General features: G+C 72.7%; 106 protein-coding genes (1 of these 106 only partly in view). 53 read left to right on the top strand and 53 right to left on the bottom strand.

The window, feature by feature from the left end; all coding sequences use genetic code 11:
* Positions 1–84: 84 nt before the first annotated feature.
* From QCZ28_RS20030 to QCZ28_RS20055, 6 genes are all read right to left on the bottom strand, one after another.
* Complete coding sequence (locus QCZ28_RS20030; protein ID WP_279518091.1) at positions 85–1,374, bottom strand: DUF2314 domain-containing protein; 1,290 nt, start codon at positions 1,372–1,374, stop codon at positions 85–87.
* A gap of 67 nt (positions 1,375–1,441) precedes the next feature.
* Entirely contained in the window at positions 1,442–2,215 is a 774-nt protein-coding gene (locus QCZ28_RS20035; protein WP_279518092.1) for an adenosylcobinamide-GDP ribazoletransferase, read from the bottom strand.
* The gene (locus QCZ28_RS20040; protein WP_279518093.1) at positions 2,205–4,142 is read right to left on the bottom strand and encodes a bifunctional adenosylcobinamide kinase/adenosylcobinamide-phosphate guanylyltransferase; all 1,938 of its coding nucleotides are present in this window, start codon (positions 4,140–4,142) and stop codon (positions 2,205–2,207) included. The genes QCZ28_RS20035 and QCZ28_RS20040 overlap by 11 nt, the downstream gene beginning before the upstream one ends.
* Positions 4,143–4,516: 374 nt before the next feature.
* On the bottom strand, positions 4,517–5,212 hold the full coding sequence (locus QCZ28_RS20045) for a hypothetical protein (RefSeq protein WP_279518094.1): 696 nt from the start codon (positions 5,210–5,212) through the stop codon (positions 4,517–4,519).
* A gap of 28 nt (positions 5,213–5,240) precedes the next feature.
* Entirely contained in the window at positions 5,241–5,879 is a 639-nt protein-coding gene (locus tag QCZ28_RS20050) for a hypothetical protein (RefSeq protein ID WP_279518095.1), read from the bottom strand.
* 360 nt (positions 5,880–6,239) lie between these two features.
* Positions 6,240–6,518, bottom strand: a complete 279-nt coding sequence (locus QCZ28_RS20055) for a hypothetical protein (RefSeq protein WP_279518096.1) — start codon at positions 6,516–6,518, stop codon at positions 6,240–6,242.
* A 499-nt stretch (positions 6,519–7,017) separates the two neighbouring features.
* Here QCZ28_RS20055 and QCZ28_RS20060 point away from each other — a divergent pair, with 499 nt between their 5' ends.
* Positions 7,018–7,248 (top strand): GntR family transcriptional regulator, encoded by a 231-nt coding sequence (locus QCZ28_RS20060; RefSeq protein ID WP_279518097.1) that lies wholly within the window; start codon positions 7,018–7,020, stop codon positions 7,246–7,248.
* A 257-nt stretch (positions 7,249–7,505) separates the two neighbouring features.
* Here the strand turns inward: QCZ28_RS20060 and QCZ28_RS20065 are convergent, their stop codons facing one another.
* Positions 7,506–9,338, bottom strand: a complete 1,833-nt coding sequence (locus QCZ28_RS20065) for a serine/threonine-protein kinase (RefSeq protein ID WP_279518098.1) — start codon at positions 9,336–9,338, stop codon at positions 7,506–7,508.
* A gap of 146 nt (positions 9,339–9,484) precedes the next feature.
* On the opposite strand from QCZ28_RS20065, the gene QCZ28_RS20070 reads away from it, so the two are divergent.
* Entirely contained in the window at positions 9,485–9,685 is a 201-nt protein-coding gene (locus QCZ28_RS20070; RefSeq protein ID WP_030337978.1) for a hypothetical protein, read from the top strand.
* Positions 9,685–10,482 carry a site-2 protease family protein gene (locus tag QCZ28_RS20075; RefSeq protein WP_279518099.1) on the top strand — a complete coding sequence of 266 codons (798 nt, stop codon included), beginning with the start codon at positions 9,685–9,687 and terminating at the stop codon, positions 10,480–10,482. The genes QCZ28_RS20070 and QCZ28_RS20075 overlap by 1 nt, the downstream gene beginning before the upstream one ends.
* Before the next feature lie 48 nt (positions 10,483–10,530).
* Here the strand turns inward: QCZ28_RS20075 and QCZ28_RS20080 are convergent, their stop codons facing one another.
* The 6 genes from QCZ28_RS20080 to nadA all read right to left on the bottom strand — a co-directional run bounded on the left by QCZ28_RS20080 (position 10,531) and on the right by nadA (position 21,313).
* The gene (locus QCZ28_RS20080) at positions 10,531–11,529 is read right to left on the bottom strand and encodes an aldo/keto reductase family protein (protein WP_279518100.1); all 999 of its coding nucleotides are present in this window, start codon (positions 11,527–11,529) and stop codon (positions 10,531–10,533) included.
* Between the two features lie 44 nt (positions 11,530–11,573).
* Entirely contained in the window at positions 11,574–16,772 is a 5,199-nt protein-coding gene (locus QCZ28_RS20085) for a WG repeat-containing protein (RefSeq protein WP_279518101.1), read from the bottom strand.
* 384 nt (positions 16,773–17,156) lie between these two features.
* Complete coding sequence (locus tag QCZ28_RS20090) at positions 17,157–17,717, bottom strand: XRE family transcriptional regulator (protein WP_279518102.1); 561 nt, start codon at positions 17,715–17,717, stop codon at positions 17,157–17,159.
* 160 nt (positions 17,718–17,877) lie between these two features.
* Entirely contained in the window at positions 17,878–18,471 is a 594-nt protein-coding gene (locus tag QCZ28_RS20095) for a DUF3043 domain-containing protein (RefSeq protein WP_030337973.1), read from the bottom strand.
* A gap of 74 nt (positions 18,472–18,545) precedes the next feature.
* Entirely contained in the window at positions 18,546–19,901 is a 1,356-nt protein-coding gene (gene murA, locus QCZ28_RS20100; RefSeq protein WP_030337972.1) for a UDP-N-acetylglucosamine 1-carboxyvinyltransferase, read from the bottom strand.
* 212 nt (positions 19,902–20,113) lie between these two features.
* Positions 20,114–21,313: a quinolinate synthase NadA gene (gene nadA / locus QCZ28_RS20105; protein WP_279518103.1), complete on the bottom strand. Its 1,200-nt coding sequence runs from the start codon at positions 21,311–21,313 to the stop codon at positions 20,114–20,116.
* Between the two features lie 68 nt (positions 21,314–21,381).
* Between nadA and QCZ28_RS20110 the strand changes: the two genes are divergently transcribed.
* From QCZ28_RS20110 to QCZ28_RS20130, 5 genes are all read left to right on the top strand, one after another.
* The gene (locus QCZ28_RS20110; protein ID WP_279518104.1) at positions 21,382–22,521 is read left to right on the top strand and encodes a glycerate kinase; all 1,140 of its coding nucleotides are present in this window, start codon (positions 21,382–21,384) and stop codon (positions 22,519–22,521) included.
* Positions 22,522–22,690: 169 nt separating this feature from the next.
* Complete coding sequence (erpA, locus tag QCZ28_RS20115; protein ID WP_007463211.1) at positions 22,691–23,059, top strand: iron-sulfur cluster insertion protein ErpA; 369 nt, start codon at positions 22,691–22,693, stop codon at positions 23,057–23,059.
* A gap of 200 nt (positions 23,060–23,259) precedes the next feature.
* On the top strand, positions 23,260–24,243 hold the full coding sequence (locus QCZ28_RS20120; protein ID WP_279518105.1) for a carbohydrate kinase family protein: 984 nt from the start codon (positions 23,260–23,262) through the stop codon (positions 24,241–24,243).
* A complete protein-coding gene (locus tag QCZ28_RS20125) occupies positions 24,240–25,040 on the top strand; it encodes an inositol monophosphatase (RefSeq protein ID WP_279518106.1) in 801 nt (266 codons plus the stop codon). The genes QCZ28_RS20120 and QCZ28_RS20125 overlap by 4 nt, the downstream gene beginning before the upstream one ends.
* A gap of 315 nt (positions 25,041–25,355) precedes the next feature.
* Complete coding sequence (locus QCZ28_RS20130; RefSeq protein WP_279518107.1) at positions 25,356–25,709, top strand: hypothetical protein; 354 nt, start codon at positions 25,356–25,358, stop codon at positions 25,707–25,709.
* 42 nt (positions 25,710–25,751) lie between these two features.
* On the opposite strand, the gene QCZ28_RS20135 is transcribed toward QCZ28_RS20130, so the two are convergent.
* Together QCZ28_RS20135 and QCZ28_RS20140 are read right to left on the bottom strand one after the other, a co-directional pair.
* The gene (locus tag QCZ28_RS20135) at positions 25,752–25,961 is read right to left on the bottom strand and encodes a DUF397 domain-containing protein (protein ID WP_279518108.1); all 210 of its coding nucleotides are present in this window, start codon (positions 25,959–25,961) and stop codon (positions 25,752–25,754) included.
* Positions 25,962–25,975: 14 nt separating this feature from the next.
* On the bottom strand, positions 25,976–26,824 hold the full coding sequence (locus tag QCZ28_RS20140) for a helix-turn-helix transcriptional regulator (protein ID WP_279518109.1): 849 nt from the start codon (positions 26,822–26,824) through the stop codon (positions 25,976–25,978).
* A 102-nt stretch (positions 26,825–26,926) separates the two neighbouring features.
* On the opposite strand from QCZ28_RS20140, the gene QCZ28_RS20145 reads away from it, so the two are divergent.
* Complete coding sequence (locus QCZ28_RS20145; RefSeq protein ID WP_279518110.1) at positions 26,927–27,214, top strand: hypothetical protein; 288 nt, start codon at positions 26,927–26,929, stop codon at positions 27,212–27,214.
* 36 nt (positions 27,215–27,250) lie between these two features.
* Here QCZ28_RS20145 and QCZ28_RS20150 read toward each other — a convergent pair whose 3' ends face one another.
* Together QCZ28_RS20150 and QCZ28_RS20155 are read right to left on the bottom strand one after the other, a co-directional pair.
* Positions 27,251–27,484, bottom strand: coding sequence for a sulfurtransferase TusA family protein (locus QCZ28_RS20150; RefSeq protein WP_279518111.1), 234 nt, complete (start codon positions 27,482–27,484; stop codon positions 27,251–27,253).
* Positions 27,481–28,632, bottom strand: coding sequence for an aminotransferase class V-fold PLP-dependent enzyme (locus tag QCZ28_RS20155; RefSeq protein WP_279518112.1), 1,152 nt, complete (start codon positions 28,630–28,632; stop codon positions 27,481–27,483). Before QCZ28_RS20155 ends, QCZ28_RS20150 begins: the two co-directional genes overlap by 4 nt.
* A gap of 289 nt (positions 28,633–28,921) precedes the next feature.
* Between QCZ28_RS20155 and coxB the strand changes: the two genes are divergently transcribed.
* Positions 28,922–29,893, top strand: a complete 972-nt coding sequence (gene coxB / locus QCZ28_RS20160; RefSeq protein ID WP_279518113.1) for a cytochrome c oxidase subunit II — start codon at positions 28,922–28,924, stop codon at positions 29,891–29,893.
* Between the two features lie 9 nt (positions 29,894–29,902).
* Complete coding sequence (locus QCZ28_RS20165) at positions 29,903–30,328, top strand: cytochrome c oxidase subunit 4 (RefSeq protein WP_279518114.1); 426 nt, start codon at positions 29,903–29,905, stop codon at positions 30,326–30,328.
* Positions 30,329–30,512: 184 nt separating this feature from the next.
* On the opposite strand, the gene QCZ28_RS20170 is transcribed toward QCZ28_RS20165, so the two are convergent.
* The 4 genes from QCZ28_RS20170 to QCZ28_RS20185 form a co-directional block, all read right to left on the bottom strand.
* Positions 30,513–30,716: a hypothetical protein gene (locus tag QCZ28_RS20170; protein ID WP_279518115.1), complete on the bottom strand. Its 204-nt coding sequence runs from the start codon at positions 30,714–30,716 to the stop codon at positions 30,513–30,515.
* 346 nt (positions 30,717–31,062) lie between these two features.
* Positions 31,063–32,106 carry an anthranilate phosphoribosyltransferase gene (gene trpD / locus QCZ28_RS20175; RefSeq protein ID WP_279518116.1) on the bottom strand — a complete coding sequence of 348 codons (1,044 nt, stop codon included), beginning with the start codon at positions 32,104–32,106 and terminating at the stop codon, positions 31,063–31,065.
* A 91-nt stretch (positions 32,107–32,197) separates the two neighbouring features.
* Positions 32,198–32,593, bottom strand: coding sequence for a hypothetical protein (locus QCZ28_RS20180; protein WP_279518117.1), 396 nt, complete (start codon positions 32,591–32,593; stop codon positions 32,198–32,200).
* 182 nt (positions 32,594–32,775) lie between these two features.
* A complete protein-coding gene (locus tag QCZ28_RS20185; RefSeq protein ID WP_279518204.1) occupies positions 32,776–33,705 on the bottom strand; it encodes a cytochrome c oxidase assembly protein in 930 nt (309 codons plus the stop codon).
* Positions 33,706–33,804: 99 nt separating this feature from the next.
* On the opposite strand from QCZ28_RS20185, the gene QCZ28_RS20190 reads away from it, so the two are divergent.
* The 5 genes from QCZ28_RS20190 to QCZ28_RS20210 all read left to right on the top strand — a co-directional run bounded on the left by QCZ28_RS20190 (position 33,805) and on the right by QCZ28_RS20210 (position 38,976).
* Positions 33,805–34,404, top strand: a complete 600-nt coding sequence (locus QCZ28_RS20190; RefSeq protein ID WP_030337743.1) for a heme-copper oxidase subunit III — start codon at positions 33,805–33,807, stop codon at positions 34,402–34,404.
* Positions 34,405–34,474: 70 nt separating this feature from the next.
* Positions 34,475–35,311, top strand: a complete 837-nt coding sequence (locus QCZ28_RS20195) for a cytochrome c (RefSeq protein ID WP_279518118.1) — start codon at positions 34,475–34,477, stop codon at positions 35,309–35,311.
* A gap of 64 nt (positions 35,312–35,375) precedes the next feature.
* Positions 35,376–36,464, top strand: a complete 1,089-nt coding sequence (locus QCZ28_RS20200) for a Rieske 2Fe-2S domain-containing protein (protein ID WP_279518119.1) — start codon at positions 35,376–35,378, stop codon at positions 36,462–36,464.
* Complete coding sequence (locus tag QCZ28_RS20205) at positions 36,461–38,092, top strand: ubiquinol-cytochrome c reductase cytochrome b subunit (RefSeq protein WP_279518120.1); 1,632 nt, start codon at positions 36,461–36,463, stop codon at positions 38,090–38,092. The genes QCZ28_RS20200 and QCZ28_RS20205 overlap by 4 nt, the downstream gene beginning before the upstream one ends.
* A 194-nt stretch (positions 38,093–38,286) precedes the next feature.
* Positions 38,287–38,976 carry a DUF4142 domain-containing protein gene (locus tag QCZ28_RS20210; protein ID WP_279518121.1) on the top strand — a complete coding sequence of 230 codons (690 nt, stop codon included), beginning with the start codon at positions 38,287–38,289 and terminating at the stop codon, positions 38,974–38,976.
* Between the two features lie 105 nt (positions 38,977–39,081).
* On the opposite strand, the gene QCZ28_RS20215 is transcribed toward QCZ28_RS20210, so the two are convergent.
* The 5 genes from QCZ28_RS20215 to QCZ28_RS20235 form a co-directional block, all read right to left on the bottom strand.
* Positions 39,082–39,369 (bottom strand): Lrp/AsnC ligand binding domain-containing protein, encoded by a 288-nt coding sequence (locus tag QCZ28_RS20215; protein WP_238680081.1) that lies wholly within the window; start codon positions 39,367–39,369, stop codon positions 39,082–39,084.
* Positions 39,370–39,448: 79 nt separating this feature from the next.
* Positions 39,449–40,318 carry a sugar phosphate nucleotidyltransferase gene (locus QCZ28_RS20220; protein ID WP_279518122.1) on the bottom strand — a complete coding sequence of 290 codons (870 nt, stop codon included), beginning with the start codon at positions 40,316–40,318 and terminating at the stop codon, positions 39,449–39,451.
* Positions 40,315–40,857 carry an NUDIX domain-containing protein gene (locus QCZ28_RS20225; RefSeq protein ID WP_030337736.1) on the bottom strand — a complete coding sequence of 181 codons (543 nt, stop codon included), beginning with the start codon at positions 40,855–40,857 and terminating at the stop codon, positions 40,315–40,317. The genes QCZ28_RS20220 and QCZ28_RS20225 overlap by 4 nt, the downstream gene beginning before the upstream one ends.
* Positions 40,858–40,910: 53 nt before the next feature.
* Positions 40,911–42,704 (bottom strand): RelA/SpoT family protein, encoded by a 1,794-nt coding sequence (locus QCZ28_RS20230; protein WP_279518205.1) that lies wholly within the window; start codon positions 42,702–42,704, stop codon positions 40,911–40,913.
* 127 nt (positions 42,705–42,831) lie between these two features.
* Complete coding sequence (locus QCZ28_RS20235) at positions 42,832–44,586, bottom strand: DEDD exonuclease domain-containing protein (protein ID WP_279518123.1); 1,755 nt, start codon at positions 44,584–44,586, stop codon at positions 42,832–42,834.
* Between the two features lie 127 nt (positions 44,587–44,713).
* Here QCZ28_RS20235 and QCZ28_RS20240 point away from each other — a divergent pair, with 127 nt between their 5' ends.
* Entirely contained in the window at positions 44,714–46,162 is a 1,449-nt protein-coding gene (locus QCZ28_RS20240; RefSeq protein WP_279518124.1) for an NYN domain-containing protein, read from the top strand.
* A 205-nt stretch (positions 46,163–46,367) separates the two neighbouring features.
* A complete protein-coding gene (locus QCZ28_RS20245; protein ID WP_279518125.1) occupies positions 46,368–47,087 on the top strand; it encodes a DinB family protein in 720 nt (239 codons plus the stop codon).
* A 43-nt stretch (positions 47,088–47,130) separates the two neighbouring features.
* Here the strand turns inward: QCZ28_RS20245 and QCZ28_RS20250 are convergent, their stop codons facing one another.
* Complete coding sequence (locus QCZ28_RS20250) at positions 47,131–47,631, bottom strand: hypothetical protein (protein WP_279518126.1); 501 nt, start codon at positions 47,629–47,631, stop codon at positions 47,131–47,133.
* Between the two features lie 250 nt (positions 47,632–47,881).
* Between QCZ28_RS20250 and QCZ28_RS20255 the strand changes: the two genes are divergently transcribed.
* The 3 genes from QCZ28_RS20255 (at position 47,882) to QCZ28_RS20265 (ending at position 50,583) form a co-directional block, all read left to right on the top strand.
* A complete protein-coding gene (locus tag QCZ28_RS20255) occupies positions 47,882–48,100 on the top strand; it encodes a hypothetical protein (RefSeq protein WP_279518127.1) in 219 nt (72 codons plus the stop codon).
* A gap of 102 nt (positions 48,101–48,202) precedes the next feature.
* Complete coding sequence (locus QCZ28_RS20260) at positions 48,203–49,462, top strand: M48 family metallopeptidase (protein WP_279518128.1); 1,260 nt, start codon at positions 48,203–48,205, stop codon at positions 49,460–49,462.
* The gene (locus tag QCZ28_RS20265) at positions 49,459–50,583 is read left to right on the top strand and encodes a glycosyltransferase family 4 protein (protein ID WP_030337728.1); all 1,125 of its coding nucleotides are present in this window, start codon (positions 49,459–49,461) and stop codon (positions 50,581–50,583) included. Before QCZ28_RS20260 ends, QCZ28_RS20265 begins: the two co-directional genes overlap by 4 nt.
* A gap of 13 nt (positions 50,584–50,596) precedes the next feature.
* Here the strand turns inward: QCZ28_RS20265 and QCZ28_RS20270 are convergent, their stop codons facing one another.
* The 7 genes from QCZ28_RS20270 to QCZ28_RS20300 all read right to left on the bottom strand — a co-directional run bounded on the left by QCZ28_RS20270 (position 50,597) and on the right by QCZ28_RS20300 (position 59,071).
* Positions 50,597–51,259: a lysophospholipid acyltransferase family protein gene (locus QCZ28_RS20270; RefSeq protein ID WP_279518129.1), complete on the bottom strand. Its 663-nt coding sequence runs from the start codon at positions 51,257–51,259 to the stop codon at positions 50,597–50,599.
* 17 nt (positions 51,260–51,276) lie between these two features.
* The gene (locus QCZ28_RS20275) at positions 51,277–51,861 is read right to left on the bottom strand and encodes a TetR/AcrR family transcriptional regulator (RefSeq protein WP_279518130.1); all 585 of its coding nucleotides are present in this window, start codon (positions 51,859–51,861) and stop codon (positions 51,277–51,279) included.
* A gap of 274 nt (positions 51,862–52,135) precedes the next feature.
* Positions 52,136–53,794 (bottom strand): bifunctional diguanylate cyclase/phosphodiesterase, encoded by a 1,659-nt coding sequence (locus QCZ28_RS20280; protein WP_279518206.1) that lies wholly within the window; start codon positions 53,792–53,794, stop codon positions 52,136–52,138.
* A gap of 79 nt (positions 53,795–53,873) precedes the next feature.
* The gene (locus QCZ28_RS20285) at positions 53,874–54,683 is read right to left on the bottom strand and encodes an SAM-dependent methyltransferase (protein WP_279518131.1); all 810 of its coding nucleotides are present in this window, start codon (positions 54,681–54,683) and stop codon (positions 53,874–53,876) included.
* Between the two features lie 191 nt (positions 54,684–54,874).
* Positions 54,875–55,543, bottom strand: coding sequence for a response regulator transcription factor (locus QCZ28_RS20290; RefSeq protein WP_030337723.1), 669 nt, complete (start codon positions 55,541–55,543; stop codon positions 54,875–54,877).
* 7 nt (positions 55,544–55,550) lie between these two features.
* Entirely contained in the window at positions 55,551–57,242 is a 1,692-nt protein-coding gene (locus QCZ28_RS20295) for a GAF domain-containing sensor histidine kinase (protein WP_279518132.1), read from the bottom strand.
* 14 nt (positions 57,243–57,256) lie between these two features.
* Entirely contained in the window at positions 57,257–59,071 is a 1,815-nt protein-coding gene (locus tag QCZ28_RS20300; RefSeq protein ID WP_279518133.1) for an AMP-dependent synthetase/ligase, read from the bottom strand.
* Positions 59,072–59,189: 118 nt separating this feature from the next.
* Here QCZ28_RS20300 and QCZ28_RS20305 point away from each other — a divergent pair, with 118 nt between their 5' ends.
* The 6 genes from QCZ28_RS20305 to QCZ28_RS20330 all read left to right on the top strand — a co-directional run bounded on the left by QCZ28_RS20305 (position 59,190) and on the right by QCZ28_RS20330 (position 64,485).
* Positions 59,190–59,645 carry an SRPBCC family protein gene (locus QCZ28_RS20305; RefSeq protein ID WP_030337720.1) on the top strand — a complete coding sequence of 152 codons (456 nt, stop codon included), beginning with the start codon at positions 59,190–59,192 and terminating at the stop codon, positions 59,643–59,645.
* 31 nt (positions 59,646–59,676) lie between these two features.
* Positions 59,677–60,381: a hypothetical protein gene (locus tag QCZ28_RS20310; RefSeq protein WP_279518134.1), complete on the top strand. Its 705-nt coding sequence runs from the start codon at positions 59,677–59,679 to the stop codon at positions 60,379–60,381.
* A 78-nt stretch (positions 60,382–60,459) separates the two neighbouring features.
* The gene (locus tag QCZ28_RS20315; RefSeq protein ID WP_279518135.1) at positions 60,460–61,407 is read left to right on the top strand and encodes an ROK family glucokinase; all 948 of its coding nucleotides are present in this window, start codon (positions 60,460–60,462) and stop codon (positions 61,405–61,407) included.
* Positions 61,404–62,111 carry an endonuclease/exonuclease/phosphatase family protein gene (locus tag QCZ28_RS20320; protein WP_279518207.1) on the top strand — a complete coding sequence of 236 codons (708 nt, stop codon included), beginning with the start codon at positions 61,404–61,406 and terminating at the stop codon, positions 62,109–62,111. Before QCZ28_RS20315 ends, QCZ28_RS20320 begins: the two co-directional genes overlap by 4 nt.
* Positions 62,112–62,228: 117 nt before the next feature.
* Positions 62,229–63,635: an NAD(P)-binding domain-containing protein gene (locus tag QCZ28_RS20325; protein WP_279518136.1), complete on the top strand. Its 1,407-nt coding sequence runs from the start codon at positions 62,229–62,231 to the stop codon at positions 63,633–63,635.
* Positions 63,636–63,690: 55 nt separating this feature from the next.
* Positions 63,691–64,485: an alpha/beta fold hydrolase gene (locus tag QCZ28_RS20330; protein WP_279518208.1), complete on the top strand. Its 795-nt coding sequence runs from the start codon at positions 63,691–63,693 to the stop codon at positions 64,483–64,485.
* Between the two features lie 19 nt (positions 64,486–64,504).
* Here QCZ28_RS20330 and QCZ28_RS20335 read toward each other — a convergent pair whose 3' ends face one another.
* Together QCZ28_RS20335 and QCZ28_RS20340 are read right to left on the bottom strand one after the other, a co-directional pair.
* Entirely contained in the window at positions 64,505–66,001 is a 1,497-nt protein-coding gene (locus QCZ28_RS20335; RefSeq protein ID WP_279518137.1) for a trehalose-6-phosphate synthase, read from the bottom strand.
* A gap of 158 nt (positions 66,002–66,159) precedes the next feature.
* A complete protein-coding gene (locus QCZ28_RS20340) occupies positions 66,160–67,011 on the bottom strand; it encodes a DUF308 domain-containing protein (protein ID WP_279518138.1) in 852 nt (283 codons plus the stop codon).
* A 279-nt stretch (positions 67,012–67,290) separates the two neighbouring features.
* Between QCZ28_RS20340 and QCZ28_RS20345 the strand changes: the two genes are divergently transcribed.
* The 3 genes from QCZ28_RS20345 to QCZ28_RS20355 all read left to right on the top strand — a co-directional run bounded on the left by QCZ28_RS20345 (position 67,291) and on the right by QCZ28_RS20355 (position 68,903).
* Positions 67,291–67,617, top strand: a complete 327-nt coding sequence (locus tag QCZ28_RS20345; RefSeq protein WP_279518139.1) for a hypothetical protein — start codon at positions 67,291–67,293, stop codon at positions 67,615–67,617.
* 9 nt (positions 67,618–67,626) lie between these two features.
* Positions 67,627–68,088, top strand: a complete 462-nt coding sequence (locus QCZ28_RS20350; protein ID WP_279518140.1) for a hypothetical protein — start codon at positions 67,627–67,629, stop codon at positions 68,086–68,088.
* 122 nt (positions 68,089–68,210) lie between these two features.
* Entirely contained in the window at positions 68,211–68,903 is a 693-nt protein-coding gene (locus QCZ28_RS20355; protein ID WP_279518141.1) for a lysophospholipid acyltransferase family protein, read from the top strand.
* A gap of 27 nt (positions 68,904–68,930) precedes the next feature.
* Here QCZ28_RS20355 and QCZ28_RS20360 read toward each other — a convergent pair whose 3' ends face one another.
* Positions 68,931–72,479 (bottom strand): adenylate/guanylate cyclase domain-containing protein, encoded by a 3,549-nt coding sequence (locus QCZ28_RS20360; protein ID WP_279518142.1) that lies wholly within the window; start codon positions 72,477–72,479, stop codon positions 68,931–68,933.
* Positions 72,480–72,540: 61 nt separating this feature from the next.
* Here QCZ28_RS20360 and QCZ28_RS20365 point away from each other — a divergent pair, with 61 nt between their 5' ends.
* Entirely contained in the window at positions 72,541–72,798 is a 258-nt protein-coding gene (locus tag QCZ28_RS20365; protein WP_081884176.1) for a hypothetical protein, read from the top strand.
* Between the two features lie 71 nt (positions 72,799–72,869).
* On the opposite strand, the gene QCZ28_RS20370 is transcribed toward QCZ28_RS20365, so the two are convergent.
* Positions 72,870–73,562 carry a Crp/Fnr family transcriptional regulator gene (locus QCZ28_RS20370; RefSeq protein ID WP_030337710.1) on the bottom strand — a complete coding sequence of 231 codons (693 nt, stop codon included), beginning with the start codon at positions 73,560–73,562 and terminating at the stop codon, positions 72,870–72,872.
* A 259-nt stretch (positions 73,563–73,821) separates the two neighbouring features.
* On the opposite strand from QCZ28_RS20370, the gene QCZ28_RS20375 reads away from it, so the two are divergent.
* From QCZ28_RS20375 to QCZ28_RS20395, 5 genes are all read left to right on the top strand, one after another.
* Complete coding sequence (locus tag QCZ28_RS20375; RefSeq protein WP_030337709.1) at positions 73,822–74,319, top strand: polyadenylate-specific 3'-exoribonuclease AS; 498 nt, start codon at positions 73,822–73,824, stop codon at positions 74,317–74,319.
* A gap of 76 nt (positions 74,320–74,395) precedes the next feature.
* Entirely contained in the window at positions 74,396–74,899 is a 504-nt protein-coding gene (locus QCZ28_RS20380) for a pyridoxamine 5'-phosphate oxidase family protein (protein ID WP_279518143.1), read from the top strand.
* A gap of 160 nt (positions 74,900–75,059) precedes the next feature.
* Positions 75,060–76,088 (top strand): 6-phosphofructokinase, encoded by a 1,029-nt coding sequence (locus QCZ28_RS20385; RefSeq protein ID WP_210866831.1) that lies wholly within the window; start codon positions 75,060–75,062, stop codon positions 76,086–76,088.
* 71 nt (positions 76,089–76,159) lie between these two features.
* Positions 76,160–76,978: a pyrroline-5-carboxylate reductase gene (gene proC, locus QCZ28_RS20390; RefSeq protein WP_030337752.1), complete on the top strand. Its 819-nt coding sequence runs from the start codon at positions 76,160–76,162 to the stop codon at positions 76,976–76,978.
* 69 nt (positions 76,979–77,047) lie between these two features.
* The gene (locus QCZ28_RS20395) at positions 77,048–77,398 is read left to right on the top strand and encodes a DUF2203 domain-containing protein (RefSeq protein ID WP_279518144.1); all 351 of its coding nucleotides are present in this window, start codon (positions 77,048–77,050) and stop codon (positions 77,396–77,398) included.
* Positions 77,399–77,611: 213 nt separating this feature from the next.
* On the opposite strand, the gene QCZ28_RS20400 is transcribed toward QCZ28_RS20395, so the two are convergent.
* Together QCZ28_RS20400 and QCZ28_RS20405 are read right to left on the bottom strand one after the other, a co-directional pair.
* Positions 77,612–78,289: a class F sortase gene (locus QCZ28_RS20400; RefSeq protein ID WP_279518145.1), complete on the bottom strand. Its 678-nt coding sequence runs from the start codon at positions 78,287–78,289 to the stop codon at positions 77,612–77,614.
* The gene (locus QCZ28_RS20405; RefSeq protein WP_279518146.1) at positions 78,286–79,152 is read right to left on the bottom strand and encodes a DUF4397 domain-containing protein; all 867 of its coding nucleotides are present in this window, start codon (positions 79,150–79,152) and stop codon (positions 78,286–78,288) included. Before QCZ28_RS20405 ends, QCZ28_RS20400 begins: the two co-directional genes overlap by 4 nt.
* 249 nt (positions 79,153–79,401) lie before the next feature.
* On the opposite strand from QCZ28_RS20405, the gene QCZ28_RS20410 reads away from it, so the two are divergent.
* The gene (locus QCZ28_RS20410; RefSeq protein ID WP_279518147.1) at positions 79,402–81,003 is read left to right on the top strand and encodes a glycosyltransferase 87 family protein; all 1,602 of its coding nucleotides are present in this window, start codon (positions 79,402–79,404) and stop codon (positions 81,001–81,003) included.
* Positions 81,004–81,031: 28 nt separating this feature from the next.
* On the opposite strand, the gene QCZ28_RS20415 is transcribed toward QCZ28_RS20410, so the two are convergent.
* Positions 81,032–81,706: an NADPH-dependent F420 reductase gene (locus tag QCZ28_RS20415; RefSeq protein WP_279518148.1), complete on the bottom strand. Its 675-nt coding sequence runs from the start codon at positions 81,704–81,706 to the stop codon at positions 81,032–81,034.
* Between the two features lie 367 nt (positions 81,707–82,073).
* Positions 82,074–82,565, bottom strand: coding sequence for a glutathione peroxidase (locus tag QCZ28_RS20420; protein ID WP_279518149.1), 492 nt, complete (start codon positions 82,563–82,565; stop codon positions 82,074–82,076).
* 167 nt (positions 82,566–82,732) lie between these two features.
* Between QCZ28_RS20420 and QCZ28_RS20425 the strand changes: the two genes are divergently transcribed.
* From QCZ28_RS20425 to QCZ28_RS20440, 4 genes are all read left to right on the top strand, one after another.
* The gene (locus QCZ28_RS20425; RefSeq protein WP_279518150.1) at positions 82,733–84,343 is read left to right on the top strand and encodes a glycosyl hydrolase family 18 protein; all 1,611 of its coding nucleotides are present in this window, start codon (positions 82,733–82,735) and stop codon (positions 84,341–84,343) included.
* 181 nt (positions 84,344–84,524) lie between these two features.
* Positions 84,525–85,034: a nuclear transport factor 2 family protein gene (locus QCZ28_RS20430; protein WP_279518151.1), complete on the top strand. Its 510-nt coding sequence runs from the start codon at positions 84,525–84,527 to the stop codon at positions 85,032–85,034.
* Positions 85,035–85,121: 87 nt separating this feature from the next.
* Complete coding sequence (locus QCZ28_RS20435) at positions 85,122–86,528, top strand: 3-deoxy-7-phosphoheptulonate synthase class II (protein WP_279518152.1); 1,407 nt, start codon at positions 85,122–85,124, stop codon at positions 86,526–86,528.
* Entirely contained in the window at positions 86,521–87,552 is a 1,032-nt protein-coding gene (locus QCZ28_RS20440) for a GntG family PLP-dependent aldolase (protein ID WP_279518153.1), read from the top strand. Before QCZ28_RS20435 ends, QCZ28_RS20440 begins: the two co-directional genes overlap by 8 nt.
* 89 nt (positions 87,553–87,641) lie before the next feature.
* Here QCZ28_RS20440 and QCZ28_RS20445 read toward each other — a convergent pair whose 3' ends face one another.
* Together QCZ28_RS20445 and pknB are read right to left on the bottom strand one after the other, a co-directional pair.
* On the bottom strand, positions 87,642–88,508 hold the full coding sequence (locus tag QCZ28_RS20445; protein WP_279518154.1) for a deoxyribonuclease IV: 867 nt from the start codon (positions 88,506–88,508) through the stop codon (positions 87,642–87,644).
* Positions 88,508–90,496 carry a Stk1 family PASTA domain-containing Ser/Thr kinase gene (pknB, locus tag QCZ28_RS20450; protein WP_279518155.1) on the bottom strand — a complete coding sequence of 663 codons (1,989 nt, stop codon included), beginning with the start codon at positions 90,494–90,496 and terminating at the stop codon, positions 88,508–88,510. Before pknB ends, QCZ28_RS20445 begins: the two co-directional genes overlap by 1 nt.
* Before the next feature lie 188 nt (positions 90,497–90,684).
* On the opposite strand from pknB, the gene QCZ28_RS20455 reads away from it, so the two are divergent.
* A complete protein-coding gene (locus tag QCZ28_RS20455; RefSeq protein WP_030337695.1) occupies positions 90,685–91,074 on the top strand; it encodes an Rv2175c family DNA-binding protein in 390 nt (129 codons plus the stop codon).
* 126 nt (positions 91,075–91,200) lie between these two features.
* Here QCZ28_RS20455 and QCZ28_RS20460 read toward each other — a convergent pair whose 3' ends face one another.
* Together QCZ28_RS20460 and QCZ28_RS20465 are read right to left on the bottom strand one after the other, a co-directional pair.
* Positions 91,201–92,283 (bottom strand): polyprenyl synthetase family protein, encoded by a 1,083-nt coding sequence (locus QCZ28_RS20460; RefSeq protein WP_279518156.1) that lies wholly within the window; start codon positions 92,281–92,283, stop codon positions 91,201–91,203.
* A gap of 9 nt (positions 92,284–92,292) precedes the next feature.
* Entirely contained in the window at positions 92,293–92,673 is a 381-nt protein-coding gene (locus tag QCZ28_RS20465; RefSeq protein ID WP_279518157.1) for a helix-turn-helix domain-containing protein, read from the bottom strand.
* A gap of 419 nt (positions 92,674–93,092) precedes the next feature.
* Here QCZ28_RS20465 and metF point away from each other — a divergent pair, with 419 nt between their 5' ends.
* Positions 93,093–94,010, top strand: a complete 918-nt coding sequence (gene metF, locus QCZ28_RS20470) for a methylenetetrahydrofolate reductase [NAD(P)H] (protein WP_279518158.1) — start codon at positions 93,093–93,095, stop codon at positions 94,008–94,010.
* Positions 94,011–94,054: 44 nt separating this feature from the next.
* Complete coding sequence (locus tag QCZ28_RS20475) at positions 94,055–94,744, top strand: CDP-alcohol phosphatidyltransferase family protein (protein WP_279518159.1); 690 nt, start codon at positions 94,055–94,057, stop codon at positions 94,742–94,744.
* On the opposite strand, the gene crtI is transcribed toward QCZ28_RS20475, so the two are convergent.
* The 6 genes from crtI to QCZ28_RS20505 are packed head-to-tail and all read right to left on the bottom strand — an operon-like array spanning position 94,745 to position 100,046.
* Positions 94,745–96,232 (bottom strand): phytoene desaturase family protein, encoded by a 1,488-nt coding sequence (gene crtI / locus QCZ28_RS20480; RefSeq protein ID WP_279518160.1) that lies wholly within the window; start codon positions 96,230–96,232, stop codon positions 94,745–94,747. It lies immediately after the preceding gene.
* Between the two features lie 11 nt (positions 96,233–96,243).
* A complete protein-coding gene (locus QCZ28_RS20485) occupies positions 96,244–97,371 on the bottom strand; it encodes a glycosyltransferase family 2 protein (protein WP_279518161.1) in 1,128 nt (375 codons plus the stop codon).
* The gene (locus tag QCZ28_RS20490; RefSeq protein ID WP_279518162.1) at positions 97,368–98,246 is read right to left on the bottom strand and encodes a carotenoid biosynthesis protein; all 879 of its coding nucleotides are present in this window, start codon (positions 98,244–98,246) and stop codon (positions 97,368–97,370) included. Before QCZ28_RS20490 ends, QCZ28_RS20485 begins: the two co-directional genes overlap by 4 nt.
* The gene (locus tag QCZ28_RS20495) at positions 98,243–98,794 is read right to left on the bottom strand and encodes a GNAT family N-acetyltransferase (protein ID WP_279518163.1); all 552 of its coding nucleotides are present in this window, start codon (positions 98,792–98,794) and stop codon (positions 98,243–98,245) included. Before QCZ28_RS20495 ends, QCZ28_RS20490 begins: the two co-directional genes overlap by 4 nt.
* The gene (locus QCZ28_RS20500) at positions 98,791–99,543 is read right to left on the bottom strand and encodes a monooxygenase (protein ID WP_279518209.1); all 753 of its coding nucleotides are present in this window, start codon (positions 99,541–99,543) and stop codon (positions 98,791–98,793) included. The genes QCZ28_RS20495 and QCZ28_RS20500 overlap by 4 nt, the downstream gene beginning before the upstream one ends.
* Before the next feature lie 14 nt (positions 99,544–99,557).
* On the bottom strand, positions 99,558–100,046 hold the full coding sequence (locus QCZ28_RS20505) for a YbaK/EbsC family protein (protein WP_279518164.1): 489 nt from the start codon (positions 100,044–100,046) through the stop codon (positions 99,558–99,560).
* Between the two features lie 444 nt (positions 100,047–100,490).
* On the opposite strand from QCZ28_RS20505, the gene QCZ28_RS20510 reads away from it, so the two are divergent.
* From QCZ28_RS20510 to QCZ28_RS20550, 9 genes are all read left to right on the top strand, one after another.
* Entirely contained in the window at positions 100,491–100,940 is a 450-nt protein-coding gene (locus QCZ28_RS20510; RefSeq protein WP_030334555.1) for an SAV_6107 family HEPN domain-containing protein, read from the top strand.
* Between the two features lie 106 nt (positions 100,941–101,046).
* Positions 101,047–101,772, top strand: a complete 726-nt coding sequence (locus QCZ28_RS20515) for a hypothetical protein (RefSeq protein ID WP_279518165.1) — start codon at positions 101,047–101,049, stop codon at positions 101,770–101,772.
* Positions 101,769–103,331: a DNA polymerase Y family protein gene (locus tag QCZ28_RS20520; protein WP_279518166.1), complete on the top strand. Its 1,563-nt coding sequence runs from the start codon at positions 101,769–101,771 to the stop codon at positions 103,329–103,331. Before QCZ28_RS20515 ends, QCZ28_RS20520 begins: the two co-directional genes overlap by 4 nt.
* Before the next feature lie 143 nt (positions 103,332–103,474).
* Positions 103,475–106,858, top strand: coding sequence for an error-prone DNA polymerase (locus QCZ28_RS20525; protein WP_279518167.1), 3,384 nt, complete (start codon positions 103,475–103,477; stop codon positions 106,856–106,858).
* A gap of 93 nt (positions 106,859–106,951) precedes the next feature.
* Positions 106,952–107,128 (top strand): hypothetical protein, encoded by a 177-nt coding sequence (locus QCZ28_RS20530; RefSeq protein WP_167337320.1) that lies wholly within the window; start codon positions 106,952–106,954, stop codon positions 107,126–107,128.
* A 75-nt stretch (positions 107,129–107,203) separates the two neighbouring features.
* Positions 107,204–107,971, top strand: coding sequence for a methyltransferase domain-containing protein (locus QCZ28_RS20535; protein ID WP_279518168.1), 768 nt, complete (start codon positions 107,204–107,206; stop codon positions 107,969–107,971).
* On the top strand, positions 107,968–109,140 hold the full coding sequence (locus QCZ28_RS20540; RefSeq protein ID WP_279518169.1) for an alkaline phosphatase family protein: 1,173 nt from the start codon (positions 107,968–107,970) through the stop codon (positions 109,138–109,140). The genes QCZ28_RS20535 and QCZ28_RS20540 overlap by 4 nt, the downstream gene beginning before the upstream one ends.
* A 61-nt stretch (positions 109,141–109,201) precedes the next feature.
* Entirely contained in the window at positions 109,202–110,461 is a 1,260-nt protein-coding gene (locus QCZ28_RS20545) for a DNA polymerase IV (RefSeq protein ID WP_279518170.1), read from the top strand.
* A gap of 116 nt (positions 110,462–110,577) precedes the next feature.
* Positions 110,578–110,976 (top strand): DUF3040 domain-containing protein, encoded by a 399-nt coding sequence (locus QCZ28_RS20550; protein WP_030334542.1) that lies wholly within the window; start codon positions 110,578–110,580, stop codon positions 110,974–110,976.
* Positions 110,977–111,252: 276 nt separating this feature from the next.
* Here QCZ28_RS20550 and QCZ28_RS20555 read toward each other — a convergent pair whose 3' ends face one another.
* A protein-coding gene (locus QCZ28_RS20555) for a DUF3488 and transglutaminase-like domain-containing protein (protein ID WP_279518171.1) crosses the window boundary here: on the bottom strand, positions 111,253–113,244 show its 3' portion. 480 nt of this gene lie beyond the right edge of the window; only the last 1,992 of its 2,472 coding nucleotides appear in the window; its start codon lies beyond the right edge, outside the window — the gene reads right to left on this strand; it ends in the stop codon at positions 111,253–111,255.

Genomic DNA, 113,244 nt, shown 5'->3' on the forward strand with positions numbered 1-113,244 from the left:
CGGCACACCGCCGCCGGAGCCCAGTTCGCCCCCTTCGGGGGCTGGGAGATGCCGCTGGAGTACGCCGGCGGGGGGGTGCGGGGGTTAGGGGGTGGGGGGTTCGCCGGAGTCCAGGACTGCCTGGGTCCAGCCGCCTTCGATGACGCCTGTCGCGTCCAGGACGGCCCAGTCGACCACGTCGGAGGTCTCCACCACCACGGGGGCTCCGATGCGGACGCTCTGGTCGGTGTTGGCGTCGCTGGCGCTCACGCCCACGATCCGCTCCGGGACCTCCCACGAGGTGACGCCCGCCCAGACGTACTCCGGGCCGTCGTCCCCGGGCAGGCCGTACTTCACCACCAGCTGCGACTCGGTGGGGAACCGACCGGCGACGAACCGGGCCCGCGCGTCACCGAGCGCGGCCCGGGCGGTGGCGACCGCACGGCTCATCGCGTCACCGGAGCGCGCGTAGCGAACGTCCGGCTGGATCCCGGAGAACAGCGTCGCGCAGGCGGCGGCGTAGTACCGCCCGTCCGGGCCGGGATGCCCGGCCGGCGGGCGCAGGCTGAGGAACGAGTCGGCCTCCGGGTCGGTCGCCGGGTCCAGTTCGAGGCGGAGCAGCACCGGGGCGGTGGCACCGTGCTGCTCCGGATTGCCGTACGCCACGGCGATGTCGTGCCCGGTGACCGTCGCCAGCACCGGCAGCTGCACGAACGCCGGCACCTCCTCGCCGGTGAGCCCGTCGGTCCAGTCCCGCAGCAGCCGGCGGGCCGCCCCGGTCATCACCGCACCCCAGGCGCGGGTGAGGTGGTCGGGCACCCCCTGGGTCTGCAACTCCAGCAGGCCGAAGCGGCGCAACCCCTTCGTGGTGAACCACAGGCCCTCGGTGTCCGAGGAGTACGGCACCAGCACCCAGTCGACGAGCCGGATACGGCCCTGCTCGTCCGGGAGGGACCGCAGCGCGGTCGCCGGGTCGAGGAACTGGAGACCGAAGACGTCCACCACGTCGCTGTCGACGGATTCGGCAACGGCCGCCGCGACCGCCCGGGCGGCCCACTCGTGTGCCGGCGGCCAGCCGGGCCGGTACTCGGCCTGGACGACCACCAGGTGCGTCGCCGCCGCCAGCCGGGCCAGTTGCTCAGTGGTGGCACCGAACGCGGTGAGCAGGTCCGGCGGCAGTTCGGGAAACTCGGTGATCGGCCGGGTGTCGACGCTCATCAGCGGGCTGTCGAGCATCTGCCGGGCCAGCCCGTGCACCGGCTCGGCGAGCCGGCCGGTCAGGGCCGCCACCGCGGTCTTCGCACTGACCTTCGGCAGCCCCGTCATCGGCACCAGGTAGGTCGCGCTGAGCGACTCCGGCACCGGTACGGGCAGGAAGTCGTCAGTGATGAGCATGGTGGGATCCCCCGGTGGCCGTGCCGGTGTTGTCGAGGCGAACGCTACCCGGCGCGCCGTGCCCGGTTCAGCCGGACAGCACCAGACCCAGGTAGACCAGCGTGGTGACCACCTCGACGGTGGCGCCGAGGACGTCGCCGGTGATGCCGCCGAGCCGGCGTACCACGTGGGTGAGCAGCGCCAGCGCGACGGCGATCGCGGCGACGACGGCCAGTGGCCCCTGCCACGGACGGCCCGGCACCGCGGGCACCGCCAGCAGCACGACGGCGACCGCGCCGGCGGCCACTGCCACCGGGCCGACAGTGCCGGCGACCAGCGCGCCCAGCCCGTCGGGCCGGGCCGCCGGCACCCCCCGCCGGCAGGCCACCGTGACACCGAACCGCCCGGCCGCGGTCGCCGCCACCACCGCCGCGAGCACCGCCGGCCAGGACCGGCCCGCCAGGTCGGCGAGCGCCGCCGCCTGCACCAGGAGTACGACCACCAGGGCGACCACCCCGAACGGGCCGACGTCCGGCTTCTTCATGATCTCCAGGGCGGCCGCGCCGCGCCGGTACGAGCCGAGCGCGTCCACGGTGTCGGCCAGCCCGTCCAGGTGCAGCCCCCGGGTGAGCAGCGCGGCGACGCCGACGGTGACGCCGGCCGCCACCAGCGGGGGAGCGAACGCGCCGGCCAGCAGCAGCACACCGGCCAGCAGGACGCCGAGCAGCGCGCCGACCACCGGGGCGAGGGCCATCGCGGTGCCGGCGACCGGGCGATCGATGCGCCCGGCCCGCACCGGCAGCGTGGTGAACGTGGTGACTGCCAGCCGGGCTCCCGCGAGCAGTCGTGGCTCAGCCGGCACGCAGGCCCGACGCCGGCTGCTCGTCCGTCCCGGTGCTGGCCGGGCCCGGCCCGGCCGGCTCCGGCTCGGCGAAGTCGGGCTCGGTGACGTCCGGCTCGGTGAGGTCCGGGTCGGCGTGGCTCGGGTCGGTGGACTCCGGCTCGTCCCCGGCCGGGTCGGTGTCGTCACCGCCACCCAGCGACGGGTGCACCGGAAGCGCGGCGGCCAGCGCCAGCACCGAGCGCAGCAGCGGCAGCGCGACCAGCGCGTTCGCGCCCTCGCCGAGATCCAGCCGCAGGTCGAGCAGCGGCGTGAGGCCCAGCACGTCGGCGGCGAGCCGCACGGCCGGGTGCCCGCCGTGGTCGGCCAGCAGGCACCAGTGCCGGGCCTGCCCGGCCAGGTCCCGGCTCACCATGCCGGCGGCCAACCCGACCGGCCCGTCGAGCAGCACCGGCACCCGGCGGGCGGTGGCGCCGAGCAGCACGCCGGTAGCCACCGCCACGTCGCCGCCGCCCAGCTCGGCGAGGATGTCCTTGGCGCCACGTGACGAACGGCGGGTGCGGTGCAGCGCGTCGCGGACCGCCGCGCAGCGGGTCATCCACGCCGCGTCGTCGATCTCGCCGGAGTCGGTGATCACCCGGCCCAGCACGGCGGGCGGCTCCGCGCCCGCGGTCGCCGCGAGCACCGCTGCGGCCGCCGCCTCGGTGCCGGCGCCGCACGCCCCGAGCACCAGCAGCTGTACGCCGGCGTCGGCGGCCTGTTCGGCCAACCGCCAGCCGTAGCGCAGCGCGGACTCCACCTGCTCCGGCGTGAGGGCCGGCTGGTCCTCGATCGGCGCGGCAGCCGGGGTGTCCACCACCTGAAGACTGGCGCCGCTCTCGGCGGCCAGCCGGGCCAACGCGCCCTGGCCGGCGCGGGCCTGCGCGGCGCGCCGCGCGGACTCACCGGCGACGGTGCCGGCCGACGCCCCACCGGCGTGGTCGCCGTGCAGCAGCAGCACCCGCACCGAACCCCAGGCGGCCGGCGTGGAGGTGCCCTGGGTGGCGGCGGCGAAGCCCACCACCCGGTCCAGCACGCCCAGCCCGGCGCCCGGTACGTCCAGGGTGGCCAGCCGGTCCACCGCCTGCGGGCCCGCGTACTCGTCGGGCATCGGCAGTTCCATGCCGGGCTGGATGACCAGCCCGGTGGCCACCATCGGCAGCGCCATTGTCGGTGCGGCCCACGCGTCGCCCGGTTCCGGCGTCGGGGTGGCCGGCGGCGTGTGGGTCAGCACGTCGGGCAGCTGCACCTCGGGGGTCGGCTCGGTGTCGGCCAGGCTCGCCGCGACCGGCGCGGTGCCGGCGGCCGTCGCCGCGGTCACCATGGCGGCTGGTTCGGTGGCGGCCGGTTCGGTCGCGGCGGCCACCGACTTGAGCCAGACCGGCTGGCCGGCGACGACGAGCACTACCGCGTCGCAGGCGTCGGCGACCGCGCGGTTGGCCGCGCCCAACGCGTCGGTGAACGCCCGGCCCAGCGGGGTGGTCGGCACCAGCGACAGCCCCACCTCGGGGCTCACCAGCACCACCCGGGCGGCGCACCCACGGATCGCCTCGGCCAGCTCGGCGATCGTCGCCACGTCGTCGGCGGGTTGGTGGTCGGGGTCGAGCAGCACCGTCACCCAGCCGCCGAGGTCGTCGACGAGCACCGTCTCGTTGGTCTCGGCGGACGCCAGCACGTCGGCCAGCCGGCGCGGGTCCTCGGTGGTCTCCTCGGTGGTCCAGCTGCCCGGCCGGCGGGCGCGGTGCGCCGCCAGCCGGGTCGCCCACTCGGTGTCCTCCGGGTCGCCCTCGGGCGCGGTGGCGACGTAGCGGACCACCGGCGCGTTGCTGACCAGGGACTCGGCGAACTCGGACTTGCCGGACCGGATACCGCCGAGCACCAGGACCGTGTTCCACCCGTCTACGGACATGCCCGTACCTTAGTTCTCCTCCTCCAGGAACGGGCACGTCGCCCCAGCCCTCCCGAAGATCGGAAAACCGTCCTGCGCCCGTTGCAGGCCAGGGTCGTCTCCGGGAGCCGATACCCCGGCGTGTACCGATTGCAGACCAGCCGGCCCTGCACCCCTCCGGCTCGCGCTCCCGACATTCGCGCGATGAACTCTTTACCTAGCCTGAGGAGAGGCCAACTGAAGATCACGCTGGTCAGCGCGAAGGTGGTGATCACCTACGGTGTTGGCCCGCCCGGGCAGAAGCTGGTTCTGCCGTTCGCCGACACAACGTCCGCACCTGACATTGGCTAGCCGCTCGTACCCCCGATCCCAGATGGTCGGGGGTGCAGAGCATGTCACCCCTGAGGCGGCTCCGCATCGCCTTCCGGCTCTGGCTCTGGCCCTGGCGGAGGCGGGTGCGCTATCCAGTGAGGCAGATTCGGAGCGCTGCGATTGCCTCTGGCAAGCTTCTCCAGAGCCTTCCGTGCCTTTTCAAGTTCATCCGCAATCTTTTTGCCCATGGGAGCAGCCGCGTCGCTCCGCCCGATGTCGCTGAGGTCGATGTCGTAGATCAACTCCTCTACCGGACCGAACGGGCCATCGGCGTTGATCGTGACGTTGTAGCGGCGAGGAGCGTCGGGCGCTCCAAAAAGTTGGAAGCTGATGTCAAAGAACCACTTGAGCGCTCGGCCAGGCGGAATTGCTGCGATGGGGCGGTTGAGCACTTCCATCTCGTCGGCGAACTCGGGCATTGCTACGGAGGACAGGGGCGGATCGAACTTCACCCGGACGTTCTTGGCCACCGTCGAGCCCGTGTTTTGGATGACCAACATGACCTTTACCGGCTCTTGCTCGTCCGGGCGGAGGTCAGCAAAGATGTACGGCTGGGCCTGGTCCTTGCGGACCTGCTCGGCGAGGTTCAGTTGCTCTTGGGCGTACCGAGCCTGGTGGGTTGCTGCGACTGCCTGAGATCCGGCGAAGAGCGCCGCCACGATGGCGGTTCCTGCGCCCACGACCGCGATCAGCAGGGTGACGGCTTCCGACGTGTCCATTTGCCCCCTCCCGGCAAGCCTCGTCGACCTACGGCCAGGGAAGGCTAAGAACGCCAGCGGCAGCAGCGGTGCCGGCCGCCGTGGCCAGAGCATCGCGGACGGACGTGCCAAAAGCCTGGAGGATCGGCCATCGAGGAGTCGCGCTTTCGAGCTCGCGGCTCATGATTGCGAGATCCGCCTCCGCCTGCGCCCGTGTGTCGGCGTCTAGGCTGTCGCTCCCTAGGATCTTTCGCGCGGCGGTGATAAAAGCCTCTGCGTTGTTCCGCTGGTTGACCTCGATATGCCCGGTCTGCGTCGCGCCTGGACTGCCCTGCTGGATCTGCGAGCCGATCACCGAGCCGTGGATGTTTGTGATGTTGACCAACGGCACGAAGTGCTCGGTGCGCTCGCTTGGCTCCGAAAGCAGCTGCTCCATCTCCCGGATCCCCGCGTGCGTGAGCTGGATCGCCATTGGGCCGTCAAAGGTCCAGTGGGCCTTGACCAGATGTTCGCCCTCCAGGTAGCGCACCGCATCCTCAACGTCCTGCTCAGTTGGCGGCACACCTGTCCAACCATCCGGCACACGAAATTCCGATGCATCTTGGTCGTCCGACTCACTGCCGCCGGTGGCCTCGAACAGCCAGTTCATGAAGGCGGTCCGGAGCTTCCGCTTGGCGTTGATGTCCACAGCTCTCCCGTGACTGGTGTGCGCGGCTCTTCCCCGTGGGCGACCCAACCCACAGCCGGCGCGTCCGATCGTATGAACGAGTAGGACCGCTCCGGCGAGTGACACGCTGGATCCCGAATCTTGTTCCAGAAAGCTTGATGAACCGGTTTGCGCTGACATGAAGTTGGTCGATGGTCGGCTTCGAAGAGATCACCTCCGAGGAGGAGTCGACAAGGCCAGCCGGGTGGGACCTAAGAAGATTCTCAACGTCTGCGCGGCTCTCCGCCGGATCGCAGAGGCCAGCTAGCCCGGTCCGCACACCAGTCCCGCCCCGGGGTCGACCGGGCGGGGGCTGCGGTGTCTCTCGTGCCCCTAGGCGGCTCAGGCGTGGGTGGGCAGCAGCCGGCCCACGAGCCTTGGAGCGGGAGCCCTATCTGCAACCCCGATGCCGGCGCGCTGGACGTAGACCTCTCGCTTGTCGGTGGCGTTGCCCTGCGGGTCGAGGACGTAGCCCGTCAACCACATCCAGCCGTTGTACGGGTCAACCTCGCCGACGGACACTAGCCGGAGCCGCAGCCCTCGGTCCCCGGTGAACTGCGGCGAGCACGCTGACCCGATCAGCAGCAGGTCCCCGATGTTGAAGGCGATCACGGCACCCACTCGAGGAAGCGGAGGCGGAGCTTGCCCGGTGGAGCCCAGCTCATGTCCTGCTCAGCCGACACTAGGAGCACGCCCATGTAGACGGCCAGCGTGAATGAGGCGTCTGCGTACTCACTCAACAGCTCCTCGCGGCGGGTGACGCAGGGCCACGGCCGGTCGCACGTCTCGCACAGCCAAAGGGGCAGGACTGGCCCGTGTTGCGTCATCGGCCCTCACCCGGCCAATGCCCCCGGATCGGGATGCGGTGGCGGGACCGGCAGGGAAGCTCTGCGCCGTAGTGCCAGCGAACCCAGCTTCGCGCTGGTCGGTGACGGTGCGCGAGGGTCATCGCCACTGACAGCAGGTAATCGTCAACCCGGACTCGTCGCACCAGACCTCCTACAATCCGCTGCCCTTGCAACCGACTGTAGACCAACCTGTACACCTCGTACAACCTGTCTAGCACGAGTAGCCCGTACCCAACGCTCAACCCGTGTGAGCCGTCCATAGGCTGCCGATCATGGTTGACGAGATGTCCCCGGTGCCGTTTTACGTTCAGCTCGCGGATGCCCTCGCCAAACAGATCGAGAGCGGGAAGTTGAAGCCGCGCCAGCCGCTTCCGAGTGAGTCCACTCTCCAGCAGGAGTACGGCGTGGCTCGCGGAACGGTCCGAGCTGCGGTTCGCCTGCTCCGGGAGCGCGGATTGGTCGTCACGTTCACCGGGCGCGGAACCTTCGTCGCAGAGCGGTAGGGCGGGCTGGCCCCTACCCTCGTATGGCGGCTGCGTGTCAGAGGCCCGGCGAGGGCCCGCAGGGTGGCCCGAAGTCCCGGTGGCTAAGAGTGGGTGCAGATGACGGGCGCCGGTTTGCAGGGATAGCCTCTGACCTGCGAAGACTGCAAACCGGTGCCGCACCAACCCGGACGGCCAAACTCCAGCTAAGGCCGCATCTGCACAAACCTATCCGTTCCTTAAGGCCGCCCAGGGTTGCGGTGCCTGCCGGCCCGTCGTCAGTCGCAGTGCTCGAACCCGCTGCCGTAACTGACCCCGCCGGTGGAGCCGCCCCACTTGACGCACGTCCCGGCGGCGCTGGCCCGCACCGGCCCGGCGTAGTAGTCGAAGGACCCGCTGTCGGTGCTGCGGGCCCGACCCTGCACCTCCAGGTACGCCGAGGCCGCCGACTTCGTACCGACCGCGGTGTCCTTGAGGGTGACCACGCAGTTGGTGCCGGTGCCCGCGTGGTACAGCAGGAAGACCCGACCCTTGCGCTGCCCGTCGCCGCCGGTCAGCGTCGCCGAGTCGATCACCTGGTAGCCGCTGCCGCACGCCTGGGCGGCGGTGTACGGGTTGGGTCGGCTGGACGGGGTGCGGCTGGGCGTGGGTCGACTGCTGGCGGTGGCGCTCGGCGGGCCGCCCGGCACCGGGGTGCGGGCGGGGTCGCCGCTGGTCGACGCGTCGACGGGGGAGCCGGACGGGCCGGCTGTCGCGGTGCGGCTGGCGCCCGGCGTCGTGCTGGGCCGGGGCGCGGTGGTGGCCACGTCCGCGGGCGGCGGCGCACCATCGGTGGCCGCCACCGCCGTTTCACCGGCCAGCGCGGCTGGCTGGTCCACCGAACCCGGCTTCGCTTCGGGTCGCAGCGCCACCACGGTCACCGCGACGGCAAGCGCGACGATGACGACAGCGCCGGCCCCGACCAGCAGGGGGAGGCGTCGGTTCGCCGGCCCGCCCGGGAGCGCGTCCTCCCGGGTCGGCTTCGGTGCGGTCGTCGGCTCGGCCGCGACGCTCGCCGGTGCGCGCAGCGCGGCAGGCCCCGCCGACACCGGCCCGGCAGGCCCCGCCGACACCGGCCCGGCGGGCCCCGCCGACACCGGCCCGGCGGGCGGCGTCGCCGCGACTGCTGGCGCGGGAGCGGCGGCGGGGAGCGGAAGGGCGGGCGCGGCGGAGGCCGCGACGCCCGGGGTCGGAGCGGCCAGCGCCCACGGTGGGCGGGCGGAGACCGGGATGCTCGCCAGGGTGGCGTCGCGGGCATCGGCGGCGGCAGCGGCCAACTCAGCGGCGCTGCCGAACCGGTCCTCCGGACGCTTGGCCAGCGCGCGGGCCACCACGGCGGCGACCGCCGGCGGAGTGTCCGCCGGCAGCGCCGCCGGGTCCTCCTGGGCGTGCCGCAGCGCCACCGCGAGGGGATTGTCACCGTGGAAGGGCGGCTGCCCGGCAAGGCAGAAGTACGCCACAGCGCCGAGCGCGTAGACGTCGGTGGCGGCCGAGACGGGCTGCCCGGTGGCCTGCTCGGGGGACATGTACGAGGCGGTGCCGAGCACCATGTTCGCGGCGGTGAGCCCGGCCATGTGCCGCGACCGGGCGATGCCGAAGTCGACGAGCACCACGGTGCCGTCGGCCTTGACCAGCAGGTTGCCCGGCTTCACGTCCCGGTGCACGATGCCGGCGAGGTGGGCGGTGTGCAGCGCGTCCGCGGCCTGGGCCAGCACCGACATGGTGGTGGCCGGATCCAGCCGCCGCACCGCGCGCACCCGGGCGGACAACGGCTCGCCCTCGACGTACTCCATCACCAGGTAGTCGACCTGGCTGCCGTCGTCGAGCACGGCCTGCCCCACGTCGTGCACCGGGACCACGCCCGGGTGCCGCAGCGCGGCGAGCATCCGCGCCTCGGCCCGGAACCGGGTGGTGAACTCCGGATCGGCGACCAGCGACGGCAGCAGCACCTTCACCGCGACCTCGCGTTCCAGCAGCACGTCCGTGCCGCGCCAGACCGCGCCCATCCCACCTGTCGCCACCCGCTCGCCCAGCCGGTACCGGTCGCCGAGCAGCACTCCCCGCGTCAACACCGAGCCACCGTACCGGCCGGCGTCAATCGGATTGATCCACCCCATGGGTCCCCGGCCGGGGCGAGCGAGCGGCCGTTGCGCGCCGGGCCGACTACGCTGGCGGGGGTTCGTCCCACGGGGACTTCAGCGGCGAGGGGAGACGCGGCATGGCGTGGAGCTGGCGGTACGAGGGCACTGACGGTCAGACGGTCGAGGGGCCGGCGGAGTCGTTCGGCAGCCAGGCCGACGCCGAATCCTGGATCGGTCAGACCTGGCGGGAGCTCGCGGCGTCCGGCGTCACCTCGGTCGCGCTCGTGGAGGACGACCGGGTGGAGTACCGGATGAGCCTGCTGCCCACGGCCGAGTGATGGCCTACGACCGCCCGGGCGGCGACGGGCTGGTCCTCGGCGTGCCCAGGGCGGCGTTCCGGCCCAGCCCGGTCTTCCTCGGCCTGGTCGCCCTCTTCGCGGTCAGCGGGGTGCTGACCTGGAACGGGTACGGCAACGTCCGGTTCACCGTGTTCCTCTTCGTGGTGTCCGGCTGGCTGGTGTCGCTCTGCCTGCACGAGTACGCCCACGCGGTGGTGGCCTACCGGGCCGGCGACCGGGACATCGCCCATCGCGGCTACCTGACGCTCAACCCGTTCAAGTACACCCACCCGTTGCTGTCGATCGTGTTGCCGGTGGTGGTGGTGCTGCTCGGCGGCATCGGCCTGCCGGGTGGCGCGGTCTGGGTGGACCGGCACGCCATCCCGGGCCGACTGCGGCACACCCTGGTCAGCCTCGCCGGCCCGGCGACGAACGTGCTGTTCACGCTGGTGTTGGTGGTGGCGGTGCAACTCGGCACCCGGTCGGGTGGCCCGGTGGAGTTCTGGGCCGGGGTGGCGCTGCTCGCCTTCCTCCAGCTCACCGCCAGTGTGCTGAACCTGCTGCCGGTGCCCGGCCTGGACGGCGGCAACATGATCCAGCCGTGGCTCAACCCGCAGTGGCGCAAGATGTACGACCTGTTCGCGCCGTACGGCTTCATCCTGCTCTTCGCGCTGCTGTGGAACCCGCGCATCGGCGGGTGGTTCTTCGACGCGGTCTTCGCGGTCGGTGACCTGCTCGGTCTGCCCTCGTGGCTCTACGCCACCGGCCTGGAGCTGATCCGCTTCTGGCAGAGCTGAGCCGGCCCGGTCGGCGTGGAGGTTCCCGCCGGCCGGGCCGGAACGGCGTCAGGGACGCTTCGCGGGGGACTCGGTCTTCGCCGGGTTCCGCTCGACGATCGGAGCGATAGCGTCGTCGATCGCCGTGAGCAGGTCGGCGTCGAGCTTCAGCCCGGCCGCCTTCACGTTGTCGTGCACCTGCTCGGGGCGGGACGCGCCGATGATCGCCGACGAGACGTTCGGGTTCTGCAGCACCCACGCCACGGCGAGCTGGGCCATGCTGAGCCCGGCCTGCTCGGCGAGCGGCTTGAGCTGCTGGACCCGGGTCAGCACGTCGTCGTTCATGAACCGGGAGATGAACCCCGCACCCGACTTCTCGTCGGTGGCGCGGGAACCGGCCGGCGGCGGCTGGCCCGGCAGGTACTTGCCGGAGAGCACGCCCTGCGCGATCGGCGACCAGACGATCTGCCCGATGCCCAGTTCCTCGCTGGTCGGCACGACCTCGGCCTCGATGACCCGCCAGAGCATCGAATACTGGGGCTGGTTGGAGACCAGTGGGATGTGCAGTTCCCGGGCGAGCGGGTGGGCGGCGCGCAGCTGGTCGGCGCTCCACTCGGAGACGCCGATGTAGTGCGCCTTGCCGGAGTGGACGACGTCCGCGAACGCCTCCATCGTCTCTTCCAGCGGGGTGCTGTAGTCGTAGCGGTGGGCCTGGTAGAGGTCCACGTAGTCGGTGCGCAGTCGGCGCAGCGAGCCGTTGATCGACTCCATGATGTGCTTGCGGGACAGTCCACGGTTGTTGCGGCTGGGCCCGGTCGGCCAGTAGACCTTGGTGAAGATCTCCAGGCTCTCCCGGCGCTCGTTCTGCAACGCCCGGCCGAGCACGTCCTCGGCCCGCCCTCCGGCGTACCCGTCGGCGGTGTCGAAGGTGGTGATCCCCGAGTCGAGGGCGGCCCGGACGCACGCGAACGCCGCGTCCTCCTCGACCTGCGAACCGTGGGTGATCCAGTTGCCGTACGAGATCTCGCTGACCATCAGGCCGGAACGGCCCAGGTGTCGGAATTCCATGTACCGACCCTAGCCCTAGTGGATCATCATTGGCGACCGACGACTCAGAGCACCGGATTGGCGTCGGTGAGTAGCCGGTCGATCTCCTCCAGCACCTCGGCGCGATCGGCGTGCACCGGGTCGATGAGCGGCACCCCGCGCCGGTCCAGCGCACCCCACCGCCCGTTGCCACTCTCGATCAGGAACGCCACCGGGTGGATGACCAGCATCGGGTGCGCCGGCGGGACCAGCACCGTGCCGGTGCGGTCCACCACGCCCCGCCGGCCCGCCACGTCGACCACGGCCAGCCCTTCATCGGTGAAACCGTCGACCTGCCGGCCGTCGGCCAACTCGGTGACGAAGCCGTGGTAGCGGGTGGGCACGACGACCCGGCCGGTCCGGTCGACCGCCCCCCACCCCTCGCGCCGCACCGCGGCCAGCCCACGCCGGAACGGCCGTACCTCGGCGAAGTTGGGTGCGACCTGCACCGCCCCGGTCGCGTCGATCGCCGTCCAACCGCCCTCGCCGACCACCCAGGCCAGGCCGTCACTGAACGGATGCGCGGCCCGGAAGGACGGCGGGATCACCGTCGTACCGAGCAGGTTGATCAACGACCAAAGGTCGCTGTCCGGTCGGCGGACCCAGGCCAACCCGTCGTGGAAGGGCTGCGCCTCGGCGTACCGGGCGGGAATGACCACCTCGCCGTCCTGGCTGGTGTAACCCCACAGCTGCCCATCCCGGTCCGGCAACGGGGGCCGGTCCCGGTCGAGGACCTCGTCCCGACCCCGGGGGTACGGCCCGAAGCCATCAGCCTCGGCCCGGACGGTGACCGCGTCGAGGGCCACCCGGACCCGCTCCAGCAGTTCGGCGTCGCCGGCCCCACGCAGGTCCAGCGCCTTCTCGAAGTGCTCGCACGCCTCCATGAGCCGCCCCTGGTCGTAACACGACCGCCCGGCGTGCTCGTGCATCGCGGCCCGCAACCGGTCAGGCAACTCGACCGAGTTGGCCTGGGCGAAGAGCTGGTCCGCCTCGGCGAAGTCGCCGCGCCAGCGCAGCACGTGGGCCAGCCGGGCCTGGGCCAGCGCGGTCCGGCGCAGCTCGCCGGTGGCCTCGGCGTAGGTGAGGGCGAGCCGGCCGTCGGCCAGCGCGTCGTCCAGCTCGCCGAGAATCCGCGAGGCCACCGCCCGCAGGCTGAGCAGCCGGGCCCGGGCACGGTTGTCGACCGCCGAGCCCAACTTCTCGGTCAGCCGTCGCCGAATGGCCCGCAGGTCGTCCGGCTCGGTCAGTTCCTCGCGCAGGGTGACCGGGTCCAACCGCCAGCGGTACGCGGCGAGCACCTGCTCCGGGTCGCCCGGGTCGGCCAGCGACGGGCGTGTCACCACCGGCGGTGCCTCGGCGGGCGGCGCGGACACCGGCGTGTTCTCGCCGTCCGCGCCGCTCCTCGGGCTAGGTACGGCCGGGGCCGGCGGCCCGGACGTCGGCTCCACCGACGTGGGTGGCCCGGACGTCGGCTCTGCCGACGCTGGTGGTCCGGACGTCGGCTCTGCCGACGCTGGTGGTCCGGACGTCGGCTCTGCCGACGCTGGTGGCCCGGAGACCGGTGCCGTGGCGGACGGTGATGCCGAGGCCGGTGGCACGGACACGGGAGTTGTGGCTGGTGGCGCAGAGACGGGTGGTGCGGAAACGGGCGCTGGCGGTGCGGACACGGACGCCGCCGGGACGGGTGGCGCGGAGACGGCCGCTACGGAGTGGGGCTCTGCCGGCGCGGGTGGTGCGGAGACGGGTGCTGTGCCGAGAGGCGGTGCGGAAACGGGCTTCTGCGGCGCGGCGGGCGCTGGGGGTGCGGAGACGGGTGCTGCCGGCGCTGCCGATACCGGCGGTGCCGGGGGAGCGGAGACCGGCGTGACCGAGGCGGGTGGTGCCGAGAACGACGGTGCCGAGACGGGCGGGTCCGGGTCGTCCGCAGGTGTCACGGGCGGCGCGGCTTCCGCCGGCCACTCGTCGACGTACGGGCCTCCCGCCGGGCCCGCGCTCGGAGCGTCGGCAGCGCCGGTCGGCTCGTCGGATGCCGCGAGTTCGTCCGTCGGGTGGTACTCGACCGGGCCGCCGTTCTCACTGGGCGAAGCGGTGAAGGCCTGCTCGTCGACGCCGGGTTCGGCTGCGAGGTCGCGTTCGACCTGTTGGTGGGGGATCGCGAGCACCGGTGCGCCGGAGGCGGGTTGGTCGCCGTCCACAGTTGCCGTGTCGAACGTGGGCTGCGGGGCATCGTCCAGGTTGTCAAGCCAGCGCCGGGGAGCACCGGAGACCGGGGCAACGGGCGGCGCGGAGACCGGGGCGACGGCGTCGTCTGCTGTTGACCCGCTGGCGTCGGTCACGTCCAGGTGGGTGTCAGCCGTCGGCGTCGACGCCTCCGTGTCCGGTGCGGCCGCTGTCGTGAAGAGGTCGGGGCTGCCGGCCGTCGACTCATCGTCGGTCGGGTCGTACTGCCGCTCGTCGGTCGTCGGCGCACCCGTCGAGGAATCGGCGGGCTGAGCCGGGCTGAACCACGCGTCCGGCCCACGGACGCCCGCGACGTCGTCCGGTTCGCGAACGGGCGCCACCGGCTCTTCCGAGGGTGGCGGGGGTGCGTAGCGGCGCGGCGTACCGGGGGCCGGCGGGAGCACCGGCGCGACGTCCACCGCCGGCGGCTGCGGGACCGTGCCGTGCGGGGGCGCCGTCGGAGCAGGAGCAGGCGCCACCGGCGTGGGGTCGTCCGGGCGCGGGGCGGGACGGGTCGCTGGTGACGCCGGTGCCTGCCAGGTGGGCGGCGGGGCGACCGACGGGCGTGCGTCCGCCACCGGGGCCACCCGCTCCGGCGCGTCCGGCCGCTGCGGCGGGTACGGGTGTTGCGGCGCGGCTGGGTGTTGCGGGGCGGCCGGTCGATCGGCGGAGTGCTGCCGCTCCGTGGACGGCGAGCGGTCCGGCGTGACCGGGCGGCGGTCGGTTGGCGGGTTGCCGAACAGCGGGTCGCCGACCCGACGGTGATCCGGACCCGGCTCCTCGCCGCGCGGCTGGTCCACCGGGCGGTCCCCGGTGCCCGGGCCGGGGTAACGCGGCGGCGGGGTGTGACGCGCCCCGGCCGTCGACGGCGGTTCGGTCAGCGGCCGGCGTCCGGGTGCCGGCAGGACGTCGGACCGCTCGTCGGCGCCGGGCGGCTCCGCCGGCGCGGACAGGTACTCCAGCCGCAGGCGGGCGGCGGGCGGTCCCGAGACGGGCAGGTCGGCGGCGGGCGACACCGGAGCGGCGGACACCGGGCGCTCCGGACCGGGGGGCGCGGGGGCGACGGGTGCCGGCGACACCGGCCGGTCCGGGAGGACGGGGGAGACCGGGGCGGCCGACACCGGCCGGTTCCAACCAGAGGGCGCGGGGGAGACAGGTGCCGGCGAGACCGGCCGGTCCGAACCGGGGGACACGGGTGCCTGCGACGCAGGCCGGTCCCAGCCGGGAGAGACAGGTGCCGGCGAGACCGGCCGGTCCGAAGCGGGGGACACGGGTGCCTGCGACGCAGGCCGGTCCCAGCCAGGGCGGACGGGGGCCTGCGACGCCGGCCGGTCCGAAGCGGGGGACACGGGTGCCTGCGACGGCGGCCGGTCCCAGCCAGGGGAGACGGGTGCCGGCGAGACCGGCCGGTCCCAACCGGGGGACACGGGCGCCGGCGAGACCGGTCGCTCCGGCGAGGCCGGTGGGACTGGCATGGCACGGCCGGCCGTGGGCGGGGCTGTCGCGGCCGGACGTACCCCTCGCTCGTCGGGCCGCGCCGGGGCGGCCGCCGGTCGCTCGTCGGGCCGTACCGGTCGCTCGTCGGGTCGGGACGGCGTGGCCGGCGGCCGTTCGGGCCGGGCGGTCGGCCGCGACGCGACGCCCGGGTCGGCACTGCGGTACGGGTCCGGGCCACGGTGCGGCTCGGTGCGGTGCGGGTCTGCGGTGCGGTGCTGGTCTGAAGTGCGGTGCGGGTCTGCGGTGCGGGGCGGCTCGGTGCGGTGGCCCGGCTCGCGGGCCCGGTCCGGGCTGCGGTCCTGGCGCACCGGACCCGGCGGCGGCCAGGGCAGACTGCCGTCCGACCGTTGGCCCGGCTGCGGCCGGGGCTCGCGGTACGCGTCCTCACGAGGCCCGTTCTCGGGGTACGCGTCCGGGCGGGCCTGTTCGCGGGGCCGCCGGTCCGGGTACGCCTCGGCGCGGGCAGCCGCCTCACGGGGCTGCTGCCAGTGCGGGTCGGTGTCGGGGCGACGCCGGTCGTCGTCGAGGCGGGGCTGGCCGGGCAGGTCCGCCTCGGGCCGACGCCGTCGTCCACCGTTGGGTGCGGGAGCTGCGCCGATCCCCTCGTCCGCGCGGTAGCGCGACTCGGTCCCCTCGTCCGGGCGGTAGCGCGGCTCTGGGCGGCGCAGGTCGTCGGCGGACCGGTCCGGGTACCCGTCGGCGCGGTAGCGGGGGCGGCCGTCGACGGGTGCCCACGGGTCGACCCCGTCGGCGCTGCGGCCGTCGTGGTCACGGGTGGGTCGGACGCCGTACCCGTCGCCGGGGTGTCGTTCGTAACCGGCTGCCGGTCGCTCCGGTGTGCCGCGTCGACGTGGCGCGTCGTCCGGCTCGGGCACCCAGCCGGGTTCGGGCCGGGGCGCGGGGGAGACCGGCGGTGTGCCCCGGTACCCACGGTCCCGCTCGGTGGGCTCCTGCCGGGGACGGCGGCTGTCGTACCGCTCGGGGGTGGGCTGGTCGCAGTGCCAGGCGGCTTCCCGCGCGGGTCCCCGCTCGTCGGCGGGGCGTCGGTCGGACCAGGCGGTGCGCCGGTCCGACTCGGGGGAGCGGCGTTCGTCGCGGCGGGGTGGCTCGGGCAGCGGTCGACGGTACGGCTCGTGGTCGTAGTGGCGGGAGTCGGCGCTGTCGGGCCGCCCGTACGTCGAGCGGTCGTCGTCGCGGAGTCGGCCGTAGGCCGTTGCCCCGTCCGGTTCGTCGTCCACCCAGGACCGGCCGTGGGATGGCTGCTCCGCTGGTGGTTCGTCGGACCAGGACCGGCCGAGGTAGGTGCCGTCCGGGCGGGTGGGCGCGAGCGGCGGCACCTCGGCGCGGCCGGACACCGTCGCCCGCCCACGGGGTGGCGGCTGGTGCGGCATGCCGATGTCACCGGGGTAGCGCTGGCCGGGAAACTGGGGGTGCCACTCGGTGGTCGGCTCGATCACCCAGGCCGGTTCGTTCGGGTCTGGCCACCGGTCGGTGTAGCGGCCGTTCATCCGGCGAGCCCGTCGCCACACCCGGCCGCCGGGCCGATCCTCGCCGGGAGTGAGCTGTCCGCAGCCGCCGCCGGGTGACCGCTGGGCGTCCGGTCGCCGCCTGCCACGCCCCGGTGGCCGGCTCGCGTCCGCTCGCTCACGCGTTGTCACCTCGTTGCAAATTGTCGCGCTGGGGCCGCACGAGCCGGTCAGGTCGCCGCTCCGGCAGGCCGTGGCTGCGGATGGAGGGTAACGGCGTGGGCTCGCTCACCGCCACTGTGGCGCCGCCCACCGGCGCAAACGTTATCCCATTGGTTTCGGACATTTGGGCCTATAACCGAATCTGGCCTCCGACCCTACCGCACCCGACGACCACCCGGCTCCGGCGGGAGTCGCCGCGGCGGGTCAGGGATGTTCCATGATGAGGACGGCGAACGTGCCGGCGGCGAGCGCCTCGTAATGGTGCGGGGCGTCGCCGGGGAACGTGGCGTAGTCGCCGGGGTCGAGTTCGACCGACGCGCCCTCGGGCCCCACCCGCAGTCGACCGGCGGCGACCACCACGTGTTCGATGCTGCGCGGGGTGTGTCCCTGAGCGGTTCGGATCGCCCCGGGTTCCAGCCGGATCAGGTAGACGTCCCGGCGCAGGTGCGCCGCACCGGCGCTGAGCAGCGTTCCGCTGAAGTCGGCCTGCTCGGAGCGGACGTGCGGCCCGTCTCCCGCCCGGATGACCCGTACGACGTCGTCCACCGGCTCCACCAGCCGGCTGAACGGCACGCCGAGGGCGACGCCCAGGGACCAGAGCGTCTCCACGCTCGGGTTGCCGCTGCCCGACTCCAACTGGGAGAGGGTGGACTTGGCCACCCCCGCCCGGCGGGCCAGTTCGGTGAGCGAGATGCCGACCCGTTCCCGTTCCCGGCGCAGGGCGGCGGCGATGGTGGCCAGCGGGGCAGCCGGTTCCGGGGGCATGCCTTCGCTCCATGGGGTCGAACGTTCGCTCTGGCGAACAACGGCAACCCGTTCAGCATGATGAACGCACCGCAGGATCCGCGCAGATACGGCGAAACTGCCGCCTCGAAGATGTCTGAGGCGGCAGTTTCGCCGATGTCGCGCGGAGCTGAGGGCGGGGTCAGACCTTGTCGCCCAGCTTGACCTGGGGTGCCGGAGCGCGCATCCGGCGGAAGGTGATCGACCGCATGACCGCGTAGAGGTAGAGCGAGCCCATCCGCTGGTCGGACTTCGGGAAGCGCTCCCGGATCAGCTTGCTGATCTTGCGGCAGATCAGCACCGAGTCGATGACCACGCCCAGCGCCAGCGCGCCCCAGAGCAGGTTGGAGATCAACCGGACCGGCGCCGGCATGGCCGCGTTCGACCCGATCAGCACGATCAGCGCGCCGCCGAAGAACCAGGTGCCGACGGTACGCCGGGAGTCGACCACGTTGCGGGCCAGCAGCCGCTCCGGGCCACGGTCACGGGGGCCACCCTCACGGCGGAACTCCGCCGCGGCCTCGGCGCGCAGTTGGCGGCGACGCTCCCGCTCCTCCTCCTTGGTGAGGGGGCGGCTCGGACCGGCCGGCCGGCGGCCGACGGTCGGCCGCTTGGGCGTCTCCCGACCCTTGGCCGGGGTGTAACCCCGGGGACGCTCGGCGGTCTCCTCGGGGGTCACCGAGGTGACGGCCTCGTCGACGAGGTCGGTGGACTTGCGGCGAAAGAGCGACGGCACGCGGCAAGGGTAGCCAACGGTCCACGCCCGGTGCACATCGCGGTGCACCGGGCGTGAAGAGGGTGTGTCGGTACCTACGGACGCTCGGCGTGCGCGCCGAGGTCGGCGAGCTTCGCCTCGAAGTCCTCGTAGCCCCGGTTGATCAGGTCGACGCCGTACACCCGGGAGGTGCCCTCGGCCGCGAGCGCCGCGATCAGGTGGCTGAAACCGGCCCGCAGGTCCGGGATGACCAGGTCGGCGGCGTGCAGCTTGCTCGGCCCGGCGATCACCGCGGAGTGCTTGAAGTTGCGCCGGCCGAAGCGGCACGGGGTGCCGCCGAGGCAGTCCCGGTAAACCTGGATGTTGGCACCCATCGAGTTGAGGGCCTCGGTGTAGCCGAGCCGCTGCTCGTAGACCGTCTCGTGGACGATCGACAGGCCGCGGGCCTGTGTCAGCGCCACGACCAGCGGCTGCTGCCAGTCGGTCATGAAGCCGGGGTGCACGTCGGTCTCCAGCGCCACCGCGTTCAGCTCACCGCCGGGGTGCCAGAAGCGGATGCCGCCCTCCTGGCCGGGGTCGCCCAGCTTCGGCGCGCGGGCGTCGGTGACCTCGTACTCGCCGCCGACCGAACGGAAGATGTTCAGGAAGGTCATCATGTCGGCCTGCTGCGCGCCCAGCACCTCGACGTGACCACGGGTCGCCAGGGCGGCGGCCGCCCAGCTCGCCGCCTCGATCCGGTCCGGGATCGGCCGGTGGGTGTAGCCGTGCAGCTTGGGCACGCCCTGAATCTCGATCACCCGGTCGGTGTGGACCTTGATGATCGCGCCCATCTTCTGCAGGATGCAGATCAGGTCGATGATCTCCGGCTCCACCGCGGCGTTCCGCAGCTCGGTGACGCCCTCGGCCATCACGGCGGTCAGCAGCACCTGCTCGGTGGCGCCGACGCTCGGGTACGGCAGCGCGAACTTGGTGCCGTGCAGCCCGTTCGGCGCGGACAGGTGCAACCCCTCCGGCCGCTTGTCGACGGTGGCGCCGAACTCCCGCAGTGCCTGGAGGTGGAAGTCGATCGGGCGCGGGCCGATGTGGCAGCCGCCGAGATCCGGGATGAACGCGTGCCCGAGACGGTGCAGCAGCGGGCCGCAGAACAGGATCGGAATCCGGCTGGAACCGGCGTGCACGTTGATCTGGTCGGTGCTGGCGCTCTCCACGTTCGCCGGGTCGAAGACCAGCTCGCCGTCCTCGGTGCCGTCGGTGACCTTGACGCCGTGCAGGCCGAGCAGACCTCGCACCACCTCGACATCGCGGATCTTGGGCACGTCGAACAGCCGACTCGGGCTGTCGCCGAGCAACGCGGCGACCATCGCCTTCGATACCAGGTTCTTCGCGCCGCGCACGCGGATCCGCCCCTCGAGGGGAGTGCCTCCGTGCACAACCAGGACGTCGTCGGTCAACGCAACCTCCAGCGCGTCGGTGCTGCCGTGTTGATGGTGGGGCGCCTGAACGTTGTCGCTACCCCGGATGCGGCCATATCGAAACGGCCCGCGTGTGTCGTCGCTTGGGCAGCATAGCCCTCGGTGACGAAAAAGGACTCGGTCACATCGGCGTGTGTGGCATTAATCGGTGATCCGGCACTTTTGCGTACCAAGAACGCTACGGATCGTGATCAGGACACCGCCGGCGGAGGAGTGTCCGCGCCGGGCAGGGCGAGCATCTGATCCAGCGCCACCCGGGCGTGGTGCGCGGTCTCGGCGTCCACCGTGATCTGGTTGACGACCCGGCCCGCGACCAGCTCCTCCAGGGCCCAGACCAGGTGCGGCAGATCGATCCGGTTCATCGTCGAGCAGTAGCAGACGGCCTTGTCCAGGAACATGATCTGCTTGTCCGGGTGCGCCAACGCGAGCCGGCGGACCAGGTTCAGCTCGGTGCCGAGCGCCCACGCCGAGCCCGCCGGAGCCGCCTCGATCGTCTTGATGATGTATTCGGTGGAGCCGACGTAGTCGGCGGCAGTGACCACCTCGTGCCGGCACTCCGGGTGGACCAGGACGTTGACCCCGGGCACCCGCTCCCGCACGTCGTTCACGCTGTCCAGCGTGAACCGGCCGTGCACCGAGCAGTGCCCCCGCCAGAGGATCATCTTGGCGTCGCGCAGCTGCTCCGGGGTGAGCCCACCACCGGGCTTGTGCGGGTCGTAGAGCACGCAGTCGTCCAGCGACAGGCCCATCTCCAGCACCGCGGTGTTACGGCCCAGGTGCTGATCCGGCAGGAAGAGCACCTTCGACCCCTGCTCGAAGGCCCAGTCCAGGGCGCGCTTGGCGTTGGACGAGGTGCAGACCACCCCGCCGTTGCGGCCCACGAAACCCTTGATGTCGGCCGACGAGTTCATGTACGTCACCGGCACGGTGTCACCGGCGATGCCCAGCTCGGTCAGCGTGTCCCACGCGGCCTCCACCTGGCCCAGGACCGCCATGTCCGCCATCGAGCAACCCGCCGCCAGATCGGGCAGGATCACCCGCTGGCTGTCGGTGGTGAGGATGTCGGCGCTCTCGGCCATGAAGTGCACGCCGCAGAAGACGATGTACTCGGCGTCCGGGCGGGCCGCGGCCTCCCGCGCCAGCTTGAACGAGTCGCCGGTCACGTCGGCGAACTGGATCACCTCGTCGCGCTGGTAGTGGTGCCCCAGCACGAAGACCTTGCTGCCCAGCTTCGCCTTCGCGGCGGTGGCCCGGGCCACCAGATCCGGATCGCTGGGCGCCGGCAGGTCGCCCGGACACTCGACGCCGCGCTCGGTGTCGGGGTCGCTGCCCCGGCCGAGCAGCAGCAGAGCCGTCGCCGTGTTGGAGGGTTCCACCCAGGTCGAAGTCACGTAACCCATGCTCCCACAGCGCGGGCGCGACGCAGCTTCGCTCGGTGTGGGCTGCCACACTGCACGGCATGCGCGTGCTGCTCTGCCCGGACAAGTTCGCCGGCACCCTGTCCGCACCGGAGGTGGCCGCCGCCGTCGCCGACGGTTGGCGCACCGTCACCGACGGAGACGATCTGCTGATCCGGCCGCTCGCCGACGGCGGGCCGGGTTTCGTGGAGGTGCTCGCCGAAGCCCTCGGCGGTCGGCGGGTGCCGGTGTCGACCGTCGACCCGCTGGGCCGTCCGGCGGCCGGTGAGATCCTGCTCACCGCCGACGGCGCGACCGCCTATCTGGAGAGCGCGCAGGCGTGCGGGCTGCACCTGCTCTCGGCAGCCGAACGCGACCCGAAGACCACCACCTCGTACGGGCTGGGTCTGTTGGTGGCCGCCGCGGTGGAGAGTGGCGCCCGCACTGTGGTGATCGGGCTGGGCGGCTCCGGCACCAACGACGCCGGCGCCGGAATGCTCGCCGCGCTGGGTGTGACCCCGCTCGACCCCGGCGGTGCCGCGCTGCCGTACGGCGGGGCGGCGCTCGCCGCCGTCGACGCGCTGGACGGCGCGCCCCGGCTGCGCGGCGTCCGGCTGGTCGCCGCCACCGACGTGGACAACCCCCTGCTCGGCCTGCACGGGGCCAGCAACGTGTTCGGCCCGCAGAAGGGCGCCGACCGCGGTGACGTGCTGCTGCTCGACGCGGCACTGGAGCGTTTCGCGGCGGTGCTGGAGCGCGACCTGGCCGGTTGCCCGACCGGGCTGGGCGCGCTGCCCGGAGGCGGGGCCGCCGGCGGGATCGGCGCGGCGCTGCTCGCCCTGGGCGGCACCTGCGAGTCGGGGATTGGCCTGGTCACCGGGGCCACCCGCCTCGACGCCGCACTGGACACCGCCGACCTGGTGGTCACCGGTGAGGGGTCGTTCGACCACCAGTCGCTGCGTGGCAAGGTCGTCGCCGGGGTGGCCGGCGCCGCCCGCGACCGGGGAGTGCCCTGCGTGGTGGTGGCCGGGCAGGTGAGCACCGGCCGGCGGGAGGCCGCCTCGGCCGGGGTGACCGACGCGTACAGCCTGGTCGAGCACTTCGGTGGCGAGGAGGGCGGCGGGCTCGACGCCGCGCTGAGCCGGCCCGCGGACGGGCTGCGCGAGCTGGGCGCCCGGCTGGCCCGGCAGTGGAGCCGCTGAGCGCTCCGGTCGCCTGACGAGTAGGTCCACCTGCGGCGGGCGTCACGCCACGCGGGTGCACCCGGCCGGGGCGGCGTACGATCGGCGGAGGACCACAACCGGGAATCACTGGACGGCGCGCGACGTTGGCCAGTGCGTCCGGACCCAAACCGCGCAGGGAGACTTCCACGTGACCACGCCAGCGCAGACCGAGTCGACCGAGGCCCAGGCCCCTACTTCCGTCGTCCTCACCGACGTCGCGGCGCAGAAGGTCAAGGCCCTGATCGAGCAGGAGGGCCGCGACGACCTGCGGCTCCGCGTCGCCGTGCAGCCGGGCGGCTGCTCCGGCCTGCGGTACCAGCTTTTCTTCGACGAGCGTTCGCTCGACGGTGATGTCGTGACCGACTTCGGTGGTGTCGAGGTCGTCGTCGACCGGATGAGCGCCCCGTACCTTTCCGGCGCGACGATCGACTTCGCCGACCGGATCGACGCCCAGGGCTTCACCATCGACAACCCCAACGCGGGCAACTCCTGCGCCTGCGGTGACTCGTTCAACTGAGTCACACCACACACGCCAGCGACGATGGGGCCGTTCTCCGGAACGGCCCCATCGTCGTACCGGTCGGGGGTCGCACCGGTCTGGGAGCGGTCCCGGAGGGGACCGTGGCCTGCTGGTTGCCGTTGTCCGACCGAGCGGCGACCACCGGGTTGCCGTGCCGGTAGGCTGACCGCGCCCTGCTCCCGACCCCGAGGGTTGACATGAAGATCGCCGTCACCGGCTCGATCGCCACCGATCACCTGATGAGTTTCCCCGGTCGCTTCGCCGACCAGCTCATCGCCGATCAGCTGCACAAGGTGTCCCTCTCCTTCCTGGTGGACGACCTGGTGCTCCGCCGCGGCGGCGTGGCGGCGAACATCGCCTTCGGGATGGGCCAGCTCGGCCTGCGCCCGGTGCTGCTCGGCGCGGTCGGCGCCGACTTCGCCGACTACCGCTCCTGGCTGGAGCGCCACGGCGTGGACTGCGACTCGGTGCACGTCAGCGAGGTGGCGCACACCGCCCGCTTCGTCTGCACCACCGACACCGACATGTGCCAGATCGCGTCGTTCTACGCCGGTGCGATGAGCGAGGCCCGCAACATCGAGCTGGCCCCGGTCGCGGAACGGCTCGACGGCCTGGATCTGGTGCTGGTCGGCGCCAACGACCCCGAGGCGATGCTGCGGCACTCGGCCGAGTGCCGCACCCGCGGGTACGCCTTCGCCGCCGACCCGTCGCAGCAGCTCGCCCGGATGGGCGGCGAGGACGTGGTGGCGCTGATCGAGGGCGCCGAGTACCTGATGACCAACGACTACGAGAAGTCGCTGCTGCAGAGCAAGGCGCAGCTGAGCGACGACCAACTGCTGGACCTGGTCAAGGTGCGGGTCACCACGCTCGGCAAGCACGGTGTGGAGATCGCCGGGCGCGGCATCGACCCGATCCACGTACCGATCGCGCGGGAGATCCGGGCGGTCGACCCGACCGGCGTCGGTGACGGCTTCCGGGCCGGCTTCTTCACCGCGCTCTCCTGGGGTGTTGGCCTGGAACGCGCCGCCCAGGTCGGCTCGCTCCTGGCCACGCTGGTCCTGGAAACCGTCGGCACCCAGGAGTACGACGTCCGCCGCGACCTGTTCGTCAAGCGCCTCGCCGAGTCCTACGGCGACGCCGCCGCCGACGAGGTACGCCCCCACCTCCTGCCGCTCCCGTGATTGACCTCCTGCTTGCTCGCCGCGCTGCGCTCGCCGGCGCTGCGGTCGGCCTTCGGTACTTCGCGGCCCTCGCTGAGCTTCCCCGGGAGCTGAAGTCGGACGGCAGCGTCGTTACTGAGGCCGACCGCGCGGTTGAGGCTGCCGTCCGGGAGGTGTTGAGCGATGCCCGACCAGACGACGCCATTCTTGGCGAGGAAGCCGGGCAGACCGGCGGGGGCAGTCGTCGCTGGATCGTCGACCCGATCGATGGCACCGCGCTCTTCGTCGACGGTGATGACCGGTGGTTGGTCCTCCTTGCGTTGGAAGAGGCTGGCGAGATTGTTGTCGGGGTGGCCGTTGTCCCTGCCCAGCGGAAAATATGGTGGGCGCAGCGAGGCTCCGGGGCTTTCGAAGCCGACATCTCCGGTGCAGGTCTGACCGGGGAACGGCGGATATCCGTCCCTCAGCCGGATCAGGACGGCCTGGCGGGGAGCCGGCTGGGCGTAATTCCCACCGATGCCGAACTCTCCCAAGCCGAACGTGAGTTGATCGCGCCGCTGACGGCGGTGGCCACGACTGCTCCGTGGGGCATCCACGCCGCGCTGCTCGTCGCTCGTGGGCAATTGGACCTCACCGTTCAGGTACGAGGGCAGGTCTGGGATTACGCGGCAACGTCACTGATCGTTGAGGAGGCCGGCGGGCGGTTCAGTGGCCTCGATGGTCAACTGCGGCCCATGCCCGGCCCGGCCCTCTTCGCCCGCAGCGCCGCCCTGCACACCCGCGCACTGCAGATCCTGACCGCTGCCCTGCCGGCATAGGTCTCGAACCCTTCCGTAATCAGATCGGCGTCGGTCAACAGTCGCCCACGGCGCGGGAACGTTGACCGGCGCGCGTGTGCGGATGACGATTAGCCTCGTGAGGGCGCGGGAGGTCATACAACGAATCGAGCGCCTCGGTGGCTGGCAGGTTCGGCAGCGGGGATCGCACCGCATGTTCCAGGCATCCGCCGAACTGGAGGACTCGAAAGTGACTGTGCGCACGGTGGTGCCACAGCACGGTGGGGATCTCCCGATCGGCACGTTGAGGGCGATCGAGCGGGACATGGCACCGTTGTTTGGAAAGGGGTGGTTGGGGTGAGCAGTCGAATTTACCGGGTTCGCGTTACCTCCGAGGCTGACAAGTGGTTGGCCGATGTTGATGGTCTACCTGAGGCGCACACCTTCGCTGACAACCTGTCCGCGCTCGACGGCGCGGTACGAGAAGTGATCGCCCTTGTCGAGGATCTGCCGGACGGCGCCGAGGACGAGCTGGAACTGGTCTACGACCTGGAGCTTTCCGGCGCGGACCTCGAAGACGCCATGGAGCGGCTGAGGCTTGAGCAGCGTCGGGTGTGGCACCAGGCCGAGGCGCTGGAGCAGCACTTGACTGTCCTTCGGCGGGCGGTGCACACCACCGAGGCCCACCGGCTGGGGCGCGACGCTGCCTGAGCTGGAAGCGGCAGGCCGAGCGACAGAGGGTGCGGGGTGGTTCTAGCGGGACGCCCCGACCCCACCGGCTGTGGTCGCGGCGATGAAGGCTGACCATTGGTACGTGGGGAAGACGAGCACGGGACCCGATCGGTCCTTGCTGTCTCGCACCGCCATCTGCCCGGGCAGGACGGCGCACTCCACGCAGTCGCCGTTGTTGGTGCTGCGGCTGCTGACGAACCAGCGGGCGGTGGCGAGTTCGGGGGTGGACACGGTGGCCTCCGGGGCTAGGCCGCGCCGGCCAGCTCCCTGATCAACGCGCGCGATTCGGCGGGCGAGAGGGCGACCTGGCGCAGGTTGTCTGCCACCATGTTATAGGTGCGCACGCCGTCCGGATCCTGCACGTACATTGCCCCGTCGAGCACCTCGGTGTAGGCGATCGGCCGGACGTGAATGAAGTCCAGCAGGACGAACTTGCCGATCGCGCCAGCGGCGTGTGGCCCGTCCTCGGGGCGGAGCACCTGCACGGTCACGTTCGGCAACTCGGACATGATGATCAGGTGTGCGAGCTGGGCTCGACGGGTCTCGTCACCGTTGACCCGTAGCCGCAGGGCCGCCTCGCCGATGACCGCGTGCAGGACCAGCGGGTCGTCGTCAGTGAGTCGTCGGGCCCGCGTCTGCCGGAACGACACGAATCGCTCGGCGTGGTCCGGGCGGACGAACCCGGTGCCGAGGGTGAGCGCCTCGGCATAGTCCTCGGTCTGGAGCAGACCGGGGATGACCATGGATTCGAAGACGAACGCCCCGTCGGCCAGCCCCTCCAAGCCCACGTACGTCTTGAACCAGTCGGGCATCACTGCGGCCCACGGTGCCCACCAGGTCTTGGCGTCCGACCGGGTGGCGAGCGTGGTGAGTCGGTCGATCGCGGGCTGATCCGCTCCGCAGGCCCGGAGCACGGTCGCGATGTCCTCCGGGAACTGCTGGTAGCGCCCGGTCTCCATGTGGCCGAGCTTCGGCTTGCCGATGCCGGTTCTGCCGGCCAGTTCGGCGAGCGTCATCGTCGCCTCGCGTCGGTAGCGGCCGAGTTCGGCGCCGATCAGCCAGCGCAGGGCCGAGGGGTCGGTCCGTGGTCCCATCGGGCTCGCCTCCAGTGAATTCTCCGGTGCGGGCCATTTTGCCGTCTCCTCTTCCATCGCGCAAGGTGGACGGCTATATGTATAGCTACAACCTAGTTGGAGGTGTCCATGCTCGATCCGGTTACCGCACCGCTCGGCACGCAGGAAGAGTTTCACCTGATGCTGGTCGAGCTGGTCAACGCCTTCGCACCCCGGCGCTTCGCGATCTCTGAGGAGCACGGGGACCGGATAGACGGACGGGTCTTCGCGTGGGGTCTCGCATTCGAGGACAGCGCCCTGCTCTGCGATGACGAGCAGGCGTACACCGGGAGGTTCCGGAGCCCGGACAGCGCGGTGCGGCTCTTTGCCCGGTCGGGCCGTCGACTGAGGCTGATCTGGATCGACGAATGACCCTTGGGCTAGACGAGTAAGTCCTGGCTCTGCCCGCTAGTGGGCGCGGCGGATGTCGTAGGCGGGGCCTTCGGGGCCGGTGATGGCGCCGAGGAACTCCTGGCCGCGCATCCGGCACCAGGCGGGGATGTCCACCGCCGCGGCCGGGTCGTCGGCGAGCACCCTCACCACCGCGCCCACCGGCACCTCGGGCATGCGTCGCGCCGCCGCGATCACCGGCAGCGGACAGCGTTGACCCCGGCAGTCGATCACCTCGTCCGGCATCGTCACAGCCCCACCACCCCGGCCTCCGCGCGCAACCCGGCGACGATGCCCGGCAACTCGGTCAGGAACCGCTCCACGTCCGCCTCGGTCGTCTCCCGGTGCAGGCTGACCCGCACGTTGCCGTGCGAGAGCACCCCCATCGCCTCCAGCACGTGCGACGGCCGCAGCGTGGACGAGGTGCACGACGACCCCGACGACACGGCGAAACCCCGCCGGTCCAGGGCGTGCAGCAGCGCCTCGCCGTCGACGTACAGGCAGGAGAAGGTCACCAGGTGGGGGAGTCGGAGCACCGGGTCGCCGACCACCTCCACGTCGGGCACCTCCGCCGCGACCCGCTCCCGGATCCGGTCCACCAGCGGCGCCAGCCGGGTCGCCTCGGCAGCCGCGTCGGCCGCCGCCGCCCGCAGGCTCGCCGCCGCCGCTACGACCGCGGGCAGGTTCACCACCCCGGGGGTACGTCCGCTCTCCCGCTCGTCCGCCGGCCAGGGTGACTCCCAGCGGGTGCCCTTGCGGACCGCCAGCACCCCCACCCCGGGTGGCCCGCCCCACTTGTGGGCGCTCGCCGTGAGCACCGACCAGCCGGCCGGCACCGGCACGCGACCCACCGACTGCGCCGCGTCCACGTACAGCGGCACCCCCGCGTCGGCGCACGCCGCCGCCGCCTCCGCGACCGGTTGCACGGTCCCCACCTCGTGACTGGCGGTGATCAACGCGGCCAGCGCGACCCCCGGGGCCCGGACGGCGGACGACCACGCGGTCAGGTCCAGCCGGCCCGACCGGTCGACCGGCACCGCGCTGGCGGTCCCGCCCGCGCCGACGTGCCGCTCCGCGGCGTGCAGCACCGCCGAGTGCTCGATCGCCGAGTGCACCAGCGTCGACCCGACCCGACGCCGCCCCGCCAGGCCCCCGAGCACCGCGCCGTGAGCTGCGGTCGTACCGCTGGGGGTGAAGGACACCTCATCGGCGCGGACGCCGAGCGTCGACGCGGTGGCCTCGCGGGCGGCGTCGAGCAGTTGCCGGGCCCGGCGGGCCTGCGAGTACAGCTTGCCCGGGTCGGCCCAGCCGTCGTCGAGCGCGGCCAGCAACGCCTGCCGCGCGACCGGATGCATCGGCGCGGCGGTCGCCGCGTCCAGGTAGACCGGGGATGCGCTCACGGTGCCACCTTTCGTTCGCGGCTGCGGGGCTCGCAACCCCGGCTCACTCCTCGCGCTCACAGGTCCGTCTTCGTTCGCGGCTGCGGGGCTCGCAACCCCGGCTCACTCCTCGCGCTCACAGCCCCGACGGTATCGCGGCGGTATGCCTAGGTTCCCCCCGATGGGGGGCGGACAGTGACCCCACCACGGCCGAGTCCGTCATGGTCGAGTAATCTGCGACCGTCGGTGACGCCTTTGCCGTCGGTGCCGAGGAAAGACGCACCGCGGCGCGCTAGGGAGGCAGGACCAGGTGGTCGCAAGGAGTTCGGAGGTACGGCCGTCGGCCGTACGGCACAGCGCTTCCCCAGGGGCCGGTGGGCGCCGGCGGCGCGGTGCTGGTCGGCTGGCCGGGCTCGGTCTCAGTGGCGTCGCGCTGCTGGTCCTGCTCACGGGCTGTGACGTTGGAGCGGCGTTCGACGGCTTCGGCTGGCCGCAGGGGGGCATCTCGGCCGAGTCGCGGCGGATGTACGACCTGTGGATCGCCTCCTGCATCGCCGCCCTCGCGGTCGGTGTCTTCGTGTGGGGTCTGATCTTCTGGTGTGTCGTGCGCTACCGCAAGCGTGGCAACGCGCTGCCGGTGCAGACCCGCTACAACATGCCGATGGAGTTCCTCTACACCATCGCGCCGATTCTGATCGTCTCCGTGCTCTTCTACTACACGGCGATCGTGCAGACCGACGTGGACAAGCTGTCGAAGAACCCGGACGTCACGGTCGAGGTCGTCGCGTTCAAGTGGAACTGGCAGTTCAACTACCGCGACGGGCAGGGCACGGACGCCAAGACCACCGCGTCGACGCTCGGCACCAGTGAGGTCATCCCGGTGCTGGTGCTGCCGACCAACCGGTCCATCCGGTTCGAGGAGACCAGCCGCGACGTCATCCACTCGTTCTGGGTGCCGGAGCTGCTCTTCAAGCGGGACGTCATGCCGGGCAAGATCCGCAACGTGTTCGAGGTCTCCAGTCTGGAAGCCGAGGGCGCCTACGTCGGACGCTGCGCCGAGCTGTGCGGCAGCTACCACGCGTTCATGAACTTCGAGCTGCGGGTGGTGTCGCCGGAGAAGTACGACCAGTTCCTCGCGGCCAAGCAGAGCGGCAAGTCCACCCAGGACGCGCTGTCCGCGATCGGTGAGCAGCCGTACGCGGTGACCACGGATCCGTTCGACACGCGGCGGACGCAGGACAACTTCAACCCGGACAAAGTTCCGGCCCGCACCGGAAGCTGAGGCAGCGGCATGAAGACCGAGTGGCGTATCTTCCTGATCATCGCCGGTTTCCTCTTCGGTGCCACCATCCTCTACGGCGCCTGGACGAACGGGCAGTCGGGCGGCATCGAGTGGGTCGGAACCGTGGCCCTGCTGCTGTCGTTCCTGCTGTGCTCGATGTGCGGTGGCTTCTTCTGGTTCGTCTCCCGCCGGATCGACCTGCGCCCGGAAGACCGTCCGGACGCCGAGATCGCTGACGGCGCTGGCGAGGTCGGCTTCTTCAGCCCGGGCAGCTACTGGCCGTTCGGTCTGGCGCTGGCCGCCGCGATCGCCGCGCTCGGCCTGGTGTTCTGGCAGTACTGGCTGATCGGCGCCGGCCTGGTGGCCGTTGTCTTCGCCGCCTGTGGGCTGCTGTTCGAGTACTACAGCGGCACCCGGCGTACCGCCGAGCACTGATCCATCCGGTCGCCACCGCGACCGCCCCGCACGACGAAGGCCCGTTCCCCGGTGGGGGAGCGGGCCTTCGGTCATGCTCGACCCCGGTCGAGCGGCGCTGGCGGTCAGGCGGCGGGCGCCGGACCGGGCCGGTCGGCAGGTCGGGCGGCGTGACGCTGGCCGTCAGGTGGCGCGCCGGGGGCGGTCAGGCGGCTCGGCGGTGGGCGGGCTGGCGGTGGCGGACGGTCAGTCGGGTGACCGGGAAGGCGATCGCGCCGACGACCACGGCGGCGCCGCACTCGGTGCAGATCAGCTCTGGACAGTCGGTGCCGTGGCCGTCGACGCAGGGCGGGGCCTCGAACAGCGCCACGCCCTCGCAGACGTCGCAGTAGAGCTCGCGGTGCGACACGGGCGTCTCCTCTCGATCACCAGGCCGGCCCGCCCGGATGCGACAGCGACGCACCGACGGCGGCAGAGAACTACTCAGCTGTAGTTTCCCAGACGGGTCCGACAAATCCCCGCGCACCGTCGCCCACTCGTCGGCCGCCGGGTGTGATCCACTCGACTTCCTTGAAATCGGGGTGTCCGGGCTCCGGGGACACCGCGGATTCAAGGAACCCGAGTCGATCACACCCCGGAGCCCGCCCGAAGACGGCGCATACGGGTCAGGCGCTGACGGGCCAGGCACCAACGGGGCAGGCACCGACGGGGCAGGCACCGACGGGGCAGGCACCGACAGGTCAGGTGCCGACAGGTCAGGCGGTGGCGATCGCGATCCAGCGATCCAGGGTCGCGGCGGCCGCGCCGGAGTCGATCGACTCGGCCGCGCGGGCCAGACCGGCGCGCAGCGCCTCGGTCAGGTCGCCGTCCAGCGGGCCCTGGGTGGCCAGCGCCGCAGCCGCGTTGACCAGGACCGCGTCCCGGACCGGACCCGTCTCACCGGCCAGCAGACGACGGGCCACGCCCGCGTTGTACGTGGCGTCACCGCCGCGCAGGTCCGCCAGGGTGGACCGGGGTACCCCGAGGTCCGTCGCGTCCAGCACGGCCTCGCGTACGGTGCCGCCCTGGGCCGCCCAGACCCGGGTCGGCGCGGCGGTGCTGAACTCGTCCAGGCCGTCCTCGCCGCGCATCACGATCGCCGAGTCGCCACGGGCCGCGAACACGCTGGCCATCACCGGGGCCATCCGCAGGTCGAAGCAGCCGACCGCGCCGGCCCGGGGGCGGGCCGGGTTGGTCAGCGGGCCGAGGAAGTTGAAGAAGGTGGGGACGCCCACCTCGCGGCGGACCGGGCCGGCGTGGCGCATCCCCGGGTGGAACCGGGCCGCGAAGCAGAACCCGATCCCGGCCTCCTCGACACAGCGGGCGACCTGCTCCGGGCCGAGATCCAGGGGGATGCCGAGGAACTCCAGCAGGTCGGCGGTGCCGCACAGAGAGGAGGCAGCCCGGTTGCCATGCTTGACGACACGGACGCCAGCGCCGGCGACCACCAGGGCCGTCATCGTGGAGATGTTGACAGTGTGGGCGAGGTCACCGCCGGTGCCGACCACGTCGAGCGCGGTGCGGCGCAGCTCGTCGGGGAGCGTCACCGGGACGGCTCGGCCCAGCATCGCCTCCACCAGGCCGGCCAGCTCCGCGGGAGTCTCGCCCTTGGCCCGCAGCGCGACGGCGAAGGCGGCGATCTGCGCCGCGCTGGCCGAGCCGGTCATGATCTCGTCCATCGCCCAGGCGGTGTCGGCGGTGGAGAGTTCGTTGCCGCGCAGCAGTGCGTTGAGCAGGTGCGGCCAGGTCCGATCGCCCATGGCGGGCCTCCCGAGCATGCGAAGTGCGGGTGGGCTGGAACCGGCGCCGAGGAGTTCCGGCGCCGTGGGGGTGCCGGAGGAGCGTGGGACGTCAGGCGGGTGCGTGTGTCCGCAGCAGCTCGGCCACCGTGCCCCCGGTGGTCACCGGGTCGAGCGGGTGCACCAGCACCGCGTCGGCCTCGGCGTACGCGGCGAGCCATCGGTCGGCGGAGCGGGCGATCACCAGGCAGGTCGGGGGAGCGTCGTCCCGGTCGTCCTTGACCTGTCGGGCGATGCCGATGCCGCCGCCCGGGCTCGCCTCACCGTCGAGCAGCAGCAGGTCGATCTCGTAGTCGTCGACCAGCCGGATGGTCTCCGCGTAGGTCGACGCGTCGACGAACTCGATCTGCAGACCGGGCGCGGGTCGGGTGCCGACGGCCACCCGCATGCGGTCGCGGACCTGCGGGTCGTCGCTGTAGAGCAAGACGGTGCAAAGACGATCACTCATGCCGACGCTCCGCTTCGCTCCGCGCCGTCATGAGGCACCATCACACTGAGCTTAATGATTCGTTCGCTGCGCTCACTCATGTCGGCACTCCCACCTCGTAGCTGCCCGGAGATCGTACCGGGCGGCGTGATGTAGCCGACATCCCGCCCGGCGGCACCCGTCGGGGCGTACGTCCGGGCAGCTCAGGCGGGCGCGGCGTCGGCGGCGCGGTCGCGGGCCTCCTGGCGGTCCAGCTCGCGGTCCACCCGGCGGGCCTCCCGCTCGGACTGCTTGACCCACTGCACCACCAGCACGGCGAGCATGGTCACACTGACGAACTCGCCACCGGCCCAGAGGATGCCGCCGGCGACCACCTGGTCCTGCCAGGGGTCGACCCAGCCCAGGTTGAGCGATGGGTACCAGTCGCCGCCGAAGAGCGTGCTGCTCTGCATGATGGTGAGGCCGAGCACGGTGTGGAACGGCACGGAGAGCAGCATCAGCAGGGCGCGCGCCGGGTACGGCCAGCGGCCGGGCAGCGGGTCGAGGCCGAGCAGCGGCCAGAAGAACACGCAGCCGGTCATGATGAAGTGCGCGTGCACCAGTTCGTGTGCCCAGGCGTGTTCCAGGGTGTAGCGGTACAGATCACTGAAGTAGAGCACGAACGGGTTGACCACGAAGATGGCGAACGCCACCAGCGGGAAGCTGTAGACCCGGGCGACGCGGCTGTGCACGATCGCGAGCAGGCGCTTGCGCGGCCCGACCGGCAGGGTCCGCAGGGCCAGGGTCATCGGCGCGCCCAACGCCAGGAAGATCGGCGCCACCATGGACAGCACCATGTGCTGGATCATGTGCACGGACAGCAGCGCGGTGTCGTACGCGTGCAGCCCGCTGACCGTGACGAGCGCGATGCCGCCCAGTCCGGGGCCGAGGAAGAACACGGTTCGGATGACCGGCCAGCGGTCGCCGCGCAGGCGCAGCCGGTACACCCCGTAGAGGTACAGGCCGGCGGCGAGCACCAGGCCGAGGGCCAGCCAGCTGTCCAGGCGGGTCTCGCTCAGCACCGCGCCGACGGTGAACGGCGGCGGGGCCGAGGTGGCGGCGAAGATCGGATCGACGTGCAGCACGCTTTTCAGGCTAGGCCAGGCGAACCGGACCCCGACGCTGGGGCCACGGAAGGCGCAGGTTTGCCACCCCGCTGATCGCCGGCCCCGGTCAGGGGCAATAATGACGGCGTGACTGCGGCCCCAGCCATTGACAAGAGCCGGATCCACTCTCTGACCCGACCGAACATGGTCAGCGTCGGGACGATCGTGTGGCTCTCCAGTGAACTCATGTTCTTCGCGGCGCTGTTCGCGATGTACTTCTCGATCCGCGCGGCTGCGCCGGAGCAGTGGGAGAAGCACACCGAGGCGCTGAACATCCCGTACGCGACCACCTTCACGGTGATCCTGGTGCTGTCCTCGGTGACGTGCCAGCTCGGCGTCTTCGCGGCGGAGAAGGGTGACGTGCACGCGCTGCGGCGCTGGTTCACCGTCACCTTCGTGATGGGCCTGATCTTCGTCCTCGGCCAGCTGAACGAGTACCGGCACCTGGTCGCCGACGGCATCAAGATCAACGAAGACGGGTACGGATCGGTGTTCTACCTGACCACCGGCTTCCACGGCCTGCACGTGACCGGTGGTCTGATCGCCTTCGTCATCTTCATGGTCCGTACGACCATGGGCCGGTTCACTCCGGCGCAGGCGACGTCGGCGATCGTCGTGTCGTACTACTGGCACTTCGTCGACGTCGTGTGGATCGGGCTGTACGCCATGATCTACTGGCTCCAGTGATCTTGCGCGTCACATTCCGCGCTGCTGCTCCGTCCCCTGAGACAGGTCCAACCGGTTAAGGACACCGCTCATGACTTCTGACAACGACCGCCGACGCGGTCTGCTCGCGCGGTTGCGTGAGCGGCCCGCCGCGCGCAGCAGGGGCCGCCGCCGGCTGGGCGCCGCGGTCCGGCTGATCGCCGCGCTGATGCTCGCCGGCGGCGCATACACCGTCTTCGCCCCGGGTGCCCAGGCGCAGGACAACCCGCAGCTGACCGGCGCCGCCGCCGAGGGCAAGGCGTTGTTCGACGTGAGCTGCGTGACCTGCCACGGCCGCAACGCCCAGGGCGTCGAGGGCCGCGGGCCGAGCCTGATCGGCGTCGGCGCGGCATCGGTCGAGTTCCAGGTCAGCTCCGGGCGGATGCCGATGGCCCGCCAGGAGGCCCAGGCGCACCGCAAGCCTCCGGTCTTCACCGACGAGCAGACCCGCCAGCTGGCCCAGTACATCCAGGAGCTGGGTGGCGGCCCGGTCGTTCCCGAGGGCGACGACCTCCGCGAGGACGGCAACGTCGCGGCCGGCGGTGAGCTGTTCCGGATCAACTGCTCGCAGTGCCACGCGTTCGGTGGCGGCGGCGGTGCGCTCTCCTCGGGCAAGTTCGCCCCGAGCCTGCACCCCGCGACCGACCGCCAGATCTACGCGGCGATGCTGAGTGGCCCGCAGAACATGCCGGTGTTCGGCGACAACCAGCTCCGGCCGGAGCAGAAGGCCGACATCATCGCCTACATCCAGGAGACGCTGAAGCACGACCAGGACCCGGGTGGGTTCAACCTCGGACGGTACGGCCCGTCCACCGAGGGCTTGGCGATCTTCCTGGTTGGCATCGTGGCGCTCGTCTTCGCTAGCCTGTGGATTGCGGGTAAGTCGTGACCGAGCAGGCCATCCGATTCAGTGCTGTGGTGCCGCTCGGCGCCACCCGTAGCGAGGTGACGGCATGAGCCCCCACACCGAGCACCAGGCCGCGCAGGGCCCGGCGCCGCTCGACGTGAACGACCCCAAGCTGACCCGGTTCGACATCGTTCGTGAGGGTGCGCGCCGGGACGACATCGAGATCGTCCACTACGAGCCGCAGGTGCTGCCGGGCACCAAGGCGGAGCGTCGGCTGACCCGGGTGGTCGCCGGCTTCTTCCTGATCACCGGCCTGGCCGCGACCGCCTTCCTGGCCATCTACATCTGGTGGCCGTGGCAGTACGAGGCCGGCCGGGGCGGCGACAAGTTCTACACCCCGCTGCTTGGCTTCACCCTCGGCGTGGCGCTGCTCGCCGTCGGCTTCGGCATCCTGACCTGGGGCAAGAAGTTGCTGCCCAAGGAGGTCTCGATCCAGGACCGGCACGAGGGCCAGGTCGACGAGGAAGGCCGCACCATCACCGGCCAGACCATGCTCTACATGGCGGACGAGCTGGGCGTGAAGCGCCGCCCGCTGCTCGGTATCTCGCTGCTGGCCGGTCTCGCGCCGGTCGCCGCGGTCGCCGCGGCGCCGCTGGTCGGCGGTCTGATCTCGCAGCCGCACAAGAACAACCAGATGTTCACCACCGGGTTCGCCACGGCCGAGGGCGGCCAGCGGATCCGCCTGGTCCGCGAGGACGGCCGGCCGATCCGCCCGGCGGACATCAGCACCGGTGGTCAGCTGACCGTCTTCCCCGGCATCGACCACGGCGTGAGCAACAAGCACGCCGACTCGCCGACGCTGTTGATCCACCTCCGCGACTCGGACGCGCAGGAGTCGCGCCGGGCCAACGAGCGGATCGGCCACGGTGACTACATGTGGGGCAACTACGCGGCATTCTCCAAGATCTGCACGCACGCGGGATGCCCGGCCAGCCTGTACGAGCAGCAGACCAACCGGCTGCTCTGCCCGTGCCACCAGTCCCAGTTCCTGATCACCGACAACGCCCGGCCCGTCTTCGGCCCCGCCAGCCGGCGGCTGCCGCAGCTGCCGATCGAGGTGGACTCCGAGGGCTTCTTCGTGGCGAAGTCCGACTACACCGAGACCGTCGGGCCTGATTTCTGGGAGCGGCCATGAAGCGTCGAAAGTTTGACCTTGCGGCGACGCCGGGCAAGGCAGCGGTGGGAGTGGACGACCGCTTCGCGGTGGCCACCCCGCTGCGCAAGCTGCTGAACAAGGTCTTCCCGGACCACTGGTCCTTCCTGCTCGGCGAGATCGCGCTGTTCTCGTTCGTCGTGCTGCTGCTGACCGGTGTGTTCCTCACCTTCTTCTTCGAGCCGGCGATGACCGAGGTGGTCTACGACGGCAGCTACGCGCCGTTGCAGGGCACCCCGATGTCCGCCGCGTACGCCTCCAGCCTGGACATCTCGTTCGATGTCCGGGGCGGTCTGGTGATGCGGCAGATGCACCACTGGGCGGCGCTGCTGTTCATGGCCGCGATCGTCGTGCACATGCTGCGGGTCTTCTTCACCGGCGCGTTCCGCAAGCCGCGTGAGACCAACTGGATCATCGGTTCGCTGCTGTTCTGGGTCGGCTTCCTCGCCGGCTTCACCGGCTACTCGCTGCCGGACGACGGCCTCTCCGGCACCGGCCTGCGGATCGCCTCGGCGATCATGCTGTCCATCCCGGTGATCGGCTCCTGGGTCACCTCGTCGATCTTCGGTGGCGAGTTCCCGGGCACGATCATCATCAGCCGGTTCTTCATCGCCCACGTGCTGCTCATCCCGGGTCTGCTGGTCGCGCTGATCAGCGTCCACCTGGGCCTGGTCTTCAAGCAGAAGCACACCCAGTGGCCCGGCCCCGGCCGGACCAACAACAACGTGGTCGGCGAGCGGATGTTCCCGCGGTACGCGTTGAAGCAGGGCGGCTTCTTCATGGTCGTCTTCGGCGTCATCGCGCTGATGGGCGGTCTGTTCCAGATCAACCCGATCTGGCTGTTCGGCCCGTACGAGGCGTGGGTGGTCTCGGCCGCCAGCCAGCCCGACTGGTACGTCATGTTCCTCGACGGCTCGACCCGACTCATGCCGGCCTGGGAGATCAACATCCCGATCGGCGACGGGTACGTCATCCCGCCGCTGTTCTGGCCGACGGTGGTGCTACCCGGCATCCTGGTGGGCCTGTCGACGATGTACCCGTTCCTGGAAGCCCGGCAGCTCAAGGACCGCAAGAGCCACAACCTGCTCGAGCGTCCCCGGGACGCCCCGGCCCGGACCGCCGTCGGCGCCATGGCCGTCGCGTTCTACATCGTGCTGACGCTCTCCGGCGCCAACGACGTGATCGCGGACAAGTTCCAGATCAGTTTGAACGCGATGACCTGGGCCGGCCGGATCGGCCTGCTGGTCGCCCCGCCGCTGGCGTACTACGTCACCTACCGGCTCTGCCTGGGTCTGCAGCAGCACGACCGGGAGGTGCTCGCGCACGGCGTGGAGACCGGCATCATCCGGCGCCTGCCGGACGGCCGGTTCGTCGAGGTGCACCAGCCGCTCAGCGCGGCCAACGGGCACGCCGACGGCCACGGCCAGCTCGACTACGTCGGCTGGGTCGTACCGAAGAAGATGAACCGGCTGGGGGCCCTCGGCCCGGCCATCCGGGGCTTCTTCTACCCGATCGAGAAGCCGGTCGAGGCGCCGGTCTCACCGGGGCACCCGCCGGTCGAGCCCCGGCCCGAGCGCGAGGAGGTCGGCAGCGGCGAGAGCCGCCACTGACCGCCCAGTCGCACCGTTACGTGGCGCCCGCCGGATTCCGGCGGGCGCCACGTCGTATCCGCACCCTCCGCGCCCATCCGACCAGGAGTCGGACGGGCACGGTAGGACCGGTCGACCCCGCGCGCCCGGGGGATCGCAGGAATAACCCCGGTGAGCCGGGTATCCGTGCGGTCCAACGTCTCAAGGGGGGAAGCATGTTGGGTATCAAACGCCTCGGCCTGTTGGCCGCGCTGGTACTGGTCGGTGTCGCGCCGGCCGCGGCCGCGCAGGCCGCGGCACAGCCGTCGACGCAGGACACCCAGTACCTGCAGGCGGTACACCAGGTCAACCTGTTCGAGATCACCGCTGGTGACCTCGCCCAGCAGAAGGGCAAGGACCAGGGGGTCAAGGACCTGGGCGCGATGCTGAAGACCGACCACACCCAGCTGGACCAGACGGTGCAGCAGACCGCGTCGCAGCTCGGCGTGGAACTGCCGAACGAGCCCAACGCCGACCAGCAGGCGGTCATCGACAAGCTGAACAACGCCAGCGGCGCGGAGTTCGACCGGCTCTGGGTGACCAGTGAGCTGGCCGGCCACGTCCAGGCCATCCAGGCCACCCAGACGGAGATCTCGCAGGGCTCCGAGCCGTCGGTGGTCCAGTTGGCGCAGACGGCGCTTCCGACGCTGCAGACGCACTACGACGAGTTGGTGGCGCTCGCCAACAAGTTGGGCATCCCGGTTCCGCAGACCAGCGCCAGCGGTACGCCCAGCCCGGGCGGCACCGGCACCGAGTCGCCCGCTCCGGGCGGCGGCACCACCGAGTCGCCGGCTCCGGGCGGCGGCACCGAGTCGCCGGCTCCGGGCGGTGGCTCCACCGAGGTACCGGCTCCCAGCGAGAGCTGACGTAGCCACAGCAGACGGCCGGTCCACCCAGCGGGGTGGGCCGGCCGCCCTGTGCGCGCTACCCGCCGCCGTGGGGCCGGCGCGGGCCCGGTAGCGGCGAGCGGGTCAGTCGGCGCTGGCCAGGCCGATCGCGAACGCCTCCTCCAGGTCGTGCTGGGAGTACGCCCGGAAGGCGATGTGCGACTCGGTGTTGAGCACACCCTCGACCTTGGAGATGCTGCCCGCGATGACCTGGGCGATCTGGTCGAACTCGCGGACCCGGACGATGGCGATGAGGTCGACGTGCCCGGCCACCGAGTAGACCTCGCTGACACCGGGAAGGTTGGCCAGGTTCTCCGCCACCTCGGGGATCGCATCGGTGGCGCAGTCGATCAGCACGATCGCGGTGATCACGGGGCATTTCTCCGTTCGTCGGCGTCGTCGCCCATGCTAGATGTTCCGGCCCGCAACCGGAGGCGGGAGCCGGGCGCGCTCAGCCCTGGGCGGCGCAGGGCACCGTCAGGTCGCTCCCGGCCCGGATCACGTTCTCGAGCCGCTCACCGGTGCGTACTGTCGCGCCCGGCCACACCACAGTGCGGGACACGTCGCCGTCCACCCGCGCGCCAGCGCCGACCACGGACTCCACGCAGCGGCCGGTCACCGTCGCGGACTCCGCGACGAGTGCGCCGCCGGCCGCGGCGTGCAGGTTGGCCGCCAGGTAGTCGACCGGGGTGCCGGTGTCGAAGAACGTGCCCGGATAGGGCACCACCGCCAGGGCGCCCGCCGCCTCCGCCGGCCGCCACACGGCGCGGACCAGGTCCGAGAAGACGACCGGCAGGTCCCGGACCAGACGCCAGGGCAGCAGCGAGAAGCCGGTGAAGCAGTGCCCGGCGAAGGTGCCCGGCGCCGCCGGGTCCGCGGCGGGCTGGCCGAGCAGGCGTACGGTGTGCCCGTCCCAGCCGTCGAGCAGGGCGGCCACGTCCGGGCCCGGGGGAGCGCTCGGGTCGGCGAGGTACGCGTCGGCGTTTCCGACCAGCACCGGCCGCCCGTCGATCCAGTCCCGCAGCCTGGCCACCCCGCCCGCGGTGCCCAGCGGATCGCCCGGCTCCACCGACAGGTGGGCCCGGTCACCGACGTGCTCCACCACCTGCTCGCCGAGGTAGCAGGCGTTCACGGCGACCCGGTCGGGACCGGTCAGGCCGAGGCCGGCCAACCGCCCCAACGCCCGATCCAGCAGGGGTACGTTGCCCACCGGGCAGAGCGCCTTGGGCACCCGTTCGGTCAGGGGACGCAGCCGGGTGCCCTCGCCGGCGGCGAGCACCACCGCGCACAGCTGCGCCGGCACACCGGCCGCGCCGGTCACGGGGTGTCGTCGGGCACCGGTGGCGGGAACTTCCCGGCCAGCGGCCCGATGTCGTAGTAGGCGAGCAGCCGGGCCGTCGGCCAGGTCAGCTTGGGCAGGTCGTCCAGGGGGTGCCAGGCGGCCTCGAAGACCTCCGCCCCGTCGACGGTCAGGTCGGTGCTGGACGCCGGCACGTCGGCCTCGAAGACCATGTCCACCCAGCCCTTGGCGTGCACGATCGCGTTCGGCACCGCCGGGCGCAGCCGGGACGGCGGAAGCCGGATGCCGGACTCCTCGAACAGCTCACGGGCCGCGCCGACCACCGGGGCCTCGCCCCGGTCGAGCAGGCCGGCGGGGAGGGACCACGCCTTGCCGGGCGGCTGGCGCAGCATGAGCAGCCGACCCGCGCCCGTCGCTTCGGAGTCACGGACCAGGGTCACCGCGCCGACGACGTACTTGGGCACCGCCAGCCGGACCAGACGCCGGCGCACCGGCAGCGGCAGCCGGTAGAAGGCCTGGTAGAAGAGGGCCCGACCGGTGGCGCGGGAGCGGGGGATCATGACTCCAGGCTAGTGGTCGCGAATGTCCTTCGGACGCGCTGGGGCCCGTCGGGTCACTGCCGATGGTCGACGAGGTCGATGAGCTGGCGGACCACGGTGTCCGGTTCGATCACCCGGTCGAAGACCGCGACCAGCAGGGTCTCCAGGTCGGGGTAGCCCAACTCCTCGGAGAGGCGCAGCAGCGGCAGGTCACTGGCGAGGCCCCGGTTGTGCTGGCGCAGGGCGAGCCCGATGGTGGCCCGGCCGAGGCGCACCTTGTCGCTGATCGTGATGCCCGGCTCGGTGTGCTCGGCGAACCACCTGTTGATCTGCATCTGCGCGTTCGGCGACTTGACGAAGCTCAGCCACTCCCGGCGGGGGCCCCGCGGCGCCACCCCGGCTTCGAAGCCGTTGTCGCCGTCGTTCTCGGTGAAGATCTCCACCACGTCGCCCTCGTCCAGCTCGGAGCTCAGGGGGGCGAGTCGACCGTTGATGCGGGCGGCGAGGCAGTGGTCGCCCCGCTCGCTGCCCAACTCGTAGGCGAGGTCGACGGGCGTGGCGCCGGCCGGCAGCACGATCTGCCGCCCGTCGGCGAAAACCTGGATCTGCCCCTCGGCGAGGTCGCAGCGCAGCGACTCGTAGAACTGGGCCGGGTCGGCGGCGTCCGGTTCCCAGTCGAGCACCCGGCGCAGCCAGTCCAACTGCTCGGCGCGGGCCGCGGCGCTGCCGTTGCCCGAGCGCGGGAATCGGAAGTCGGCGGCGATGCCGTACTCGGCGGAGCGGTGCATCTCCTCGGTGCGGATCAGCACCTCCACCGTGCGGTCCTGCGGGCCGCAGACGCTCGTGTGCAGCGACCGGTAGAGGTTGTTCTTCGGTGACGCGATGAAGTCCTTGAAACGGCCGGGCACCGGTCGCCAGGTGCCGTGGATCGCGCCGAGCGCGGCGTAGCAGTCGGTGGCCGGGCCGTCGACCACCACCACGATGCGGGGCAGGTCGTACGGGGCGGTGTGGCCGCCGGCGATGGTGTCCTTCCAGATCGAGTAGAGGTGCCGGGGTCGGGGGCTCACCTCGGCGTCGACCCGGCTGCGCCGCAACGCCACCCGGGCCCGGGCGACCACCGAGTCGAGGTACGAGTCCCAACCTGGCCGGTCGTGCACGTGCCGGGCCAGCCGGGCGTGCTCCTCGGGCTCGAGGTGCAGCAGCACCACGTCGTCCAGTTCGCGCTTGAGGGTCTGGATGCCCAGCCGGTCACAGAGCGGGACCAGCACCTCCTGGGTCTTGCGGGCGATCCGTTCCCGCGACGACGCGGAGCGCACCCCGAGGGTGCGCATGTTGTGCAGCCGGTCGGCCAGCTTGATGATCAGCACCCGGACGTCCTTGGCGGCCGCGACGATCATCTTGCGGATCGTCTCCGCCTCGGCGGCCTTGCCGTAGAAGGCCTTGTCGAACTTGGTCACCCCGTCGACCAGGTGGGCCACCTCGCCGCCGAAATCCTCGGAGAGCGCCTGGAGGGTGTAGCGGGTGTCCTCCACGGTGTCGTGCAGCAGCGCCGCGACCAGGGTGGTGGTGTCCATGCCCAGCTCGGCGCAGATCTGCGCCACCGCGAGGGGGTGGGTGATGTAGGGCTCCCCGCTCTTGCGGAACTGCCCGCGGTGCATGTTCTCCGCGATCGTGTAGGCGCGGCGCAGCACCGCGGGGTCGGTGCCGGCGTGGATGCCCCGGTGGGTGCGGACCAGTTGGGTGACCGGGTCGGAATCGGTGGTGGGCCAGCTGAGCAGCGATCGCAGTCGGCGGGCGAGCGGCAGCTCACCCGGCTGTGTCGGCAGGGCGCCCCCCAGGGCGGCGCCGTGTCCGGCGTCGACGTCCACGAGGGACACCTCCTCACCCCGGCTCCGCGTCGCCGGAAGCCGGCGGCGGGAGCAGGCCCACGAATCGGGCAGGACTGCACTTCTCTAACAGCCTAAGCGAGTCGACGTAGTCCGATCGGTCAGTTGGTCATGAGCGTTCGGTCGAGAGTTGGTGGGACGCGCCGCTCTCGGCCTTCGCCAGCAGGTCACGGAACCGGCCCGCACCACTGGCCGGAGAGGACCAACCGGAGGACATCTCGACGAGTCGGGTCTCCGGCCGCTCCAACCAGGACAGGATCCGCTCGGACTCCTCGGCGGTGGCGGCCGGCACCGGACCGTGCCCGCCCGACACCGTCTCGGCGGTGGCCCGGATCGTGGTCAGGGTGGGCCGTGGGTGCACGCCCGGCGGGGACACCCCCGCGCCGGCCAGCCGGCCGTGGCGGATCAGCGCCAACTCCCAGCCGCCCCGGGCGGCCGGCCGGGCCGCGGCCAGCTCCACGATGCCGGTCAGCGCGGCCAGCCGCTGCATCCGCACGGTGGCCCGCAGCACGGCGGCCAGCCGGGACCGCACCACGGCCGCCTCCTCGTAGCGCTGGTCACCGGAGAGCACGTCGATCCGGGCGAGCAGCGCGTCCACCACCGGCTGGGGGTCGCTGGCCGTCGCCGCGCGGAAGGGCGCGGCGGCGCTGTCGTCGTACTCCTCGGGGGTGATCTTGTGCTCGCAGGGTGCCGGGCAGCGACCCAGCTCGGCCAGCGCGCAGGCCGGCGTGACGGTGCGCAGCGAGAGCCGGTGCGTGCACTGGCGCAGCGGCACCGCGTCGTGGAAACCGGCGGCGGCCAGCTCGGCGGCCCGCCGGGAGGTGAACGGCCCGAGGTACGCGGTGTCGGTGGGGGAGAGGTCGCGGACGATCGACAACCGAGGGTACGGACCGTCGGTCAGCTTGAGCCAGACCATGCGTTCCGGGTACTTGGACCGGCGGTTGTACGGCGGGGCGTGGGCGGCGATCAACCGCAGCTCACGGACCTCCGCCTCCAACGAGTGGGCGCACTCCACCGCCTCGACCCGCTCGGCCGCGCCCAGCATCTCGGAGATCCGGGCGCGTTTCTCGCCGGCGGTGAAGTAGCTGCGCACCCGGGTGGCGATGTCGACGGAGGTGCCCACGTAGAGCGGTCGGTCGTCGGCGGCCCGGAAGATGTAGACCCCGGGCACCTTGGGCAGCCCCTCGGCGAGGTGCCGCTTGCGGCGCTGGGTCGGGGTGACCGCGCGGGCGAACTCGATGGCGTCACCGACCGTGTCCACCCGGTGCCCGCCGAGCCGGCCGATCAGCCCGTGCAGCACGTCGACGGTGGCCTTCGCGTCGTCCAGGGCCCGGTGTGTCGGTTGGGTGCTGGTGCGGAAGTAGGCGGCCAGGGTGCCGAGCTTGCGGTTGGGCACCTCGTCGCGGGTCAGCACCCGGCGGGCCAGCGCCGCGGTGTCCAGCACCCGGGGGTTGGGCCAGCGGTAGCCGTGCTTCGCGCAGGCGGCCTTGAGGAAACCCACGTCGTACGGCGCGTTGTGGGCCACCAGCACCGCGTCGTCGATGAACTCCAGGAAGCTCGGCAGCACCTGCTCGATCGGGGGCGCCGGCACCAGCATGGCCTGGGTGATCCCGGTCAGCACCGTGATGAAGGGCGGAATCGGCTGCCCCGGGTTGACCAGTGTCGCCAGCACCCCCAGCTGCTCGCCACCGCGCACCTTCACCGCGCCGATCTCGGTGATGCCGCCGCCGTCCGGCGCGCCGCCGGTGGTCTCCAGGTCGACCACCACGAAGGTCGTCGCGTAGAGCGGCAGGGCCGGGTCCACCCCGCCCACCGCCGGGTCGAGACCGGCAAGTGACTCCTGGACGTACTCCGCCTGTGCCATCGGCGGCACGCTAGCGCCCCGGTGCGACACTCCCGTCGCAGCCGTCCCACCCGTCACCATGGGGCTAGGATGAGAGATCGGCTCACTCACCGGGCGGTGGGCCCGGTCGCGGTGGGAGACTTGCCACATGCCCCTCACCGAGCCGTTCGACGACCACCTCCCGCAGGAGGATCCGGTCGCGCTCGACGGTGTGGGCAACCCGGACGACAACGTAGTCAACGACCCATCCGGCGTACCGGAGTCGACGACGGACGACGGTGCCGCCGCCGAGCCCGAGCCGACCCTGCCCGAGCCGGTCCGGCAACGGATCGTGACGCTGACCGCGGCGGTGCTGCCCACCCTCCCCACCGACGAGGTGCCGGTGCCGTTGCGCCGGGTGGCCAAGTTCGCCCCCAACCGACGCGCCCGGCTCGGCGCGCCGGTCATCGCCGCCCAGCTCACCGCCGACCCGCTGTTCCGGCAGCGGGTCACCGCGCGGGTCCTGGCCGACGCCGGTGACCTCGGCGCGGCAGTGGTCGAGGGCACCGCGCCGGCCGCCGCCGACCCGGTCGAGGTGGCCGCGTTGGCCTACCTGGCCCGACCGCGGGGCTGGCGGGAGCTGATCGACGCCAGCGGGGCGGCCGTGCGCGCCGAGGCGGACAGCGCCGTCGTCGCCGAGCTGGTCCGCGAGGCCGAGCAGCGGGCCACCCGTGCCGAGCACGATCGCGCGGTGGCCCGGGTCGAGGCCGACAAGCTCCGCGACGAACTGGCCCGGGTCCGCGAGGAGCTGGGTCAGCTCCGCGAGGAGTCCCGGCAGCTGGCCCGCACCCTGCGGGAGACCCAGGCCCGCGAACGGAAGGCCACCGAGCTGCTGGCCACCGAACGCGGCCGGGCCGCCCGCGCCAGCGCCGACGTGGACGCCGAACTCCGCCGCGCCCGGGCCCGGCTGGCCGAGGCCGAGGCCGCCGCCGGGGTGGCGCGGGCCAGCGCCAAGGAGGCACGCTCGGTCGACGACGCCCGGCTCTGGCTGCTCCTGGAGACCATCGGCCAGGCCGCCGTCGGGCTGCGCCGGGAGCTGGCGCTCGACCCGGTGGACAAACTCCCCGCCGACTTCGTCGCCGACGCGTTCGCCGAGCAACCGGGCGGCGCCCCGGCCGGCCCGGCCACCCGCGCCCGCGACACCGACGACCCGGCCCGGCTCGACCAACTGCTCGCCCTGCCCCGGGCGCACCTCGTGGTGGACGGCTACAACGTCACCAAGCGCGGCTTCGGTGAGATGTCCCTGGAGCAGCAGCGCAAACGCCTCATCACCGGGCTGGGCGGGATCGCCGCGCAGACCGGCGACGAGGTCACAGTGGTCTTCGACGGCGCCGAGCGGATGCACGGGCTGCCGCCCGCGCCGCGCGGCGTGCGGGTGCTCTTCTCCCGCAAGGGCGAGACCGCCGACGAGCTGATCCGGCGGCTGGTCCGGGCCGAGCCGGCGGGCCGGCCGGTGGTCGTGGTCTCGTCGGACCGCGAGGTCGCCGACGGGGTACGCCGGCACGGGGCGTACCCGTTGGGCGCGGACTCGCTGCTGCGGCGGCTCGCCCGCTCCTGACCTCCCCGCGACACTCTGGTTTCCGTCCGCACATCCGGACTCCAGCGCCGTGATCGACACGAGTTCCATGATGTCGGGGTGTCCGACCGGTGGGGATGGCCCGTGTTTCTTGAACCCGAGTCGATCTTGCTCAATCGATTGTCGGACGGTCCGCTGTCGTACCCGAGGGCTAACGTCGCCGCTGTCGTCGGCGGAGGGAGTCACCATGGCACGGGACGACGTCACGGTCTTCGTCGACCGGGACCTGCGCGGTGCCCGGTTCGACAGGTCGACACTGGCCGGTGCGGTGATGCGCGGCGTTGACGTCGATGGGCTGGACATCGACGCGCCGTGGTTGGCCGACGGCACGTTCCTGATTAACGGCGTCGATGTCGTGCCGTTGGTCGAGGCCGAGCTGAACCGAGGCTTTCCCGGGCGCGACCTCCGGCGGGCCGAGAACCCGGACGACCTCCGGGCGGGGTGGGCCGCGCTCGAACGGGCCTGGGCGGTGGCGGTCGACCGGGCCGCGTCCATGCCCGAGGGTGCTGTCGACGTCTCGATCGACGGGGAGTGGTCGTTCGCGCAGACGCTGCGCCATCTCGCGTTCGCCGCCGACGCCTGGTTGGGAAAGGCAGTCCTGCGCCTGCCACAGCCGTTCCACCCGCTGGGTCAGTGGCACGCCGAGTACGAGACCGACGGCTTCGACATGTCGGTCTTCGCTACCGAGCAGCCGACTTTCGACGCGGTCCTCCAGGTGCGGGCCGAGCGGCAGGCCATGGTGCGCGGGTTCCTGGCGACCGTCACGCCGGAGGTGCTCGCGGAGTCTCGGCCGAGCGCCTGGTGGCCCGAGCACGTCGTGTCCGTCCGGCACTGCCTGCACGTGATCTTCCAGGAGGAGTGGCAGCACCTCCGCTACGCACTGCGTGACCTCGACGCGCAGGGCTGAGACCTCGCCCCCGACGACCGGAGGGCCCTCGGGCAGCTGCCGGTCAGCTGGTCGGTAGTCGCCGGGCCAGCTCACGACGCAGTGCGTCGGTGCCCGGCGTCATCCAGGCGAGCCGGATGACCAACTCATAGGGGCCGCGCCCGGGGGTCGACCACTGCCCGGGTCGCATGGGGGGCCGCGTCCGCTCCGGGTCGAGTGGCGTGACCACCAGCCGGGGGTCCAGGCGGCCTCGGACCTGGGCGCCGGCCATGTTGACCCAGTCGATGCTGAGACTGGTCCCGTTCGGCCCGGTCAGGTGCAACGTCTCCTCGCTCAGCCGCAGCGGCAGCCGAGGCTGACGGCGCAGCTGCCAGTTGGTGGTCAGCGCGACGACAGTGCCGATCATCCCGAACCGCAGCAGCACCTTCCACCACACCTCGTCGAACACCACTGTGTAGAAGGCGAGGAGGGCCGCGGCATCCAGCAGCACGAGGACCTTGGCGAGGCGATGTCGACGGGGCGAGTACCGGAAGTCCACGACGGACGAAGCATCGAGGTCGGCCACCGTCGCTCAGTGCCCGGGTGACCGATCGACCAAACGATGCCGCTCGCTCGACCGGCAGGAGTTCCGTGATGTCGGGCGTTCCGAAAGGGTGGGATACCCCGATATCGCTGATGTGGAGTGGATCTAGCCCTGAAACGGGCGGTCGGACGGGGTTCCTGTCGTACCCGGTGTTCAGTGTCGATGTCACCGACGGTGCTCGGCCGGCGACGACGAGAGTCGCCCCGGTGCCGCGAGCCGATCAGGAGGAGCGATGCTCATCGACTGCGACGGGTGCGCGAAGCGGGCCGACGGCTGTTCCGGCTGCCCGCTGACCGCCCTGTTCGACGAGACGTCCCCGGCGGCCGGGTTGGTCGCCGCCGAGGTCGAGGCCATAGAGGTGCTCGCCCGAGCCGGCTTCGACGTGGAGGTGCTGGCCGCGCCCGCCCGCCCGCCGGCCGCTCGCCGCCGCCCCGCCCGCCGGGTTGCCTGAGCGCGACACCGCGCCCGGAAGCGGACTTATCCCGGGCCATAGGATGAGCGGTCACGGCGGGAGGAGCGGCGCGATGAGTGGGGTACAACGGGTGGTGACGCGGTGACCCCGCGCGGATGGGCGCTGCTGACCCTGGCCGGGCTGACCGTCGCGCTGGTCGTGCTGGCCGCGCTGCTCATCCCGTGGCACCGTCCACCGGCGCCCCGCGCCGACCAGCTCGCCGCACTGGGTGACCTGCCGGCCGAGCAGGTGGCCAAGGGGCGGGAGTTCCGGGCCGCGCTGCGCCCCGGCGGCTACGCCGCGCTCGCCGTCGGGCTGCTGATCGCCCTCGCGCTCGGGTTGACCCCGCTGGGCAGTCGCCTGATCGAGCTGGTGGGCCGGCCGTTCGGTGGGCACTGGGCCGCGCAGGCGGTGCTCGGCGGGCTGGCGGTGATGCTCGTCGCCGACCTCGTGACACTTCCGTTCGCCGCCTGGCGGCAGAGCGTTCTCACCCGCTACGGGTTGAGCACCAACGGCTGGAGCGGCTGGGCTGTCGACCTGCTCAAGTCGTACGCGGTCAGCGCGGTCATCGGCGCGGTGGCGTTGTTCGGCTTCTACGCTGTCATCCGGCTCGCGCCGCGCTGGTGGTGGGCGTTCGGCGCGGCCGGCGCCGCCGTGCTGGTGGTGCTGCTGTCGTTCGTGCTGCCGGTGCTGGTGGAGCCGGTGTTCAACCGGTTCACCCCGATGGAGCAGGGCCCGTTGCGCACCGAGCTGATGAGCATGGCCGCCCGCGACGGGGTGCCGGTGCGGGACGTGCTGGTCGCCGATGCCTCCCGCCGCACCCGGGCGGTCAACGCGTACGTCTCCGGTCTCGGGCCGACCCGCCGGGTGGTCGTGTACGACACGCTGCTGCGTGAGGCGACCCCGGCCGAGGTGACCGCCGTCGTGGCGCACGAGTTGGGGCACGCGAAGGATTCCGACGTGGCGGTCGGCACGCTGACCGGGGCGTTGGGCGCGGCGGCGGCCGTCGTGGCGCTCTACCTGCTCGGCTCGTGGGGTCCACTGCTGCGGCTGGCCGGCGTCGACTCGGTGGCCCAACCTGTCGCGTTTCCGCTGCTGGTCGCCCTGGTCACAGTGGCCGGGCTGGTCGCCGCTCCGGTGCAGGCGTTGATGTCCCGTCGGGTGGAGGCGCGGGCCGACGCGCACGCGCTCGCGCTCACCAACGACCCGGAGTCCTTCGAGTCGATGCAGCGCCGGCTCGGCTCGGTCAACCTCGGCGACCCCGATCCGCCCCGCTGGGAATACCTCTACTCCGCCTCGCATCCGTCCACCGTGGAGCGGATGGCCGCCGCCCGCGCGTACGCCCGGGAGGCTGGCCGATGAGTCGCACCCTGCTGATCACCAACGACTTCCCGCCCCGCCCGGGTGGGATCCAGTCCTTTGTGCACAACCTCGCGGTCCGGCAACCGGCCGGCTCGGTGGTCGTCTACGCGTCGAGCTGGCGCGGGGCCGCGAAGTTCGACGCCGACCAGCCGTTCGAGGTGATCCGGGAGCGCACCCGGGTCCTGCTGCCCACCCCGTTGGTCGCCCGCCGGGCGGCCCGGTTGGCCCGCGCGTACGACTGCGACACGGTGTGGTTCGGCGCGGCGGCCCCGCTGGGGCTGCTCGCGGCCGGCCTGCGGCGACGGGCCGGCATCCAGCGGGTGGTGGCGCAGACCCACGGCCACGAGGTCGGTTGGGCGGCGGTGCCGGCCGCCCGGCCGGCGCTGCGGCGCATCGGTCGGGGTGTGGATGTGACCACCTATCTCGGCGAGTACACCCGTAGCCGGTTGGCCCGGGTGCTGGACGGGGTAACCGACCTGCGTCGCCTCGCGCCCGGGGTCGACGTGGACATGTACCACCCGACCGTGGACGGTGAACAGGTTCGGGCGCGGCTCGGGTTGACCGACCGGCCGGTGGTCGTCTGCGTGTCCCGGCTGGTGCCGCGCAAGGGTCAGGACACGCTGATCCGGGCCCTACCGGAGATCCGCCGCCGGGTGCCCGACGCGGCGCTGCTGATCGTCGGTGGCGGGCCGTACCGGGCGACCCTGGAGAAGCTGGCCCGCCAGACCGGTGTGGAACGGGATGTGGTGTTCACCGGCACGGTGCCGTCGGTGGAGCTGCCGGCGCACTACGCGGCCGGTGACGTCTACGCGATGCCGTGCCGCACCCGCAACCGTGGCCTCGACGTCGAAGGGCTGGGCATCGTCTACCTGGAGGCGTCCGCCACCGGCCTGCCGGTGGTCGCCGGTGACTCCGGAGGCGCACCGGACGCGGTCCGTGAGGGGGAGACCGGCTACGTCGTACGCGGCCGGGACGTCGGCCAGCTCGCCGACCGGGTCGCCGCGCTGCTCGCCGACCGGGACCTGGCTCGCCAACTGGGCGCGGCGGGCCGGGCCTGGGTGGAACGGGAGTGGCGCTGGGAGGCGCAGGCGGACCGCATGGCGGCGTTGCTCGCCGGCTGACCGCTGCGCGCGTTCAGCGCTCCCGCGCGGGGGCGTAGCGGGGCACGTACTCCTGGCCGGTGAGTTGCTGGATCGCCGCCATCACCTCGTCGGTGACCGTCCGGATGTCGCGCGGGCCGTTGATCCGTCCGGCGACCGGGATCGGCGGGCCGAACCGCAGGGTGACCGGGTGTCGGCGGGGCAGTCGGGCGTCGACGGGCAGCACCTCGGCGGTGCCGGTCACGCCGACCGGGATGATCGGCACCTCGGCGTCGCGGGCCAGTCGGGTCATTCCGACGCGGCCCCGGTAGAGCCGCCCGTCCGGTGAGCGGGTGCCCTCCGGGTAGACGGCGACCAGGCCGCCGGCGCGCAGCACCGGGACGGCGGCGTCCAGGGCGCGCAGGGCGGCCCGGCCGTCGGTGCGGTCGACCGGGATGGCGCCCATGCCGGCGACGATCCGCCGGTTGAGCCAGCCGCCCGGCCCCCGGCCGTTGAAGTACTCGACCTTCGCCCAGAAGGTGACGTGGCGGGGCGTCGAGGTGACCAGGAACAACTCGTCGGCGACGGACAGGTGGTTGCCGGCGAGGATCGCGCCGCCGTGCCGGGGCAGATGCTCGAGCCCTTCCACCCGGGGCCGCCAGCCCAGCCGCAGCGTGGTGCCGACGGTCAGCTTGGTGAGGTCGTACAGCAGGGGCACGGGTTCTCCGGGTTCGGTTAGGTGGGGGGCGGGCCGAGATGGGCGTCGAGCGCGGCGCGCAGCAGGGCGTCGTCGTTGGTGGCGCCGGTGGCCAGCGGCAGGCTGCCCCAGGCCCAGAGCTGGGCGATGCCGTGCAGGTTGGCCCAGAGTGCGCCGGCGAGCACCGCCGCAGGGGCGTCGGTGGGCCGGCGCACCTGCGCCACCAGGTCGGCCAGCACGGCGAACAGCGGCAGGCTCGTCTCCCGCAGCCGCAGCCGGCCGCTGTCCAGCAGGTCGTGCCGGAACATCAGCTCGAACATGCCGCGGTGGGCCGCCGCGAAGTCCAGGTACGTCCGGGCCAGGGCGGTCAATCGGGTACGCGGGTCCGGCCCGACGTCGCGCATCGTCTGCTCGACCCGGGCGGTGAGGTCGGCGAAGCCCTCCCGGGCGATGGCGGAGAGCAGGTCGACGTGGGTGGGGAAGTAGCGGCGCGGTGCGCCGTGCGAGACCCCGGCACGGCGGGCGATCTCCCGCAGCGACACCGCCGACTGGCCCTCGCTGAGCACCAGGTCGACCCCGGCGGCCACCAGGCGCGCGCGCAGCCCTTGCTCGTCGGCGTCCATAGACACTGTCTACCATGCCGCGTAGACAGTGTCTACCTCGGCGGTGGGTTGGCTCTCAAGCAGGCGTGTCCCGGTGACCTGCCGATGCCTTTCCGGGATCAGCGTGATGTCTTGGGTCCTCAAGATGACCCACAGACATCACCCTCAACGGAGTATCCGGCCCTGCGCTGTCCGCTCGACCCCACGGCTGCTCCACTGCGGGTTTCGTGACGTCGGGGTGAGCCGCGGTTGGGGGAGTGGGCGGGAACGGTTGGGGCGTGGGCGGGCCCGAGGTTCAGCGGATGCGGGCCAGGATGCGGTCGGCGGGGGCCGGGCGGCCGAAGTGCCAGCCCTGGGCGGCGTCGCAGCCGATCGCGCGCAACCGCTCGGCCTGCCCGGCGGTCTCCACCCCTTCGGCGGTGACGGTCAGGTCCAGCGCGTGCGCCAGCGAGACCAGCGAGGCGAGGATCCGCTCGTCGGTGCGGCCGACGGAGGACGACCGTAGGCCGGCCACGAACTCGCCGGCCACCTTCAGTTCGGTGACCGGCAGGTCCCGCAGGTACGCCAGGTTGCTGTAGCCGGTGCCGAAGTCGTCGATGGCGATGCGTACCCCGAGGTCGGCAAGGACCCGCAGGGCGCGTACCGGCTCCTCGGCGGTGCTCATCATCGTGCTCTCGGTGATCTCCAGTTGGAGCCGTTCCGGGGGGAGGCCGGTCTGTCGCAGGAGGGTGCGGACCTCCTGCACCAACCCCGGCCGGTGCACCTGCCGTACCGCCAGGTTGACGCTGACGAACGGCGCGGCGGCACCCCCGGCCGACCACGCCTCGGCCTCGCGGCACGCCTCGGCCAGCACCCACCCGCCCAACTGGACGATCAGGCCGGTCTCCTCGGCCAACCCGATGAAGCTGTCCGGGCGCAGCACCCCCAGCTCGGGGTGTCGCCAGCGGACCAGCGCCTCCACGCCGACGAGGCTGCCGTCGCGCAGTGAGGTCAACGGCTGGTAGTCGAGGTAGAACTCGCCCCGCTCCAAGGCCGCCGGGATGGCCGCGGAGAGCGCGTACCGGGCCAGTTCCCGTTGGTTGCGCTCGGCGTCGTAGAGGGCCCAGCGCGCCCCACCGGCGGACTTCGCCCAGTGCAGGGTGCTGTCGGCGGCGCGCATGAGGTCCGTGGGGTTGGCGCCGGCCACCTGGCGCTCGACGATGCCGATGCTCGCCGAGATCTGCAGCTCGTGCCCGTCCACCAGCGCCGGTGTGCGCACTGCGGCGAGCGCGGCCTCGGCCACCGCGACCATGTCGTCGGTGCCGGCGGTGCGTTCCACCAGGATGACGAACTCGTCGCCGCCGAGCCGGGCCACCAGGTGCTCACCGATGGCCTTGCTCAGCCGCTCCGCCACCGTGGCCAGCAGCAGGTCACCGATCTGGTGCCCCAGGGTGTCGTTGACGACCTTGAACCGGTCCAGGTCCAGGAAGCACACCCCGACCCGCTGCGCGCCCCGGCCCGGCTCGTTGATCGCGGCGGCGAGCCGTTCGGTGAACAGCGTCCGGTTGGGCAGGCCGGTGAGCGGGTCGTGGGTGGCCTGATGGCGGAACCGGGCCTCGCTGGCCCGCAGCGCACGCTCGGCCTGGGTGCGGGCCCGCATCGCGGCGCGGCGGATCGACTCCTGCTCGTCGAGCGTCCGGTCGCGCAGCGCGCGGGCGTAGCCGGTCGCCACGGCCGCCAGCAGCCGGGCCATCCGGTCCTCGACGTCCTCGGCCACCAACCCCAGGTCGCGCACCAGGCGGAGCTGGATGACCTCGACGGTACGGCCCAGCCCTTCGGCGGACGCGATGTGCGCGGCCACCAACTCGGCGCCGACCCGGTGCCCGGCCCGCAGGTCGAACGGCTCGGTCAGCAGCGCGCCGGCCAGTTCCCCGGTGAGCCGGTCCAGCAGGGACTCCAACTGGGCCTGGGTCATCGGGAGGTAGCTGGTGCCGGAGACCGCCTTCGCCCAGGCCCGGGCGAACGTGCCCGGACCGGGCGTCGCCCCCGGCGACTCAGCCACCGAGGCGCCCGACGCCGCCCATGAAGACCGCACGCTCGGCGTCCTCCGCGCTCTCCGGGGTGTCCGGTCGCCACTGGGGCACCCAGACCACGCCGGGGTCGAGCAGCTCGAAACCGTCGAAGAGCGCGGTCAGCTCGGCGCGGCTGCGCACCCACAGCGGGCTGTCGGTGCGCCGGTAGACCCGTTCCGCCTCGGCGCGTTCGTCCTCGCTGCGCCCGTCGTCGCTGGCCTGCGACAACACCAGGTAGCTGCCGGGCGCCAACGCGTCGCGCAGCGTCCGCAGCAGGTCGGCCGGTCCGTCGTCGTCGGAGACGAAGTGCAGGACGGCCACGACCATCACGGCCACCGGTTGGCTCAGGTCGAGCAGCTTGCGGACGTCCGGGTGGGCCAGGATCGCCTCCGGGTGGCGCAGGTCCTCCTGCACCACGGTGGCCTGCTCGTTGCCGGCGAGGATCTCACGGCTGTGCGCCACGGCCACCGGGTCGACGTCCACATAGACCACTCGCGACCGCGGGTCGAGTTGCTGGGCGATCTCGTGCACGTTGCCGACGGTCGGGATGCCCGAGCCGATGTCCAGGAACTGCCGGATCCCGGCCTCCGCGAGATGGTGCACGGCCCGGCGCAGGAACGCCCGGTTGGCCTGGGCCATCAGCGGCGCCTCCGGCACCGCGGCGACCATCGCCTGCGCTGCGGCCCGGTCAGCGGCGAAGTTGTGCGAGCCACCGAGGTAGTAGTCGTACATCCGCGCGACGCTCGGGCGCTCGATGTCGATGGTGTCGGGTGCCCAGTCCGGCCGCTGCATGCGTTTCACCCCTCGAATCCGCGACGCGGGCGTCGTCGCCCGCGCGGGTATTGTGCACCCGCCATGCACGCCAGACCATAGCGCGCCAGAGGTTGCCCGCCGACGTCGGTCGATGCGCGACGGCCCGCGCCGGCTGAGAAGCTGGCGCGGACCGTCGGTCGCGACGTCCCGCTCGACGAGCGGGCGGCAGGTCAGAACTTGGGCGCGTCCGGTGCCTCGAGCAGGCCGAGCCGGAGTGCGGTCATGAGGGCCTGAGCGCGGTTGGCCGCGCCGAGCTTCTCGTAGAGCTTCGAGATGTGCGTCTTCGCCGTGGACTCGCTGACGAACAGCTGCTTGGCGATGCCCGCCACGCTCATCCCGTCGGCGAGCAGCCGCAGCACCTGCCCCTCCCGGGGAGACAACTGCGGGCCGGACGGTGCGAGCCGGCGCTTCATCGCCTCGGCCAGGTCGGCCGCGGTGAACGCGCTGGGGGAGGAGGCGGCGTGCCGGGCGGCGGCCACCACCTCGTCGGCCGGGGCGGTCTTCGGCACGAAGGCGCTCGCGCCGGCCTCCAGGGCGCCGAAGAGCTGATCGTCGCCGGCGTACATGGTCAGCACCACGATGCCCATCGACGCGCTGGACTTGCGCAGCGCGCGGGTGGCCTCCAGGCCACTGCCGTCGGGCAGCCGCAGATCCATGATCACCACGTCCGGCTGCAAGGCGCCGGCCTGACGTACTCCTTCTGCCGCCGTGGCCGCCTCACCGACAACCTCGAACTGGCGGTCGCGCTCGAAGGCGTGCCGCAAACCCTTGCGAATCAGGTCATGATCGTCGACAAGGAGGACCTTGGTACGGGTGGCCGGTATCGGACTTGTGGTCATCCTCGGGTTACTCCCCTTCTGGTGCTGCGCTGCCGCGCACGTTATCGCGCCGGGCCGAGGTGCCGAGAACCACCGCCACGGTCGTGCCGCTGGGTTGCCGCGGCCTGATCTCCAACCGGCCCCGGATACGTTCCGCCCTCTCGGCCATGATCGCAAGACCGTACCGCCCGTCGGGGCGCTGGTCAGCCATCCCCTGACCGTCATCCGACACTTCTATTTGCGCGTACGGGGGGTCGACCTCACAGGTGACCCACAAATTCGACGCCCCGGCATGCTTGCGCGCGTTGGTCACCGCCTCCTGCGCGATGCGCAGCAGCTCGGCCTCGGTGGCGGCCGGGAGCCGGGCGGTGGACTCGTCCAGCGAGAGGTGCACGCGCAGCCCGCCGGACGCGCCGACGGTTCGCGCGTACTCCGCGATGGCCGCTGCCAACCCGCCCTGCCGGTCCACCTCGCTGCGCAGCTCGAAGAGGCTCAGCCGCAGTTCCTGGATCACCCGGGTCACCTCGCCGCGCAGCATCCGCAGGGACTCGGCGGTCTCGTCGGCGTCGTCGAAGACGGTGGCCAGGGCGTTGTCGATGCCGTAGCCGACCATCACCAGCTCCTGCGCCACCCCGTCGTGGATCTCCCGGGCCAGCCGCTGCCGCTCCTCGTTGGTGGCCAGCGAGCGCACCTCGTCGAAGAGCAGCGCCGCCTCCAGCCGCAGCGCGGCCGGGCGGGTCAGCGCGGTCACCCGGGACACCACCGGCGGCGGGTACGCCTGCGCGGCGTCGGCCTCCAGCACCACCAGCCCCACCGTGCGCACCCCGGCGACCAGCGGAATGATCAACGCGGACACGTCGCCGCCACGGTGCGAGCGGGACTGGGACCGGGCGGCGGTGGTGGCCTGCTGGGTGGCCCAGGCGTCGGCGATCGCCGAGTCGGCGTCCAGCGTCGTCTCCCAGTCCACCCGGTCGACGCCGGCCTGGGCGAGCACCACGAGCCGACCGCCGCCGCTGGCCGACAGCACCGCGCCCCGGTCCGCGCGGGCCACCGTCCGCAACTCCTCCAGCAGGTGCTCCGAGATCCCACCCGGGTCCAGGGTCGCCCCGGGCAGTTGCCGGGCCACCGTCCGCAGCTGGGTCAGCAGCCGGGTGGCCTCGGCGTACGGCTGGGGTTTGCCCTCGCCGCGGACCGCCATCACCCGGTGCAGCGTGCCGGCGGCGTAGAGCCCCAGCACCGCCAGGATCAGCCACTGCGCGCAGACCGCGAGGTAACCGGGCTGGCCGAGCTGAGAGCCACCGTCGACGCTGGTCAGCGCGCCGCTGACCAGCAGGGTGACGGCGGTGACCACGAGCAGGGCGGCGCCCTCGCGGAAGCGGCGGCGCAGCGCGGTGACGGTCACCGGGACGGCCAGGTAGGGCAGCACCGCCGACGCGCCCAGGCCGTCGACAGTGCCGCCGATGGACGCCACCGCGGCGACGTGGCTCGCGGCCAGCCCCAGCACCACCACCTCCGCCACCCGGCTCACCGGGCCGACCAGCCGGTGCTGCGGTGCCAGCAGCGACGGCAGCCCGGCCACCGCCAGCAACACGATCCACCAGAGCTGGGCGACGTCGCGGGTGGCGAACAGGGTCAGGACGGCGATCAGCGCCAGCATCACCAGGCGGGCGGCCGCGGCGAGGGGATGCGGGTGCGGTGCGGTGACTGTGGATGCGGGCACGTGACGGATGGTAGTCAGCCTCGGTAGATATCGGCGATCTCCGCCGCGTACGTCTTGTGGACAACCTGGCGCTTGACCTTGAGCGACGGGGTCAGCTCGCCGGTCGTCTCCGTGAAGTCCTGGGGCAGGACCCGGAACACCTTGATCGCTTCGGCCTTCGACACGGCCTGGTTGGCGACGTCGATCGCGGTCTGGATCTCCTTACGGAGCCCCTCGTGCTCGCGCAGCTGCTCGACGGGGGTGTCGCGGGGCATCCCGGTGCTCTCCAGCCAGGCCGGCAGCGCCTCCTCGTCGATGGTGACGAGCGCCGCGATGAACGGCTTCCCGTCGCCCACCACGACACACTGGCTGATCAACGGGTGCGCCCGAACCAGGTCCTCCAGCACCGCCGGGGCGACGTTCTTGCCGCCAGCGGTGACGATCAGCTCCTTCTTGCGGCCGGTGATGCTCAGGTAGCCGTCGGAGTCGAGCTGGCCCAGGTCGCCGGTGCGGAACCAGCCGTCGGCACTGATCGTCTCGGCGGTCGCCGTCTCGTTGCGCCAGTAGCCCTGGAAGATCAACTCGCCGGAGATCAGGATCTCGCCGTCATCCTCGATCCGCACTGTCACGCCGGGCAGGGGGCGGCCGACAGTGCCGATCCGGGTGCCGGTGGGCAGGTTCGCGGCGGCGGCGGGCGAGGTCTCGGTGAGGCCGTAGCCCTCCAGGACCGTCACGCCGATACCGCGGAAGAAGTGGCCGAGCCGGGCGCCGAGTGGCGCGCCGCCGGAGATCGCGTCCCGGCACCGTCCGCCGAGCGCGGCGCGCAGCTTGCGGTAGACCAGCTGGTCGAAGACCACGTGCTGGGCGCGCAGCGCCAGGCCGGGTCCGCCCGGGGTCTCCAGCGCCTCGCTGTACGCGATGGCGACCTGCTCGGCGCGGGCGAAGATGCCACCCTTGCCGTCCGCCTCGGCCTTCTGCTTGGCGGCGTTGTAGACCTTCTCGAACACCCGGGGTACGGAGAGCACGAAGGTCGGCCGGAACGCCTGCAGCTCGGCGACCAGGTTCTTGGTGTCGGCGCAGTGCGCCATGGTGGCCCGCGCCTGCACGACGCCGATCTGGATGAGGCGGGCGAACGCGTGCGCCAGAGGAAGGAAGAGCAGGGTGCTCGCGCCGGTGTTGAACAGGTTCGGCAGCACCGGCACCGCGTTGGCGATGTCGGCGTACATGTTGCGGTGGCTGAGCACGCAGCCCTTGGGGCGGCCGGTGGTGCCGCTGGTGTAGATGATCGTCGCCAGGTCGTCGGCGCGTACGGTCCTGCGCCGCCGCTCGACCTCGGCCAGCTCGACAGCGGCGCCGGTGGTGACCAGCTCGTCGACCCCGCCGGTGTCGATCTGCCAGACCTGGCCCAGCTCGGGCAGCCGGTGCCGGACCCCGGCGACCAGGGCGGCGTGCGCCTCGGTCTCGACCACGACGGCGACCGCGTTGGAGTCCTCGAGGATCCACGCGGCCTGCTCGGCGCTGGACGTCTCGTAGATCGGCACGGTCACCGCGCCGACGGCCCAGATGGCGTAGTCCAGCAGGGTCCACTCGTAGCGGGTGCGGCTCATCAGCCCGACCCGGACGCCTGGCTCGATGCCGGCGGCGATCAGCCCGCGGGCCACGGCGGTGACCTCGTCGCGGAACTGGAGGCAGGTCACCTCGGTCCAGGCGGTGACGGTGCCGTCGGCGCTCGGGACCGGGCGGGCGAACTGGACGGTGTCGGGCGCGACGTCGGCGTTGTCCCAGACCGGATCGGTGAGGTTGGCCGCGTCGCCAACGGTGACGATCGGCGGGACGGAGAACTCGCGCACCTGCACTCCTTCGTGCTCGCACTGGTCGGGCTGGTCGTCGCCGGGGGCGTCGGTTGTGTCGAAACCTACCCGGCGGGCGGTCGGGGTGGCACAGGCAGGAGGCGGGTAGCCTCCCCACATGGCGGACTCCTCCACCCAGTCGATCATCATCGGCGCCGCACCGGATCGGGTGACGGCGGTCATCTGCGACTTCGCGCGCTACCCGGAGTGGACCGACGCGGTGCGTCGCGCCGAGGTCGTCGAGGAGTACGAGGACGGGTACGCCAGTCAGGTGCATTTCACCATCGACGCCGGGGTGATGGCCGACGAATACGTGCTCGCCTACGAGTACGCCGAGGACCTGTCCCGGATCGAGTGGCACCTGGTCGCCCCCTCGAAGATGCAGAAGGCCCAGCACGGTTCGTACGACCTGGTGGGTAACCCGGACGGCAGCACCACGGTGACCTACACGCTGGAGGTCGAGCTGTCGGTCGGAATGCTCGGGATGTTTCGGCGCAAAGCCGAAAAGATGATCATGGACACCGCGTTGAAGCAGCTCAAGCGCCGGGTAGAAGCAACCGGTGCGGCGCAGTGACGTGTCCGGTGGCACGGTAGAGGAGCCGACGGTGGGCGGAACGGATCCGGGTTCGGCCCGGGAAGAGGCGGAGCGGCTGGTCGCCACCCTGCTGGCGGGGGCACGACTGGCCTCCGCCGGCTCGGCGGGCGGCGCGTTCGGCTCGCTGGGTGCGATGGTGTCCGGTGTCCTCGGTCACAGCGCGGGGCCCGACGGGCGCTCCGGCGCCGGTGGTGCTTTCGCCACCGGTTCGGCCGAATGCTGCGTCTGCCCGGTCTGTCGGGGCATAGCCGCGTTGCGGGACCCGAGTCCGGATTTCGCCGAACGCCTCGCCACCGGCGCCGGTGACCTCGCCGCGGGCGTGGCCAGCCTGCTCCGCGCGTTCTCCCCGGCGGAACCGTCCGAACCGAGCCCCACCGGGCCGGCCGCCGAACCGACCGCCGCGCCGTCGCCGGCACCCGCCGCGACCACCGACGACGTGCCCGCCGAGCCACCCCCGAGCACCCCGTCCCCGGGGGCCGGCGACGACCACGTGTGGCGCGATGCCACCCGTACCGGGCATGATTCTCAGCCGGCGCCGGAGCGGGATGTCTGGTCGGTCGCCACCCGGACGGCGGACCCACTCGCCCCGGCCGCCGTACCACCCGTCGACGAGGCCGGGTCGGCGACCGTACCGGCACCGACCACCCGTCCCGTGGTGCCCGCCTCGCGGGTGCCCGACGACGCCGACGCGGAAGCATCGGGCGACGGCGCCTGAGCGCGGGACATTTTCCGACCCGGACCGGCACTGGGCCGGAACCTGGGCCGGACAGCACAGCAGAGGGGGGCGGCAGCGGTGACGCTGACCATCGGAGTCGACGTCGGTGGCACGAAGGTGGCCGGCGGTGTCGTGGACGACACCGGCCAGGTGCTCGTGCAGACCCGACGGGACACTCCCGCCGATGACGTCGCCAAGACCCGCGACGTCATCATCGAGCTGGTCGCCGAGCTGGCCACCGGGCGGAGCATCGAGGCCGTCGGCATCGGCGCGGCCGGTTGGATCGACGCCGGCCGTTCGACAGTGCTCTTCGCCCCCAACCTGGCCTGGCGGGACGAACCGCTGCGCGAGTACGTCAGCGAGGCCGTCGGTCTGCCCGTGATCGTGGAGAACGACGGGAACGTCGCCGCGTGGGCCGAGTTCCGCTACGGCGCGGCCCGCGACGCCGACGACTCGATGATCATGTTCACCATCGGCACCGGTGTGGGCGGCGGCATCGTCCTCGGCGGCGATCTGATGCGCGGCGCGCACGGCATCGCCGCGGAGCTGGGCCACATGCTGGCCGTACCGGACGGGCACCAGTGCGGTTGCGGCCGGTTGGGCTGCATCGAGCAGTACGCCAGCGGCAGCGCCCTGGTCCGGTTCGCCCGGGCCGGCGCCCGGCAGGAGCCCAACCGGGCCACCGCCCTGCTGAAGCTGGCCGGCGGTGAGGCCGAGGCGATCACCGGCCCGATGGTGACCACCGCCGCCCAGGGCGGCGACCCGGTCTCCGCCGAGGCGTTCGCCCAGATCGGCCGGTGGCTGGGCACCAGCCTCGCCGACATGGCGCAGATCCTCGACCCGCAGACCCTCGTCGTCGGCGGCGGCGTGATCGACGCCGGCGACCTGCTGCTCGGGCCCACCCGCCGCTCGTACCTCGACGCGCTCGCCCAGCGCGGTCGCCTGCCGGTGGCCGAGGTGCTCCCGGCGGAGCTGGGCAACAGCGCCGGGGTGATCGGCGCGGCCGACCTGGCCCGCCGGATCTGAGGCGGGCCGGGATGGGCGTGCCGCTGCGCGTGGTGTCGTACAACATCCACAGCCAGCGCGACGACACCGCCGCGCTGGCGGCGGTGGTCCGGGCCGCGAAGCCGGACGTGGTGATCGTGCAGGAGGGGCCGCGCCGGTTCCGGTGGCGGCAGAAGTCCGCCACGTTGGCCGAGTCGTTCGGTCTGGTGGTGGCCGCCGGTGGGCTGCCCGCCCTGGGCAACCTGCTGCTGACCAGCCTGCGGGTGCAGGTGCGTGGCACCCGCTGCCAGCGCTTCCCGCTGACCCCCGGCCGGCACCTGCGCGGCGCCGCGTACGCCGACTGCCGGGTCGGCGACGCCCAGTTCACCGTCGCCGGCTCGCATCTGTCCACCGACCCGGCCGAGCGGCCCTCCCAGGCCGCCGAGTTCAAGCGTGGCCTGGACGCGGCGACCAGCCCGTTGCTGGCCGGCGCGGACCTCAACGAGGGCCCGGACGGGCCCGCCTGGGCCACCGTGTCGCGCGGGTTGACCGACGCCGCGGTGGCGGCCGACCGGGCCGAACGGCTCACCTACTCGTGCGCCGACCCGCGCCGACGCATCGACGCGCTCTTCGTCGACCCACGGATCACGGTGGTCGACTACGACGTGGTGGACACCCCGCAGACCCGGCGGGCCAGCGACCACTTCCCGGTCCTGGTCGACCTGCTCCTGCCCACCACCGGCTGACCTCCGAACCCGGCCCGCGCGTCGACGCGTGCGCTCCAGGACTGGACATCCGGCCCGGTTGTGGAGAGGATTTCGCGGCGACCGGCACGCCTGCCGTACCAAAAGGAGATGTCCCCGGTGTCCACCTCCACCGACCACGGCCGGCCCGACCCGGAGGCGACCTCGCCCGCGGCGAACAGCGACGGCCGCCCGGTCTCCGACCGGGGCGACACGGTCTGCGTCATCGGGGCCGGGGCCAGCGGGCTGACCGCCATCAAGAACCTGCGCGAGCACGGGTTCGGCGTGGACTGCTACGAGCGGGAGACGGGCGTCGGCGGCGCCTGGAACTGGCGGCACGACCGCAGCCCGGTGTACGCCAGCACCCACCTGATCTCGTCGAAGCCGTTCACCCAGTTCCCCGACTTCCCGATGCCGGACTCCTGGCCGGACTATCCGCACCACGGTCAGGTGCTGTCGTACTTCGAGCGGTACGCCGACCACTTCGACCTGCGCTCGCACATCTGGTTCGGTACCGAGGTGGTCCGGGTCCAGCCCGTCGAGGGGGATCGGTGGGACGTGACCACCCGCTCCACCGGCGGGTACGGCCCGGAGCGCACCGCCCGGTACGCCGCCGTGGTGATCGCCAACGGCCACAACTGGTCGCCGAAGCTGCCCCGCTACGAGGGCCTGGAACAGTTCCGTGGCGAGGTCATGCACGCCTCGTCCTACAAGGACCCGGCGCAGCTGCGCGGCAAGCGGGTGCTGGTGGTCGGCGCCGGCAACACCGGTTGCGACATCGCCGTCGAGGCCGCCCAGCAGGCGTCGCGCTGCTGGCACTCCACCCGGCGCGGCTACTGGTACGCGCCGAAGTACGTCCTCGGTCGCCCCGCCGACCAGGTCAACGACACCCTGTTGGCGCTGCGGGTGCCGCTGCGGGTACGGCAGTGGCTCTACCACTGGACGCTGCGGCTGACCGTCGGTGACCTGACCCGCTTCGGTCTGCCCAAGCCCGACCACCGGGTGTACGAGACACACCCGATCGCGAACAGTCAGCTCGTCTACTACGTGGGCCACGGCGGGATCGGCCCGGTGCCGGACGTCGCCCGGTTCCACCCGTACGCGGTGGAGCTGGCCGACGGCCGCGAGATCGACCCCGAGGTGGTCGTCTTCGCCACCGGTTACCTGCCGCGTTTCGAGTTCCTCGACGCGTCGGTGTTCGGTGACAGCGCGGGGGCGGGTCGGCCCACGTTGTGGCTCAACGCGTTCACCCCGGGGCATCCCACCCTGGCCGTCGCCGGGCTGCTGCAACCGGACTCCGGGCTGTTCACCCTGTCGCACTGGCAGACGGTGCTCTTCGCCCGGCTGCTGCGGGCCCGTCGGGACCGGCCGGAACGCGCCGCCGCGTTCGCGTCCCGGGTGCGGGAGCGGGCCGGGGAGCGGTACTCCGGGCCGGTCAAGGAGAGCAGCCGGCACTGGTTCGAGGTCGGGCACGCCGACTACCTGCGCGCCGTCCAGCGCGCCCTGGTCGAGCTGGAGGGCAAGTGAGCCACCAGCCGCATCGTCGCGAACGAAAGGCAGACCAGTGAGCGAGCTGCGGATCATGCGGGGCCGGGAGTGGTCGCGCCCGGTCCGGCCGGCCCGGCGGGAGGTGCTCAGCGCGATCCCCGAGCTGGAGGAGGGGCGTCCGCCGCTGCTCTTCGTTCCCGGGTTCGGGCACGGCGCGTGGGCGTTCGCCGAGCACTGGTTGGGTCACGCCGCGTCGCGGGGGTTCCCGGCGTACGCGGTGAGCCTGCGCGGGCACGGTGGCAGCGAGCCGGCGCCGGAGGCGACGCTGCGGGCGTACGCCCACGATGTGGTCCAGGTGGCGGCGAGCCTGCCGCGGCAGGCGGTGCTGGTGGGGCACGGCGCCGGGGCCCTGGTGGTGGCGCACGCGTTGGCCCGCTACCCGGCGCGGGGCGCGGTGCTGGTGGCGCCGGTCTTCGGCGGTTGGGGTCTGCTGGGCGCGGCGTTGCGCCGCAACCCCGCCGGGACGCTGCCGGCGGTGTTCGGCGGGCCGCTGCGGCTCAACCGGCGGCAGCTGTTCAGTAGCGAGTTGCCCGACGAGGAGGCCCGGCGCTACGTCGGACGCCTCGGTCGGGCGGGTCGGCGGGCGCAGTGGGCGCTGCTGGGCGCGCCGGAGGCGGAGCCGGCCGTGGGCGCGCCCCCGGTGCTGGTGCTGGGCAGCCCGGACGACCGGGTGGTGCCGGCATCGACGTTGACCCGGGTGGCCCGGCGGTACGGGTCGGCCCCGCTGCTCTTTCCCGGGATGGGCCACGACCTGATGGTGGACGTGCGGTGGGCGGAGCCGATCGACGCGATCCTGGACTGGTTGGAGAAGGAGCCCACGGCGCACTGAGCGGCCGGGCCGACAGTGCTCAGGTGCCGCCCTGGTGGACGGCCGGGCTGCCGGTCGGGGTGGCCGGCCGGGGCACCCGCGCGGTGCCGTCGGCGCCGGTGTCGGTGCTGGTCAGACGGCTGATCAGGGCGCCGCCCTCGTCGAGGGCGCGCAGGTAGGAGCGGGCCCAGGCCCGGATGTCGTGCTGGTGCAGGTGGGCGCGCATGGCGCGCATCCGCCCGGTGGTGTCGGCCGGGCTGGCCCGCAGCGCCGCCCGCAGGCCCTGCTTGAGCCCTTCCAGGTCGTGCGGGTTGACGAGGTACGCCTGGGACAGCTCGGCGGCGGTGCCGGCGAACTCGCTGAGCAGCAGGGCACCGGTGTCGTCGACCCGTGCGGCCACGTACTCCTTGGCGACCAGGTTCATTCCGTCGCGCAGCGGGGTCACCGCCATCACGTCGGCGACCCGGTAGAGCGCGGCCAGCTCGGCGCGGTCGAAGGGCTGGGTGAGGTAGTGGATCGCCGGCTCGCCGACCCGGCCGAACTCGCCGTTGATCCGGCCGACCTCGCGTTCGATGCGTTCGCGCAGGATCTGGTACTGGCCGACGCGTTCCCGGCTCGGCATGGCGACCTGCACGAGCACCGTGTCGCGGACCTTGACGTCGCCGCTGGCGAGCAACTCGCTGTACGCCTTGAGGCGCTGCTCGATGCCCTTGGTGTAGTCCATCCGGTCGACGCTGAGGATGACCTGCCGGGGATCGCCGAGGTCCTGTCGGAGCCGGTGGGCCCGCGCGGCCACGTCCGGGCGGTCGGCCAGCGCGGCCATCTCGGCGGTGTCGATGGAGACCGGGAACGCGCCGATGCGGACGACCCGGTCGTCGATGCCGATCCGCCGGTCGGTGGCGGGCAGTTCCAGCACCCGGGTCACCAGTTGGGCGAAGTTGTGCGCCGCCTGCACGCGCTGGAAGCCGACCAGGTCGGCCCCGAGCATGCCGCGCAGCAGTTCCGCCCTGCGGGGCAGTTGCATGAAAAGCTCCGGCGGCGGGAACGGCACGTGCAGGAAGAACCCGATGCGCAGGTCCGGGCGGAGCGCGCGCAGCTGACCGGGGACCAGTTGCAGGTGGTAATCCTGCACCCAGACCACCGCGCCCGGCTCGGCCACCTCCGCTGTCGCCTCGGCGAAGCGCTGGTTGACCCGCTGGTACGCCTCCCACCACCGGCGGTGGTGCTGCGGCTGCTCCACCGAGTCGTGGTAGAGCGGCCAGAGGGTGGCGTTGGCGAACCCCTCGTAGTGGTCGCGCAGGTCTTCCGGGCTGAGCGCGACGGTGTGCATCCGCACGCCGTCGACGTCCGGCAGGGAGGGGGCCGGCCCGGTGCCGCCGGCCCAACCGACCCAGGTCGCCGGGGTGTGTCGCAGGAGCGGGTGCAGTGCGCTGACCAGCCCGCCGGGGCTGCGCCGCCACTCGCAGGCGCCGTCGGGCGCCTGATTGTCGTCGATGGGGAGGCGGTTGGCGACCACCACGAGAGAACTCTGTCGCATCTCGGGCATTCCGATCAGCAGAGGACTGACCGCCGCGAGCAAGGGAAAACCGGTCAGTCAGCGGGGGAAGTGACGTACAGCGGTATTCCTACTGACAGTAAGTTACACCACTGTTACGCGACCGGCGGGGCGCTGCTGTCCCGGGATGCGGGCCGACGTCAGACGACGGCGCCGTTGTCCGGGTCGTCGTCGTCCTCGTCGCCGGGGCGCAGCCGCCAGACCAACGTGACGAAACCGGCCAGGATGCCGGTGAACCCGAACAGCGTGACCGCCGAGCGGTCGATCGGGAGCAGCCACGGGAAGAGGAACAGCACGAACCCGACGACCACCCCGAGCACGCCGATCACCGCGTACTTGCTGACCCGTGGCAGCGGCGGCGGTGGTGGCGGGTGGTAGCCCTCGTCGTCATCGTCGTCGGGCAGGTCGGCGCCGAAGGTGTCCAGCCCGTCGAGCAGCGAGGGCTCGTCCGGTCGGGTGCCGCGCCCCACGGAGATCCCGGAGATGTCGGTGGCGGACGGGAGCCGGCGAACGTCCGTGGCGGTCGGACCGGGCTCGTCGGTGCTGGAGCGGGTCAGCGACCCGGGGGTCGGCTCGTCCCGGGTGTCCCGTTCCTCCACGTCCTCGGAGGCAGGCCACGGGTGGTCACCGGGTGCGGAGGTGGTGTGGAAGCCCTCCACGATCCGCGCCCACTCGGCGTCGATGTCCGGTTCGTCGCGGGCCGGCGGCTGCTCCACGGCGGTCTCGTCGGCGAGCTGGGTCAGGTAGTCCCGTGCGGTGGTCAGGTGCGAGCGGTCGACGTAGAGCCGGTCGACCGGTCGGGCCGGCACGGTGGTGGTGCGGGTGACCGGGTTGAGGTCGGCGGAGGGCTGGAGGTAGGCGGCGATCCCACCGGCGGCCAGCACGTCGAGCAGGTGCTCACCGACGCGCGGATCGACGTCGCCGACGACGGCGTACTCGTTCGCGTCGAGCCCGTTGTCCCGCCGTCCCCGGCGGGCCCCACCCGCTGACACCCGGACATCCCCCTTAACGCGCCTTCCGGCGCGGCCACCGCTGCCCTTCGGCGCCCGTCCGCACGCCGTGCTCTGAATCGTGACACGTCAGGGCATGGTTCCGGGAGTGCGTTGTGTCGCGTCTTCCAAAGTCAGAGCCCCTGCCGCTGGTCACGGCGGGGGCTCTTTGTCCGTTCTTGCGCGACGAGTGCGATCTCGGTGATCGTTGTGAGCAGGGCGACGGGACGCCCGAGCGGCGCTCCGGTGGACCAGCCGACGATCGCGAGCGAAGGGGCACACATGGCCGATGGCGAGTACGAGGAGGTGGACATCCCACCCCGGCGGTTCCAGAGCTTCGCCGATCGCCACCACCTCGAATACCGGCAGACGGCACCCGGGATCACGCTGTATCTGGGCCTCGGCTCGACCCTGCTGGGGTTCCTGTTCGGCGTGGGCCCGGTGCAGCCCGGCGACCGTACCCTCGGCTTCCTGATGCTGGGCGGTGGCGCGGTGCTCCTGGTCGCCTCCCGGGTGCTGCACCGACGCATGCGTAGGCGGGACGAGGAACGGTACCGCGAATACCTACAGTGGAAGAAGGGGCAGGGCGAGGAGCCAACCGCGCCTTGAGGGGTTGGGATGGATCTGGGGCTGGGCATCACCCGCTGGCTGGCCGGTCCCGTCGCGAAGGTCGTCGACGCCGACGGCGAGACGCCCGAGGAGCGCCGCGCCGAGGTGATCGAGCACGCGAGCCTGCCGGGGGACGACCTGGACGACCTCTGCCTGCGGCATCTCACCCGGGCGGTGGCCTGGTTCGTTCTGTGCGGGGTGATGTTCACCCTCGGGGCGCTCGTCCTGGTCCCGGTGTCCGTCTTCGCCGACGAGCGGGTCAAAGACCTGGCGTTCGACATCGGCGAGTGGGTGATCTTCTTCCCCTTCTGGATGTTTGCCGTGCACGCGGCGAAGATGCTGCTGGTCTGGTACCTGCCCGAGCGCTGGTGGGACCCGCGGAGCCTGCTGTGGCGCGCGGCGATGCTGGCCCGGTCGCCCGATTACCTGCTCGCGGCCCTGCTGACCGCAGCCAATGCGCTCGGTTGGTGAGCGTGGGCGAAAGTCGATGCGTCGGCTGCGGGTTTCGTCCGTTGTGGTGAGAGCGCTCGCTTCGTAGGCTCGGCGGCGACGACGGCTGGCGCTGTCGCGGGCACACCACGGAAAGGACGCCGGTGCTCTACTGGCTGCTGAAGTACGTCATCCTCGGTCCGCTGCTCAAGCTGATCTTCCGCCCGCAGGTCGAGGGCCTGCACAACGTGCCGGCGACCGGCCCGGTGATCCTGGCGAGCAACCACCTTTCCTTCTCCGACTCGATCTTCACACCGCTGATCACCGCCCGGAAGGTCACCTTCGTCGCCAAGGCCGAATACTTCACTGGCAAGGGCATCAAGGGCTGGCTGACCAAGATGTTCTTCGTCGGCACCGGCACGATCCCGGTGGACCGCTCCGGCGGCCGTGCCGCGCGCGCCGCCCTGGACACCCAGTTGCAGGTGCTGCGGGCCGGGGGAGTGGCCGGCATCTACCCCGAGGGCACCCGCTCCCCGGACGGGCGGCTCTACCGGGGCAAGACCGGGGTGGCCCGGCTCGCCCTGGAGAGCGGCGCGGTGGTGGTGCCGGTGGCGATGCTCAACGCCGACGAGATCCAGCCGCCGGGCAAGCTCATCCCCAAGATCGACCGGGTGCGGATCCGCTTCGGGACGCCACTGGACTTCTCCCGCTACGCCGGGCTGGCCGGCGACCGGTTCGTCGAGCGCGCGGTCACCGACGAGATCATGTACGAGTTGATGGAGCTCTCCGGCCGGGAGTACGTCGACATCTACGCCCAGAAGCTCAAGGAGCCCGTCCCGGCGCCGCTGGCTGCCTAGCCACCGCCGCTGCGCGCCCGTCGATGGTCAGGGCAGCCGGAGCAGGTGGGGGGCGCGGTGGCGGGTGGCGAAGTCGTGCAGACGGGCCCGGGTCGCCGCGGCGGCGGGCGGGTCGGTCTCGGCCAGCGGGCCGATCGCCAGCGCCAGCGTGATGACCTCGTCGGTCACGTCGGTCATCCGGGCGTAGCTGGCCGCCGCCGACCGCAGCAGGCTCGCCGCGGTCGGGGCGTCCCCGGCGTGCCGGGCCAGTGTGGCGTCGGCGACCTGACCGGCGGCGTGCGCCCACGGGGTCATCCGGGGCGCCCGGTCGAGCAGTTGCCGGACCAGCCGGGCCGCGTCCGCGCCGAGCACCCCGGCGACGTGCCCGACCGTCGGCACCCACTCCGCGAACGGAATCATCCGGGTCCGCCGCCAGTCCTCGTCCAGCTCGGTGAGCAGCGCCATCGCCTCGTCGCGGCGGCCCTGCACCGCCCGGCACAACGCGGCGTGCGCCAGGGTGGAGCGCAGCACCCGGTGGAATCCGCTGCGCCGCGCCGCCACCAGCGCCTGCTCGACCAGGTCCCCGCCCGGTCCGTCCGGCCCCGCGGCCTCGTCCTGCTCGGCTCCGGCCAGCCCGCGCATCCAACCCGAGACCGCCACGATGTGCAGATCCCACTCCGCGGTCGGTCGTCGGGTCGACTCCGCGGCCATCGCCAGCGCCGCCGTCCAGTCACCCGCGTAGTACGACCGCGCCCACTGGTCGGCGAAGCTGGTGGCCAGGCTGTGCTCGCCGCCCAGGTCGAGGGTGAGCTGCTCGTCGACCAACCGGGCCGAACCGGCCAGGTCACCCTCCTCCTGCAACGCCCAGGCCAGGTTCTGCACCGCCCGCCGTCGACTGGTCAGCCGCTCCACCCGGCAGTGCTCGGTCACGTCCGCCAGCTCCGGGAACGCCGCGGCGGAGCCGGCCAGGTAGCGCGCCACGGCCAGGGTGATCCGGGCGTTGGCCTGGACCTCGCGCAGCTCGAGCCGCTCGGCGAGGGCCGCTGCCGCCCGCGCCGCCGCGCACGCCGGCTCGGTCTCCGCGTTCAGCATGTGCACCCGGGCCAGCTCCAGCAGGGCGCCCGCCTTCTCCTGACTGTCCGGCAGGTCGCTGTAGATGCCGATCGCCTGGTCCAGGCAGTGCAACGTCGCCGAACGGTCGGCCCGGCTCCACGCGGCGGTGGCCAGCAGCGTCCAGGCGCGCGCCGCCCCCGTCCGGTCGCCGCCGGCGGTGAGCCGCTCGGCCAGCCGGCTGAGGGTGTCCGTGCCCCCCGCCACCAGGAAGGCGTCCCCGTCCCGATAGAACGCCAGTTCCGCGTCGAACAGCTCCAACGCCGGGTCCGGCCCGACGTCGAGGGCCAGCGCGCGGCTGACCAGCGCGGCGGCGGTGTCCAGTGCGTGCAGCTCGTACGCCCGGCGGGCGGCCCGGTGCAGCGCGGCCCGAGCCGGCGGGGCGTAGGGGGCGGTGTCCAGCCCGACGGTCCGGGCGATCTCGTGTGCCGCCCAGCGATGGTGGGCCAGCACCTCGGCCAGGTCGTACTGCCGGCCGTCGGTGAGCTGCGCCATCCAGTCGGCGGTGCGTTGGTGACGCAGCACCCGTTCGGCCCGGGGCAGCCGCTGGTAGCAGACGTCGCGCACCAGGATGTGCCGGAACCGGTACTCGGGCTGACCGGGCATCGTCGACGTGCTCTGCTCGTACACCAGGTCGCGTCGTTGCAGGCGGTCCAGCGCACGCTCGACCCACTCCACCGGCCGCCCCAGCGCCATCGCCACCGGCGCGGCCCAGAACACCACGCCGACCACGGCGGCGGCCTGGAGCACCGCCCGGTCGGCCGGGTCCAGCAGGTCGAGCCGGTTCGCGATGACCGCCTGCACGGTGCGGGGCATCTCCGGGCCGCCGTCGAGGTCGGGTCGGGTGGCCGAGTCGACGCCGTCGAGCAGGCCACCGTCCAGCAGCATCCGGGCGTACTCCTGGGCGTAGAGCGGGTTGCCGTCGGCGAACTCGATCAGCGGGGTACGCGAGGTGGAGGGCAGCGTCGACTGCCCGAGGAGCAGCGAGTAGAGCGTGTCGATGTCGGTGTCGTGCATCGGCGGCACCGAGATGGACATCGCGCCACTGATCGTGCCGGTCCAGGCCGGGTGGCGTTCCCGCAGCTCCGGGCGGGCGGTCGCGACGACCAGCAGCGGTACGCCGCGCGCCGTCGCGCCGAGTTGCTCGACGAAGGCGAGCATCGCCTGGTCCGCCCAGTGCATGTCCTCGAAGGCCAGCACGGTCGGGCCGGTGGCGGCCAGGGCGAGCAGGAAGCGCCGCCAGGCCGCCTCGGTCTCGCCGGGGGTGAGCCGCTCGCCGGGTACGCCGATCAGCGGCCCGAGCGCCTCGGCCAGCCGGGTCGCGTGCGGGTCGGCGAGCTGCGCCAGCCGGGCACGCAGCCGCTCGCGCAGCGCGGCCGGGTCGTCGACCTCCGGCACGCCCACCCAGGCCTTCACGATGTCCGACAGCGCGGCCCAGGTGACGTTCTCGCCGAACGGCGGGCACTGCCCGACGAGCCAGGTGACCGGCGGGCCGGGCATGCTGCCGGCGTTGCGGGCCAGCTCGCGCAGCAGCCGGCTCTTGCCCACACCGGCCGGGCCGAACACCGTCACCAACTGGGAGGTCCGCTCGGTCACCATCCGGTGCAGCGCGTTGACCAGCAGGCCGCGCTCGTGGTCCCGGTCCACCATCGGGGTCAGCTCGGCGCCGCGCGGGTCCCGGTGCGGTCGGACCTGGACGGCCAGCCAGATGCGGCTCACCGCGGACCGGCCACGCAGGGTGACCGGTGGCTGGTCGGCGTACTCCATCTCGTGTCGGGTGGCCGACCAGGTGCTCTCGTCGACGACGACACCGCCCGGTGGGGCGAACCCCTGCAGCCGGGAGGCCGTGTTGACCACGTCTCCGGTGACGAACGCCTGCCCACCGTCGCGGGTGGCGGAGAGGTCGACCAGGGCCTCGCCGGTCGCGATGCCGACCCGGAAGCCCAGCGGCGGCTGCGGACCGGCGGGCTGACGGGCCAGGCTCCGCTGCAGCTCCAGGCCGGCGCGGACACACCGCAACGCGTCGTTGTCGGTGGCCACCGGCGCGCCGAACAACGCCATCGCCGCGTCACCGATGTACTTCTCGACCACCCCGCCGTACTGGTGCACGATCCGGCGCACGGTGGCGAAGTAGGTCTGCTGCAGACTGCGGGCCTGCTCCGGGTCGGCCTGTTCCGCGTACCTGGTGAAGTCCACGATGTCGACAAACAGGACGCTGACCTGACGCCGGTCCTCCTGCACCACGACGACGTGGTCGCGCAGCGGCTGACCGCAGCTGGTGCAGAAGTTGACCTCGGTGCTGTTGGCGTGCCCGCAGTGCGCACAGTTGACGCCGAGCGGCTGGCCACAGCCGCCGCAGAAGCGGTCGTCTGGCCCGGCCGCGCGGGCGCAGTGTCCACACTTGAGGTCGATGTTCAGCTCCGTGGGCGAGAGGGGCCAGTATCGCGGCTGACCCGCCAGTCGGGTAACCGACGGGTGGACGGGCAACGTCGTCGATCGGCCGGGGTTAGTGTTCCGTACCAGGAAGTTTCATGTCAGGGAGAGTGCCGTGCAAGTACGATTGTCCGCCTCGTGGACCGATCCGGGTGGCACGCAGTGGGCCCCGGGCGACACGATCGACGTCGATGCCGTCACTCTCGCCGAACTGGAGGAGCAGGGCATGGTGGAAGAGCCTGAGGGTCAGTCGGGCGGGTCGGGGGAGACCACGACCACCTCGTCGAGCACGTCCACGGCTGGTAAGCCGACCGATCCGAAGAAGATCGGTCCGGGGCCGGGTGCGCCGCCGGCCGACAGCACGGAGAACTGATCGCCCGGGTGCGGTCGGTGGGCCCCCGGTCCGCCGGCCGCACCTGTCGTGCGGCCGGTGCCGGCCGACGGTCAGCGGTCGTTCATGCCGGCGCGCCGACGCAGCGCGGCCACGTCGGTCACCACGATCCGACGACCCTCGGTACGCAGCCAGCCACGACTCGCGAACGAGCCGATCGCCTGGTTGACGCTCTGCCGGGAACCGCCGGCCATCTCGGCCAGCTGGCTCTGATTGAGCTCGATCGTGATCATCGGTGCCTGGCTCTCGCCGGCCAGCCGGACCAGCGTCTTCGCCACCCGACCGGGCAGGTCGAGGAAGACGTGGTCGGCGTTCTGCTCGGTGAGCCGGCGGATCAACCCGCCCAGTGAGCGCATCACCGCGTCCAGGATGCGGGGGTTGGAGTGCACCAGCTCCATGAACGCGCCCCGCGAGAGCGCGAGTGCCGCGCAGTCCTCGATGGCCTCCGCCGAGGCGGACCGGGTGGACGCGTCGAGCAGGGAGACTTCGCCGAGCACATCCGGCGGACGGATAACCGACAGCACGGCCCGCTCGCCGGTGGGTGCGGTCCGAAACACGGCCACCGCGCCACGGCGCAGCACTATCAGTGACTCGCCGGGGTCGTTCTCCACGAAGAGCAGTTGGCCCTTGCGATAGGTACGTGGAACAGCGGCGGCGATGACGCGCTGCCGCACCTCGGGCTCCAGCCCGGCGAACATCTCAACACCCGTGAGCGCGTCACCCGGCTCTGGCAGGCGAACCTCCACGGCCCAACCCCTCCCCCGGTCATGGACCACAACTCGCTCACCGGGCGAACCTGATGGGCCCCGACAAGGTGAACTGACACCGATTCGGCGTCCGGTAGCGGTACACATCAGATCATGACGGTCCGGTCGCTTGCTGTACACCCCTCGAAGCACTTCCGTGACCGTCACGAGCTGCGACGCGCCGTTCACACGGTGTCGCCGCAGTCAGGGGTGGGCCCCGCCGGGCGCGGTGGAGCGGCGGTGGGCGAAGATGCCCGGAATGGTCTACCGCTACTTCTACGACTGCGAGTTCATCGAGGACGGCACGACGGTCGACCTCGTCTCGATCGGTGTCGTCGACGAGTACGGCCGCGAGTTCTACGCGGTCTCCACCGAGTTCGACGACTCCCGCGCCGTGCCCTGGGTCCGCCGCAACGTGCTGGACAAGCTGCCCTCCCCGGCGGACCGGGCCTGGCGCTCGCGCGAGCGCATCCGCGACGACCTGTACGACTTCCTCATCGAGCCGATCCGGGACCGGCCGGGGGAGCAGCTGGAGTTGTGGGCCTGGTTCGCCGCGTACGACCACGTGGTGCTCGCCCAGCTCTGGGGTGCGATGCCGGCGCTGCCCCGGGAGATCCCCCGTTACACCAAGGAACTGCGGCAGCTCTGGGACGACCGGGGTAGGCCACCCCTGCCGGACGCGGACGCGGCCCGGCACGATGCGCTGGTCGATGCCCGGCACAATCTGGCCCGCTGGCGGGCGATGACCGCCCGCTGAGGGTGGCCGCGCGCCGTAGGTTTGACCGGTTCTGTCCCGGGCAACGGTTCGACCAGCCGAGCCGAGGGAGATTGCCATGAGCGACCAGCCGACCAGCGCCGCGGAGGCGCGCGCCCGGGTCACCGGCCTGGCCCGTGCCGCGCGGATCTGCATGCTGACCACCACCGCTCTGGACGGGCGGCTGGTGAGCCGGCCGATGGGGCTCCAGGAGGCCGAGTTCGACGGTGAGTTGTGGTTCTTCGCCTCCGCCGACTCCGCCAAGGTCCGGCAGATCCGGGTGAACCCGGAGGTCAACATCGCCTTCTCCGACCAGAGGCGCAACGCCTGGGTGTCGATCTCCGGCACCGCCACCGAGGGGTTCGACCGGGCCCGCGCCGAGCAGCTGTGGAACCCGCTGCTCAAGGCGTGGTTCCCCGACGGGCTGGACACCCCCGGGCTGACGTTGATCAAGGTGCACGCCAGCTCCGCCGAGTACTGGGACTCGCCGAGCAGCACCGTGGTGAACCTGCTCGGCTACGCGAAGGCCGCGGTCACCGGCCGGCCACCGGAGCTCGGCGAGAACCACGAGGTGACCTACTGACCGGGCGGGTGGCCGGGGCGCGCTGTCGTCGTACCGGCAGGCCGACTACAGTGCGCAGTGACGGCCCGCCCCGGGCCGGCAACGGCGCCGATGGTCTGACCTGACACATACCCTGGGGCAAATCGGGCTTTACCTGATGCTCCAGGAGGATGAGCGGATCATGCGTATCGGCGTGCTCACCGGCGGCGGCGACTGCCCCGGTCTCAACGCGGTCATCCGGGCGGTGGTCCGCAAGGGCGTCGCCACTTACGGTCACGAGTTCGTGGGCTTCCGGGACGGCTGGAAGGGCCCGCTGGAGGGTCTGTCCCGGCCGCTGGACATCGCCGACGTCCGCGGCATCCTGCCCCGCGGCGGCACCATCCTCGGCTCGTCCCGTACCAACCCGTTCAAAATCGAGAACGGCGTCGAGCGGATCAAGGACAACCTCGCCGCCCAGGGCGTGGACGCGCTGATCGCGATCGGCGGCGAGGACACCCTCGGCGTGGCCACCAAGCTCTACGAGCTGGGCGTGCACGTCGTCGGCGTGCCGAAGACGATCGACAACGACCTCGGCGCCACCGACTACACCTTCGGCTTCGACACCGCTGTCAACATCGCGATGGAGGCCATCGACCGGCTGCACACCACCGCGGAGAGCCACCACCGCACCCTGGTCGTCGAGGTGATGGGCCGCCACGCCGGCTGGATCGCCCTGCACGCCGGCCTGGCCGGCGGCGCCAACGTGATCCTGCTGCCCGAGCGTCAGTTCGACGTCGACCAGGTGGCCGGCTACGTCGAGAAGCGCTTCCAGCACCAGTACGCCCCGATCGTCGTGGTCGCCGAGGGCGCCCAGCCGCTGGACGGCCAGATGGTGCTCGCCAACCAGGAGCTCGACTCCTTCGGCCACGTCCGCCTCGGCGGCATCGGCCAGTGGCTCGCCGAGCAGCTGGAGGCCAAGACCGGCAAGGAGGCCCGCACCGTGGTGCTGGGTCACATCCAGCGCGGTGGCACCCCGACCGCCTTCGACCGGGTGCTCGCCACCCGCCTGGGCCTGCAGGCCATCGACGCCGTCAACGACGGCGACTGGGGCAAGATGGTCGCGATGCAGAGCACCGACATCGTCCGGGTGCCGCTGGCCGACGCGACCCGCGAGCTGAAGACCGTGCCGCTGGAGCGGTACGCCGAGGCCGAGGTCTTCTTCGGCAGCTGATCGATCGTCGACGGCGTGGTGGGCCCGCGGGTCCGCCACGCCGCGACCCGACGCGAGGAGGTACGGCCGACATGTCCGCCGGAGTGCACACGGTCGCGGTGATCGGCGCGGGCAAGATCGGTGAGCTGATGCTCTCCGGGCTGCTGCGCTCGGGATGGCCGGTGGACCGACTGCTGGCCACCGCCCGCCGGCCCGCCCGGGCCGAGGAGTTGACAGCCCGTTACGGCGTACGGGTGGTCGACAACCTGACCGCCGTGGACGAGGCGGCGGTGCTCGCGATCTCGGTGAAGCCCCAGGACGCCGCCGCGTTGCTCGACGAGATCGGCCCCAAGGTGCCGGCCGACAAGCTCGTCATCTCGCTCTGCGCCGGCTTGCCCACCAGCTTCTTCAGCCGCCGGCTGCCCGACGGCACCCCGGTGGTGCGGGTGATGACCAACACCCCGGCGCTTGTCGACGAGGCGATGACCGCGATCTCCGCCGGCGCGTACGCCACCGGGGCGCACCTGACGTTGGCCGAGGAGATGTTCAAGCCGCTCGGCCAGACGATCCGGGTGCCCGAGTCGCAGCAGGACGCGGTCACCGCGCTCTCCGGCTCCGGCCCGGCCTACTTCTACCTGCTGGTCGAAGCCATGATCGACGCGGGAATCCTGCTCGGGCTGCCCCGCCAGGTGGCGCACGAGTTGATCGTGCAGACCGCGATCGGGTCGGCGGTGATGCTGCGCGACTCCGGTGAGCACCCGGTCAAGCTGCGCGAGGCGGTCACCTCGCCGGCCGGCACCACCATCTCCGCGATCCGCGAGCTGGAGAAGCACGGCGTCCGCGCGGCGCTGCTCGCCGCGTTGGAAGCCGCCCGGGATCGGGCGCGCGAGCTCGCGGCACAGGCCGACTGACCGTCCGGACGCGTCACGCCCAAGGGTTGCGGGCACGTCGCGGGGCCGTGCGTGCCGCATACTGGCCGGGTGTTCACACTTGCCCAGGCCCGGCACCTGGTGGCCACTCTGCAACCCCGCGTCAACGAGTTGATCCGGGTGCGGGCTGACCTGGCCGAGCTGCGCGCCGACCTGGCCGACCACGGCGTGAGCGCGCTCGGCGGGCTGGCCGAGGTGAAGGCGCTGGAGGCCCGGCTGCACGCCGTCGTCGACGAGCTGCACCAGCACGACATCCAGGTCAAGGGCATCGCCCCGGTGCTGCTCGACTTCCCCGGCGAGCGGGCCGGCCGGGCCGTGCTCTGGTGCTGGTTGGAGGGCGACTCCGACGTGCGCTGGTACCACCGGGCCGAGTGCGGCTTCGCCGGCCGCCGCCCGCTCTGACGCCCCCGGCCCGGCGCCGGGCGCCCGCGCGGCCTGCCGTGCTGATCCGCGCCGAGGCGGAGCGAGGCCGCCGGGTTGAAGGCTTGATCCACTCGGGATCCTGAAAGTCGCGGCATCCGGGCGCGCCGGACACCGCGACTTCCTTGAACCCGAGTTGATCACGCGGTGGGCCGGGACTTCGCGGCGCGGGCCCATGCCGGCCGGGTGCGCGGCTCAACCCGCCGCCGACGTCGGCAGGACCGGGCCTGCGGCCTCGGTCACCGCGAACACCACCACGTTGTCGACGTAGTGGCCCCGCTGCCGGTCGAAGTCACCCCCGCAGGTGACCAGGCGCAGCTCCGCCCCGGGCGTCGGCCCGTAGACCACTGCCGTCGGAAACTGGTCCTTGCGGGTCCGCAACGACCCGGTCACCCGGAACGGCAACCGCTGCCCGCCGCGCCACACCTCCACCAGGTCGCCGGGCCGTAACTCACCGAGCCGGGCGAAGACCGCCGGCCCGCGCCGTGAGTCCAGATGCCCGGCGAGTACAGCCGGGCCGGTGTCGCCGGGGGCCGGGCCACCGCCGTACCAGCCGGCGGTGTCGAAGTCGGTCGGCGGGATCAGCGCGCCCACGCCATCCAGGCCCAGCACCGTGAGCGGTGAGTCGACACCGATGCGCGGTACGCGTACCCGCGTGGGTGGACCGTGTGGCGTGGGCGCGGCGGCCACCGACGGGCAGTCGTCGCCGCAGCCGGGGTGCCAGGTCGCGACCGGCGGCGGTGGGTCGGTGGTGGCCAGCCCGACCCCGGTGCTCGCGGCGAGGCAGACCGCCGCGCCGGCCGCGACCAGCGCGGCCAGCGGCACCCGACGGTCACGGTGCCGGCGGATCGACGGGCCCGGCCCGGCGCTCACCAGGTGCTGCGCCGCCGACGCCAGAGCAGCAACGCGACCACCCCGGCCGCCGCGGCCAGGCCGCCGGCCACCAGGGGGTACGCGTCGAGCCCGGTGCGGGCGGTGCCCCCGGCGCCGGTGTCCACCCCACCGGCCGGGACGACGGTGCCGCCCTCGGCGTCGCGGCGCAGCTCGGCGGTGAGCCCGCCCTGCTTCGCGTCGAGCACCAGCAGCGAGTAAACAGCGCCGCCGGTGAGCCGCACCTCGGCGTCGGTGCTCGGACCACCGGCACCGGTCAGCTTCAGCCGCCACCTGCCCGGCTCGACCTGCTGGTAGTCGGTGGTGGTGGCGAACTGCACCCCGTCGGCGATCTTCGGGCCGTCGGAGGCGGCCACGTCGAGGATCGGGGTCCGCACCGACGCCTGCACGACCCGCACCTTGGCACGCCCGTCGCTGGGGGCGCTGAGGTCGTCGTTGAGCACCCGCAGGCCGAGGTCGGCGTGCCGCCCCACACCGGCCACCGTGAACGCGTCGCCACTGGTCACCGCGACCTCGGTGGTCAGCACCGGGGGATCGCTGGCGGGAGCGCCGGCCTCGCGCATCGCCACCGCGTACCGGCCCGGCGCGAGTTCGAGGTAGTCGGAGACCACGCCGTAGCCGACCCCCGGGAAGACCCGCGGCTTCGCGGTGCCCGGCGCGGCCAGGTAGACGTCGACGGCCGGGGTGTCGGGGGAGAGGTGGGCGAGCCGGACGTATCCGACGGTGTCCGCGCCCGTCGCGGCGACGGCCGGAACACCGACGCCGGTGGCAGCGAGCGCGGTGCCGAGCAGGAGCACGCCGGTGCCGGCCAGCAGTCGGCGGGGGACGGTACGGGGCATGTGCATGTCGCCTCCGGGGGCACGTTCGGTGAGCGGTTGGCAACCCAGAGAACAGGGTCCCGTGAACGGGACTGCGGCGCAAGTTGCCCCAGCGGGTGTTTCTTGGTGCCGTCCCGGCTGTGCTGTCTCCTGCTGTCGGCGGACGACGCCCGCTACCGGACGGCGAGGAAGCCGAACAGGTCGGGCACGCCACTCGGTCCGGTCTCGACCACGGCAGGGCCGACGGCTGCGGCTGCGCTCGATTATTCTCGGTCGATGCGGGATCGCCGGGTGGCGCTGGCGTGGGCGGCCTTCGTCGTCGTCGCGCTGGTGTCCTGTGTGCTCGTTCTACGCCGTCCGGATCGCCTCTCCGACCTGCACATCTACTACGGCGCGCTGGCCGACCTGCACGCCGGTCGGCCGCTGTACGGCTTCGTGGCGGCCAACGGCGGTCCGTTCACCTATCCGCCGTTCGCCGCCCTCGTGCTGCTGCCGATCACCGCCGTGCCGGAGGGCGTCCTGCAGGGGATCTGGCTGGTGGCGACGTGCGCGGCGGTCGTCGCCATCGCCGGGACGGTCGGTGTCGCGCTGACCACCCGGCAGTCCCGGCGACCGCTCGTGGTGGCGGTGGCGGCCACGGTGCTGATGCTCTCCGCACCGGTGCAGAGCAATCTGCGCTTCGGCCAGGTCAGCATCTTCATCGTGCTGATGGCCCTGCTCGACGGGGTGGGCCTGGTCCCGCCCCGGCTGCGCGGGGTGCTGGTCGGGGTCGCCTCGGCGATCAAGCTGACCCCGTTGCTGTTCGTCGTCTACTTCCTCGCCACCGGCCGCTACCGCGACGCGGGCCGCGCCGTGGCGACATTCCTGGCCTGCGCGGGGCTCGCCGGGATCGTGCTGCCCGGCGAGAGCTGGACGTACTGGACCGAGGCCGTCCGGCAGACCTCACGGATCGGCAACCTGGCGTCACTGGGTAACCAGTCCGTGCACGGCATGCTGCTGCGCGTCGGCGTGGACGAGGCGGCGTTGCCAGTGCTCTGGGCCACCCTGGTGGCGTTCGTCTGCGTGGCGGCCCTGCTGCGGGCGCGACAGTTGACGCGACAGGGCCGCTGCGGGCACGCGGCAGTGCTGGTCGGCTGCGCCACCGTCGCCGCGTCCCCGGTGTCCTGGACCCACCACCAGGTGTGGCCGGTGCTCGCGGCGATGCTGCTGATCGGCGCGTCCGGCGTCACCCAGCGGGCGGCCGGGGGAGCGCTGCTGGCCGCCATGGTCGTCTCGTTGGGCGCGGTGCTCAGCCCGGTGTCGACGCGGCCGGGGGTGCAGTTCCTCTTCGAGAACGCCCGCGCGATCGGGGTGCTCCTGCTGTGCCTGGTCGGCTTCGGTGGCGTCGCGGTCGCCGCCGCCCGCACGCACCGGCGACCGGCGGGCCGACGGGGCTGGTTGCGGATGGGCGTGACGGCCACCGTGGCTGTCGCGTTCTTCGCCGTACAACCGTTGCCCGCCGGTGCCGACCCGACCTTCAAGGCGTACGCCCTCGACGACGTCGTCAACCCGCGATACTTCTTCGTCTGCCGGGGCCCGGTCGAGTGCGCCGCCTACGGCACGGACGCGCCGGTCACCTTCGGCACCCGGGCCGAGAGGACCAAGGTGCGGGTCAACGGGGTGGTCTCCCCGCAGGTGACCAGGCTGGAGTACTTCTCCGCCCCGGGTGGGCCGCCCCGGGTCATTCCGCTGCTCGACGCGTACCCGGGGAGCCGGACGTTCTCGTTCCGCTCGGCCAGCATGGCGCAGGGCCGGCTCGTCGCGTACGCCGCGGACGGGCGGCCGATCGCCAGCTACGACGACGAACTCGCCGCCGCCCTCCGCGCGAGGACCGGGTAGGCGGTCGCGGGAGGGCGGCGGCGGTTGGTCAGCGGGTGGCGGCGGCCAGGGCGGCGCGCAGCGTCGCGGCGTCGCCGGTGGCCGGGTGCTCCCAGTCGGTCGGGCTGGCGGAGTAGAGCGTGCCGTACGCCGGGGTGTCCGGCTGGTAGCGCCACCCCTCGGCCAGCGGGCCGACGTCGACCGCGTCGTAGCCGATCCGGTCCAGGAAGGCGGTCACCTCGGCCTTCGCGTCGGCGTCGTCACCGGCGATCGCGAGGGCGCTGCGGTCGGCCGCACCGGACGGGCGGGAGAGCGCGGCCAGGCCCTTGAAGTAGATGTTGTTGAAGACCTTGACCACCCGCGACTGCGGCAGGTGCCGCTGGAGCAGTTCACTGCTGGTGATCTCGCCGGAGTCCAGCTCCGGGAAGGCCCCGTCGCGCTGCGGGTAGTAGTTGTTGGTGTCGATGACGACCTTGCCGGCCAGCGGCTCCACGGGCACCGCGCGGTACGCCTTCAGCGGCACGCTGACCACCACCAGGTCACCCACCTGTGCCGCGTCCTGCGTGGTGCCGGCGCTGGCGTGCCCGCCCAGGGTCTCGACCAGGTCGGTGAGGGTCTCCGGGCCCCGCGAGTTGCTCAGCACCACGTCGTAGCCGGCGTCGACGGCCAGCCGGGCCACGGTGCCGCCGATGTTGCCACTGCCGATCAGTCCCACAGTTGTCATGCTCGTTCCCAACTCCGTCCACCCGCGACACATTCCCGACCATCTTGGTGGGTTATTCCGGTCAGCCGGCGGGCGGCTGCTCACGGACTCGCTCACCCGGCGGGGGCTGCTCGCGACAGCGACTCCCCGGCGGGTGCCTGGTGGCGCCGCACCCGTCCCGCACAACGTACTGCTCACGCTGGTCGCCGACCGGCTCTCCGGTGACGTGCCACTCTCCGGTGGCCAGCGGTGCGTGCCGGCCGTCGTGCGGTGCAGTCCGCCCGCCCCGGCCCACAAGATCGTGCTCGATCCGGGATGTAGTGGCGTCCGGAAGTCGGGAGGCCACTACATCCATGTTCGAGCGTGATCAGAGCGGCGCCCTGGGGCGTCAGGAGGTGGGGAGGGTCTTCTCGATGGCGGTGCGCAGCTCGTCCGAGCCGGGCTCGACGGTGGGGGCGAAGCGGGCGGCGACCGAGCCGTCCGGGGCCACCAGGAACTTCTCGAAGTTCCACCGCACGTCACCGGTGTGCCCGTCGGCGTCCGGGGTGTCCACGAAGGCGGCGTAGAGCGGGTGCCGGTCGGGGCCGTTGACGTCGACCTTCTCGGTCAGCGGGAAGGTGACCCCGTAGTTGACCTGGCAGAAGTCGCTGATCTCGGCGGCGCTGCCCGGCTCCTGCCCGGCGAACTGGTTGCACGGCACGCCGAGCACGACCAGGCCCCGGTCGGCGTAGGAGTCGGCGAGCTTCTGGAGGCCGGCGTACTGCGGGGTGAGGCCGCACCGGGAGGCCACGTTGACGACCAGCAACGTCTTGCCGCGGTAGCGGGCCAGGTCGGCGGGGCCGCCGTTGAGGGCGTCGATCGGGATGTCGAAGACGGTCATGGACCGAGGCTACTCGCGGGTCCGGCGTCGGCCGGGTGTGGGCGCAGCGTGTGTACTCCGTGCACCAGGAGAAATCGAAACATGCACATCTTGACGAACTGATGACGGCGTGAGTACCGTCTCACCATCTCTTTTGGAAAGTTTCCTAACAGTTCGGGAGACGCCGCATGAAAAGATCGCTCCGCCGAGCCCTCTGGGCCGGTGCCGTGGTCGCCGTGACCGTCGCAGCGGTGCCGGTGACCACCGCGTTCGGCGCCGGCACGGTCACCACCACCTTCACCAAGGCGCAGGACTGGGGGACCGGTCACGAGACGAAGGTGACCGTCACCAACGGGTCCAGCGCCACCGTCGCCACCTGGCGCATCGAGTTCGACCTGCCGTCGGGCACCACCATCAGCAGCGCGTGGGACGCCGACGTCACCAGCAGCGGCAACCACTACGTCGCGGTCAAGAAGAGCTGGGCCGGCGGCCTCGCCCCCGGCGCCTCGTTCAGTTGGGGCTACAACGGCAGCGGCGCCTACAGGGCACCGCTGAACTGCACCATCAACGGTGCCGCGTGCGGCGGCGGAACGACCCCGCCCACCACGACCCCGCCGACCACCACCCCACCGACCACGACGCCGCCCACCACCCCGCCGCCGACCACGCCGCCGCCGAACACCGGTGGCAAGAAGGTCGTCGGCTACTTCGCCGAGTGGGGCGTGTATGGCCGCAACTACCACGTCAAGAACATCCAGACCAGCGGCTCGGCCGCCAAGCTGACCCACATCCTGTACGCCTTCGGCAACACCACCGGCGGTCGCTGCTCGATCGGTGACAGCTACGCCGACTACGAGAAGGCGTACACGGCGGCGGACAGCGTCGACGGCGTCGCCGACACCTGGGACCAGCCGCTGCGGGGCAGCTTCAACCAGCTGCGCAAGCTCAAGCAACTGAACCCGCACCTGAAGGTGATCTGGTCGTTCGGTGGCTGGACCTGGTCCGGCGGCTTCACGCAGGCCGCGCAGAACCCGGCCGCCTTCGCCGAGAGCTGCTACAACCTGGTCGAGGACCCGCGCTGGGCGGACGTCTTCGACGGCATCGACGTCGACTGGGAGTACCCCAACGCCTGCGGTCTGACCTGCGACAGCAGCGGCCCGAACGCCTTCAAGAACGTGATCAGCGCGCTGCGGTCGAAGTTCGGCTCCAACGCCCTGGTCACCGCCGCCATCACCGCGGACGGCAGCAACGGCGGCAAGATCGACGCCACCGACTACGCCGGCGCCATCGGCAACCTCAACTGGCTGATGCCGATGACGTACGACTACTTCGGGGCGTTCAACGCCCAGGGGCCGACGGCGCCGCACTCGCCGCTGACCTCGTACACCGGCATCCCGCAGCAGGGCTTCAACTCCGACGCGGCGATCCAGAAGCTCAAGAGCAAGGGCGTCCCGGCCAGCAAGCTGCTGCTCGGCATCGGCTTCTACGGGCGGGGCTGGACCGGTGTCACCCAGGCGGCGCCGGGCGGCAGCGCCACCGGCGCGGCACCGGGCACCTACGAGGCGGGCATCGAGGACTACAAGGTCCTCAAGAACACCTGCCCGGCCACCGGCACGGTCGCCGGCACCGCGTACGCCAAGTGCGGCAGCAACTGGTGGAGCTACGACACCCCGTCGACCATCAACGGCAAGATGACGTACGCGAACAACCAGGGCCTCGGTGGCGCGTTCTTCTGGGAACTCTCCGGTGACACGAGCAACGGCGAGCTCATCGGCGCCATCAAGGGCGGTCTCGGCTGAGCCGAAGGCCGGCGCACCACCCACACGGCGGGAAGGGACCCGCACCGTCCCTTCCCGCCCGTGACACAGCGGCCCGGTCGGCGCCCAGCGTCGACCGGGCCGCCACCGTTGGGTTCGATCAGCTGGATGTGGCAGACTCGCGGCTCGGCACGTCTCGATCTCGGCGTCGACGGAGGTGATCATGCGCTCGACCCACCGCAGGCTGGCGGCGACCGCCGCCGGGCTGATGCTGCTGCCGGTCGCCCTGGTCGGCTGCGGGATCGGCGGCGGGGACGAGGACGAGTCCGCCGCCAAGCCTGCCCGAGCGCCCGCCGAGGAGGCCGCCACCCGCTCCCGCGAGCGCGTGCAGGCGTACCTCGACGCGATGGCGGCCAAGGACGTCGCCGCCGGCCGCAGCCAGCTCTGCGCGCTGCTGCACGACGGCTTCGACCTGGGCGCCACCGGCCCCAACGGTGACTTCGCCGACCACTTCCAGGTGCCCGAGGCGGCCATCACCGACATCCGGTCCGGCCCGCTCGGGCAGGAGGTCAGCGTCTCGGTCTCGGTCACCGCCGGTAAGCGCACCGTCGTCCGGCCGTTGGTGTTCACCGTCACCCGCGACGGAAGCGACTGGTGCATCGCCGGTGAGGCACCGGGTGCCCCGGCCGACAGCGCGCCGCCGGCGAAGGTCGCCCCTACCCCCGCGTCCTGACCAGCGCCCGGCGAATTGATCTCCCATCTGCCGGAACCGTCCCCCTCGCCGCCCCGGCACCGCGACGGTCGCCGTACGCTTTCTGTCATGCGCCATGAGTGGCATCAGCTGAGCCATCCCGCGGTGGGCAGCCCGGGCCTGCAGACCAGCCGACCGACAGTCGACTCCGCCGAGGACGCCGCGCTCGGCCTGGACCGATGGCGGGAGCTGCCCCGCGAGCAGGTCCCGCCGTGGTCCGACCCGAGCGCCGTCGCCGCCGTCTGCAAGGTCCTCGACACCGTGCCGTCGGTCGTCGCGCCCTACGAGGTGGACCAGCTCCGGCAGAAGCTGGCCCTGGTCTGCGAGGGCAAGGCGTTCCTGTTGCAGGGCGGTGACTGCGCCGAGACGTTCGTCGACAACACCGAGAGCCACCTGTTGGCCAACGCCCGCACCCTGCTCCAGATGGCGATCGTGCTCACCTACGGCGCGTCACTGCCGGTGGTCAAGGTCGCCCGGGTCGCCGGGCAGTACACGAAGCCCCGCTCGCTGCCGACCGACGCCCGTGGGTTGCCCGCGTACCGCGGCGACATGATCAACTCGCTGGAGGCCGACCCGGCCGCCCGGGTCGCCGACCCGCAGCGCATGATCCGGGCGTACGCCAACTCGGCGGCGGCGATGAACATGCTCCGGGCGTACCTCGCCGGCGGGCTCGCCGACCTGCACGCCGTACACGACTGGAACAAGGGCTTCGTGAAGAACTCCCCGGCGGGGGAGCGTTACGAGGCGATCGCCCGGGAGATCGACAGGGCGCTGGCCTTCATCCGGGCCTGCGGCATGACCGACGACGAGGCGCTGCGCACCGTCACGCTCTACTGCTCCCACGAGGCCCTCGCCCTGGAGTACGACCGCGCGCTCACCCGGGTCTCCGACCGGCGGGCCTACGGGCTCTCCGGGCACTTCCTCTGGATCGGCGAGCGCACCCGGCAGATCAACGGGGCGCACATCGACTTCATCTCCCGGATCGCCAACCCGATCGGGGTCAAGCTCGGCCCGACCACGTCCCCGGACGAGGCGATCGAGCTGTGCGAGAAGCTCAACCCGGACAACATCCCGGGCCGGCTCACCCTGATCAGCCGGATGGGCAACCACCGGGTACGCGACGCGCTGCCGCCGATCGTCGCCAAGGTCACCGCCGCCGGGGCCAAGGTGGTCTGGCAGTGCGACCCGATGCACGGCAACACGCACGAGTCGTCGAACGGCTACAAGACCCGGCACTTCGACCGCATCGTCGACGAGGTGCTCGGCTACTTCGAGGTGCACCGAGGGCTGGAGACCCACCCCGGTGGCCTGCACGTCGAGTTGACCGGCGAGGACGTCACCGAGTGCCTCGGTGGCGCCCAGGGCATCGAGGACCTCGACCTGCCCGACCGGTACGAAACCGCCTGCGACCCGCGACTGAACACCCAGCAGTCGTTGGAGTTGGCCTTCCTGGTAGCGGAGATGTTGCGTGGCTGACCTTGTTGATCTGCGGTCCGACACGGTGACCCGGCCCACCGCCGGGATGCGGGAGGCGATGGCCACCGCCGAGGTCGGTGACGACGTCTACGGCGAGGATCCGAGCGTCAACGCCCTCGAAGCCGAGGTCGCCGCGTTGTTCGGGCACGAGGCGGCGCTGTTCGCCCCGAGTGGGTCGATGGCGAACCAGATCGCCCTGCAACTGTTGGTGTCGCCCGGCGACGAGTTGCTCTGCGACGCCGACGCGCACGTGGTCACGTACGAGATCGGTGCCGCGGCTGCGTACGGCGGGATCTCCTCACGGACCTGGCCCGCGGTGGGCGCGGACATCGACCCGGAGGTGGTGGCCGGGATGATCCGGCCGGACGGCTACTTCGCCGTTCCCACCCGGGCGATCGCCGTCGAGCAGACCCACAATCGGGGCGGCGGTGGGGTGATTCCGCTGGCGACTCTGCGGGATCTGCGCGGGGTCGCCGACGAGGCGGGTGTCGCGCTGCACTGCGACGGCGCCCGGATCTGGCACGCGCACGTCGCCGACGGGGTGCCGCTGATCGAGTACGGCCGGCTCTTCGACACGTTGTCGGTGTGCCTCTCCAAGGGCCTCGGCGCGCCGGTCGGCTCGCTGGTGGTGGGCAGCGCCGACAAGATCGAACGTGCCCGGACGATCCGTAAGCGGATGGGCGGTGGCATGCGCCAGGCCGGCGTCCTCGCCGCCGCCGGTCGGTACGCGCTCGCGCAGCACGTCGACCGGCTGGCCGACGACCACGCGAAGGCGGCCCGGCTCGCCGAGGCCGTCGCGCCATTCGGTGTGCTGGCCACGACGGTCCGTACCAACCTGGTCGCGCTGGACCTCACCAAGCACACTCTGGACGCGCGGGCTCTGGCTGCCGCGGCGCGGGCCGAGGGCGTCCTCATCTCGGTGCTCGGCCCCCGTACCGCCCGCCTGGTCACCCACCTGGGCGTCAGTGACGCGGACATCGACCGCGCCCTCGCGGTCCTACCCCGCATCCTGGCCAACGCCTGACCCCCACCGCCACTCACCTCGGTGATCAAGAGGTCTGCGTCAGGTTCCGGCCTCCGGGTGACGCAAACCTCTTGATCAACCAGGTGGGGTCACTGGTGGGTCAGGCGGGTGAGGGTGGTGATGTCGGCGGCGTGGCCCACGTGCTTCTCACTGGGGGTTTCCACGACGGTCGGGACGCCGGCGGTGGCCGGGTGGGCCATCAGCTCGGCGAAGGCCGGCTCACCGATGGTGCCCTTACCGATGTTCTCGTGCCGATCCCGGGTGGAACCGCACAGATCCTTCGAGTCGTTGGCGTGGACCAGCCGCAGCCGGTCCGCACCGACAGTGGCCACCAGGGTGTCCAGGGTCGCCGTCATGCCGCCCTCGGCCGCCAGGTCGTGGCCGGCCGCCCAGGCGTGGCAGGTGTCGAAGCAGACCCCGAGCATGGGGTGCCGGTCCACCGCGTCCAGGTAGGGCCCGAGCTGCTCCACCCGGGAGGCGAGTGACCGGCCTCCACCCGCGCTCGGCTCGACCAGCAACATCGGCCCGCCAGCGTCGGCGGTCCAGTCGAGCAACGGCAGCAACACCTCGCGAACCTGTCGCATCGCCGCCTCGGCGTGCCCCTCGTCCACCGAACTGCCCGCGTGGAACACCACCCCGCGCGCGCCGATCGCCGCCCCCCGACGCAGCGCGTGCGCCAGCGTCTGGGCCGACTTCTCCACGGTCGCCGGGGTGGGCGAGCCGAGGTTGACCAGCAGCGCGGCGTGGATGAACGCGGGAATGCCCCGCTCGGCGCAACCGTCGCGGAACAGGGCGTCCTGCCCGGGGTCGCCGTTGGGCAGTGCCCAGCCTCGCGAATTGGAGACGTAGACCTGCACCACCTGCGCACCCGTCACGTCGGCGTACGGCAGGGCAGCCTTCGCCAGCCCACCCGAGGTCGGAGTGTGCGTGCCCACCGGCCGCGAGATCGTCGGCATCAGAAGCACGTCAGCGTGACCGGGGTGCCCGGAGCCACCTGCTGGTTCTCGCCCGGGATCTGGATCCGGACCACGGCGTTCGGGTTGATCGCCACCGTCACCGGGAAGCCCTGGCCCTCCAGCGCCTGCTTGGCCTGCTGGCAGGGCAGATCCACCACCCGCGGCATGGCAACCTGCGGTGGCCCCTTGCTGACGTCCAACTTGACCTGGGTGCCCTTCTCCACGCCGGCGCCATCGGCCGGGCTCTGCCCGAGGATCTCGTCCCTCGGCTTGTCGGAGTCCTTGTAGTTCTCCACCAGCACCAGGTCGAGCTGGGCCAGGGTCGTCCGGGCCTCGGTCAGGCTCTTGCCGACCAGGTTCGGCACCGTCACCGGCGCCCTGCCCCGGCTCAGAATGAGGGTGACCTTCGTCCCTGGCTTGACCTCGGCGCCCACCTTGGGGGAACTCTCCACCACGACGCCGGCCGGCAGGCTGTCGTCGTAGCGGGGGGTGCCCTTGGCCACCACCAGCTTCGCGTTGAGCAGGTCCGCCTCGGCGAGCTCGAACTCCTTGCCGATCACGTCCGGTACGGGGAAACGCTCCGGGCCCAGCGAGAGGGTCAGGGTGATCGTGCCACCCTTGACGATCCTGGTTGCGGACGCCGGGTCCTGCCCCAGCACGCTGTCCTTCGGGGCCTTCTCGTCGAAGCGCGGCTCGGCGTACTCGAGGACGAGCCCGGCGCGGTCGGCCTGCGCCTGCGCCTCGGCCTTGCTCAGGCTCACCAACTGCGGAGCGTCCGTGTAGCGACCGACGCCGAACCACCAACCACCGATCGCGGCCACCAGCCCCAGCGTCACCACCACGGCCGCGACGGCCAGTCGGCCACGCGGATGGTTCAGCACCGTGGTGCGCAGCGCGGCGAGCCGGGCGCCCAGGCCCTCGGCGGGCTCCGGGGCGGCCCGCCGCCGACCCGGCCCCTGGCTGCTGGCCCCCTCGGGCAGCCGCGCCCAGGACGGGCGGTTGGGCGGCTGGACCGTCGCGACCATCATGGTCGGCTGGGAGAGCAACGGTTCGTCGCTGACCGGGCGGAGCACGGCGGTGTGGCTGTTGGCGTCGCCCAGCCGATCCCGGGCAACCTGCACCTCGGCCAGTAACGCGCCGGCGTCCGCGGGCCGGGCGCCGGGGTCACGCCGAGTGGCCCGCTGCACCAGGTCGTCGAGGACCGACGGCAGGCCCGGCACCAGCGTCGAGGGCGCCGGCACGTCCCGGTCGACGTGCTGCCAGGCGACGTCCACCGGGCGGTCCCCGTCGTACGGCACCCGGCCGGTGAGCATCTCGAACAGCACGATGCCGGCCGAGTAGACGTCGGTGCGCGGATCGGCGCGGCCCTCGGTGACCAGCTCCGGGGCGACGTACGCCACGGTGGCCATCAGTTGGTTGCCCTGCTCCTCGTCGGCGCTCGCCTCGACCGCCCGGGCCAACCCGAAGTCGGCCACCTTCACGACGCTGTCGACCAGGTTGGCGACACCACCGGTGGGCGCCTCCGCGACCAGCACGTTCTCCGGTTTGACGTCGCGGTGCACGAGACCCGCCCGGTGCGCGGCGGCGATCGCGGCGAGCATCTGCTCGGTGATGGCCAGCGCCTCGTCCGGGTTGAGTCGGCGGCGCTCGGCCAGCACGTCGCGCAGCGTGCGGCCACGGACGTACTCCATCACCAGGTACGGCAGACCGGCGTGGGTGCCCTGGTCGTAGACCGCCACCACGTTCGGGTGGGTCAGCCGGGCGATCGTCTTCGCCTCGTCGGTGAACCGGGCCACGAAGTTGGCGATCCTGGCCCGCGCCTCGCTCGCCTGGGTCGGGTGAATGATCTTGACAGCGACGGTGCGCTCAAGGCGCTCGTCGGTGGCGGTGTACACGGTCGCCATGCCACCACGGGCCACGCGACCGCGAATGCGGTAGCGCCCGTCGATCAGCGAGCCCAGCAACGTGTCGGCGACCTGAGTGTCCATCGGCAGGGAGTCTATGTGTCCAGGGGGCTAAGGATGAACAGGATGCTACAGCCGTACGCCGGCCCGGGCCGTCCGGCCGCGCTGTGTGCCCCTTATTCGCTGGTCAGGGGCGATCACGAGAGCGGGTGCCGACGGGTCGCCCGGGGTGCCGGTGGCTCGTCGAGGCGGCGGCGTGGCAGGGTGGTCGGGTGACCGAACCCGTACCCGATCAGGCCGCGCCCGGCCTGGAGCTCGCCGGACCCACCGACCCGGCCGGCTGGTTGACCCTGCCCGACGTCGCGGAACGCCTCGACGTGTCGATCAGCAAGGTGCACCAGATGATCCGTGACCGGGAGCTGTTGGCGGTCCGCCGCGACGGCGTCCGCCGCATCCCGGCGGACCTGGTTGCCAACCAGACCGTGCTCAAGCACCTGCCCGGTGTGCTCAACCTGCTCGCCGACAACGGCTACGACGACGAGGCCGCCCTGCGCTGGCTCTACGAGCCGGACGACACCCTGCCCGGCTCCACCCCGGCCGCCGCCCTCTCCGGCGATCAGGCCCGCGAGGTGAAACGCCGAGCCCAAGCCCAAGGCTTCTAACCCCCTGTCCCGCCCCCACCCGGCCCCCACCCTGCTTCCCCCGCGTTGATCATGAGGTTAGCGGCGCGACACGCCGAGGCGAAGGTCGCTAACCTCATGATCAACCCTGGCGGTGGGGGTGGGGGGTTAGTCGGTGCGGCGGGTTGCGGCTATGGCCAGGTCGACCAGGGCCTGGCGGGCCTCGGTGTCGAGGTCGACGGCGGTCAGCGCGGTCAGGGCGGCATCGGTGAGCGTGGCGATCCGCTGTTCGGTGCGGGCCAGCGCCCCGCTCCCCGAGATGACCTCGCGGAGTAGGGTCACCCCCGGCTCGTCCAGCTCCTGGTCGCCGAGCCGGCCGAGCAGCAACTCGCGGCCCGCGTCGTCGGTGGCCTCCACGGCCGCCGCCACCAGATAGGTGCGCTTGCCCTCGCGCAGATCGTCGCCGGCCGGCTTGCCGGTCAGTGCCGGGTCACCGAAAACCCCCAGCACGTCGTCGCGGAGCTGAAACGCCTCACCCAACGTCAGCCCGTACGCCGAGTAGGCCGCCCGCACGTCCTGCGGCGCGTCGGCCAGCGCGGCCCCGAGCAGCATCGGACGTTCGACGGTGTACTTCGCGGACTTGAACCGGGCGACCTTGCTGGCCCGTTGCACCGAGGTGTCCCCGGTGACCTGCGTCAGCACGTCGAGATACTGCCCGACGGTGACCTCGGTGCGCATCTCGTCGAAGACCGGCCGGGACCGGGCCAACGCCCACAGGTCCAGGCCCGCGGAGTGCAGCAGCTCATCGGACCAGACCAGGCAGAGGTCACCGAGCAGGATGGCCGCGGCGTCGCCGAAACCGTCCGGGTCGCCGCCCCAGCCGGCCTCCCGGTGCCGGGTGGCGAACCTCCGGTGGACCGCGGGCTCGCCGCGACGGGTGTCGGAACGGTCCATCAGGTCGTCGTGAATCAGGGCGCTGGCCTGGACGAACTCCAGCGCGGCCAGGGCGGTGATCACCTGGTCGCTGTCCACCCCGCCGGCACCCCGGAACCCCCAGTACGCGAATGCCGGACGCAGCCGCTTGCCGCCGCCGAGCACGAACGCCTCGATCGCCTCGGCCACCGGAATCAGCGCGTCGTCCACTGCGGCGAGCCGGACCCGTTGGCCGGCCAGGAACTCGGTGAGAGCCTTGTCGACCCGCTCCCGCAGGCCATTACGGTCGACGGGGGAGACAGGAGCAGCGTGGGTCACGCCCCGACGCTAGCCGGTCGTCATCGTTCGTGCTCCACCGCCACGCGTGGTGCGGCCGGGACCCGTTCGCCCAGGCGGTCGTACGCCGCGTGGCGTGGCGCGTCCCGGCCCGGTGGCCCGCGTCGAGCCGGCCCGGCGGGTGGCCGCGGCGGCCTCGGCGAGCGTCACCAGCGGCACGTCCAGGACGACCGCGAGCCAGCCGAGCCAGAACCCGCCCGGCACGCGACGCTGGCGCTCCCACCGGGAGATCTCGTGCCGACTCAGCGTCGGCACCCCGGCGGCGGCGCACAACTCGGCGGCGGCTCGCTGCTGGCTCCAGCCCCGGTCGAGTCGGCACCGGGCCAGCAACGGCCCGAGCTGCGTGCAGCGCGGCGAGGCGGGCGGGATCATGGGTCCTCCTGGCGGGCGTCGGTGCGGTGGCGCCCGACCCGCCCGACAGGACGGGACCGGCGTCACCGCTCGGTTGCTGACCCCCGCACGGGACCCCGGGGCCACCCCCGCCGCCCCTCCCGCACCGCCAATTCCTACCCCGGAGGTACGACGCCTTTCCGCCCGCCGCCCCGGCGCGGTGCGCCACGCCCTCCGGCTCGGCGTGGTGCGCCACCGCCCGCCCTGGCGCACAACGCGACGCCGGCCAACGGGTCAGCGCGGTGCGACGCCGCCTGTCGGCTCGGTGCGGATCGGGCGGCGTCGCCAACCAGGTGGAGCGCCCGGGCGACGCCGGCCACCGGGTCGGGCTGACCGGGCGGCGTCGGCCGCTGGATGGGAAGGGCCTGGGTCCTGTTGGCGTCGACCGCTAGAGTCGGGGCGTGGCGCTCGGTCTTCCCTCGACACTCCCCAATCCGCAGCCGGCGATCGGGGAGCTCATCCGTGAGCACCAGCCGACCTTCTCGTTCGAGTTCTTCCCGCCCAAGACCGAGGCGGGGGAGCTGCTGCTCTGGCAGGCCATCCGCGAGCTGGAGTCGCTGCGCCCGTCGTTCGTGTCGATCACGTACGGCGCGGGCGGCTCGACCCGGGACACCACCGTGGCGGTGACCGAGCGGATCGCCACCGAGACCACCCTGCTGCCGATGGCCCACCTGACCGCGGTCAACCACTCGGTCGCCGAGTTGCGGCACGTGGTCGGCCGGCTCGCCGGGGTAGGGGTCCGCAACGTGCTGGCCGTCCGGGGCGACCCTCCGGGCAACCCGGGCGGCGAGTGGATCCGCCACCCCGAGGGCGTGGACTACGCCGAGGACCTGGTCCGGTTGGTGCGGGACGCCGGTGACTTCAGCGTCGGCGTGGCGGCCTTCCCGTACAAGCACCCGCGCTCGCCCGACGTGGCCAGCGACACCGCCCAGTTCGTCCGCAAGTGTCGGGCTGGCGCGGAGTTCGCGATCACCCAGATGTTCTTCGACGCGGACGACTACCTGCGGTTACGTGACCGGGTGGCCGCCGCCGGCTGTGACACCCCGATCCTGGCCGGGGTGATGCCGGTGACCCAGATCGGCACCATCGAACGGTCCGTGCAGCTGTCCGGCGCGCCGTTCCCGCCGGCGTTGGCGGCCCGCTTCGAGCGCGTCGCCGACGACCCGGACGCCGTCCGCCGGCTCGGCATCGAGCAGGCCAGTGAGATGTGCCGCCGACTGCTGGACGAGGGCGTGCCGGGAATCCACTTCATCACCCTCAACCGGTCCACGGCGACCCGCGAGGTCTGGCAGAACCTGAAAGCCGGCGCGCGCGTGTGAACGCTGCGCCTGCGACACCTGTTGCCCGGCGCGACGGTTGATCCGTGGTGGGCACACAGCTGAACTGGGATCAGTACGCCACGGCGTGGGCGCGGCTGCACGGCGGGTTCGACCCTCGGGTCGCGGCGCCGGTGGTGCGAGCCTGGCTGCGATTCGCGTACCACGTCGGATATGTGCTGGGCCGACTGCGGGTCAGCCCCACCGCGGTCACCGTGGCCGGGGTGCTGCTCTGCTTCTGCGTACCGTTGCTGGTGAGCCGGCCGGGGGACGGGCCGTTCCTCGGTGCGCTGTTCGTGCTGCTCGCCGCCGTGGCGGACAGCGTGGACGGTGCGGTGGCGGTCGCCACCGGCCGCACCACCCGGTTGGGCTACGTCTACGACTCGGTCGCCGACCGGCTCGGTGAGGTGGCGTGGCTGCTGGCGTTCTGGCTGGTGGGCGCACCGGGTGGGCTGGTCGTCGCGGGCGGCGCGCTGTCCTGGCTGCACGAGTACGTCCGGGCGCGGGCGGTCGCCGCCGGTATGCGGGAGATCGGCGCGGTGACAGTGGGCGAACGCCCCACCCGGGTCTCGGTGGCGCTGGCCGGCTTGCTGGTCGCCGGACTGGCCGGGCTGATCGAGCCGGACCTGGCCGCCGGCACCATCACCATGGCGACAGCGGTCTGGGTGCTGCTGGCCGGGTTCGGCCTGGGACAACTGCTCTCCAGCATCCGGCGCGCCCTGCTCGACGCCGGTTGACTACCAGGCGGGGCCGATCTCGTCGGCGACGATCTGCGCGGAGAGGGTCACCATCGGTAACCCGCCGCCCGGGTGGGTGGAGCCACCCACCAGCCACAGCCCGTTAGCCGGGCCCCGGTTGGCCGGGCGGAGCAGCCCACCGGCGGTGCCGTAGATCGAGCCACCTGGCGCACCGGTCGCCACGTCCAGGTCGGCGGGGGTACGGACCTCACGGAACAGCAACCGGTCGCGGACGTCCACACCGCGCCGCGCCAGCACGTCCAGGATCCGGTCGGCGTACGCGTCGGCCAGCCCCGGACGTCGCCAGTCGACAGCTCCCGCCGCGGTGCCCTGCCGAGCGGCGTTGACCAGCACGAACCACGCCTCGTGCCCGGCGGGGCGGACCATCGGGTCGTCGGCCACCGTGACGAACACCGTCGGGTCGGCCGCCGGCCGGGCCCGCACCCCGCGCCCGGGGTCACCGAAGACCGCGTCGAACTCGGCGTCGTAGTCGTCGGGGAAGAAGACGTTGTGGTGGGCCAGCCCGGTGTTGCCGGAGACGCCGAGCAGCAGCACGAAACCGGCGAGGCTGCGGTCGGTCAGCGCGGCCAGCCGACCCGGGTGCGGCAGCAGGTCACGGTAGACGGTGATCGCGTCCACGTTGGCCACCACCACGTCGGCGGGCACCGGGGCGGCGACGCCGGCGAGGCGTACCCCGTGCACCCGGCCGCCGGTGGCGTCGATCCGGGTGACAGTGGCGTCGGTCTGCACGACCACGCCGAGGTCCAGGCAGCGGGTCAGCAGCGCGTCGGCGAGCGTGCCCAGCCCGCCGCGCAGGTACCAGCCACCGAAGGCCAACTCGGCGTAGGGGACCGCGACCAGCGCCGCGGGTGCCCGCCGTGGGTCGGCGCCGGTGTAGGTGGCGTACCGGTCCAGCAGCATCCGCAGCCGCGGGTCGGACAGGTGCCGGCGGCCCAGGCCGCGCAGGGTGCGGCCCGGGGCGATGGCGGCCAGGTCGCCGATGCGCCAGGCCAGCGACGCGAGATCGCGGGGGGAGTCGACGGTACGGCGCAGGATGTCCCGCGAGGAGGCCTGCCACACCCGCGCCGCCCGGCGCCACAGCCGCTGCCAGTCGGCCGCCGCCCGGTCACCGAAGGCGGCCCCGATCCGGCCGGTGAACTCCACCGGGTCGGCGCACGAGTCCAGTGTCGGGCCGCCGCCGGGGAAGACGTGCCGGACGATCGGGTCCAACGGGACCAGGTCCAGGTACTCGTCGAGCTTCGCCCCGGTCGCCTCGAACAGGTCGTGGAAGACCTCGGGCAGGGTGAGCAGGCTCGGCCCGGTGTCGAAGTGGAACGAGCCGGCCGGTGTGTCGTGCGCGTACCGGCCGAGCTTGCCGCCGACCGTGTCGGCCCGCTCGAAGACGGTCACCTGGTGCCCGGTGGCGGCCAGCCGGGCGGCGGTGGCGAGGCCACCCACCCCGGCGCCGACGACCACGATCCGCGCCATACCGCGTCCTCCTAGCTGACCGGGCGACCCCGCCAGGTCAGGCGGCGTCGCTTTCGCAGATGGTACGACCGCACCGTCAGCCAACCGAGGACCACGACCGACACGGGGTGTGCGAGCGCGTCGGGCCACCATCGGCCACCTGTCGCGCGGGCGGTGAGCACCCGCCCGGCCACCCCCAGCAGGTAGCCGGCCAGGCCCACTGCGGTCACCCCCGACGCGCCGGCCACCAGACCGGCCAGCGCGATCAGCGGCGGGGCGGTGTAGAGCAGCAGCAGCGCCGCCACCACGGCCGCCGCCGCGCCCGGGTGCCCGAACGACGCCCAGAGCGACTTCGAGTACCCGTCGCGCAGTTGCGGCCAGTCGTCGTACATCCGGCAGGTGGCCAGCCGGGAGCCGTCGGCCAGGGCGATCCGCCCGCCGGCCCGCTTGACCGCCCGGGCCAGCTCGACGTCCTCCAGGATCCTGTCGGCGACCGCGGCGTGCCCGCCGGCGGCGGTGTAGCCGGCCCGGTCCACCACCAGGAACTGCCCACCCGCCGCGGCCAGCGACGGCCGCGGCGAGCGCTCCATCGCGCGCAGCGGCAGGAAGGTCAGCCAGAGCCACTGCAGCAGCGGCTGCACCAACCGGTCGGCCGCCGTCGCCACCACGATCCGGGGGTACGGCGACAGCAACGTCACCCGGGCGGCGCGCAACTCGGTGACGGCCGCGGCCACGGCGTGCGGGGCGAGCACCACGTCGGCATCGACGAAGACCAGCGCGGTGGCGTCCGGGTCGGCCCGGGTGGCCAGCTGCCAGCAGGCGTGCGGCTTGCCCAGCCAGCCCGGCGGCGGGGCGACGCCGCTGAGCAGCGTGACCCGGGGGTCGTCGCCGACCACCGCGCGGACCACGTCGGCGGTGCCGTCGGTGGACCCGTCGTCGAGGACCACGATGCGCAGCCCGGGTACGCCGCGTTGGGTGAGCAGGGCGCGCAGGCAGGGTGTGACCCGGGTGGCCTCGTCGCGCAGCGGCAGCAGCACGGCCACCGACTCGTCGACGGCGTCGGGCCGGTCGGTGGGCCGGCGCAGCCACCGGGCGGCGTTGAGCCAGGTGTGTCCGGTCAACGCGGCGACGGCGATCAGCAGGGCGAGCAGGACGGTCATCGGGTCGCGTCGACGCCGGGGCGGTGCGGCTGGTGGGCCTCCCGACCGGGGTCACCGCCCCGGTGGGCACGTAGGAAGGTCACCGTGAGCGGTACGGCGGTCACCGCCATGCCGGCGGCCCCCCAGAGCGCCGACGCGGGCAGATCGAGGAAGACCGCGTGGGCCAGGATGCTGGAGAAGTACGTCCACAGGTACAGCGCGACCATCGGGTGGTCCCGCCGATCGGTGTGCGCGGCGGTCGGCCCGGCCAGTGGGCGCAGCGCGCTCATCATCAGCACCGCGAAGAGCAGCCAGCCCAGGTAGTTGCTGACCGGGATGCCGGCCAGGCCGGGCAATGCCGGGGTGGCGTCGCGCCACACCCAGTAGCCCTCGGCCACCATCTGCGGGTCCAGGAAGAGGTCCCAGGCGGCCAGCCCCACGGTGGCCAGCGCGATCCGCCCCACCCGTCGACCCACCGTCGACCCGCTGCCGCCGGCGGTCAGTGCGCCGCCGTCGGCCGTTGCGGCGTTGCCGCCGGTCAGTCGGACCGCTGCCAGCCACGCCGGCCAGGCCATCCAGGTCCAGGCCAACGGAATGATCAGTGGCACCCCGGCCAGCTTGGGACCCAGCTCGCCCGAGTAGTCGTAGCTGCCGAACGGCACGCCGGTGGCCACCCCGATCGCCTCGATGGCGAACCCGCCGCCGGTGGCCACAGCGACCAGCGCCGCCGCCACCCGTGGGCCCCGGCTGAGCAGCGCGTGGCCGACCGAGAGCAGCCAGCCGAGGACGACGGTGGCCACGGTGAGCCCGGCCCGGGTGTCGCCGGTGGTGAGCGGGTAGCAGATCTGGGCGAGCACCAGGACGGCGAGCAGTGTCCAGGAGATCCGTCGGGTCATGACGTCGGCGGGTCGAGCGGCAGATTCCGACCGAGCACACCGAACGGCCGCTCGTCGCCGGGGAAGTGGAAGTCGCGCAGCACGTCGACGAAGCCGAACCGTCGGTACAGCCGCCAGGCCCGCGAGGTCTGCTCGTCAGCCTCCGGGGTGGACAGCAGCGTGGTGTCGCCCTCCGCCATGCCGAGCAGGGCGCGCAACTGACCGGTGCCCAGGCCGTGGCCCTGCGCCGGTGGCCGGACGTGCAGCTCGACCACCTCGAAACAGTGGGTGAGCCAGCGCGTACGGGTCGGGGCGTCCAGCGCGCGGTGCACCTGGTCGTGCCACCACTGACCGGAGGCGCCCAGATAGCCGTAGCCGAAGCCGGCGAGGTGCCCCTCGCTGGTCAGGCTGGCGACCGCCCGGAAACCCGGCCGGCGTACGTGGGTGGCGATGTAACCGCGCCGGGCCTCCAGCAGGTCGGTGCGGTATCCCATCGCCTCGCCGTAGACGGCCACCACGTCGTCCAGCCGCCGGACGAGATCGTCCGGCGTCCAGCGCACCAACCTCATGCCCGTCCACCCTTCACCGTTTCCGGGCCGCCATCGGCGACCCATCCGAGCACCGACCGGTCGCCGACCACGTCGCGCACCTCGAACCGGGCGAACAGCTCCTCGGCGTACCAGCCCGCCGTGGGGGTTCGCATGATCGCCGCCCGATGCTCCGGGTGACGGTACGCGAACGCCACCAGGTCCGTCGGGTCGCGCCACACGCTCACCGTGCCCTGCCAGCCCAACGGTGCCTCGCCGACCCCGAACCGGGCCAGCAGCCCGGGCGCGTCGCGCAGGGCGGCGGCCACCGGCGGGATCGCCCGCCAGAAGGTGGCTGCCCGGCGGGCCCGCAGCCGGGCCCGGGTCAGTGCCAGCACCGGGCCGGTGACCCGGCCACCCGACGGGTCACCGAACGGCCGCTGGCCGGACCACTCGCCCCGGCAGGTCAGTGGGCGCAGGTCGATCCGGGCCTGGGCGTGGGCGATGCGCGCCCAGGCCCGTCCGACCGACGAGTCGTCGAAGTCGGCCGCCGCGGCGGGGGAGTCCCAGACGGTCAACGCCGCCCACCGGGTCAGGTCGGCGTCCCTCGGCCCGAAGTCGGTGCCGGTCCCGGTGCCCAGCAGCTTGCCGAACCGGGCGCCCGGGAGGGCGCGCAGCCGGCGTGGGTCCAGCGCCATCCGGGTCAGCGCCCGGGGCAGCGCGCCGCGGGAGGTCCGCCACACGTGCAGCGTGACCAGCTCCGGGACCGCGCTGCTGGACTGGTTGGTCAGCGCGCTCCGCTCGCTCACGCCACCTCGGCCGGGGTGCCGGCGGTGACCCGCAGCAGTTCGGTGTAGGTGGTCGGGAAGACCGCCTGGGGTACGCCACCCGCGGCCCAGATCTCCGGGTACGCCGCCAGCGCCGTGTCCACCAGGGTGCGCAGCGGGTGCGGGTGCCCGAGGGGGGCGACTCCGCCGATCGGCTGTCCGGTGTGGGCCCGGACGAACTCCGGGGTGGCCCGGCGCAGCCGGGTGACGCCGATCGATGCCGCCAGGCCGGCGGTGTCGACCCGGTGCGCGCCGGAGGTGAGGACGAGCAGCGGCGTGTCGTCCGCGTCGAAGATCAGGGAGTTGGCGATCTGACCGACCTCGACGTCGAGCGCCTCGGCGGCCGCCGAGGCGGTGTGCACCGCGTCGGGCAGCAGGCGGACCAGGCTGGGCTTGCCGCCGCCGTCGCGCGTGCCGGCGGCGGTGAGCGCGTCCTGCACCGCTCGTACGTTCGGGTGTGGCTGCATGTCGTCATTCTTCCCGGTTCGCCGGGGTGGGTTCATCCGGCCGGCACGCTCAGCGCGTCACACGTTGCATTTTCGTCGGAGGGGAGGTGTACTGTCAGCAGCAGTTAGAACGAGTGTTCGATTGCCTCGAACGCCCGTTCCAACCAGCCGGAGCGCGGCGTTTCGCGGCGCCACCTCCGGGCGGTGCGGCTCCGCGGGCCGCACCTGGGTTTCCGGGCAGTCGCGAGCCTGGTCCCAACAGGCAGGAGCGTCGTCCGCCGCCCACGACCCCCGGGCGGCGGACGACGCACCCGCCGGTCCGCCGGCCGGGTGTGGTGTGGGGAAGCATCCACACCCGGCCGGCCACACCCGGTGCGTCTTCCTCCGCACCACCCCGACCTCGGCGTCTCGTCGGTGGCAGCAGCCGCCGCAGTGACGTCTCGGCCACGTGGAGGAGAGACACCCATGCCGACCAACCCGGCTCAGGCACCGACGGTGCCGGCACACGTGCTGCCGCATCGCACCCCCGCCCAGCTCCTCATGTTGGCCCGCCGTGGGCTGGTCGAGGCCGGCCAGACCCGACCTGACGGCCTGCGCTACGCGGCTGCCCACCTGGCCGCCCTGCGCGCGGCGGCGGCCCTGCTCGCCGCCCGGGCGCGACCCGCGCCGAGTCGGCGCAACCGGATCACCAGCGTCTGGGTCCTCCTCTGCGCGGTCGCTCCGGAGCTCGACGAGTGGTCCCGCTTCTTCGCAGCGGGGGCCAGCAAGCGTGCCGCCGCCGAGGCCGGCATCCCCCGGGTGGTCAGCGCCCGGGAGGCCGACGATCTGCTCCGCGCTGCCGAACAGTTCGTCACGGTGGTGGAAGCCGCGCTCGGCGTGGCCCACCAACCGGCTCTGGACGGCCTCGCCGCCTGATCCCGTCGTGGCGCCGGGCCCCCGCCCGGGGGGGGGCGCGGGGCGGCGGGTGGCACGGCGTGCCGGTCCTGATCTGATCCACAGCAACGACGGGGGAGTTGGTCCAATGGCGGGCCGCATGGTGGTCGGTTCCGCCGCGCTGGCCGATCTGGTGCGCCCGGCGAGCGCACCCGACCCGGTCGGTGGCCACCGGGTGCTGCCGGTGGTGCCCGAGTTGACCGGTCTGCTGCCCAACCGGGGCCTGCGCCGGGGCAGCACCATCGCGGTCGCCGCCGGCCAGCCCAGCCGCAGCGGCGGCACCTCACTGATGTTGGCCCTGCTCGCCGCGGCGTCCCGGGCCGGCTCGTGGTGTGCCGTGGTCGGGGTGCCGACGTTCGGCGCGGGCGCGGCCGCTGAGCTGGGCATCGCCCTGGACCGGTTGGTCCTGGTGCCGAGCCCCGGCCCGGAGTGGGCCACCGTGGTGGCCGCGCTGATCGACGGGGTGGACGTCGTGGTCACCACAGTGCCGGCGACGGTCTCCGCCTCGGTCGCCACCCGGTTGGCCGCCCGGGCCCGGCAGCGCGGCAGTGTGCTCGTCCCGTACGGCCGGTGGGACGGCGCGGACGTGACGTTGCAGGTGGTCCGTGGAGTCTGGGAGGGTCTCGGGCTGGGCCGGGGGCGGTTGCGCCGCCGGGAGATCACCGTCTCGGCGCGCGGGCGCGGGGCGGCCGCCCGACCCAAGGAGATCAAGGTCTGGCTGCCGGGCGACGAGTTGACCCGGGTGATCCCTCGTACGCCGCCGTCGCCAGTGGGCCGGTCGGCCGCGCCGCTCGCCCTGGTCGGTCGGGGATGACCGGCGCGCCGGCACGGACCCTGCTGCTGTGGTGCCCGGACTGGCCGGTGCTCGCCGCCGAGATCGTCGACGGGGTGCCGGCGACCGGCCCGGTCGCCGTGCTGCACGCCAACCGGGTGGTCGCCTGCTCCGAGCGGGCCCGAGCCGAGGGGGTGCGTCGGGGCCTGCGCAAACGGGAGGCGCAGGGCCGCTGCCCCCAGCTCACCGTCGTGGAGTACGACCCGGGTCGGGACGCCCGGGCGTTCGAGCCGGTGGTCGCCGCGGTGGAGGAGCTGGTCGCCGGTGTCGAGGTGGTCCGTCCGGGTGCCTGCGCGGTGGCCGCCCGGGGGCCGAGCCGTTACCTCGGCGGCGAGGAGGCCGCCGCCGAGCGGATCATCGAACACGTCGCCCAGTCCTGCCTGGTGGAGAGCCAGGTCGGCATCGCCGACGGGGTGTTCGCGGCCGGGTTGGCCGCTCGCGCCGGCCGGGTGGTGGCCCCGGGCGGAACACCGGAGTTCCTGGCCGGGTTGCCGGTCGAGGCGCTCGGCCGGTCGGCGCTGGCCGACCTGCTGCGCCGGCTGGGGGTGCGTACCCTCGGCGACTTCGCCGCGCTGCCGGCCGGCGACGTGCTGGCCCGGTTCGGGTTCGACGGTGCGCTGGCCCACCGGCTGGCCGCCGGGCGGGACCACCGCCCACTCGCCGTCCGACAGCCGCCGGCCGACCTGACGGTGACCTCGGAGCACGACGAGCCGATCGACCGGGTCGACGCGGCGGCGTTCGTGGCCCGGGCGTTGGCCGAGCAGCTGCACGAGCGGCTGGCCGGGCACGGGCTGGCCTGCACCCGGCTCGGCATCGAGGCGGTCACCGAGCACGGGCAGGAGCTGCACCGGGTGTGGCGGCACGATGGCCTGCTCACCGCCGCGGCCATCGCCGACCGGGTGCGCTGGCAGCTCGACGGGTGGCTCTCCGGCAGCAACGGCCGCGCCGGCGCCCGCGCGGCCCGACCGACCGCCGGCATCATCCGGCTGCGACTGGTCCCGGACGGGGTGATCGCCCAGGCCGGTCTGCAGGCCGGCCTCTGGGGGGAGACCGGCGAGGAGCGGGAACGCGCGCACCGGGCGTTGAGCCGGGTGCAGGGCATCCTCGGCCCGGAAGCGGTGGTCACCGCGGTGCTCGGTGGTGGGCGTTCCCCGGCCGACCAGGTGCGACTGGTGCCGTGGGGCGACGAACGACTCCCGGCCCGGCCCGAAGCTCCGCCGTGGCCGGGCCGGCTGCCGCCGCCCGCGCCCGCCGTGGTGCTGCCCAGTCCGCTCGCCGCGACCGTGCACGACGCCGCTGGCGAGCCGGTGGTGATCAGCGCGCGGTTGGCGGTGAGCGCCGCGCCCGCCCGACTGGTGGTCGGCACCGGTCAGCCAGCGGAGATCGTGGGTTGGGCCGGGCCGTGGCCGGTGGACGAGCGCTGGTGGGCGCCGGCCGAGGCCCGCCGCCGGGCCCGATTCCAGGTCAGCCTGGCCGACGGTGCTGCCCTGCTGCTGGCCGTGGAGTCGGGGCAGTGGTTGGTGGAGGCGATCTATGACTGAGTCAGGTCGATCCCTGCCCGGCGTCGGCTGGCTCCGCGCTGGCCGGGGAACAGATGTCCTGATGAGCGTGATGACTCACAGGCATCTTGATGCCTGTGAGTCATCACGCTCATCGCACCTCTCGCCGCCGGCGGGGCGACCGGATGAGCTTTAACAACCCGAAGATGCCCTGGTCGGAGCTGGAACGCGTGCTCTCCGGCCGGGCCGGTGACACCCGAGCGGGTGGCAACCGCGGGAGCAGAGGTGAGCGGCACCTGCACGTGGTGGACCCGCTCGCCGTGGACGCCGATGGTGGTGACTCCCCGGCCTGGAGCCGCCGCCGTGAGCAGTACCAGCCGCCGGAGCTGGCCCGCCCCGACGGCGTGGTGCCCTACGCGGAGCTGCACGCGCACACCAACTTCAGCTTCCTCGACGGCGCCAGTCACCCGGAGGAGTTGGCCGAGGAGGCGGCCCGGCTGGGGCTCACCGCGCTCGCCGTCACCGACCACGACGGCTTCTACGGGGTGGTCCGCTTCGCCGAGGCGGCCCGCACGCTGGGCCTGCCGACCATCTTCGGCGCGGAGTTGTCCCTCGACCTGCCCGGTCCGCAGAACGGTGAGCCCGACCCGCAGGGCGCGCACCTGCTGGTGCTCGCGCACGGCCACGAGGGGTACGCCCGGCTGGCGACCACCATCGCCCGCGCCCAGCTACGCGGCGGGGAGAAGGGCCGCCCGGTCTACGGGGAGCTGGAAGAGGTCGCCGCCGAGCTGAAGGACCACGTGCTGGTGCTGACCGGCTGCCGCAAGGGGCACGTGCCGGGGGCGCTGCTCACCGAGGGGGTGGACGCGGCGGCCCGCGAGTTGGACCGGCTGACCGCGCTCTTCGGCGCGGAGACGGTGGCGGTGGAGCTGACCGACCACGGCCACCCCGTCGACGCCGACCGCAACGACGCGCTCGCCGAGCTGGCCGCCGCGGCCGGGTTGCCGACGGTGGCCAGCAACAACGTGCACTACGCCAGCCCTGGCCGGCGGCGGCTGGCCACCACCGTCGCCGCGGTGCGGGCCCGACGCAGCCTGGACGAGATCGACGGGTGGCTGCCCGCGGCGGCCACCGCCCACCTGCGCAGCGGCGCGGAGATGGCGGCCCGGTTCGCCGCGTACCCGGGGGCGGTGGCGCGGGCCGCCGAGTTCGGCGCCGAGTTGGCCTTCGACCTCCAGCTCGTCGCGCCGCAGCTGCCGGCGTACCCGGTGCCACCGGGGCACACCGAGATGAGCTGGCTGCGCAAGCTCACCGCGGACGGGGCGCACGAGCGCTACGGGCCGCCGCAGGCGCACCCGGCGGCGTACGCGCAACTCGACCACGAACTGAACATGATCGAGGAGCTGGGGTTCCCCGGCTACTTCCTGGTGGTCTACGACATCGTCTCGTTCTGCCGCGAGCAGGACATCTACTGCCAGGGCCGGGGTTCGGCGGCCAACTCGGCGGTCTGCTACGCGTTGCGGATCACCAATGTGGACGCGGTGCGGCACCGGCTGCTCTTCGAACGGTTCCTCGCCCCGGAACGCGACGGCCCACCGGACATCGACGTGGACATCGAGTCCGACCGCCGGGAGGAGGTGATCCAGCACGTCTACACCCGCTACGGCCGGGAGCACGCCGCCCAGGTCGCCAACGTCATCTCCTACCGGCCCCGCTCGGCGGTGCGGGACGTGGCCAAGGCCTTCGGCTACTCACCGGGGCAGCAGGACGCCTGGAGCAAGCAGATCGACAGGTGGGGCTCGGTCGCCACCGTCGATGTGGAGAACATCCCCGAGCAGGTGGTGGAGTACGCCAACGAGTTGCAGACGTTCCCGCGGCACCTGGGCATCCACTCCGGTGGCATGGTGATCTGCGACCGGCCGGTGATCGAGGTCTGCCCGGTGGAGTGGGGGCGGATGCCCGGGCGCAGCGTCCTGCAGTGGGACAAGGACGACTGCGCGGCGGTGGGCCTGGTCAAGTTCGACCTGCTCGGCCTGGGCATGCTCTCCGCCCTGCACTACGGCTACGACATGATCGGGGAGAGCCTCGACCTGGGCGACATGACCCTGGATGACCCGGAGGTCTACGACATGCTCTGCCGGGCCGACTCGGTCGGGGTGTTCCAGGTGGAGAGCCGCGCCCAGATGGCCACCCTGCCCCGGCTCAAGCCCCGCGAGTTCTACGACCTGGTGGTCGAGGTGGCGTTGATCCGGCCCGGCCCGATCCAGGGCGGTTCGGTGCACCCGTTCATCCGGCGCAAGAACGGCCAGGAGCCGGTGACCTTCGCGCACCCGCTGATGCGCAACGCCCTGGAGAAGACCCTGGGTGTGCCGTTGTTCCAGGAGCAGCTGATGCAGCTCGCCATCGACCTGGCCGGCTTCGACGCGGCCGAGGCCGACCAGTTGCGCCGGGCGATGGGCGCCAAACGGTCGGTCGAGCGGATGACCCGGATCGCCGAGCGGCTCTACGCCGGGATGGCCGAGCGGGGCATCACCGGTGAGCTGGCCGACGACGTCTACCGCAAGCTCACCGCGTTCGCCAGTTACGGCTTCCCGGAGAGCCACGCGATGAGCTTCGCCTACCTGGTGTACGCCAGTTCCTGGCTCAAGCGCTACCACCCGGCGCCGTTCCTGGCCGCGCTGCTCAACGCCCAGCCGATGGGCTTCTACTCGCCGCAGACCCTGGTCGACGACGCCCGCCGGCACGGGGTGGAGGTGCGTCGTCCGGACATCAACGCCAGCGGGGCCAAGGCGGTGCTGGAGTCCACCCCGGACACCCGGTGGGGCAGCGGGCCGGGGGAGCCGCCGCACGCCTGGGGGCTGGGCGGCCCCGCCGTCCGGCTCGGCCTGTCCAGCGTGCGGACCCTCGGCGCCGACGTGGCCGAACGGATCGAGGCGGAACGGGTCGCCGGTGGGCCGTACCGGGACATGCCCGATCTGGCCCGGCGGCTCGGTCTCACCGCCGCGCAGCTGGAGGCGTTGGCCACCGCGGACGCCTTCGCCTGTTTCGGGCTGACCCGGCGGGAGGCGCTGTGGGCGGCCGGCGCGGCGGCCCAGGACCGGCCGGGTCGGTTGCCCGGCACGGTGACCGGCGCGGCGGCGCCCACGCTGCCCGGAATGGAGGCGGTGGACCGGCTGGTCGCCGACGTGTGGGCCACCGGGTTGTCGCCGGAGAGCCATCCGGCCCGGTTCATCCGGGGGCAGCTCGACGTGCTCGGCGCGGTGCCGATCGCCCGGCTCGGCCGGGTGGAGCCGGGGCAACGGATCCGGGTCGGTGGCATCGTCACCCACCGGCAACGCCCGGCGACCGCGGGCGGGGTCACCTTCCTCAACCTGGAGGACGAGACGGGGATGCTCAACGTCACCTGTTCGCCGGGGCTGTGGCAGCGCTACCGCCGGGTGGCGCGGACCAGCGCCGCGCTGGTGGTCCGGGGGCGGTTGCAGCGGCACGAGGGGGTGACCAACCTGGTCGCCGACCGGCTGGACGCCATCGAGCCGCCGGTGAGTCCCGCGTCCCGTGACTTCCGCTGATCCAGTGATCCACATTACGGTTTCCCGAGCCGCCGAGCGGGAGACTCGTTGCGAGCGGGCAGAGCGGCCCGTGATCCGTGAGGGGGAACGACAGTGACGGGAAATCACGCGTACACCGGTGGAATCGCCAACGCCCGGCGGACCCGACTGGGCAACGGCTGGGTGCCGTCGCACCTCGCCGACCCCCGCGAGTACGAGGTGACCAACGGTCCGGTGGCCAACGAGCGCCGGTCCCGGGCGGAGGACGAGACCGAGGGTGCCGAGGCCTGACCAACCGCCGCACCACGCACCGATCGGGCGTGTGGTGGGCGCACCCACCACACGCCCGCGCCACCACCGGGCCGGGTGACTAGGCTCGGCCGGGTGGAGCAGACCCGAGGCCGGTTCGCCGAGCCGCCGCTGACACCCCGCACCGCCGTGATCTGGTCGGTGCTCCGTGCCGAGCTGGACCGGCGCGGCGACGCCGAGCTCACCGTGCTGGACGTGGGCGGCGGCACCGGCGGTTTCGCCGTTCCGCTGGCCCGCGCCGGGCATCGGGTCACCGTCGTCGACGCCAGCCCCGACGCGCTCGCCGCACTCACCCGCCGCGCCGCCGAGGCCGGGGTGGCCGACCGGATCGTCGCCGTGCAGGGCGACGGCGACGCCCTCGCTGGGCTGGTCGAGCCGGCCGGCGTCGACCTGGTGCTCTGCCACGCCGTACTGGAGGTTGTCGACGACCCGACGCCGGTGGTGACCGCGCTGGCCAGCGCGCTGCGCCCGGGCGGCGCGGCCAGTGTGCTGGTGGCCGGTCGGGCCGCCGCCGTGCTGGGCCGGGCGATGAACGGGCACCTGGACGTCGCGACCGCGGTGGCCGCCGATCCGGCCGGCACCGCGGGGCCGCGCGACACGCTGCGCCGACGCTACGACGCCCCGGGCGCCGCCGCGCTGCTCGGCGCCGCCGGGCTGGTGGTCGAGGAGATCCACGGGGTACGCGTGCTGGCCGACCTGCTGCCGGCCGCGGTCGCCGACGGGCAGCCCGCAGCCCTGGTCGAGCTGGAACGTGCGCTGGCCGCCCAGTCGCCGTACCGGGACCTGGCCGCCCAACTGCACCTGTTCGCCCGCCGGCCGGCATGATCGCCGAGGCCGGTGACGGGCCGGCGCCGCTGGCGATCCTCGGGCCGCAGCACGGCGGCGGCCGGCTCGCCGACGTGCTGCCCAGCGCGCTGGCCGTGCTCGGGGTGCCCGGCTCGGCCGACCCGCTCGGGCTGGTGCCCGCGCTGGCCGGGGTACGCCGGATCGCCGTACTGCTGGTCGACGGGCTCGGCTGGTACCAGCTGCCGACCGCGGCGCCGTACGCGCCGACGCTCGCCGGGCTCGCCGCGACGGTGGCCCGCCCGCTGATCGCCGGCTTCCCGTCCACCACCCCGACCAGCCTGGTGTCGCTGGGCACCGGTGTCGCGCCGGGCGCGCACGGGGTGCTCGGCTTCACCGTGCGGGTGCCCGGCACCGATCGGGTGCTCACCCACACGGACTGGGCCGCCGATCCGTCGCCGCTGCACTGGCAGCCGGTGCCCACCCAGTTGGAGCGGGCCCGAGCCGCCGGGGTGACGACGACAGTGGTGAGTCGGCCGGAGTTCGGCGGCAGCGGGTTGACAGTCGCCGCCAACCGGGGTGGCGACTTCCGGGGCGCCGCCGGCGGAGACGCGGTGGCCGCCACCATGCTGGCCGCGCTGGCCACCGGCTCCGGGCCGACCCTCGTCTCCGGTTACCACGCCGACCTGGACCGGTACGGCCACGTCTACGGCGTCGACTCGGAGCCCTGGCGGGTCGCCGCCGCCGAGGTGGACGCCCTGCTCGCCCGGCTGGTGGACGGGCTGCCCCCGGACGCGGCGCTGCTGGTCACCGCCGACCACGGGCAGCTCGACATCCCCGCCGCGCACCGCTTCGACCTGGACACCGATCCGCGGCTGCGGGCCGGTGTGCGGTTGGTGGCCGGCGAGGCCCGGGTCCGCTACCTGCACACCGAGCCGGGCGCGACCGAGGACGTGCTGGCCGCCTGGTCGGCGGTGCTGGGCGCCACGGCCCGGGTACGCACCCGCGACGAGGTGGTGGCCACCGGCTGGTTCGGGCCGGTGCCCGAGGAACACCTGGGCCGCGTCGGCGACGTGGTGGTGACCTGCAATGACACGTACGCGGTCATGGCCAGCCGCACCGAGCGGCCGATGGCGTCGAAGTTGGTGGCCTACCACGGGTCGGACACCGCCGCCGAGCTGACAGTGCCGTTGCTGGTCGTCCGGGGCTGAGCGGGGGCGGTTCGGCCCACTGGCCGATGGTGGTGTCGTACCCCCGGGTTAACCTGCCGGGATGGGCCGCAGTCAGTCGTTGCCCCGGGGCGACGATCCGCGCTTCGGGCCGGACGCCGACGACTCCGCCAGCCCGATCCTGCACGTCGACATGGACGCCTTCTTCGCCGCGGTCGAGGTGCGCCGCCGCCCCGAGCTGCGTGGCCGGCCGGTGATCGTCGGCGGCGTCGGCCCGCGCGGCGTGGTCAGCTCGGCCAGCTACGAGGCCCGCCGGTACGGCGTACGCAGCGCGATGCCGACCAGCCAGGCCCGGGCCCGCTGCCCGCACGCGGTCTACCTGCCACCGGACTTCTCCGCGTACTCGGCCGCCTCCCGGGCCGTCATGCAGATCTTCCGGGACGTCACGCCGCTGGTCGAGCCGCTCTCCCTCGACGAGGCGTTCCTCGACGTGACCGGCGCCCGGCGGCTCTTCGGTTCGCCGGCCACCATCGCCCGGCTGATCCGTCGCCGGGTCGCCGACGAGCAGGCGCTGACCTGCTCGGTCGGGGTGGCGCCGACCAAGTTCGTGGCCAAGCTGGGTTCCACCCGGGCCAAGCCGGACGGCCTGCTGGTCGTGCCTCCGGGGCAGGTGCTCGACTTCCTGCACCCGCTGCCGGTGGACGCCCTGTGGGGGGTGGGGGAGCGGGCCGCCGAGGCGCTGCGCAAGCTCGGCCTGGCCACCGTCGGCGACCTCGCCGAGGCGCCGGTGGGCATGCTCCGTCGAGCCGTCGGCGCCGCCTCGGCGTCGCACCTGCACGAGTTGGCCTGGGGTCGCGACCCGCGCGGGGTCAGCCCCGAGCACGTCGACAAGTCGATCGGCGCCGAGGTGACCTTCGACGTCGACGTGGCCGACCCGTTGGAGATCCGCCGCGCGTTGCTCGCGCTCAGCGCGAAGGTCGGCGTCCGGTTGCGCGGCTCCGGCCAGGTCGGGCGCACCGTCTCACTCAAGGTCCGGCTGGCCGACTTCCGCACCGTCAGCCGATCTCGCACCCTCGACGTGCCCACCGACACCGCCCGTGAGATGTTCGACACGGTCTGGGCGCTCTACACCGCCCTGGACCCGGGCGAGCGGATCCGACTCGTCGGTGTCCGGGTGGAAGGACTCGCCCCGGCGAAGGGTGCTCCCCGGCAACTCACCCTCGGCGCCCCCGAGCGCGGCTGGCGTGAGGCGGAAGCTGCCGCGGACGCCGCCGCTGCCCGTTTCGGGCGGTCCGTCATAGGTCCGGCCAGTCTGATGGGCGACCGTGATCGCCGTCGAAACGAAAATCCACCCCGCCCATAGGTCGTCCCGCTTTCCGACGCGCGACCCCCCTCGTAGACTTGCGGGTAAGCAGCCGGATGGCTGCCACGGTCTGTCGGCCCGAGTGGGCCCGACCAACGTGACCGGGGAGGAGTGCCGTGCCGCTCTCGGAGCACGAGCAGCGGCTGTTCGAGCAGATCGAGCGGTCGCTTGCCGAGGACCCCAAATTCGCCTCGGCCGTGCGCGCCAGCGATCCGCGCTTCCATGCGCGGCGTCGCCTGCTCGTCGCCGCCGGCGTCATCATCGCTGGCTTGGCTCTACTGGTCTATGGCGCGGTGATCAAGACTCCACCATTGGCGGTGGCGGGCTTCGTCGTCATGCTGGCGTCGGCCGCGTTCGCGGTGCAGTCGCACCGGCGGGCGCAGTCACCCGACCTGCACGTGGTGGGCGGCACGACGAGTCGCCGTCGTCCGCGCGGTGGCCGATCCGGTCGCCGGTCGTCGATCCTGGACCGTATGGAGGACAGGTGGCGGCAGCGCCCGGAGGGGCACCGCTGAGCCGGTCCCGCCGCTGAGGCGGCGGTACGCCGCGACGAGCGGTCGTCGGGCACAGCCCCCGGCGACCTCCGTCGTATCCGCGCGCCCTTCTTCCCCGCTGACCACTCCCCGGACCACCTCTCCGCATGATCGTGCTCGATCCCGGATGTAGTGGCATCGTGCGCCAGGGAGGGGCCTCTCTCCTGGATCGGGCACGATCTTGGGTGGTGGCAGCTCAGGCAGGCAGACAGGTGGGGCGGCGGTGGTGGCCGCCGCCCCAGATCTGGAACTGCCCTGTCAGCGAGCTGCCCGGTCGGCCAGCATCCGGCGAGGGTTCCACCGCAGCAGGCGGTACCGGGCCCGCGCGGTGAACGCCACCATCCGGCCGGACCTGTCCGCCAGGGTGGTACGCCAGCGCAGCAACACCGAGGGCGGCAGCACCGTGGCGAGCAGGCGGGTCCGTCGGTCCGCCCGGGTGGCGAGCGCCGCACGGACCGCGCGGAGCGCCGGCAACAACCGCTCACCGGTCAGCGGATCCCGCGCGTAGCGGGCCCGCTCCTCCGCCCGGCCGAGCAGCCGCGCCGACCCGATCGCCTCGTCGTCGTCCAGCGCGTCCCGGACAAGTCGGTCCGCGGTCGCCCGGGGCGTCTCGGTCGGATCGACCGGGACCCGGAAGTCCACCAGCGTGTCGAGCAGCTCCGCCCAGGCGGCGTGCGCGTCCGCGCGGGCCCGGCTGGCGTCCACGCTGACCACCACCGGTCGCGCCCCCGGCTCGCTGTCGCCGTCGACACTGGCGGAGGCCACCGCCGCGCGCACCTCGCGGCCACCCCGTCGGCGGCGTAGCGCCAACCGGCGCAGCGCCGGCACCGCGAGCAGCGCCAGCAGTGCCACCAGGCCCGCCGCCCACCAGGGCCAGACCGGTGGCTGCTCGTTCGGCGTCGTCCCACCGGCCGCGAACCCCTCGTCGGTGTCCCGGTCGGCGTTGTCCGGGCTGGAGGGCCCGGCCGAAGCTCCCGGGTCCGTCGGGGTGGTCGGGACCTCGGTGTCCGGGCTGGGCGCCTCCGGCGCGTCATTGTCCGGAGCCCAGGGCGGCCGGGTCGCGCCGGGCACCCCGTACGCCGGGGTGGCGTCGAACGGCACCCAACCGGCCCCGTCGAAGTAGACCTCGGTCCAGGCGTGCAGGTTGAGGTTGGTCAGCGTGAAGGTGTCACCGTCGCGCTTGCTGCCGTTGGTGAACCCGAACGCCACCCGGGCCGGGATGCCGGCCGAGCGGACCAGCCAGGCCATCGCGGCGGCGTACTGCTGGCAGTAGCCGACCTTGTTGGTCAGGAAGTTGACGATGTCCTGACCGCTGCTGCCGCTCTCGGTGCTCAACCGGTAGCTGAACCCGTTGTCCGCCGAGAAGTGCTGGTAGATCGCCAACACCCGGTCGTAGTCCGTGCGCTTGCCCTGGATCAGCCCCTTGACCAGCTCCTCCACCTCGGGCACCGGCGCGGGGGTGGCGGTCATCTGGCGGCGTACGGGATGGTCGGCCGGCAGGGGCGGCGCGGCCCGCAACGCCGCCTGCGTGAAGGTCGAGCGGACGTAGTCGAAGGAGTACTTCCGGCCCCGGGAGTTCTCCCGGTTGGAGAAGACCACCTGCTGGTTGGTGTCGTAGAGCCAGTTGTCGCTGAGGTCGTCGGTGCTGGTCGGCTCGGCGTACACCGGCATCAGCGACATGCTGAGGCTCTTGGTGACCTCGACCGTCGCCTGATAGGTGGCCTGCTGCACGCCTGGGCCGGCCCTCTCGGCCGGGTTCGGCAGGTCCCGGTTCACCGACCGGCCGCTGGGGTTGCGCGCCTGGAAACCGCTGGGGCGCAGCTCGTCGGCGACCGCGTAGCGCAGGTAGAACGGGTTCTGCTCGGACGTCTTCACCTTCACCAGGTCGGCTACCTGGGACTGGTTGAGCTGGCCGGCGAGCGAGGCGAACAGGTCGATCCGACCCGACGTGCCACCCGAGCCGCCCCCGTTCCCGGTGCCGTTGCCCGACCCTCGGCTGAGCGAGTCGAGCAGCCCGCCGGTCATGCCGGGCACCGCCAACGGCAGCAGCACCGCCAGGGCCACCCCGACCGCCGCGAGCCGGCGGCCGGCGGACGCCAGCGGGGACGCCTCCCACACGTCGACGTCGCGGCCGTCACCGGTGAACCGCCGCCCGAAGCGGCGCACGCGGTCGACGTTGTCGGTGACCAGCAGCCAGAGGTAACCGGCGGCGCCCACCACGAACGGCACCGCGGGGACGCTGTCAACGTA

The sequence above is a fragment of the Micromonospora sp. DH14 genome, from assembly GCF_029809455.1.
In the GTDB taxonomy this organism is placed as follows: domain Bacteria; phylum Actinomycetota; class Actinomycetes; order Mycobacteriales; family Micromonosporaceae; genus Micromonospora; species Micromonospora parva.

Coding starts and splice junctions, on each gene's coding strand:
- QCZ28_RS20030 (WP_279518091.1), bottom strand. CDS start 1,374: ATGCTCATCACTGACGACTTCCTGCCCGTACCGGTGCCGGAGTCGCTC.
- QCZ28_RS20040 (WP_279518093.1), bottom strand. CDS start 4,142: ATGTCCGTAGACGGGTGGAACACGGTCCTGGTGCTCGGCGGTATCCGG.
- QCZ28_RS20045 (WP_279518094.1), bottom strand. CDS start 5,212: ATGGACACGTCGGAAGCCGTCACCCTGCTGATCGCGGTCGTGGGCGCA.
- QCZ28_RS20060 (WP_279518097.1), top strand. CDS start 7,018: ATGGTTGACGAGATGTCCCCGGTGCCGTTTTACGTTCAGCTCGCGGAT.
- QCZ28_RS20070 (WP_030337978.1), top strand. CDS start 9,485: ATGGCGTGGAGCTGGCGGTACGAGGGCACTGACGGTCAGACGGTCGAG.
- QCZ28_RS20075 (WP_279518099.1), top strand. CDS start 9,685: ATGGCCTACGACCGCCCGGGCGGCGACGGGCTGGTCCTCGGCGTGCCC.
- QCZ28_RS20080 (WP_279518100.1), bottom strand. CDS start 11,529: ATGGAATTCCGACACCTGGGCCGTTCCGGCCTGATGGTCAGCGAGATC.
- QCZ28_RS20085 (WP_279518101.1), bottom strand. CDS start 16,772: ATGAACGGCCGCTACACCGACCGGTGGCCAGACCCGAACGAACCGGCC.
- QCZ28_RS20090 (WP_279518102.1), bottom strand. CDS start 17,717: ATGCCCCCGGAACCGGCTGCCCCGCTGGCCACCATCGCCGCCGCCCTG.
- QCZ28_RS20110 (WP_279518104.1), top strand. CDS start 21,382: ATGCGCGTGCTGCTCTGCCCGGACAAGTTCGCCGGCACCCTGTCCGCA.
- QCZ28_RS20120 (WP_279518105.1), top strand. CDS start 23,260: ATGAAGATCGCCGTCACCGGCTCGATCGCCACCGATCACCTGATGAGT.
- QCZ28_RS20140 (WP_279518109.1), bottom strand. CDS start 26,824: ATGGGACCACGGACCGACCCCTCGGCCCTGCGCTGGCTGATCGGCGCC.
- QCZ28_RS20165 (WP_279518114.1), top strand. CDS start 29,903: ATGAAGACCGAGTGGCGTATCTTCCTGATCATCGCCGGTTTCCTCTTC.
- trpD (WP_279518116.1), bottom strand. CDS start 32,106: ATGGGCGATCGGACCTGGCCGCACCTGCTCAACGCACTGCTGCGCGGC.
- QCZ28_RS20180 (WP_279518117.1), bottom strand. CDS start 32,593: ATGAGTGATCGTCTTTGCACCGTCTTGCTCTACAGCGACGACCCGCAG.
- QCZ28_RS20195 (WP_279518118.1), top strand. CDS start 34,475: ATGACTTCTGACAACGACCGCCGACGCGGTCTGCTCGCGCGGTTGCGT.
- QCZ28_RS20200 (WP_279518119.1), top strand. CDS start 35,376: ATGAGCCCCCACACCGAGCACCAGGCCGCGCAGGGCCCGGCGCCGCTC.
- QCZ28_RS20205 (WP_279518120.1), top strand. CDS start 36,461: ATGAAGCGTCGAAAGTTTGACCTTGCGGCGACGCCGGGCAAGGCAGCG.
- QCZ28_RS20210 (WP_279518121.1), top strand. CDS start 38,287: ATGTTGGGTATCAAACGCCTCGGCCTGTTGGCCGCGCTGGTACTGGTC.
- QCZ28_RS20225 (WP_030337736.1), bottom strand. CDS start 40,857: ATGATCCCCCGCTCCCGCGCCACCGGTCGGGCCCTCTTCTACCAGGCC.
- QCZ28_RS20235 (WP_279518123.1), bottom strand. CDS start 44,586: ATGGCACAGGCGGAGTACGTCCAGGAGTCACTTGCCGGTCTCGACCCG.
- QCZ28_RS20240 (WP_279518124.1), top strand. CDS start 44,714: ATGCCCCTCACCGAGCCGTTCGACGACCACCTCCCGCAGGAGGATCCG.
- QCZ28_RS20245 (WP_279518125.1), top strand. CDS start 46,368: ATGGCACGGGACGACGTCACGGTCTTCGTCGACCGGGACCTGCGCGGT.
- QCZ28_RS20255 (WP_279518127.1), top strand. CDS start 47,882: ATGCTCATCGACTGCGACGGGTGCGCGAAGCGGGCCGACGGCTGTTCC.
- QCZ28_RS20265 (WP_030337728.1), top strand. CDS start 49,459: ATGAGTCGCACCCTGCTGATCACCAACGACTTCCCGCCCCGCCCGGGT.
- QCZ28_RS20275 (WP_279518130.1), bottom strand. CDS start 51,861: ATGGACGCCGACGAGCAAGGGCTGCGCGCGCGCCTGGTGGCCGCCGGG.
- QCZ28_RS20280 (WP_279518206.1), bottom strand. CDS start 53,794: ATGACCCAGGCCCAGTTGGAGTCCCTGCTGGACCGGCTCACCGGGGAA.
- QCZ28_RS20285 (WP_279518131.1), bottom strand. CDS start 54,683: ATGCAGCGGCCGGACTGGGCACCCGACACCATCGACATCGAGCGCCCG.
- QCZ28_RS20290 (WP_030337723.1), bottom strand. CDS start 55,543: ATGACCACAAGTCCGATACCGGCCACCCGTACCAAGGTCCTCCTTGTC.
- QCZ28_RS20305 (WP_030337720.1), top strand. CDS start 59,190: ATGGCGGACTCCTCCACCCAGTCGATCATCATCGGCGCCGCACCGGAT.
- QCZ28_RS20330 (WP_279518208.1), top strand. CDS start 63,691: ATGCGGGGCCGGGAGTGGTCGCGCCCGGTCCGGCCGGCCCGGCGGGAG.
- QCZ28_RS20335 (WP_279518137.1), bottom strand. CDS start 66,001: ATGCGACAGAGTTCTCTCGTGGTGGTCGCCAACCGCCTCCCCATCGAC.
- QCZ28_RS20345 (WP_279518139.1), top strand. CDS start 67,291: ATGGCCGATGGCGAGTACGAGGAGGTGGACATCCCACCCCGGCGGTTC.
- QCZ28_RS20350 (WP_279518140.1), top strand. CDS start 67,627: ATGGATCTGGGGCTGGGCATCACCCGCTGGCTGGCCGGTCCCGTCGCG.
- QCZ28_RS20375 (WP_030337709.1), top strand. CDS start 73,822: ATGGTCTACCGCTACTTCTACGACTGCGAGTTCATCGAGGACGGCACG.
- QCZ28_RS20380 (WP_279518143.1), top strand. CDS start 74,396: ATGAGCGACCAGCCGACCAGCGCCGCGGAGGCGCGCGCCCGGGTCACC.
- QCZ28_RS20385 (WP_210866831.1), top strand. CDS start 75,060: ATGCGTATCGGCGTGCTCACCGGCGGCGGCGACTGCCCCGGTCTCAAC.
- proC (WP_030337752.1), top strand. CDS start 76,160: ATGTCCGCCGGAGTGCACACGGTCGCGGTGATCGGCGCGGGCAAGATC.
- QCZ28_RS20405 (WP_279518146.1), bottom strand. CDS start 79,152: ATGCACATGCCCCGTACCGTCCCCCGCCGACTGCTGGCCGGCACCGGC.
- QCZ28_RS20410 (WP_279518147.1), top strand. CDS start 79,402: ATGCGGGATCGCCGGGTGGCGCTGGCGTGGGCGGCCTTCGTCGTCGTC.
- QCZ28_RS20415 (WP_279518148.1), bottom strand. CDS start 81,706: ATGACAACTGTGGGACTGATCGGCAGTGGCAACATCGGCGGCACCGTG.
- QCZ28_RS20420 (WP_279518149.1), bottom strand. CDS start 82,565: ATGACCGTCTTCGACATCCCGATCGACGCCCTCAACGGCGGCCCCGCC.
- QCZ28_RS20425 (WP_279518150.1), top strand. CDS start 82,733: ATGAAAAGATCGCTCCGCCGAGCCCTCTGGGCCGGTGCCGTGGTCGCC.
- QCZ28_RS20430 (WP_279518151.1), top strand. CDS start 84,525: ATGCGCTCGACCCACCGCAGGCTGGCGGCGACCGCCGCCGGGCTGATG.
- QCZ28_RS20435 (WP_279518152.1), top strand. CDS start 85,122: ATGCGCCATGAGTGGCATCAGCTGAGCCATCCCGCGGTGGGCAGCCCG.
- QCZ28_RS20445 (WP_279518154.1), bottom strand. CDS start 88,508: ATGCCGACGATCTCGCGGCCGGTGGGCACGCACACTCCGACCTCGGGT.
- pknB (WP_279518155.1), bottom strand. CDS start 90,496: ATGGACACTCAGGTCGCCGACACGTTGCTGGGCTCGCTGATCGACGGG.
- QCZ28_RS20465 (WP_279518157.1), bottom strand. CDS start 92,673: ATGATCCCGCCCGCCTCGCCGCGCTGCACGCAGCTCGGGCCGTTGCTG.
- crtI (WP_279518160.1), bottom strand. CDS start 96,232: ATGGCGCGGATCGTGGTCGTCGGCGCCGGGGTGGGTGGCCTCGCCACC.
- QCZ28_RS20485 (WP_279518161.1), bottom strand. CDS start 97,371: ATGACCGTCCTGCTCGCCCTGCTGATCGCCGTCGCCGCGTTGACCGGA.
- QCZ28_RS20490 (WP_279518162.1), bottom strand. CDS start 98,246: ATGACCCGACGGATCTCCTGGACACTGCTCGCCGTCCTGGTGCTCGCC.
- QCZ28_RS20495 (WP_279518163.1), bottom strand. CDS start 98,794: ATGAGGTTGGTGCGCTGGACGCCGGACGATCTCGTCCGGCGGCTGGAC.
- QCZ28_RS20505 (WP_279518164.1), bottom strand. CDS start 100,046: ATGCAGCCACACCCGAACGTACGAGCGGTGCAGGACGCGCTCACCGCC.
- QCZ28_RS20510 (WP_030334555.1), top strand. CDS start 100,491: ATGCCGACCAACCCGGCTCAGGCACCGACGGTGCCGGCACACGTGCTG.
- QCZ28_RS20515 (WP_279518165.1), top strand. CDS start 101,047: ATGGCGGGCCGCATGGTGGTCGGTTCCGCCGCGCTGGCCGATCTGGTG.
- QCZ28_RS20520 (WP_279518166.1), top strand. CDS start 101,769: ATGACCGGCGCGCCGGCACGGACCCTGCTGCTGTGGTGCCCGGACTGG.
- QCZ28_RS20525 (WP_279518167.1), top strand. CDS start 103,475: ATGAGCTTTAACAACCCGAAGATGCCCTGGTCGGAGCTGGAACGCGTG.
- QCZ28_RS20540 (WP_279518169.1), top strand. CDS start 107,968: ATGATCGCCGAGGCCGGTGACGGGCCGGCGCCGCTGGCGATCCTCGGG.
- QCZ28_RS20545 (WP_279518170.1), top strand. CDS start 109,202: ATGGGCCGCAGTCAGTCGTTGCCCCGGGGCGACGATCCGCGCTTCGGG.